This is a genomic window from Paucilactobacillus salsurae (assembly GCF_054784995.1).
Map to the genome: position 1 here is coordinate 1 of NZ_BAAHWX010000005.1, position 108,850 is coordinate 108,850.

Below are 108,850 nucleotides of genomic sequence, written 5' to 3' on the forward strand. Positions count from 1 at the left end.
GGTTGATGATGTTTTGTTTGAATTCTTTGTCGTAACGAGTTGGCATGTAAAAATTCCTTCCTTTTGAGAGACGATTTATTCATTATACGCTCTCTTAAAAGTTGTCTCAGGAATCAGCTTACATCCACCTTGATTGTCATAGATTGAATAATTAACAACTGTCGATTTTTGAACTGTTTCAAACGAATGTTGTTGCAAAAAAGAATCAATATTATCTAAATCATTACGAATCGTTCTTTGAGAAACTCCAAATAATTGGATAATATCATCCAAACTGACACTATTTTTTTCACACAACAACTTCAGTATTAATTTGCTCCTTTCATTTAACATGAGTGCGCCCCCTCAACTTATATTATTGATTATTGCAACTTCCAAATGAAGTTTGCTTTTTTTCCAAAAAAAAGAAAGCATTTGAGCTTTTAATTTTACTAAATAATTGGTATACTTTGTTATTTATTACAAAAACAGTATTATTGTAACATATTTTTATATTGGTATATTAAAATCAGCACAAAAAAAGAATTAGAAATAAATTCTAATTCTTTTTTATTTATTTAAGTAGATAACTCAAAAAATTATCCCAAAAACTTGCATAGTAGGTCCAATTAATAAATGCTTCGGTTCCCCAATGAGGTGCAAAATCTGAGGTAAATACTCCAGCTTTACCGCTGCCATAATTTTGAAAAGCTATAAATGGATCTCCATTGATCGTTGCTACTATTTCAGCATCAGGCTTGACAACTGTCTTATTGTAGCCTAAAAATTTCGGCCATTCTTCAGCCAATCCTGCAAAAATTTCATGCTCTGTAATTTCAGGTTTTATACCTTGTGGCATTTCAATGCGATCATCTTTTCCTAAACATTCAACGGGCAGCACCTTGGCAAGTACTGTTTCTTCGTACCTGCTAGAACCATTAATACCTGAAAATGCCATGTATCCGCCAATCATGACTAATTTGCCACCATTTTTAACATACCTTTCAATAAGGTCTAGTTTGTTATCTTCAACCTGACTCGTATTAAATGTTTTATCTGATACTAATAACGTATTTGAACCAATATCAGATAAGATTATGACATCGAACTGGTCCAAAGTTTTACCATAAAGTTCAAAGTCATACTGAATTCGATGATTCGGAATATGGATTAATTGATATCCTTTAGATTCAACGGCATTTTGAAACCATCTAATGCCTTCTTGGTAGGTTGTGGTCGTAAAAGAATCAAATCCCTTTTGATGAATCGAATGAATCGTCCAACTTTCACCTAATAACAGAATTTTTTTAGTCAAATTATTATCCTCCTAAATTATCTTTGTTGAAGCGCGGATTCTCGTTCGACTAATTTAACTGACAGAGTTTTTTCAAAAATTGATTGATCATCAATCGTTTTCAAGATGCCTGCGACAGCTTGCTTACCAAGTTCAAAAATATCTTGTTCAATGGACGTTATGGCTGGCTGGAATATTTCATTGAAAATTGTATTGTCATACCCAATAATGGAATATCTATCGTTTATTTTAATATGCTTTTCGTTAAAATACTTAATTACACCATAAAGCATCAAATCACTAGTAGAGAATAACGCTGTGATATTCTCATTACGTTCAATATTCTTTGCAGCTGTAATACCACTTTGAATATCGTAATGGCCTTTAAAAACAAGATTAGCATCATAATCGACGTGGTACTCATTTAATGCCTTTTTATAACCTTTTAAACGACCTTCAGAGTTAACATAACCAGTATCTCCTGTAATAATGGCTATCTTTTGATTACCATGATTCAATAAATATTTGGTTGCTAGGTAACCCCCTAGTTCATTATCAAAATTAATTTGATTAATTTTTAAATTACTGTTGGCATTTACAAGTACATACGGTACATCAATTTTTGATAAAAATGATTCAACTTTTTTCTGTCCCTTGCTGTAGAGGTCATTAGAAGGCACCAATAATAGTCCATCAATTCCTTTATTAATCGCCATATTGACCAATTTGTTTTCTAATTCATGATTATCGTTAGAATTAAGAATTAATGTAAAGTAACCACTATTCACTAACTTGTTCGTGATTACGTTAATTAAAGACGCGTAAAATGGATTAGTTATATTAGGAACGATAAGCGCAATTGTTTTTGATGTACTTTTTGCTAAAGAAACTGCAGAAAAATTTTGTACATAGTGGTATTTTTGCGCAAGTTCTTTTATTTCTTGTTTTTTTTCTTTTGAAATTCTTGATTCTCGGTCATTTAACACCAGAGAGACTGTTGTCATAGACACTCCAGCCATCTTGGCAATATCTTTCATCGTAATTTTCATAATCATCGCAACCTCGTCATTCAGACTCATTACAATAATTATAACAAATATTAAATAACACCATTTATAAATGTCGAAACATCACGAATGACCTCATCGTGATTCGTAATATGATAAATATGAGCACCGCCACGATATCGAATTTCTTTGACAAATCCAGGTATATCCTCAAACCTTTTAGTAGCTTCTTTACCGGCCTCATCCACTTCGCCAGCTATTACTAGAGTTGGAGTTTTAATAAATTTAAGACGATTCTCTGCATCCCAGTCTGCCAAATTACCGGTATTCACAATAGGCTCAGCAGTTCCCCACATATAATCATATGTAGTGCCATCATTATTCATTTCTTGAGCTGAATGTTTTAAATAACTGGGTTTTTCGTTTTCTGGAATATTTTCACAAAACTTGAGCGTATACAAATCAACCGCTTCATCGACTAAAGTTTGATCAACTTTTTCACCTTCATTTAACCGCCTAAATACTTTAGCATATCGATCAGGTAACTGATTATACAACCGTTTACCAGCTTCTTCCCAGCGTTTCATTGCCGACGGACATGATGATAAGATTAATTTTTCAATTTGATCATCGTGTTTAATTGCATACTCTGTTGCTAGCACGCCGCCCCATGAATGACCCAAAATAATTACTTTTTTTAAATCAAAAAAAGCAATTAAATTTTCTAACTGTTCCACAAATGGTTCAACCTGCCAAAAAGATTTTGGTTGATGGACCAAATGTGAAGATCGGCCACAGCCAATTTGGTCGTAGTGGATCACTGATCTACCAGTAACAGTTAAATCAGTATAAGGCAACATATAATCGTGTCCCGCACCCGGACCACCATGCAATACAATAATAGGGGCTCGATCATGTAAAACTGATGGGTTCGTAATTCTATACCAGGTTCGATAATTATCCGTAAAAAAATCACCAGTTAGTATTTCTTCTTTTGCCATATATAATATCTCCTTTCTAAATTAAATAAACATTCCAACAACTGTTGCTGACAAGCAGCTAACTAGAAAAGAACCTAGTAGAAGCTTCAGTAAATTATTGCTCAATACCGATGCCATCTGTTTATTTAGTGTTGAAACAACTGCAACAATCATTCCTACAGATGCAAAATTAGAAAATGAAATTAAAAATACTGATATTATACCCAATGACTTAGCACTAATAGTTGAACTCACTTTTGTTAAATCTGTCATGGCAACAAATTCATTCGTCAATAATTTGGTCATCATAATGCCACCCACACGGGACGCATCTGCCCAATCAACACCCATTAAGAAAGCAAGTGGTGAAATTGCAATTCCGAGCCAACTTTGTAGTGAATGACCAGTTAACCAGCTTGAAATACCGTTCAATAACGCAATTAATGAAATAAATGCCAACAACATTGGAATAATACTAAGGACAACGTTGAATCCATCTTGGGTATATTCTAGCAACGTATCAAAGAAGCCCTTCTTTTCTTCTTTTTCATCAACTTGTAAATCAAATTGCCCAGGCGTGTAAGGATTGATCAATGTCGTAATAATAAACACACCAATCATATTTAAAAAGATTCCAATAATAACAAACTTTGGCGGAACCATCTTCATGTATGCGCCAATAACTGTCAAATCAACAGTTGATAAAGTCATCGCACCAATTGTATACATGGTTCGTCGATCCAATTTATGCAAAATGTCTTTTAGAGATACATACACAGGTGTCATACCTAAAATTAATGAACTAACCGCAGTGTATGATTCAACTTCGCCAAGATGTAATAATTTATTAAATAGGAGTCCGAAAATTTTAATCACAAATTGCAGAATTCCAAAATATTTCAAAATTCCAATTAAAGAACAAATGAAAACCATAGGTAGAAGTCCTTGGAATAGAAATGCTTGAAGAGTACCCGATTTTGCAACTGGTTCCTTGAAGACAAATTCAATTCCCTGCGCAGCATATGCCATCAGTTGAACAAACCCTGCTGCAATAGCTTTTAAAATCATTGTACCGAATGTTGTATGCAAAAGTACAAAACAAACTAATAACTCTAAAATAAATAAAAAGGCAACTTTTTTTAAATATTTAGGTACAGATCCTCTGTCAAAACTAAAAATCCAGCAAATAGCAAAAATTATCAAAATTGCTGCAATCGGTCGCACAAGAAACATAATAAACCTCCAATCATTTTATAAAACAAAAAAACTTTAGATAAAGCGCTTTATCTAAAAAGAATATTACCATACCAATTTAATTTTGAAAAGCTACTATCTGTAATAAATTGTTTTTTTGTTATTTATTATTGTTAAAAACACGATTAAATCGCCTTTTAATAGACATTTTAATCTAAAAATTATTCACAAAATCATATATTGACTTGCTATACCAATTTAGAAAGAAATTTGTTACATTTAAATCTGAAATCAGCAACAACTGTATATTTTCAAATCACAATTATTTATTGAATTTCAAATTTTTTCAAAAATATTTTTCAATTGGTATATTTCGATTGTTACTAGTAAAAAACAATTAATTGAATTTGGACCTTAATTGGTCTAGCAATATCCTTTGAACATTTAAAAAATCGTCACATTTTATTCACAAACTCCTGTTAATATAATAATCGTAGCAAGGGCAAGTATTCCTGTTACGACATAAACCTATATTTTTCAATTACTCCTCCCAATAGTAACCGAAAAATAGTTACGAAATCCCCCCAAGATTTTCGTAATACTCCTCAAAAGATGGCTTCCCCGCCATCTTTTTTTGCATTCAATTAACATATATTTCACAAACAAATTAATTTTTTAATTTATAAATATATTTATATAGGTATTGCTTTTTATATTTTTTAGACTTTTAAATGCTTTTAAATCAACATTCAAAAGACATTTGTATACTTAGTGTTAGTTATTTTATTAAAATTAGATTAGATAATGATGAGAAAATGTATTGACTTTTTAATTATTATGAAATATTGTGAACAAGTAAACGTTTGCAAATTATTTAATATTAATTGAATCGAGGAATCGAACATGAAATATGACTATCAAAATAAAGCAGTAATAATTACCGGTGGTGCCAAAGGGATTGGCTACGAAGTAACCAAAGGTGTTATTGAGGGTGGCGGAAAAGTAGCACTTCTCGATATCGATGATGCTTCTGCAGAAAAAACGGCTGCAGAATTTCCTGATAAGATTAAAACCTATCACGTCGACCAATCAGATCGCCAAGCCGTTAACGATACTTTTGCTCAAATCATCAAAGATTTTACAAAAATTGACGCATTAATTAATGTGGCGGGTATTATTAGTGCAAAACCGTTTGATGAGCTGCCTCCTGAAGAATGGGATCGTACGCTTAAAATTAATTTAACCGGTCCATATAATACTGTTCATGCTATTTGGGAACACTTTAAAAATAACGGTGGTGGCCGAATTGTTAATGTTTCATCTGTTGCTGGCAAAATCGGAGGTGGGTTGCTAGGAACAGTAGCTTACGCATCCTCAAAAGCTGGTCTTAACGGATTTACAAAAGCCATTGCTAAAGAAGGCGGTAAATATGGCATTTATGCAAATGCGGTTGCGCCTTCATTTACCCATACATCTATGACAACTTCTCTATCTGAAGATCCAGTAAAAAATAAAAAAGTAATTGGTATTATTCCACTGGGTCGGCCAGCTGAACCTGTTGAAATTGCACAGATGATTTTATTCTTTGGTTGTGATGCTGCTAGCTTTATCACTGGTGAAATTGGTGATGCTGATGGTGGCGTCGTTATGGATGGTTAAAAAGGAGTGCATAGTTATGGCTGAAAACTCAACTACAATGCCAGCAAAGAAAAAACATTTTTCAATTCCTGGCGGAAATATCATTATTCCAATGTTCATTGGCGCATTAATTAACTCATTTTTTCCTTCTCTGTTAAAGATCGGTGGTTTCACCACTCCTCTTGCGCAAGGATCTGGCGCTTTGGTTGGTGCCTTTCTGTTCGTAATTGGGGGGACCATTTCATTTAAAGCAACGCCAGCTGCAGTAAAGCGAGGGGGTACAATCATCCTTACTAAGGTGATTGTCTCTGTTGCCTTAGGATTATTGGTTGGTAAATTGTTGAATAATAACTTTCTAGGACTTAGCGCATTAGCAATTATTGGTGCAATGTCTGGTGCTAATAATGCAATGTATGCAGGTATTGTTCATGATTTTGGTGATGAAATTGATGAAGCTGCGGTTGGTATCACTATTCTAAGTGTTGGACCTTACGTCACAATGATTGCTTTAGCTTCTTCAGGTTTAGCAACATTTTCGATTGTTACTTTAATCGCAACCATTTTGCCATTATTAGTTGGCATGATTTTAGCTAACCTCTTTCCAGCAGTCAAAAAGATTTTAAATGATGGCATGAATGCTTCCATTGTCGTTGTTGGATTTGCACTGGGTTGCACAATGAATTTTCAACAAATCTTTGTCAGTGGTTTATCTGGCATTCTACTAGGTGTGATTGTCACTCTTGTGGGTGGATTTTTCACAATTTGGGCAGATCGTTTAACTGGTGGTTCAGGTGTTGCTGGGGCTGCAATTTCTAGCTGTGCAGGTGCTAACATGGCAACACCAGCTGCATTAGCAGCCGTGGACGCCAGTTACAAAGCAGTAGCTGCCACTGCAACGGCGCAAATTACTGCCGCTGTTGTTGTCACTGCAATTTTGACGCCCATGTTAACGGCATGGATCGCTAGACGCAATAAAACCAAAAAAGTGCTCAAAGCCCAGAACACATCAACAAATGCTGTTTAAAGCAACTTATTAACTTTTTTATGACAACCATTGCATCTTCAAAAAACGCCTGATCAAAATCAAGCGTTTTTTTGTACTCTCAAACACGTTATAATGGACTTGTTCTTAACTAACAACAAACGAGGTTAGATAAATGGAACTTTACTATGACTATTTACATTATGAAACACATCGCTTTTTAATTGTCTGCAGTGTCAATGGATTGAGTTTCGTTGGTACACCAGATGCTGACCTTGAGGAACTTGACCAGTTTATTAGAAATGCACAATTAATTAAGAATGCAGAACATGTTGGCCGCGCTAAGGATCAAATTACTGAATATTTCAATGGCACTCGCAAAAAATTTTCATTACCACTAGATGCTGAATTCGGCACCCCACTACAACAAAAAGTATGGCGCACGTTACCAGAAATTCCGTACGGACAAACAATAACCTACAAAGAACTTGCAGCTAAAGTGGGGCATCCAAAAGCAATTCGTGCAGTTGCGAGTGCGGTAGGCCGTAATCCTTGGATGTTAGTAGCACCTTGTCACCGTGTTATGAGAAGTGATCATGGCCTTGGTGGCTTTCGTGGTGGCCTGCCATTGAAACGAGCCTTATTGAAAATGGAACAAGATCAGCAACCAGTCACTTTTTAACTTAACTAGGAGGATCCTCATGCAATTTAACAGTCCAAATACCCCAGATGATGGCTTTTTAAACGTTCAAGCGCTTGATTCCGATATCTTTATCGATCTGCGTTATGCAACTAATAACAATTTTACTGGGCAAATAATCTATGATTTTGATACCGCTATTGCACGAGCCGGTACAGTCCGCAAACTTACTAAAGCAAGTAAAATAATCAAAGAACAAGGGTTTCGACTAAAAATCTGGGATGCCTATCGTCCTGTTTCTGCTCAAAAAAGATTATTTGAAGTATTTCCTGATCCAACTTGGGTGTTGAAACCTAATCCAAATGCTAGTCATCAAAAAGGGGTTACATTTGATCTAACTCTTTGTGAGCCTGATGGCACTGAAATTCCAATGCAAAGCAAGTTTGATGAATTTAATGACAAAGCAAAGCGTAATTATCCTCGTAAACCCTATCAAGAGCACAATTATCGCATTTTAAATGACGCTATGACTGAAGCTGGATTTGTTGGTTACAGTGAAGAATGGTGGGACTATCGGGACGCTGACATGGACAGTTATGGTCCTGCAAATGCTAATCCGAGTGACTACAAATTATAGCATTCCTAGACATCCGCAGAGATGTCTTTTTTTATGGTTTATCATGCTATAATAATGCTAATTTAAAGTGAGGTGACGAGATGTTTTGGCATGGACTATGGGAACGACTATTAGCTATTTTTGGTATTGAAATCAATCAACGAAAAGAATATCAGCAAAATGGCCTGCAAATTGCGACTTCAATTGGCATTGTTATCATTGGTTTAACCGATAAACAAAAAGACGAATTAGGCGAAATTAAAGCAATCCGAGCACCTCAAATTAGAAATCAAGTTAAACAAAACGACCCTCTTTTTACCGTAGAAGGCGGACAAAGAGTGGTTACATTTTCTTCTCCAGTCACCGGTGAAATCTTAGCAGTTAATCCCCTCATCAAGAAACAACCACGAGACATTCGCTACTCAAGTTGGATTATCAAACTTCGTAGCTAACGTCTTTAACCAATCGAGCTCTAATCAATTAGTTTTTGACATTATCATGGTATAATAAGATCGGAATAATATGGAGGGTGAAATTATGAATTCATTAAAGAAATTTTGGTATAGGTTTCTTAATTTATTATTCGGTGGCGGTAAGACAACCGCTTATGACCGAGACGGCATGCACATTTCAGAAACCAATGGCGTCTTAACGGTGAGTTTATCAGACAATATTATGCAAGAAATTGGTGAAATTTCGTTTATTCAAACCCCTGACATTAATGATCAAATTAAACAAGGTGATCAATTGCTAGACGTTGAAGGTGGCAAAATGGTAGAAACTTTTGCTGCGCCAGCCAATGGTAAGATTACCGATATTAATGATGCCATTTTGAGTGACCCAACTGCTCTTGCTGATCAATCCGATTGGCTGGTTAAAATTCAAACTGCTTCATAACAACACGAAAAGCGCTGAACAGTATTTAAACTGTTCAGCGCTTTTTTAATTCAAAAGTGGCGTAGTACCTTTGACAGGCACCACGCCACTTTCACTCGGAATTAACCTATTTAAATCGCACGATTTTCTCTTTTGAAATACTTCTTTTCGGCTGCTTTTCGAGCAGCAACCGCATCGTCGTAGTTTTCAAAAGATTTCAGCAAGACATAGTGCCCTTCATAATACAGTCGGGCCAGCCAACGTTTTGTGCGTTTATCCTTAGAAACACCGATCACTCCACTTCGATTACGTGAACTAATGTTGATTGAGGAAAAAATGATCCCATTTTGATTACTCAATCCATCTGCATTTCCTTGATATTTGACAAACCGTTCGTCATTTGTGAATCTCTTCCGGCCGATATCTTTGCGTAAACAACCACAGCTACGCGTACTTTTATGGCGCAAGCGATAGGCGCTCACAACGGTTGTGTTGCCACAATCGCAGTTGCATAGCCATAAAATATCACCACTGCTTTGTTTATCAACTGGGCGGAGTGCGACTAGTCGGCCAAAACGTTGACCTTTAATATCAATCCCCCGATAAATCTGATTTTCTTTTGTCATAATAATCTCCTCTTTTAAGGGACAAAGACGCGGATTACCATTAACCCTTATGTTAAAAATGAAGTGCCAGATATACTACACTGGCACCTCATTTTTAGCATAGTCGATCATCAAAATTCGTCGATTTTATCAATCGTAGAATTTAATGGTTCGAGTTATTAAGCAACAACCTTCATGTCAACAGAGTCGACAGTTGAATAGTCGCTTCCGTGAGCTTCAAGTGTAATTGTATCGCCAACTTTGGCAATACCTGCAAGATAAACTGTAGTACTCTTTTGGCCAGTTAATCCACCAGCACTATTAACTTGCGTGCCATTCACTCTAATGATGATATAGCTAACGTCACCTGAGATAGCAACTTTTTCAAAGGCATCGCTCTTACTATTACTGTATTCTTTGTCAGAAGGCGTAATTGTTCCCGTGACAGGTGTCTTAGGAGTTTCAGTTAACTTAACTTCTGTGTGAGCAAGTTGTTTGTAATTTGCTGAGTAAGCGTTCAAGTAAACCTTATCAGTAGTCTTCAAATTGTTCTTACCAACATAGTATTGAACATCATTTGAAGTAAAGCTTCCGGCACTTGAAACTTCCTTGCCATTAACTTCAAGTTTCAAGTAACTAACGTCACCTTCAACCTTAGCTGAAATGTAATCGTCATCCGTCACATTGTACGTGTTGGCAGTAACGTTACCTGTTTCAACATCTGAAGACAATGGAACAGTTTGAGTGTTTTGTAATGTGTAATCAGGTGTGTAACCTTCGATGGTTACTTTTTCACCTGGTTGGATACGTTCTGGTCCAACCCATACTGAGAATTTGCCGCCGTTAAATGTTCCACCATTGGCAACTACTTGACCGTCAACATAAACCTTGGCGTAAGAAATGTCACCAGTGTATGAACCTGTAACAGTATCACCACTAGTTACGTTGTAAGTGTCAACGCCAGTGATAGCACCTGAAGTTTGGCTATCTTGAGTCTTAACTTCTGCAGTGTCTAAGATGCGGTGATTGGCATCGAAGGCTCGGATTTGAACATAGTCACCCTTTTGAATGAAGGCGCCCTGTGCCCAGAATGTGAAGTCGCCGTTGGCAAATGTTCCACCAGAAGCACCCTTTGGTTCACCATTAACAAGTAAGACAGCTGAAGTAACATCACCAGTGTATGTTCCCTTCAAGTCAGCAGAACCAATTGTGTAAGTGCCTGGCTTGATTCTTCCATCGGTTGTTGGAACCGTTACGGTCACATCAGTGGAGTCTAAGAATTTACCATTCTTGTCATAAGCATTTAAGGTAACTTTTTGATTACCATTAACTGTATCCTTAGCCCAGAATGTGTAAGTTCCATTGGCAAATGTTCCACCCTTGATACCAGTTGGTTGACCATCAAGGAGTAATTCAGCATAGGCAATTTGGCCTTTGTAACTACCTTAAATAGCGTCGTCACCTACGTAGTATTCTTGAGCATCAATCAATCCGTAAGTAGCAGGAGCTAAAACATTAACTGTAGCTGTATCAAGTAATTTACCCTTAGCATCGTATGCTTGGATGCTTACTTTGTCGCCAGTCTTAACAACATCTTTTGCCCAGTATGTGAATGAGCCATTGTCGTAGAATAAACCACCATTACTTACTGGAGCACCATTAACCACTAATGAAGCATGATCAACGTCGCCAGTAAATGAACCTGAGATGTTGTCTGCACCTTCTGTGTAGTCTTGTGGCATAATCTTGCCTTGTGTGGCAGGAGCACTAACTTGAACGTTCTTAGTATCTAATAACTTACCATCTTTATCGTAAGCTTGGATTTGAACATTGTCGCCAGTCTTAACGGTATCTTTTGCCCAGTATGTGAATTGGCCATTGCTGTAGAACAAACCACCGTTGCTTACTGGTGCGCCATTGATTACTAATGAAGCATGGTCAACGTCGCCAGTAAATGAACCTGTGATGTTATCATTACCAACAGTGTATGGAGCTGGTGAGATTGTACCAACAGTTGGAGCAGCAACGATTGTAACTTGTTTGCTGTCTAATTGCTTGCCATCTTTATCAAAGGCAATAATTTGAACATTGTCGTTAGCACTGTTGATTGAACCTTTAGCCCAGTATGTGAATGAGCCGTTGTTGGTGTAGAACAATCCACCATTGCTTACTGGTGTACCATTAACAACTAATTGTGCATGATCAACATCGCCAGTGAATGTTCCTGAGATGTTATCTGTACCAACTGTGTAAGGTGCAGGTGTAACTGTACCAGCAGTTGGAGCTGCGATAACGTTAACTGGAACTGTGTCAAGGACACCGTTTGAAGCAGTTAATGAACGCAATTCAACTTTGTCAGTTAATTTAATGTTTGTACCAGTTACAGGGAATGTGAAGACACCGGCAGCAAATGAACCACCCATGATACCTGTGTATTCACCGTTGATGAAGAGTTGTGCTTTAGCAACGTCGCCATTGTATGTTCCAGTAATTGATGAGCTACCAACAACATAGTCATTTGGTTGTAATGAACCGGAAACTACTGAGGCAACTGGAACAGTAACTGTACTGCTCAAGTTATTGATGTCTTCGATTGCGTAGCCAGCATTTGTAACGATGCTTGCTAACTTAGCTTTACCATTGTTACTTAACATGTAAGTTTGTGTGGTTGAGCCATCAGCATTAGCAACTTCGTTACCAGTTGGTGTTAAGTCGCCAGCACCTAATGTAACGATTAAATTAACGCTTTGACCGTCAACTGGTGTAACTGTGATTGCAGTAGCTGCGTTAGCATCTAAGGCTGCTTGCATTGTTTGACCCTTTGTACCAGTAATTGGTTTCAAAGTAGCGCTAGCAACATCTGTTGTTACATCTTCAGTGACTGTTCCACCTAATGCAAGAAGGGCTTTATCAACATCATATTGTGAAGCATTTGGATCTGCAACGGCTGCTTTAGCATCAGATAATGCTGTTGCATCAACGTTTTGAATTGTACCAGCATCTGCTTGAGCAATTTGATCCTTCAAAGCTGTCTTATCAACATTTTGGTAAGCAACAACTGTAGTTGAATTTGTGCTTTGGTTGAAGACAACTGTGTTTGTTTGGAATGCTTCCTTAACAAATTGTCCAGCAACGGCACCGGCTTGAGCCAAATCAGGGTCAGTCCATGTCATTGGGAAGGCAACAGCAATGCTACCACCACCGATAGTTCCATCAATGGCATCTTGGATAGCATCATCAACACCGTTAGCAATTTGGTTAACAACAGTACGGATACCACCTGAAATTGTGCTTGTCAATGTCTTTGAAGCGGCATTCAATGCACCAGTAATGACATTACCAAACATGTTGTAAAGACCGTTGCTTGAGTTAGCAGCTTTCAATACTTCAACTGGTGTCATGCCATCATATTGTTGAAGACTGACACTGTCTTCGCCAGGTACATATTGGTATGCAACGTTTCCAGCAAATACGGCATCTAAGGCATCAGCAATACCAGTTGACCAACCTGAAACATATGATTTAATCATGTTAGCGATTGATGTGGCAACACCATCTTCTGAGTTAGCTGTGAAGACAGTTCCTTGAGTTGTCAAACCAGTTGTCTTGTCAGTAAATGTTTGTGTTTCTGAATTAACATCAACAAGTGATGTTGCAGCAACACCATTAGCCATTAATGTGTCACCGTAGTTATTTAATTGATCGATTTGATCAATAATGTGTTGTAATTCGGCTTTGTAAACAGCTGAGAAACCATTAGTATCGATTTGAGCGATACCAGTAATACCAACTAAGCCATCAACAATAGTACCAACACCATTGATTAAGGCGCTACCACCTTGACCAAGAACAGTACTGATTCGGCTGATTCCTTGGGTAACAAATGATGTAATGCTTTGCATAACGTCTTTGTTCAAGGTAGTTGTATAAACAGCAACGTTGTCTAATTGTGTACCAACAGCGTAGTCTGCAGCGTTCTTAGCTTTGTTACCGTAGTTATCATTAACGATACGGAATTGTTCATGAGTACCGTTACCATTGGAATCTTCCATTTCGATAGTAATCCCAACAGAAGTTTGTTCGATAACGCGCCATGAGCCAATTTTTACTGAGTTAGCGATGTTAGCTGGACACCAACTGAAGCACCGTTAGTTGTGTCACCAATAGTTGAAAGATCAATACCTGATGTTGTTCCGTTGGTATAGATAATACCGTAACGAGTTTGCACATCGTCAGCATTTGAACTAACAGCATTTTGATCATTTAATTGATCTTCAGTTGTTGTTTTTTCTTTAGCAGCTGAATTGACACTTTCAAAAGACATATCTAACTTGTCATTCTTAACAGCAACACCTGAGTTAGCTGAACCGTTATCAGGGGCTGTTCTTGCGCCACCATAAACAGTGCTGTAACCCTTCATGTCACCGCCACGAACTTGGGTGTTATTTGCTGTGTCAATTAAGGCACCGGCTTTAGTAGTATCGCCAAGTTGAGCAGTTGTACTGTTTTCAGCTTGGGCAGTATTACCATTACCAAACAGGTTTGTACTAATAAGTGCTTTACTAGTATCTGTTTGATCAGTTGTACCTGATGGTGCATTAACAGGTTGTGCTTCGGTATTTTCAACAGTTGGTGTAACTTGTGATGTAGCAGGGCCTGTTGATGTCAGCGTTGCTGATGAAGAAGCAGCTGCTGTTTGTGTTGTTGTAGGAGTTGTATCAGCGTGTGCTGCTACATTAGAAAATGCAATACCTGCACCTAATGAGAATGTAGCAATACCTGCGTACAGCCAGAACTTACCTGCCTTGTACATCCGATAGTGAAGGGACGTACTTTCATTTCTTAGTGCCAATTTACGATTATTCTTGGACAAATTTTTTGTACCTTTGGACATAAACCCATCTCCTTAAAATATCAATAGTAATTCGCGAAATATATCGTTTAAAAATATATTTTGGTTATAAAAACGTCGTATGCTCGCACCTATTCGAGCAGAAAACTAAAATCTATACCCCTTTTTCGCGTTTGTAATACAAATATACCATTAGTCCTTTTTTTGTAAACAGCCTAAACTATTCGCTATTTATTTTCATAAATATCCACAAGTTAGAAATGCCTTTCTGATACGGTTTTCCTTGATATATTACAAAAATGTTACATCGTATTTTCATGGACAAAGCTAATTATTCATATTTTTGTGTATTGTTTTTTGGGTCTAAAACTTTAAGTTGACGCAGTTCACTCTAAAAATTTATTGAAATACGTTATTAAATACTGAAATTTAACAAACTAAATATATGATCATCTAAATTTTTGTGTAACTTCAAGTTTATATTGATTTCGTTGCCATTTTAAATCCCAACTTTTCCATTAGTATATTCAATGCACTGTTAATGTATAAATAACCATTTTATAGTTTAATGAATTTTGTAAAGTGTCACTTAAATCTTCTAATAGATGAACTGTAGGCCTATACAAGCGAACCATCAAATTTGCATATATTCACACTGGCATTAAGGTACAAATTAAACTTGTGGATTAATTATTAAAATACTTTTTTTCAGCATCCTTACGGGCTGCAACTGCATCTTCAAATTTTTTGAAGGCCTTAGCTAACACGTACTTGTGATGTAGCATTAATCTGGCAACCCATACTTGTTGCTGATCATCAAAAGAGACGCCCACGACACCACTTTTATTTTTTTTGCCAGGGTGCATTGAGTTTTTCATTCTTTTATTGGCACCAACCAAATTATGATAATTACCCATTTGTTCCAAAAAGGCTGGATTTTTGCTTATTTGCTTTCTTGCTCTTTCTTTTCTCAGACAACCACAGCTTTGCGTTCTACCACTTCTCAGCAGATAGGCATCCACAACTGACTTGTTCCCACAAGAACACTGACATAGCCATAAAATATTGCCATTACTTGTATTGTAACCTGCTGGTTCCAAAGCAGTTAATCTCCCAAAGTGTTGCCCCTTTAAGTCATGCATATAACTACCTCCCAAAAATTTGTTAATACCCTTTATTAATAGAAGTGCAGAAACTTTTTTTATTTTTATTAACTACTTATCAACGTATAATATAAGTTTTCAAATTACAATTTGTTTCTGTACAAGGCGGATAATGTTTCTCATTTCCCTTTGTATACCAATCATTCACCCGATTTTAGAAAACTGGATCAAGTTATTGATTGCAACAAAAAAATCCATCCGTATTTGGATGGATTTTTATTTACGATTTGAAACGGTCCGTACGAGACTCGAACTCGTGATCTCCTGCGTGACAGGCAGGCGTCCTAAACCAACTAGACCAACGGACCAAACTCAATATCGTTAATTATATCGGATTGACGGGGTGTGGGCAACGTTTTTTCAAAAAAATAACTGGTATTTTCTACCAGTTACTTCATTATATGGTCTTGCTAAAATTTATTTATAATTTGGTGCGGCTTTGGTAATCTGCACATCATGTGGATGTGATTCTGTTAAGCCGGCATTCGTAATTTGCACGAATTGGGCGTCATCAATTAAGGTTTGAATGGTTTCAGCACCAACATAACCCATTCCTGAGCGTAAGCCACCGACGAGTTGGAAAATAATGTCCGAAACATCGCCCTTATATTCAACCCGCGCTTCAATTCCTTCTGGCACGAGCTTATTTGCTTCGTTCACGCCACCTTGAAAGTAGCGATCAGAAGAACCATGTGATTGTGACATAGCTGCCATTGAGCCCATGCCACGGTATGATTTATATTTCTTACCATTGTCTTCAAAAATTTCACCGGGTGCTTCAGTGGTGCCTGAGAACATGCTACCAAGCATGACGGCATTTCCACCAACAGCCAGGGCCTTAACGATATCTCCTGAGTACTTAATCCCACCATCAGCAATAATCGTCTTCCCATATTCACGAGCAACCGCAGCTGCATCATAAATGGCTGTAATTTGGGGTACGCCGACACCAGCGACGACACGCGTCGTACAAATTGAACCTGGTCCAATTCCAACTTTCACAACATCGACACCAGCATCATAGAGCGCCTTAGTTGCTTCACCAGTGGCAACATTACCAGCAATTAAGGTTGTGTCTGGAAAATGATCGCGAATTTCTTTGATTTTACGGAGCACACCGGCTGAGTGGCCATGAGCAGTATCGATAACAATGGCATCGACACCAGCTTTTAACAAGGCTTCAGCACGTTCAAAGGTATCACTAGTAACCCCAACTGCAGCAGCGACAAGTAGGCGTTTTTGATCGTCAACGGCAGCACGATCAAAGCTACCTGTTAATTGAACACCTTTAACATTAGCTACTTCGCTAGCCTGTTCTTGAATCGACATATTTTTATGGATGACACCCATGCCACCCTGGATGGCCATGGCGATAGCCATCGCACTTTCAGTTACAGTATCCATCCCAGCACTGAGAAAAGGAACATTGAGCTTAATATTCTTCGCTAATTGAACGCTTAGATCAACTTCATTGGGGAGTACGTGACTCTCTGCAGGTATCAGTAGTACATCATCAAAAGTTAGTCCTTGTTTGGCAAATTTTGTTTCCCAGTTTGACATGGTAAATATAACTTCCTTTCAAATTTAATTGTGCTTACATTACCAGTAAATCGTAGTCAGGTCAATGTATTTGGTTAAACTCTCATGGAAAAATCATAAAAGACAGAGTGTGAAAAAAGGCGTTTAGCTTCTGAGGATTAAAGTACTTAAACAATAAATCCCGAACCTGGATTTGTTGTTTAAGTATTTTAACCGGAAGAAGCTGCCTTTTTTCACCGATTTCGACTATAAGAAAACAAAAAAAAGACTCCGAATCTATTACGAATTCGAAGTCTTCTTCAACACAGCATCAAAGCCATGTCATCTGGTCAGTCATGCTTACTTGTCATCTTCGCGACGCTTACGAACTCCAAGTAAACCAAACATCCCAATCAAACTACCTAATAAACCAAGTGCCGCGGTATTAGGTTGTGCTTCAGAAGTCTGTGGCAATTTCTTGTCGTTAGCCGACTTAGTTGCCCCAGCCTTTTGTTGCGTTTGATCTGCCTTGTGACTAGCAGGTTGAGCAGTAGCTTTTGTCGTGTCAGTACCGGCATTTTGATCTTGATCAACTGGTGTTTCAGTGTATTCATAAGTGATATGACCGTCGTGATCGACAGTTTCGCCATCGTGAACAGTGACTGGGTTACCGTTTTGATCAACATCAGTGGTGTTGTGTGTCAAAGCAACGCCATTTGGTTCATTATTTGTCACCGTGGTCTTACCAGTTGTGGTGGTATCACCCGGTTGAACTGTAACTGGATCGAGTGGATCCTGACCATTTGGTGTTTCAGTGACCGTAACAACATTGGTACCAGTGTTGATTTCGACATGCGTCTTGTCGCCGTCTGGCCAAGTCTTATCGATCTTGGTGACGTCATTGTTACCGTTAGTTGTCACAGTGGTTGTACCACCATCTGGATCCTTCGTGGTTGTGGTGTTGTAGTAATCCTTAGGATCAACACTGACACCAGTGCCATTCTGGGTCTTCTTGTAGCTCAACGTGCCATCTGGGTTAACTGTTTCAGTCGTGCCGTTGCCGTCATGACTAAGGGTTACACCATTTGGTTCGTTGTTAGCAACCGTCGTCTTGCCTGTCTTATCACTGTCACCTGGTTGAATGGTTACTGGATCTAATGGGTTTTGACCCTTAGGTGTTTCAGTAACTGTGACAACATTAGTGTCAGTATTGATTTCAACATGCGTCTTGTCGCCATCTGGCCAAGTCTTATCGATCTTAGTTACATCACCATTACCATTGGTTGTGACAGTGGTTGTGCCGCCGTCAGGGTCATTGGTTGTTGTGGTGTTGTAGAAGTCTTTAGGATCAACGCTGACACCTGTACCATTCTTAGTCTTGGTATAGGTAATCGTACCATCACTCAAGTCATGTTCGCCGACATTGGTTGGTTCGCCCGTCGGCTTGCCATCCTTGTCCACTGGAGTGATTGTATGCGTCAATTCAACGCCAGCTGGTTCGTTGTTTGTAACGGTTGTCTTGCCAGTCTTCGTGGTGTCACCTGGTTGGACTGTCACTGGATCGAGTGGGTCTTGACCCTTAGGTGTTTCAGTGACTGTAATCACGTTGGTATCTGTATTGATTTCAACGTGCGTCTTGTCACCATCAGGCCAGTTCTTATCAATCTTTGTGACGTCGCCATTACCATTTGTCGTAATTGTGGTTGTGCCACCATTTGGATCTGGAGTGGTCGTCGTGTCGTAGTAATCCTTAGGATCAACGCTGACACCCGTACCGTTCTTGGTCTTGGTGTAGGTAATTGTGCCATCGCCCAAGTCATGTTCGCCGACATTGGTTGGTTCGCCTGTTGGCTTACCGTCCTTGTCCACTGGGGTAATAGTATGAGTTAACTCAACACCATTTGGTTCGTTGTTTGTGACAGTCGTCTTGCCAGTCTTATCTGTGTCACCTGGTTGGATTGTCACAGGATCTAATGGATCTTGACCCTTAGGTGTTTCAGTGACCGTGATCACATTGGTATCTGTATCAATATCGATGTGGGTCTTGTCACCGTCTGGCCAATCCTTGTCGATTTTCACGATGTTGCCATGACCGTCAGTCGTTGTAGTGGTAATACCACCATTTGGATCTGGGGCCTTGGTTGTGTCGTAGTAATCGTCAGGAGTGACACTGACACCTGTGCCGTTTTGGGTCTTCTTGTACGAAGGTTTCCCGTCTGGGTTAACAGTTTCACTGATATCGTCGCCATCATGACTCAAAGTAAGTCCTTCTGGTTCATTATTATCAACAGTTGTCTTACCAGTCTTCGTAGTGTCACCTGGTTGAATGGTTACTGGATCTAATGGATCTTGACCGTTTGGTGTTTCAGTGACTGTCACTACGTTGGTATCAGTGTTGATTTCAGCGTGGGTCTTGTCACCATCTGGCCAAATCTTATCGATCTTAGTTACATCGCCATTACCGTTGGTCGTGACAGTGGTTGTGCCGCCGTCTGGATCTGGGGTAGTAGTCGTTGTGTAGTAATCCTTAGGATCGACACTGACACCCTTACCATTCTTGGTCTTGGTGTAGGTAATCGTCCCGTCACCCAAGTCGTGTTCGCCAACCGTGGTTGTGCCGTCAGTTGGTTTACCGTCCTTGTCAACTGGTGTGATGTCGTGAGTTAATTCTACGCCTTCGGGTTCGTTGTTCGTGACAGTTGTCTTACCAGTCTTGGTGGTGTCTCCTGGTTGAACCGTAACTGGCTTAAGTGGTTGTTCACCCTTAGGTGTTTCAGTGACCGTAATCACATTCGTATCTGTATCGATATCGATGTGAGTCTTGTCACCGTCTGGCCAGTCCTTATCGATTTTCACGATCTTATCATTACCGTCAGTCGTCGTCGTGGTTGTGCCACCATTTGGATCTGGGGTCTTGGTTGTATCGTAGTAATCGTCAGGGTTGACACTGACACCTGGACCGTTCTGTGTCTTGGTGTAACTCAATGTGCCGTCTGGGTTGAGCGTTTCGCTGATACCATCACCATCATGACTCATTGTGAGACCATTTGGTTCGTTGTTATCAACAGTTGTCTTACCAGTCTTAGTTGAGTCACCTGGTTGAATCGTAACTGGGGCAAGTGGTTGTTCACCATTTGGTGTTTCAGTTACGGTGACCACGTTGGTATCTGGATTGATTTCTGCGTGGGTCTTGTCACCATCTGGCCAAGTCTTATCGATCTTGGTGATGTCACCATTACCGTTAGTTGTCACGGTTGTGGTGCCGCCATCTGGATCTGGAGTAGTGGTGGTTGTGTAGTAATCCTTAGGATCCACACTGACACCCTTACCGTTTTGCGTCTTAGTGTAAGTGATGGAGCCATCATCCAAGTCATGTTCACCAACAGTGGTTGTACCCTCAGTTGGTTTGCCATCTTGATCAACTGGTGTGATGTCGTGGCTTAATTCCACACCACCAGGTTCGTTGTTCGTGACAGTGGTCTTACCAGTCTTCGTGGTGTCGCCTGGTTGAACTGTAACTGGATCTAATGGTTGTTCGCCCTTAGGTGTTTCGGTAACCGTAATCACATTGGTATCTGTGTCGATATCGATGTGGGTCTTGTCACCGTCTGGCCAGTCCTTATCGATTTTCACGATCTTATCATTACCGTCAGTCGTTGTCGTGGTTGTGCCACCATTTGGATCTGTGGTCTTGGTTGTATCGTAGTAATCGTCTGGATCAACGCTCACACCAGGACCATTTTTGGTCTTCGTGTAGGTAATCGTACCGTCATCCAAGTCATGCTCACCAACAGTGGTTGCACCCTCAGTTGGTTTGCCATCCTTGTCAACTGGTGTGATGTCGTGACTTAATTGTACGCCACCAGGTTCGTTGTTAGTAACGGTGGTCTTACCAGTCTTCGTGGTATCACCCGGTTGAACTGTAACTGGATCAAGAGGTGCTTCACCCTTAGGTGTTTCAGTGACTGTAATCACATTCGTATCTGTATCGATATCGATGTGCGTCTTGTCGCCATCAGGCCAATCCTTGTCAATCTTCACGATCTTGTCATTACCGTCAGTCGTCGTAGTGGTTGTGCCACCATTTGGATCTGGCGTCTTAGTCGTGTTGTAGTAATCATCCGGACTAACGCTGACACCTGGGCCATTTTGGGTCTTCTTGTAACTCAATGTACCGTCTGGGTTGACTGTTTCGCCGACACCGTCACCATCATGGCTCATTGTGATGCCATTTGGTTCGTTGTTATCAACAGTGGTCTTACCAGTCTTGGTTGAATCACCCGGTTGGATCGTTACTGGATCAAGTGGAGATTCCCCATTTGGTGTTTCAGTAACTGTTACAACATTAGTTTCAGTGTTGATTTCAGCATGCGTCTTGTCACCGTCTGGCCAATTCTTGTCGATGGTTGTAATGTCTCCATTACCGTTAGTTGTAACAGTAGTCGTACCATCATCTGGATCTGGGGTAGTGGTGGTTGTGTAGTAATCCTTAGGATCAACACTAACACCTGGGCCATTTTGTGTCTTCTTGTAACTCAATGTACCGTCTGGGTTAACTGTTTCGCTGACACCGTCACCATCATGGCTCATTGTGATGCCGTTTGGTTCGTTGTTATCAACGGTTGTCTTACCAGTCTTCGTTGAGTCACCTGGTTGGATCGTTACTGGATCAAGTGGACTTTCACCATTTGGTGTTTCCGTAACTGTTACAACACCTGTGTCGGTATCGATTTCAGCATGCGTCTTGTCACCATCTGGCCAAGTCTTATCAATCTTCGTAACGTCACCATTACCATTCGTTGTGACAGTGGTTGTGCCACCATCTGGATCTGGTGTGGTTGTCGTTGTGTAGTAATCCTTAGGATCAACACTAACACCTGGGCCATTTTGAGTCTTAGTGTACGTCCGAGTTTCATCAGGGTTGATAGTTTCGCTAATACCGTCCCCATCATGACTCAACTCAACGCCGTTTGGTTCGTTATTTGTCACTGTCGTCTTACCAGTCTTTGTGGTGTCGCCTGGTTGAACTGTGACTGGATCAAGTGGTGATTCACCATTTGGTGTTTCAGTAACTGTAATCACATTGGTATCGGTATCGATTTCAATATGGGTCTTGTCACCATCTGGCCAATCCTTGTCGATCTTCACGATGTTGCCTTTACCGTCAGTTGTGGTAGTAGTTGTGCCACCATCTGGATCTGGCGTCTTGGTTGTATCGTAGTAATCTTCAGGGTTAACACTGACACCTGGGCCATTTTGAATCTTAGTGTAACTGAGTGTCCCATCTGGGTTAACAGTTTCGCTAATACCGTCACCATCGTGGCTCATTGTGATGCCGTTTGGTTCGTTGTTATCAACAGTTGTCTTACCAGTCTTATCACTATCACCTGGTTGAATGGTTACTGATTCAAGTGGTTGTTCACCATCTGGTGTTTCAGTAACAGTTGCTACGCCGGTATTTGTGTCGATTTCAACGTGCGTCTTGTCACCGTCTGGCCAGTTCTTATCAATCTTCGTGATATCCCCGTTACCATTCGTTGTCACAGTAGTTGTACCGCCGTCTGGATCTGGAGTTGTGGTAGTTGTGTAGTAGTCCTTAGGATCAACGCTTACGCCAGTACCATTCTTGGACTTGCTGTAAGTACGAGTTCCCTCAGGAGTAACTGTTTCACTGATATCGTCACCATCATGGCTCAATGCCACACCATTTGGTTCGTTGTTTGTCACAGTCGTCTTACCAGTCTTCGTCGTGTCGCCTGGTTGAACTGTTACAGGATCTAATGGTGTTTCACCATTTGGTGTTTCAGTAACTGTAATTACATTAGTATCTGTATTAATTTCAACGTGGGTCTTGTCACCGTCTGGCCAATCTTTATCAATTGTGACGATATTACCTTTTCCGTCAGTGATCGTAGTGGTTGTGCCACCATCTGGATCTGGGGTTGTGGTTGTAAAGTCTTTGATATTAACGCTGACACCTGGGCCATTCTTAGTCTTCTTGTAACTCAATGTGCCGTCTGGGTGAACTGTTTCAAATACATCGTCGCCATCATGGTTCATTGTGAGGCCATTTGGTTCGTTGTTATCAACGGTGGTCTTACCAGTCTTAGCTGTGTCACCTGGTTGAATGGTTACAGGATCTAATGGATCTTGTCCATTTGGTGTTTCGGTTACTGTGACAACATTGGTATCTGTGTTGATTTCAGCATGCGTCTTGTCACCATCTGGCCAAGTCTTGTCGATCGTTGTGATATCACCATGACCATCTGTTGTGACGGTTGTTGTGCCGCCATCTGGATCTGGTGTGGTCTTCGTCGTGTAGAAGTCTTTAGGATCGACACTGACACCTGGGCCATTTTGCGTCTTAGCGTAGCTGAGTGTACCGTCTGGGTTGACCGTTTCGCTGACACCGTCACCATCGTGGTTCATTGTGAGACCATTTGGTTCATTGTTATCAACGGTTGTCTTACCAGTCTTGGTGCTATCTCCTGGTTGAATGGTTACAGGATCTAATGGATCTTGTCCGTTTGGTGTTTCAGTAACCGTTACAACATTTGTATCTGTGTTGATTTCAGCGTGCGTCTTGTCACCATCTGGCCAAGTCTTATCGATCTTAGTCACATCGCCATGACCATTCTTCGTGACAGTGGTTGTGCCACCATCTGGATCTGGTGTGGTTTCAGTTGTGTAGTAATCCTTAGGATCAACGCTTACACCAGTACCGTTCTTAGTCTTCGTGTAAGTGATTGTGCCGTCATCCAAGTCATGTTCACCAACAGTAGTTGTACCGTCTGTTGGCTTACCATCTTGATCAACTGGGGTGATGTCGTGAGTTAATTCCACGCCTTCAGGTTCGTTGTTCGTAACAGTCGTCTTACCAGTCTTGGTAGTATCGCCTGGTTGAACTGTGACTGGGTCTAATGGATCTTGACCCTTAGGTGTTTCAGTGACCGTAATCACATTGGTATCTGTATCAATATTGATATGAGTCTTGTCACCATCTGGCCAATCTTTATCAATCTTGACGATCTTGTCATTACCATCAGTCGTAGTAGTGGTTGTCCCACCATTTGGATCTGGGGTCTTGGTAGTGTTGTAGTAATCGTCTGGATCAACGCTCACACCTGGACCGTTTTGGATCTTAACGTAATTAAGTGTGCCATCTGGATTAACAGTTTCGCTGACACCGTCACCATCATGGCTCATTGTGAGGCCATTTGGTTCGTTGTTATCAACAGTTGTCTTACCAGTCTTAGTTGAGTCACCTGGTTGGATTGTTACTGGATCAAGTGGAGATTCTCCATTTGGTGTTTCAGTAACTGTTACCACGTTGGTATCTGTATTGATTTCAGCGTGCGTCTTATCACCATCAGGCCAAGTCTTGTCGATCTTAGTGATGTCCCCATTTCCGTTAGTTGTAACAGTTGTGGTACCACCATCAGGATCTGGTGTGGTCTTCGTTGTGTAGTAATCCTTAGGATCGACACTGACGCCCTTACCATTTTGTGTCTTCGTGTAAGTGATGGTGCCATCATCCAAGTCGTGTTCACCAACAGTAGTTATACCGTCAGTTGGCTTGCCGTCTTGATCAACTGGTGTGATGTCGTGAGTTAATTCCACGCCACCAGGTTCGTTGTTAGTAACGGTAGTCTTACCAGTCTTGGTGGTGTCGCCTGGTTGAACTGTAACTGGATCTAATGGTTGTTCGCCCTTAGGTGTTTCGGTAACCGTAATCACATTTGTATCTGTGTTGATATCAATGTGCGTCTTGTCGCCATCAGGCCAATCCTTGTCAATCTTAACAATCTTGTCATTGCCGTCAGTTGTGGTAGTGGTTGTTCCACCATTTGGATCTGGCGTCTTAGTCGTGTTGTAGTAATCGTCAAGATCAACGCTGACACCTGGGCCATTTTGCGTCTTCTTGTAATTCAATGTGCCGTCTGGATTGACAGTTTCGCTGATACCATCACCATCATGGCTCATTGTGATGCCATTTGGTTCATTGTTATCAACAGTCGTCTTGGCAGCCTTGGTTGAATCACCTGGTTGAATCGTTACTGGATCGAGTGGTGTTTCGCCATTTGGAGTTTCAGTAACAGTTACAACACCTGTGTCGGTATCGATTTCAGCATGGGTCTTATCACCATCTGGCCAGTTCTTATCGATCTTAGTAACATCACCATTTCCATTGGTTGTAACAGTTGTGGTACCACCATCTGGATCTGGCGTGGTCTTGGTTGTGTAGAAGTCTTTAGGATCAACACTCACACCTGGGCCATTTTGTGTCTTGCTGTAAGTCCGATCGCCCTCAGGGGTGACTGTTTCATGTACACCTTCTCCATCGTGACTTAATGCAACACCATTTGGTTCGTTGTTTGTAACGGTAGTCTTACCAGTCTTAGTGGTATCACCTGGTTGAACTGTAACTGGATCTAATGGAGCTTGACCTTTAGGTGTCTCAGTAACCGTAATCACATTGGTATCTGTATTAATTTCAACGTGAGTCTTGTCACCATCTGGCCAAACTTTATCAATAACAGTTACATTACCTTCTGGATCAGTTGTCGTAGTGGTTGTACCACCATCTGGATCAGTTGTGACCTTGCTGTAAACAGCAGTGCGGTTCAACGTCTTCGTGTATGGAGGAGTTACGCCATCGGCATCAGTGATTGTCTTGAAGTCAGTTGATGTATAAGCAGTTTCGTCCCCGCTAGTAGCGACTTTATAACCTGTTACTTCTGCTGGTGTAAAGGCATCAACTAAGTTGCCGCTTAATGTTACACCATCAGGATTGGTTGTCCATTCACTGTAGCCAACCGTCCCATCACTATTGATGTGAGCGCTACGGTATACCTTGACATCATCAGTAGTGTTTGCTGGTGTAGCATCACCGGCACCTTCGTAGTTTGACTTAACGGTGATTGTTCCTGTTAAGTATTCTGCTTGGGTTCCTTCTGGATCCTTGCCAGTTTCACCTGGTGTCGTTGGTGTGTAATCTGTGGCGGTATATGTGGCAGTACGTTCAATTGTTGTCACATATGGTGTTTTAGCATCGGCCGCATCCGTAATTGTTGCGAAGTCGGCTGCTGAGTATGCACCGTCGGCGCCACTGGTTTCAACACTGTAACCTTTAACTGCTGTTGGTGCGAAAGCATCAACTAAATCAGTACTTGCGGTTACACCGTCTGGATTAGTGGTCCATGCGCTGTAGGCTACCGTGCCATCATCTTGGACATGGGCACTACGGTATACGTGGACATCATCAGTAGTGTTTGCTGGTGTGGCATCTCCGGCACCTGTGTAGTTTGACTTAACCGTGATTGTTCCTGTTAAGTATTCTGCTTGGGTTCCTTCTGGATCTTTGCCAGTTTCACCTGGTGTCGTTGGTGTGTAATTTGTTGCCGTATATGTGGCTGTCCGCGTAATCGTTGTTGCATATGGTGTGGTTGCACCGGCCGAGTCCGTAATCGTAGCAAAATCAGCTGCCGTGTATGCATCTGTGCTACCACCAGTAGTAACAGTGTATCCTGTAATTTCTGTTGGCACGAAGGCAGCAACTAAGTTATCACTAACTGTGACACCATTTTTGTTGGTAGTCCAAGCAGTATAGACAACTTTGCCGTCTTCAAGGTGCGCACTCCGATAAACATTAACATCTTTGCTGGTGTTGGCTGGTCTTGAATCGCCACCACCCTTGTAGTTGGTATTAACAGTAATGGTTCCGTTCAAGTACTCGTCTTGGGTACCTTCTGGATCAGTTCCCTCTTTGCCTGGGTTACTTGGTGTGTAATCTGTGCCTGTATATGTCGCAGTACGAACGTACTTAGTTGTAAATGGCACTGGTGCACCAATTGTGTCACTCAAAATCTTCAACTTGGTTGGTGTTAATGCGTCAACATCCCCAGTTGTTGTAACAGCATAACCATTAATTGTTGGTGCTGTGAATGCTTCCACGATGTTACCATCTGTTGGCGCAGTCACACCATCTTCATTTGTCGTCCAAGCGCCGTAAGAAACAGTCTTGCCATCAGCGCCGACTGTTGCACTACGATATATTGCAACAGGGACATCTGTTGTACTATCAGGCATCGCATCGCCGGCACCCTTGTACGTAGTTGTGACATAAACTGTTCCTGTTAGATACTCGATTTGAGTTCCGATAGGATCAGTATCTTTTCCACCTGGATTTTGTGGTGTAAAGATATCTTTAGCATAAGCAACAGTCCGTGAAACAACTGCGACTGTACTATCTGTGCCAACAATACCTTTATCGGCAAAGTTTTTAGCAGTAAAGTCGCTACTACCAGACGTTACTTCTGCCTTGTAGCCGTCAATTGCTGGGACATTAACAGTATCAGCTGTTGTTAAACCAGCGACTAAGACGTCTGTATCTTTACCACCCAAACCATTTGTAGCAGTTGTCCATGCTGTATAAACTGGTTGGCCTTGATCATCAAGACTAACTGTTCTGTAAACATTGATAGTTTCAGTCTTTTCAGCAGGTGTATCAGACCCTGCACCAGTGTAATCAGTTGTAACTTTAATTTGGCCCTTCAAGTATTGTACTTGGGTGCCTGCTGGATCAGTTGCTTCACCTGGATTATCTGGTGTGTATGTGATAGGTGTATATGTGACAGAACGTTGAATTAATGCTGCATATGGGCTTTCAGTACCTTTTTCTGCATCAAAGAATTCTGAAGTATAGTCACCGTTATCGCCGCCGAAAGTAACAGTGTAACCTGAAATGGCAACATCTTTTTCAGTCAGTGCGTGAACTAAAAGATTATCCTTAGTAGCTGTTGGATCATTTTTACCGGTTGACCAACCTGAATACGTAACGGTACCAGTTTTAGGATCAACAGTTGCTGTTCGATAAACGGGAGTAACTACAGTGGTTGTATCTGCTGCTGTCTTACCAGCACCGGTATAGGTTGTGATAACAGTGATCGTTCCAGTCAGATAATCTTTTTGTGTACCAGCAGGATCTGTCGCACCACCTGGCTTTTCCTCAGTATAAACAGTTGCTGTATAAACCAAAGTGATTGAAGTTGCTTGATCACTGAGGGTCAAAGCGGCTGGATTACCATCAGTTTCGGCACCAGTTGTCTTGTAGCCTTTATACGTGAAACCACTAACTGGATAACCAGCAGGGTCTACAGTAAATGAACCACCGACAACTAATGGGTTACCTGCAGCATCTGTGGTGATGTTGTATGTGCTGTTGCCCTTAGTATCTTTAAGGGTATTACCCTTGTCATCAACTAGGTTAACAGTGACAGCACCGGCTTTTTTACTTACGTGAACAGTATAAGTAGAACCATCTTTAACCACTTGAGTTGCTAATGCAGTGTTGTCAGCAGAACCAGGAGTTAGCACGTAACCTTGACCTGCTAATGTCGTCAATTCAGTCTCAACATCAGCTGCAGTCAGAATATCAGTTGCTTTGTTGTTGCCCACAGTTAATGGAACTGCTGTACCAACAGGTTGGTTTGTATTATCGTCAACAAAGTTTACAGTAATTGCAGCATCCGCGACATCGTAGATGAATCCTACTGTGATACGGTTTACTGCCGTAACTTTAGATGCGATAATATCTGCTTTTGTATCCGTACTTTCAGGTTTTGGGCCACTGCTACCTAAGTGAAGTGTGTATCCTTGGTACATGTATTTATCAATTGGATAGTTTGCAGAGTCAATGAGGATCTCTTTACCAACAATAAATTGATTATCCTTGGCGTTGAGAATTTCATTTGGTTTTAGTGTATTACCCTTTGTGTCAACAAAACTGACCGTAATGTTATTAGTTACTTGGCTTAAGTGAATTGTGACATCTGTAGTAGTTCCATAGGTAACACTAGTGTTTTTGTTGCCATCTGGTGTCAAAATATAGTTAGAGAAACTGTTAAGTTTAGCTTTTACATCTGACGTTGTTAAAATATCACCAGTTTCACCAATGACACCGTTCACAGTAATTGCACTATTAGCAATTTCTGCGCCTGAGTTTGAATCATCGACAAATTTAACATTAACTGGTGCAGTGTTTTGAACAAATGACATAACAATCGTATTAGCTGTTTTGGCTAATGTCCCCGATGGTGCACCAGTCGTAGCTTTGCCACCATTGAAGGTGTAACCAGTGTATGAATAGCCAGGCACTTGATAATCTGTGCTAGTTGTATCGACTTTATAAGTGTCACCAACTACCAAACCAGCCTTTTGGGCGTCAATTGTTTGATCAGCTTTGCCAGCAATTGCATTGCCTTTATCATCAACAAACTTAATCGTGATGTTACCAGCATAGCTTTCCACTGAAACTTCACGAGCGATATTGAAAATTTCTTCTGGTTTTTGACCCAGATATTTGTCGGCATTTTCATCTGTTAAGACAGTAGCAGCGTTAGTAACACGACCATTGCCTAAATCTGCACCAGTAATATCAACGTTACCACCTGTAACTGTCTTTAATACGCCACCTGGATAAGTTGTTGTGTCAGCAGCTGACCCTTTGGTCGTGATTGTGATTGAAGTAACTTTAGGAATGCCGGGCATACCAGCAGTAGCGTAACTAGCAGCGATAGTTGACATTTCTTCATCAGACAATTTAGCTGCCACGATATCAGAATAGCTACCATCTGCGTTTTTTACTTGCCAAGTCTGTCAATGTCAACGGAAAGCCCTGTTGTTGATGGACATCTTGTAACTCATCAAATACCCGGACAATCCTGTCACTGTCATATAAACCATATTCGGCTGCTAGATACCTTAAAAATGGGACAAATTGCGGTATTAAAACACGATAGTCAAATTGACCTAATTCAAAATTTTTAATCGTGTTAAAGACTGGATCTTTTTCAAGACTGTCAATTTCGGCGGGAAAATCGGCGATGTAATAAATCATGATAACCGCCTCCTTGTGCTTTTCAGATTAAATAGGCCATAGTTGTCCTTGTAGTACAACATATCGATATCCTGACGAAAATTATCAAAGATGGAAATCAACACAAAAATCATCGCAAAATAATTGGATAAGCTGGCATACATTGACTGGTGTAAAAAGTATCCCAGCAACATGGGTAAAATAACGACAATGGCTAAAAACAGACTGCCGGTAATGGAAAAGAAAACCACACGACGGGTAATATAGCGTTCAGTGGTAATGCCAGGTTGAACACCAATCACATAATCGCCGGCTTCTTTAAGATCTTTAGCAATCTGGTCTGGCATGATATTCACAAACGAAAAACCAAATCCTAACAAATAAATGACTAATCCATAAATCACGATTCCAGATAAGTGTTTCACGTCAAATAACTGCGTCATAGTAGCGTTATGCCACCCAAATGCCTGCATAATGTACGCAGGAAAATACATAAACGTCGTCGCAAACATCAGTGGCATCGTGCCCCCGACTAAGATTCGAAAGCCAAAATAAGCGTCCTTAGAACGCCGATCAATCCCAATTCGCTGGACATCCATATGATATTCAGCTGAATACAAGGCAGTCGTGACATACATAAATACTAATGTGATAACCGCTAAGATTAAGGCCCGGTCTAAATGCTGCAAAATAGAAATATTGACCTCTTGAAGACTGCCTGTAATACCAGTGACAATCCCCGGAATAATCATGACAAACGGTCCACCAACCCCAAATTGCGCGTTGAAACTGGCCATCCAAGCCGCCATCATCGCACCGGTCACAAAAACCAACCCCGTAATCGCAAACATCGTCGTCACGGTTTGACCTGCCACGATTGGTTTAGCAGTTCGTAAGATATTAAAGGTCAACGGAATGGCTTGCAGGACAGCAAACAAGAGCGTCACCCAAATTTGAATGCGCCCCTTTTGTTCTTTTGAAAGTTGTCCCATTTGATCGCGCGCCGTTAGAAAAATAATCGACGTCAAAATTGACACCACCATGTAAGGTCCCATCCCCAGTGAAAATAAGGTTGGACTTTCAAACACCCCACCAGTAATTACTGATAATAATTTACCAGTGGATGGTGCGCCACTGACACGAAAATTAGTGGCAAACATCGGCACCGGAATATTTTGACCGAGACTATACACAGCAATCAGTAAAAAAGTCACTGAAAGACGATGTGTTAAATCGCGATATTTTTTCATGATGTTGCCACCTCCTTATATTATGGGAACGTAATGGCTAACGAGCCATCTTCATTTTGATCAACTTGGGTGAGTAATGCATTCCGAAACATTGCTAGCCAAGCTTCTTCTTCCATTTTGAAAAAGCCCCGACGTGAATCAATTGTAAACTCTGTGATTGGTTTGTGCTGGGCCGTGCTGCGGCCATTAACAATCATTTTTAATTGCTGCAGATAATCCAATTGATCAATCCAACTTGTATCAATCGCTTTTAGAATGACAACCTTTTTATAATAGGCTAACTGTTTGGAACTTTTAAACCGATCTAGCGACCGTTGCAAAGCATCTCGCGCAGTTGTTAGTAAAAAGCGGTAAACTCGCTTTTTGCGCAGTTTGGTGCCGACACCATCCTTGATTTGTTGGAGTTGATAACCTGGGTCGATGTTGTTGTAGACAAAATTAGTGATGTCGTTAAATTGCAGTTTGCGATGCGCATTCAAAAAGTTGTTAATAACTGTACTAAGTGCCCCGTTTATTAAAGCATTTAAGTAATCTGGATTTTCCTCAAGTACTTTATTACGAGCCGCATAAATTTTGTCCCGTTGATTACTCATAATTGCGTCATAGCCGGTCGTTTCACGTCTGGATTCAAATTCACTGTTACCAGTTTTAGCTTGCGCCTTATCCATCGCCGTTTTCGCAATGCGTTGTGTGAGCACTTGATACTCATCACGTTTGCCTTGGTTAACTTTGGTCTCTTGACGTTCATAAAACCGCCGTAGTCGATCAGAACCATTTTCGACGACCATTTTATCTTCTAAAGACACCATAAACTGACTTTCTCCGGGTTCACCCTGGCGACCAGCGCGGCCACGCAATTGGTTATCAACCCGTTTGCTGTTCATTCGTTCTGTGCCGATTACCAATAGGCCACCATTAGATTTAGCTTCATCACTGAGCTTGATATCTGTTCCTCTGCCTGCCATTGATGTCGCAAGGGTGACTGAATCCGTGTCACCCGCTTCACTAACGATTAGTTTTTCCCGTGGTGCTGTTTCAGCATTCAAGAGATTATGTGGAATTCGATTTTCTAACAAAATTAATGAATATAGATTTGACATGGTCACTGAACCTGTTTCAATCAAAACAGGCCGTTTCGCCGCCATCCCGGCTTCCACAGCTTCGAGCGAATGATCGATTTTGGCACGGTTAGTTAAGTAAACTTGATCTGGTCGATCAACACGAATGCTAGGTTCATTGGTTGGAATCACAATAACGTGTAAATTGTAGGTTTCCATGAACTCTTTTTCGTCTGTTTTGGCCGTTCCGGTCATCCCAGCCAACTGCTTAAATTTATTAAAAAGACTTTGGTAACTAATCATCCCCAAAGTTTTAGTTTCAGCAGTCAACTTGAGCCCTTCTTTAGCCTCGATTGCCTGATGGAGCCCACCATTTAATTTGACACCCGTCATTTTACGACCGTTAACTTCATCGAGTAATACCACTTTGCCGGCTTCAACGACGTAATCTTGTCCTTCTTTTTTTAAGAAATTAGCCTGAAGCGCTAAAACAAGGTGCCGATATTGATCAAAATACGTTTCCGCAAAAATATCATCGATATCAAAGTAGTCCTCAATTTTATCGAGACCTGAGGCTGTGTACCAAACTTTCTTTTTATCTTCACTAAACTCATAGTCATCGTCACTCAGGCTTTTAACAAACCAGTCACTCATTTCAAAATAGTTCGACTGTACTTTGGGCGCTCCCGAAATCACTAATGCCGTCTGTGCGCCGTCCAGTAAAATCGAATCAATTTCGTCGATAATAGCGTAGTTAAACCGTTTCACAAATTGTTTATTAATATCACTGCCTAAATTATCAAACAAATAATGAAATCCAAGTGTGGCATGGGTCGCATAGATAATATCGTTGGCATACAATTGTCGTTTTTCTTCGTCTTTTTCAACATCCACGCCAATGCCAACCGTGAGGCCAAGCCACTGATAGACTGCCCCGATTTCTTCGCCATCTCGTTGGACGAGATAATCATTTGTGGTAATCAAAAAATTACCCTTTTGACCAGCTAGTGCGTGAGCATACATCGGCATGGTTGCGACTAAAGATTTACCCTCACCAGTTTTCATTTCGGCAATGTTGCCAAAAAAGAGTGCTAGTCCACCCAAGACTTGCACTTCATAGGGTTCTAACCCGAGCACGCGTCGATCAGCTTCCATGACCACCGCAAAAGTTTGGGGTAACAACTGCGTCAGTGTTTTACCGTTAGCTAATTGGGTTTGAAAAATAGCAGTTTGCTGTTGTAATTCCTCATCGGTCATTTGCTGATAACGTGGCAAAACTCGATATATTCTTTTAGCTATCTTGTGATACTTACCTAGTTTTGTCATTGTACCTTCACCTAACTAATGACCAAAAAAGTACTGAGCGATGCCAAAAATTTGCGAAAAAAGCACACACAATGTGACCAATAAAATCAGACCAAACAAAACTGGTCGAACGTATTGACCAAGCGGCGTTTTAGGCTTTTTACCATAGGTATGCCGCTTTTTTTCTTCATCAAATTTTTGATTAATTAAATCATTTAACTTCTTTTTGGCCATTGTGATCCTCGCCTTAGTTTGCTATACACCTAGCTTAATAACTTTTGATAATCTGCTGCTGTTGATAGTGGTCCATTTTGGCTAATTAATTGTTCTAATTTAGCTTGCCACATGTTTTGATCTGATAAGATCGCTGTTAAATCGGCAATTAATGTCGACGTTTGTTGATAATCCAAGCTCTTGTAATTTTCTGTTTTGACGTTTTGATCCGTCAAAATCAACATGTGATTTTGATAGGCCTCTCGCATAATGTTACCGACTTTACCACCGGCGTTAATATCAAGATAGATATCTGCATCAGCTAATTCTTTCTGAATACCGCGCGGTGAAAAGCTTGGTAACAAGCGTAAATTCTGATGTTGATCTCCTTGATCAAGTAACTTCTTGCTCATCTCAGTAAAGGCCGCCACCGTTACATGAAGTTGTGGCAAGCGGGTTAAAATTTCGTTCAAGCCGCGTAAATCATCACTGTTAGTCAGTACAAAAGCGCGTGGTCGATATTGCGTGTCGCGAACAAATTCGCCAATATTTGAAAGATAAGCGAGTTGTACTGCGGTTTGTGGGAATTGATTGGCAACTTGATTAAGCTGGGTCTGATTGCCGAAAATAATTTTAGTAACTGCTTGACGTTGTTCCAATTCACCCACCATATTGCCAGGGACATTATCTGCCAGTGGTTCTTGCCAAAAGAGCGTGGTGTTTTGATTGTTGAGTAGATGTGCAATAAACAATGGGTAAGACAAGGAATTGATAACGATATCTGTTGGATCGATTTTGGCTTCCTGCAAAAAGTAGCCAAAAAACATGGTGAGATTGGCAAAATCATGAACTTGTCCTTGATACTGAAGTTTAATAATGCCTGAATCATGGTTTTCGGTAATCACCGTAGTACCTTCATGAAAATACTTTGTTTCGTATTCTTCACCATCTTGAAAATATGTGGTGGCAAAGTGAGTGCCAGCAATATTATAAAAATCCTTTTTAATGACCTTGTCACCGTCTTCAGCAGAATACCAGACCACGTTATCAACCAGTCGGTATCCCTCACGTCGAAAAGTAATTAATCCTGCTGTTCGACCATCATATTGGATGTGGGCTGAATTAGCACCGCCAACAATAATGTCATAGAATTCTGGGACCGGCACACGGTTGAAAAATAGTCCGCGACGGTTAGTTTCCTGCACCTTAGTAAAAAAGGTAAACGGACTGAGTGCCCCTTCTGGCAATTCGCCATCATAGTGTACAAACAAAGATTGACGGTTCAATTGCGCCGTTTTCAAGGACTGAATTAAATTTTGGGTATTTTGGTCATAGTAATCAAAAATGTTAACTTTCATAACGCGCTCCTATTTTAGACCTAACAATTTTTCCCATTTTGCAGCTACAACCGATCCTAAAAATTCTTTGGCTACATTTTGGGCAACTTTGCGGCCCGTATTTTCAATTCCTTGATCATAAAATGCAATTAATGCTTGGTATAGCTGCTCATCCAATTCATCAATTGAACTCTTTGGATACAAAATACCGTTTTTCCCGGGTTGGACAAATTCACGGTTCCCATACTCAACATCAACACCAATGATTGGTAATGATTCAGAAGTGGCTTCCAGTAATGATAACCCAAATCCTTCAGAAGTAGAGGCTGACACGTAGGCCCCATACTTGGCATAAACACCCGCCATTTGGCGATGACCCTCTAGATGAATATAGTCACTCGCATTTAATTCTTTAATCAATTTTTCAAGTTTTTGGCGTTCGCCACCCTCGCCGTAAATATCAAGCGTCAGGTTGCTCATTTGTTTTTTAGCCTTGGCGACTGCTTTAACAATGACGTCCAGATGTTTTTCGGGTGCCAAGCGGCTTGCCGTGACCAACGCATACGGATCATAATTTGGATCAGAAATGACTTGTTCCACGTAACCGACTGGAATTGTGACAATGTCGGTCGTGTTATCTGCAGGTAATTGACTGGCTAAAATTTGGCGCTGCCGTTCTGTCGACACAATAATGGCCTCAAAATATTTCGCATGATCAAACACATATTCATAAAAATTATTCCACGCAATGTGATCACCTTCAGTAACCGGCTCGTTAAAGTGTTCCGCATGAACCACTGACATGATGCGTGTTTTCCCAGCATATCTGGGTAAAAAGGCTTCGGACATTTCTAAGGCACGGTCAATAATGACAACATCGTCCGGTTGGATATTTAACTGGTTGAAAAAATACATATAAAAATCGAGTGTGCCATAAATAATATGACCATCAATCATAGTCGTCGTAATGTTATTATCTTGATAGTACTGTTCAAGGGCCACTGTGCCGTCTAGTCGATAAAAGACTCGTCGCACAATCTTGCCATTCCGAAATTCCTGCATGTCACTTAGGCTGGTATCATATTCAAAAGCCTGCGTGAGTTTACCTTTTTCTAGTCGATCAATACGATCCACCAACCCATTTTTTAATAGCCAAATCCGATAGGTCAATTCCAGATCTTTAATTTTGACATTCACACCCTTATCATCACGCGACGTGATGTCATAGGTGTTACCTAGCGTTGCTAAAAAATCTTCCACGGTATAGGTGGTTTCCACGGTTGGTCGACCGCTCAAATAGTTATAAATATTAATGACTTGATCATGTTTAAAACCCATTAGGTCTGTAAAAACCGAAATATTAGCAGAGATGTAATCTAAGAAAATATAATAATCGTCTGCATTGGTTTTCGCCAACAAATCTTTACGATATTTTTGGGCATATTCTACACCACTTGAAGCGTAGCCAATTCCCTTATTGATGTTATAAATCTTCAATGTCGTTTGGCCTCCATTAAATAATACGATTCGTTGGTTCTGTCTGAGATCCTCGCACTTCCATTTTACATAATTAGCGCTCATTGTACACATTTTAAGCCACAAAATCTAGCAACTCTATCATGCTCAGCCTTTTAGTTTTGCAGATTTCATTTTTAATGACAAACAAAAAATGGAGACGAAAATCGTCCCCATTTTTATTTTCCTCAAAAGATGCTATTGGATCGTATCAGATCCACTAGATTGACTAGGTTGTACTTTAGTTGGCAAGATGCATAAAATCAAAATAATAAACCCACCAACGTATGGTATGAAAATAAGAAACCACAGTCCCCATGGAAAACCACCGTCCTGAAGACGGCGCATGGTAAGTGCAATATTAGGAATTAATGCCGCTAACATATAAATAATCATCAAGACCAGCAAGAAAATTGATATCCCCAGCTGCGCGGGACTATTGGCATGTAGACCGTTTGAAAGTACATAAACACTTGAAATGCCGATGCCAAACGCCAAGCCGCCCAAAATAAGAATAATAATTGAATTAACTAACTGGACATACCAATACTCACTGCGAGTTGATTTCCCAATAAATTCCGCATATCTCTTCCAAAAAAGTTTGTAGCTCTGAACCATAGTTATCCCCCTTAACAAATACAAAGTCTATTATATTAGAAGGTTAATACAATGTCACTATTTTTTTTACAATTACTTTGTATAAATGGACTTATTGTGTCATTTTTTAGCTAATAAAAAAGGAAAATGCTTGATATAACAGCATTTTCCTATTATTTTTCTTATTTACGCGTTTGATTACGTGGTGCTGGTGCGCCAAACGCACCACCGACGATATGGAAACGGCGACGAAGGTACACATCTAACACGAATCCTATTACTGCTAAAACAATATACAAGAATGGTGGTAGTTGTGGATTGACGACGTTTGGTAATAGGCTGGCTGCAAAGTAAACCAAAATCCAAGCTGCCAGTGCTAAGACAATCGCTGACAGTTTATACCAAATATTGTGTTTGCCTTTGTTTCTTGGCGCCATGATTGTTGAAATCCAGGCAAACAGGAGACCACCCACAATTCCGACTAGAATAATGGCAGTAATCCCTGTGGTTCCTGATTGTTCCACCTTGAGTGACTTAGGTGAAAAGATACCCATCGCCCCAAAAAGGACGGTGAAAATGTTGAAGAACATCAAGCCATTATCGAGGGCCATTAACCAAAAGTTAGTGGTTGGTTGCGCTGCTTGTTTTGCGGGGCCATGGATCAAATCATCTGCTTTTTGAGTAGGGGTACCAAATAGTTGTTTGGCAGTTGTTCCCTTCTTTTGTGCCTCTAACAAAGTATCCAGTGTTTCTTTAATGGCATCTGGCTTTTTTTCTGCTTTGATGCCTTGCGCATCTAATTGTTTATTTAACTGAAACATGAATTCTTCATTACGTTTTGTTAAGCCCAAATCGCTGAATTCACGATGAATATCTGAATTTTTTTCGTGTTGCCGTTCGCGTTGTTGGCTGCCTGCTTGGGCGTTACGTTGTTCGTTTTCTTGTTGTGCCACGTTGATTCTCCCTTTTTTGGTGGTGGTTTTTTTGCTGTTTTGCTGCCGAAACGTGCTCCGAGCAACTGCTTCCTGCGGTTAACCCTTCACTCGTTTTTTTTATGGCTAAAACGTGCTCCGAGCACCCAGACCATTCCGGTTAACACAATAATTATCAAATCCCAAGCCCTGGGATTTAATAATTATTCCGTTAATCCTCGTGGTCTACCCGGGTGCTCTCCGCACTCTACACGTTGAACCTAAACTCCACAATATCCCCATCATTCATCACATAATCTTTTCCTTCAAGCCGAAGTTTCCCAGCCTCTTTTACCTTAGCTGGGGTCTCCAGCTCATCCAAATCTTTATAACTCATAACTTCTGCTCTGATGAAACCTCTTTCGAAGTCTGAATGGATGATTCCAGCTGCTTGTGGGGCCTTTGTGCCTGTCTTATATGTCCAGGCGCGTGTTTCCTTGCCACCTGCTGTGAAGAAGGTTTCTAGGCCTAATAAGGCGTATGAAGCACGGATTAATCTGTTTAATCCTGGTTCTTCGACGCCTTCCATTTCGAGAAATTCTTGTTTATCAGCATCGTCCATTTCAGCAATTTCTTCTTCGCTGGCAGCTGCAACACCGATGACTTGAGCGCCTTCATCTTTAACGTAATCACGAATTGTTTGCATGTACTTATTACTGTCGGGATCCGCCATGTCTTCTTCGGCAATGTTAGCGACATACAAAACAGGTTTTGAAGTTAATAAGAATAAGCCCTTAACAATTGGCAGTTCATCTTCAGTGAAATCAATTGTTCGGACACTCTTACCTGCTTCTAACACGGGCTTGATTTTTTCCAACACGGCAAGTTCTGCTTTGGCTTCTTTGTCGCTACCTTTAGCTGCGCGTTGTACCTTCGCTAATCGTTTGTCGACAGCTTCTAAGTCAGACAAACCCAACTCAAGGTTAATAGTCTCGATATCATCTACAGGGTCCACTTTACCAGTGACGTGGGTGATATTATCATCGTCAAACGCGCGGACCACATGGACAATCGCGTCAACTTGACGAATATTTTCGAGGAACTTGTTACCAAGTCCTTCACCCTTGCTTGCGCCTTTCACAATTCCAGCAATATCTGTAAATTCAAAGGTCGTTGGGACTACTTTTTTGGCAGGGATTAATTCTTGAATCCGGTCTAAGCGTTGATCTGGCACTTCCACCATCCCCACGTTGGGATCAATGGTGGCAAATGGATAGTTGGCCATTTCGGCCCCTGCTTTTGTAATTGCGTTAAACAATGTTGACTTTCCAACGTTTGGTAAACCAACAATTCCAGCTGTTAAAGCCATGAATACTTCACTCTTTCTTTACTTAATCTTTGGATGTATCAGTTGTGTCTTTTGCAACAACTTGTTTCATTCGTTTTTCAAAATTGCGACGCGATAACATCACAATGTGTCCACAGCCTTGGCACTTAATCTTTATATCAGCACCCATGCGAATAATTTGCCATTCGTTGCTGCCACATGGATGGGGCTTTTTCATAATGACAATGTCACCTTTATCGTACATGCCAAGCACCTCAATTCTTAGTTTAAATCAATTTCTAAAATTTCCAAAATGCGAGTTAAATCGTCATTCGACAAATATGGAATTTCAATTTTACCACTTTTTTTGCCCTTCGTCGTTGTCACAGAAACCTTAGTGCCGAATTTAGAACCAAGCTCAGTTTCGGCTTCCTTAACAAAGACTGACTTAGCAGCTGGTTTCTTAGCCTTATTTTTACGGTGCGTGCCGTTCATTTGACTGACAATTTGTTCCAATTGGCGAACAGTTAAGTTTTGCTCAACAACCCGTCGTGCTAACGCAACCAGTTTATCCTTGTCGCGTAATGCTAGCAAGGTTCGAGCCTGTCCCATTGATAATTGTTCTTTTTGCACCATTTCTTTGACCATCTTTGGCAGGCCAAGAAGACGCAAATAGTTCGCAATGTAGGGACGACTTTTACCTAGGCGTTCTGAAACTTGCACTTGAGTTAGTGATAATTTATCCATCAATGTTTGATAGGCTTGCGCTTCTTCTAGTGGTGTTAAGTCTTCACGTTGCAAGTTTTCTAGAACAGCAACTTCCATCATTTCTTCGTCAGTGACATCACGCACGATTGCTGGAATTTCTTTTTGATTAGCAATCTTCGATGCCCGAAAACGCCGTTCACCAGCAATGATTTCATAGCGTTTCATCTTTTTGTTAGGACGACGAACAATAATCGGTTGGAAGACACCCGACTTTTCAATCGAGGCTGCCAGTTCACCTAATGCCTTTGTATCAAAGGTACGCCGTGGTTGATATGGATTAGGACGAATATCAACCAGTTTCAGCTCTTCAACTGTTTCACTATTTGCATCAACATCGTTGTCTTCAAATAACGCTTCAATTCCACGTCCAAGACCTTTTTTACTATTTACCATGAGCACTTAACACCTCCTTTGCGAGTGCCATATAGACTTGAGCGCCTTTAGACTTTGGATCATAGTCAATAATCGGTAGCCCATGACTTGGCGCTTCAGATAACCGCACGTTTCGTGGAATAATTGTGTCATACACCTTATCACCAAAGAACTTTTGAACTTCGGCATTAACTTGTTGGCCTAAATTCGTACGTGCATCAAACATGGTCATCAGCACGCCTTCAATTTTCAGCTCTGGGTTAAAGTGTTTTTGAACCAATTTAATGGTATTAAGTAACTGGCTTAATCCTTCCAATGCGTAGTATTCACTTTGCACTGGAATCAAGATTGAATCACTGGCTGTAAAGGCATTGATTGTTAATAACCCCAGCGATGGTGGACAGTCAATTAAGATGTAATCATAGTTATCAGTGACCGTTTTAATCGCGTCTTGCAAACGCGTTTCACGCGCCATCATCGACGTTAATTCAATTTCGGCACCCGATAATTGAATGGTAGTTGGCACGATATCTAGACCTTCGTGCGCCGTCTGTAAAATCGTATCTTTTAACTCCACATCGTTAATTAAGACGTCGTAAACATCTTGTTCAATGTTTGATTTTTGAATTCCAGTTCCACTGGTGGCATTGCCTTGTGGATCAATATCAATCAACAATACGCGTTGACCAAGTTGTGCCAAACAAGCGCCTAGATTAACGCTCGTCGTGGTTTTTCCAACCCCGCCTTTTTGATTGGCAAGTGCAATCACATATCCCATTAGTTTAAGCCATCCTTTCTACTTCTTCTTTTTTGGAATTTCAATGACAATTTCATAGTGGTCATCGAGATTTGTTTCCGTTGATTTAATTTTCATGCCGTTATCACGGACTAGTTTAACCGATTTTTTAATCGTATTAACTGCGACTCGCGCATCCGCAGTGAGACCTTTGGTACTTGGGCGTTTGCGTTTCGTCGTTGCTTTTTTAGGTGCCGGCTTTTCTGGTGCTGGTGCAACTGGCTGTTCAGGTTCGTCTGGCAATGGCTTGCCGAGTTTTTCAGCAACCAATCGTTCTGTTTGTTTAACAGTGAGTCGCTGATTGACAATTTCCATCAACGCTTCACGTTGCGCATCCTCGTCCAATTCAAGTAATGCGCGGCCATGGCGTTCTGAGATGCGCCGGTCCAAAATTGCATTTTGAACAGGTGGAATCAATTTCAGCAATCGTAATTTATTGGCAACTGCTGATTGACTCTTACCCATTCCCTTAGCCAGGGCTGTTTGGGTTAAATGATTCAACTGCATCAAGCTCTTGTACGCCTGTGCTTCTTCAACAGAACTTAATTGTTCACGTTGCAGGTTTTCGATTAATGCCAGTGAGGCCGTTTCGCGATCATTCATCTTTTCAATGATGGCTGGCACCTTGGTCCAATTTAATTCACTGATTGCACGAAAACGCCGTTCCCCAGCAATAATTTCATACTTACTAGGTTCGTATTCACGCAAAATGATGGGTTGTAACAGACCATGTTCATCGATTGTGTCTGCTAATTCTTTAATTGCCTGTGGATCAAAAACTTTCCGTGGTTGGAACCGGTTTGGCGTAATCTGATCCACCGCAACCTCAACTACTTGATTTGTCGCTTTTTGTTTATTACTTCGTGAACCTCCAAAAAATGAAAACGCCATTTTACTTCCTCCCAACTCTCATAATGGTTTTTTGTTTGGTACTCCGGGGCGTCGTGGATACTTCGCCGGTGTATTTTTCTCTTTAGTAATGATCACAATTGATCGTTTTTCATTGGTCACCGGTAATTCAAAGCTTTCACTTTGCTGAACTTGACCGCCTAACGTTGCGATTGCTAGTTGTGATGCTGCTAATTCATCATCAGCCTTATCAGCTTTCATGGCTAAAAATGTGCCATTAAGCTTGACCAATGGCAAACACAGCTCACTCAACACATTTAACGCCGCTACTGCACGAGCTGTCACCACATCGAAGCTTTCACGATACTGACTTTTAACTGATCCAAACGTTTCTGCCCGGTCATGAATTAAAGTTACTTCTTCTAATTCTAGTTCTTCTACTAGTTGTGTCAAAAAATTAATGCGTTTATTCAAGGAGTCCACAATGGTTATTTTTAATTGTGGGAAGACAATCTTCATTGGAAGCGATGGAAACCCAGCACCTGCACCAATATCACACAGTGTTAATGGTTGTGTTTGTAAGGCTTGATCATAAAAAGCCGGTGTGATTGAATCGTAAAAATGCTTGAGATAAACAGCCGGTTTATCTGTAATGGTGGTTAGGTTAACGTGTTCGTTAGTTGCTACTAGTAATTCATAATAACGCTCAAATTGCGCGAGTTGCTGATTTGAAAGCTTAATATCATGTTGCAGTAACGCGTCATAAAACTGATCTGGTTGCATCTAATTCTCCTTTTTTGTGAAACAAAAATTTGTTTCACGTACGTGTTTACTTTACCCTAATCCGGGTGTTTTATCAACCCGTCTAACACTAGATATTTTCTTTAAAAATCGCGATTTTTAAGCAAAAAAAGCATGTATCTAGACATGCTTTAATCAATTATTTTTTTACTGTCTTTCTAGTCGTTAATTGTAAAACTAAAATGGCAATAATACCAATTAGTCCAACACTCACAAATGTAGCCCCTCTAACGAGACTGCTACTATCTTTTAAATCCCAAAAACTAATTTTTAAAATCACTAACAACACAGCTACCACTGCTTCGATATTCACACTCATCTTGTTCCAACGATTCCCTAGCCACAACAATACTAAACCCATGCCGAAAAATACCGTTGAACATAGTATTGCCAGAAAAACAGTATCACTCACATAGTAGTTCATTGCATAGACTGATCTAGTCACCAATGGAATAAAGACTAAGAAAAGAAGTAAAATGTAATTTTTTAAATGACTGTATTTAACATCCCACTGACGCCATACGGTTCTTGAAATGATTATCATCAAGATGAGAAAAATCAGATTATAAATAATCTTAGTAATACCAGCATGCTGGACATTTCCAATAGTGATTAAATACATGACAACTAAACAAGTGAGGCTAAAGATTGAACCAAATCGATTAAGTGGCAATTTCCAATAGCGCAACGCGATCGACACACCTAATTCAAGTAATAATAATGGCGAGACTAACTCAAAGTTGCCGGTAATTCTGTACGCATCTAAAATTATGATAAATAAACTAAAACAGAGATAACCTTTAACTACGGCTGAATTAATGGTTTGCTGCCATCTGCGATACAATAAAATGCTCAGGAGCAGCAGGACCACGTTACTAATGAAAATAGCCGTCAAAACTGGTCGATGAATCATTGCCTCAGGACTAATCCCCATCAGCGCGACAAAGGTGGCGTCAGCAATAACGCCCAATGAAACTTTTTGCCACCACGCAATGGTGAAATCGACTAAAAGGTAGCCCATGACGATACTGATTGACCACACCGTCGAATATGAGACCGCCCACAAACTAAACATACAAAAAACTTGTACCAACAAAATATACCCTTGAATCACACCTTTAATTGTTGAATTGCGCAGTACAAGTGGCTTGCCAGCCGAAATTAGTCTGAATATGAGCAATGGCAGCAAGGCGCCAACAATCTGCCAGCGGTTACCATAATGGTTAATTACTGAGCTCGATAATAACAATATATGGGTTTGAATTAGTCCGACTAATAGGTAGTAACTACTCATTTTTGCTTGCCATGCTCGACTGCAAAGCCAAGCGACAAGTGCACTTACTAAGAAGCCAACTAACCCAATTGTCTGAATTTGTTGACCGCTATAACTGACAACGTGCGTAATTTCGATTGTGAACACAAGCAAAAAATTGATCAGCAATAATAACCAGCTCAGGACTTTACTTCTCAACCACATTGTGATGACAAGGTAAAAAACGACACCAATTTCGACCGTTAGTAGTAATCCTGCTCGGTTCAAAGCTCCATCTGGAAAGATGAAAAAAATAGGCAGAAATGACATTAACAAATAGAAATCACGGCGAAATTGATCTTTTTTGGTTAACACTGTCAGTCCCAAAAAAACTACCATGGCCGTTAGTGGTATCCAATTAGTGCCATTGATCGCATATGCCAGAGATAACTGAAGAGCTAACATGACATTACCGACAAACCACGCCCATTGTACTTTTTCATTTTTTACGACTTTCAGGATAATTTCCGTGCTAACGATAACTAGAAAAATGATAATGCCCACGATACTACTGAATATTGTTTCCTTTTTTAAAATCATGTAAAAAACATATTCCAATGCCGCATATGCAAAAATAGGTGACCAAATATAGATTTTTTTAAAGCTGACAAATAAAGGCAAAATGAACAACAATACTGCAGAACTGATAATGGTTGTAGCCGAAAAACTCAATTGCGGGTTCATGACAAATGTACTTAAACAGCCTGTGATGATGGAAAAATAGACCAGAATAGTCTCAGAATGATGGATCAGACTTAAAACAAATGTGATAAGTAATAACCCGCTTAAAATACCAAGCCCGAGATATTGATTAAAAACGTGGTAGGTAATCACACCAGCCATGGTCGTTAAGACACCAATCCCGAGTCCCAATGATAGCAAAATATACCGCATGATTTGTAGTCGCCGAATCAGATAAGATCCACCAACTAACACAACGGCTAACAGATACAATCCACCCAATTTAACCGGAATACTCAAAAGATGGTAATCATTTAACACCTTTAACATCCAACCAACGCCGATTAGCACCATGATTGAAAACAACATCAATAAAATATTACTTGCTCGCCAAAAACTAGTCTGACCTGTTGATTCACTTTTGTCCTTATTATGATCCTTCACAAAAATATTCCCCCAACAGCATATTAATAATAAATCATATTATATTATAATATCTTATTGTTATCTATAGGTAACTCATCTATAATCCATTTATAGTAATATTTTGGGAGGATTTTTTCATGAGTGAAGGTACCACCCTTTTTTGCCAAAATTGTGGTAAAAAAATAAATGCTGAAGCAAAGTTTTGCCCTTTTTGTGGCTTTAAACAAATTCCACTTAAAGATATAGAACACGAACCAATCACTGATAACTATCAAAAACAGTCTCCTGAAAATGCCGCCAAACCTGTCGAAAGTTCAACTTCTAATACAGGTGATTCGGTGGTTAAGGCTGACACAAAATATCTGGATACTAGTTTTGATCAGCAAGCCTTTGATCAACAATCAGAATCTTCATTTGCCGGTGCGATCACCAACTGGTTTCACAAATTGTTTGATTTCAGTGGTCGAACCAGTTTTAGTGATTTTTGGTGGGCAGAATTGTTTATCACAATCGCCGAAATCACGTTCATGATTGTTTTAAAAACCATTGCCTCCTCGCCGTTAATGAGTCCTATTTATCGAACAGTATATACGCGCTATCAGACAGCATCTATCTGGACGCAGTTTACCTTTTTCGGTGGAACACTAATTATCGCAGTCATCGTGATTGCCGTCTTGCTTTGTCTCAACTTGACGCTCATTATTCGACGCTTGCATGATTCTAATAAACCGGGACATTTTTCCCTATTGCTTCTCTTTTGTTTCATTAAGTTTCCAGGCAATCTCCCATTTGCCCTCATTTTAATTATCTTGTTATTGCTACCTTCCAAAAAAATGAACACCGTCTATGGACCGCCTACTAAAACAACTAGTTAACTAGGTCAAACACGAAAGGAAGAATTATTATGGATCAAGAAAATGCAATTACTCAATGCCAAAACTGTCACAAAGATATTCCCGCAGAAGCGACTTTTTGCCCATATTGTGGTTTTAAACAAATTCCTGCAGAAGAAGTGTCTTCTGAACAAACTGAGCAACAACCAACTCAAGAAACAACTGCAAGCTATGTACCAGTGAGCACGCCGGCATCACTAACATCAGCAGAAGATGATGTTGAACCGGCTGCTAACACTGCACCTCAACAGCCTGCCCCAGCTGAAGTACAAGCTGTTAAACCTGCACCTAGTACGCAAGCCACTGTTTCGACAACTCAAGAAGAAAAATCAACATTTTCAGGCGCTCTTCGACGTTATTTTCATAATTTACTTAACATAAAAGGACGTAGCAGTGTTGCTGATTACTGGTGGCCACAATTATTAATGGCCCCAGTCTACACGGTTTTATGTTTTATTCTCTTTTTTATTGTAATGCTACCAACAATTAGCAACGCTCTGAGTGACAGTTTCTATAATGACTCTTCTGGTATTATTTCAACCATTCTGTCTCAAATTTTTGGCTTTGTTGCCATTTTTATTATTCTTGACCTGCTCTACTTCTTTTTCAATTTCAGCGTCATGGTTCGACGGCTGCATGATAGTGGTAAATCTGGTCTGTTCATGCTATTTTACCTGCTTGGTTTCATCCCATATATTGGTGCCTTAGCGTCAGGCATTACAATGTTTGTCTTTTCTTTATTACCAAGTGATTCAAGCGCCAATCAATATGGTAAACCAACTAAAACCACCAATTCTGCAAAATAACTAATTATTTTCTTTAACTTAATTTTCGAGGAAGGATTCTATGGCTGATAACGAAACAAGATTCTGTCAGTACTGTGGCAAGCAAATTTCAGCAGATGTTATCTTTTGTCCGTTTTGTGGTAAAAAACAATTAATTATGACAACGGCACAACAAGACATCCAACCAACTGCTACAATCGCTGTAGATACAAATAAACCAACTGAAACATCATCTAAAACTGAAAGTTCCAACGAATCTTCCACTTTTAGTGGTGCGTTAAAACGCTACTTTGCGCACCTGTTTAACCTGGATGGTCGTAGTGGATTAGGAGACTACTGGTGGCCACAACTGCTATTATTTATAGTGAATTTGGTTGTGATGACCATTTTGACCCTTGTTTTCTTTTTACCAGTATTCATCCATCCAGATGATTTTTTCTATTATGATGATGATTTTACGACCGCATTAACTGTTCGAATTATCGGCTTTATCGCCATTGTTTGTCTGATTCAACTCGTCGAGTTTTTCCTAAACTTTAGTGTGACTGTGCGCCGGTTGCATGACAGTGGTAAATCAGGTTTATTCTTACTGTTGTATCTTCTCTTTATCATTCCATACATTGGTGGCCTGGCGGCCAGTATCACATTACTGGTGTTCAGCCTTTTGCCAGGCGATCCAAGTCCTAATCGTTTTGGCCAACCAACACGGACGACCCATATAAATCAATAGACATCAATAAAATAAGCCCTCCTGCGGCTAACAGGAGGGTTTTGTGTGTGATAAGACTTTAATTTTTTGTGTTTAACTTAATCTTGAATGTTGCTTACTTCTTCAAGGAACCATTTGTTAAATGCGGCAGCATCGATATCGACACAAACCTTCGCATTTACTTTACCATCATGATAAGCACCACGAATGTCACCAACAGTTTCGCCCATTGCTGGGCCTTCTGTTTGAACATCAACCCACATTTCTTTGGTCGTGATGGCTTCTGGGTGTAACAAGTAGAAAATGGTGTTCACATCATGCATTGGGTGACCATTTTCATCACCATCATTGTAATGTGTTACCAATCCGTGAAGCATTTCGCCTGAACGGCCCATGGTTTTGAGCTTTTCAATGGTGTCTGGTGTTAAGAGTGCTTTTAAGGTAATATCCAGGCCAACCATCACGATTGGAATGCCGGAATTATACATAATCTTAGCAGCATGTGGATCAGTGAAGACATTAAATTCAGCAGCACTAGTCATGTTCCCTTCTTGCAAAGTGCCACCCATGGCCACAATTTGGTCAATGTGATCTTTGACTTCAGGATATTGTGTAAAGAGTAAGGCAATATTGGTATATGAACCAGTTGGTACTAAGGTGACCTTTTCATCACTGGCCATGATTTCATCATGTAATGCTTCAACAGCTGATTTTTCGATGGCTTTACCGTAATCTTCACCAAAGTCATAACCAGGCATCCCTGATTCACCATGAATGCGTGCAGCGTCTTCAAATGGTTTGATTAATGGTTGAGCAGCCCCAGCGGCCACCGGAATTTCTTTATCTTTACCAAAGAAATGCACGATCTTTAATGCATTGGCAGTGGTTTTATCAACTGTTACGTTACCAGCAACGGCCGTAACCAACTTCAAATCAATAGCGGGATCATTAATCGCCATTGTCAAAGCTGCTGCGTCGTCAATACCAGGATCAGTATCCATAATAATTTTAATTGCCATGCTAAAATCCTCCTAAATTTAAGTAAGCGCTTTAGAAAAAGCGGATATTAAAGGACAGCGTGAAAGCTGTCCCAATTTAATTTTAAAAAGTAATTTCTGTGTTGCTTGGGATTACCAAACAAATAATCCAACAAAAGCAGCAGAAAGTAATGAAACTAAAATACCTGAAAGAAGCATGTAACCAACGTTCTTAGCAATCATGTCGTTCTTTTCTTTATCAACTAAGCCCTTGAAAGCACCGATAATCATACCGACTGTTCCAAAGTTAGCAAATGAAGTTAAGAAGACTGTTAAGATGGCACGCAAGTGAGGTGTGTAACCGTTGATCACGTCACCAGCAACACGACCCATCACAACGAATTCGTTAGTCACTAACTTCAATCCCATGTCTTGTGACAATGTCCACGCTTGATCAACAGGGAGACCCATTAACCATGCAAATGGGAACATAATCACACCAAGGATACTTTCAAGTGAAAGTGGCTTCCAGAATAATGCCAAGATTTTGTCAATCAAAGCAGCCAAAGCAACGAAGGCAATAACGTTTGCAGTGATGATCAATACTAAACGACCAGCGCCTAGGATTGAATCGCCAAGAAATGAGAAGAATGGTTCGCGTTTTCCGTCTGAATCTTCTCCTTCAGAACCAACCTTGGCAATTGTATCTTCTTCTTCGGGAACCTTAACAGGATTCAACATACTTGTCACAATGATTGAGTTGATAATGTTAATTGGCACAGCCGTCAAAACGAATTGACCTGGTACCATTTGTGTATAAGCACCCAGAATTGAGGCCGTCACACAACTCATTGACATCATTGCCAATGTCACATTACGTTCTGCTTTCATTTGACGAAGTTGCATTCCTGAAATGGCAAGCACTTCAGTGTTACCTAAGAACATCATTTCTACAGCGAAGAATGATTCAAACTTAGGTTGACCAGTGATGAATGAAAGTCCACGACCGATCCATTTGATGATCCAAGGTAAGACACCAATATAAGTTAAGATGTCAAACATTGGAACAATCATCAAGATTGGAAGCAATGCACTTGTAATAAAGTTCATTGACTTAGCAGTACCACCATAATCGGCACTCACCCAGTTAGGTAAGGCGAAGATGATTCCTTGATAAGCCACTTCAACTAACCAGTTGAATCCGTCAGCGGCAGCTTTAACTGCGTCACGACCAACTGAGAAACTAGTGAAGAACCAAGCTAAAACAAGGTTAAGGACGATCATAATTGCGATTGAACGCCAATTGATTTCTTTTTTCTTACGTGAGAAAAGGAAACCAATCCCTAAGAAAACAATTAATCCAAGAATATTAATTGCTACGTACATGAGCTACAAACCCTTCTATAAAATATTTTTTACACGACTAAAACTAATCCGAATGTTCAAGAAAAAAATGATTGCAACAGAATTAGTGGTGCCTTATAAATATACCGCTTTCATTTTCATCTGTAAACTTTTTCGAATCAAATATATTAGCACTTGTACGATATTTTATTTACAAACTGTTAAAAACATTATTGATAATAGACACTAATTACAAATTTCATGAACTTTTCATAATTTATTCATACAAAAATATCTCATGATTTTTTTAGAATTCTAATCAAAAAAATAGTCAACTTTTCATAAAAGTTGACCATGCTAACAATTAATTAGTGCCCCTGCCAAGGACTTTTATTATCATCCCATTAACAAATTTTTTCAAGGTTATTTTTACAATAACTTTCAAGTAATAACCCACTATTTACCGCACACTTTTGATTGATTCGTTTTTTTAGTGGTTTCAAACCAAATAAAAAAGAACCCGAGCCCTTCTCAAACTCGGATTCCCCACTACCAGGAAGGTTAACAACAACTGCCTGATGTTTCATTCTTCAATTCTATAATCTTCGCCTCAAAACTTAGCTATTTTAAATCTTGTTCCACTACGCATATAACAAATCTTTGAAAACTTACTCGAGGTGCGAGATGTTACTTATTCATTATGGTCTACTTGAATCGATTATCTGGTGTCTCAAATGCATCGATTCATTACTTAATTTTTATTGACTGGTTCTTCGAGATTCCCTATTGGTACTGTGCTACTTACCTTTATCACAAAGACATTTCGTTCCATGTTCCAAGGAGTTTACTCGAGAAGGAAAGACAGTTTTGTTTAACTCCCTTCCTGTATTGTTATAGTAGCATGGTCGGTGATGAAGTGGCAAATGAAACGCTTTCTTTTTGGTGAGTTTTTTGGTTGTTTCTTATATATAGGAAAGTTGTTGGTTCAATCTGTTTAAAGGTAAAGTATTGTAGACATTTAGCTTAAAAAAATTTAAAAACATTTTTTTCTTTCTTATAGACTAAACGTGTTCCGAACAACAGTTTCTTCCGGTTAATCCAAATAAAAGCGTGGTCACAGACCCTGTGACCACGCTTTTATTTACATTAATCCTCAGAAACTACCCGTTGTTCTCCACACTCTCTCTTGAGTAACTAGCCAAATCAGCTAGAATTTCTTCCAAGAAATCTTGTTTTGACATTGTGTTTTGTTCCTGTTCACCATACTTACGGACTGTGACCGCATTATCTTTAATTTCACCGTCACCGACTACTAATGTGTATGGTACTTTCTTTGTTTGACCTTCACGAATCTTATAACCCATTTTTTCGTTTCGGTGGTCAACATCAACACGGATCCCAGCTGCTGCAAATTCTTTGCTTAATTCATCAGCGTAGGCACCATGAACTTCTTCTTTAACAGGAATAATTTTAACTTGAACTGGTGATAACCATGTTGGGAATGCACCTTTGTACATTTCTGTTAAGTAAGCTGTGAAACGTTCCATCGTTGACACCAAACCACGGTGAATCATGATTGGACGATGTTGTTCACCATCTTCACCGACATAATGCAAATCAAATTGTTTAGGCAACATGAAGTCTAATTGAATGGTTGATAACGTTTCGTCGTTACCTAAAGCCGTCTTTGTTTGCACATCCAATTTTGGACCATAGAATGCGGCTTCACCTTCTGCTTCGTAGTAATCAAGACCCATGTCATCCATGGCTTGTTTCAACATTGATTGCGCGTTGTTCCACATTTCATCATCGTCAAAATACTTGTCTGTATTTTCAGGATCACGATAGCTCAAACGGAAACTGTAATCATCAATATTAAAGTCATGATACACTTCGATCATTAACTTCAAGATGCTCTTAAATTCATCCAAAATTTGGTTAGGGGCAACGAATGTGTGACCATCATTCAAGGTCATTTCACGCACACGTTGTAAGCCTGATAAAGCACCTGATTTTTCGTAACGGTGCATCATTCCTAATTCAGCAATTCGTAATGGTAATTCACGATATGAACGAATGTGGTGGTTAAAGATTTGAATATGACTTGGGCAGTTCATTGGCCGTAATTCAAGTTGTTCGCCATCGCCCATGTCCATTGGTGGAAACATGTCTTCACGATAGTGTTGCCAGTGACCAGAAGTCTTATAGACATCTAAGTTCATCAATACTGGGGTATAAACATGCTTATAACCGTTAGCAACTTCTTTATCAATGATGTAGCGTTCGATGGTACGACGAATCGTAGCACCTTTAGGCATCCAGTAAGGAAGACCGGCACCAACTTTAGGATCAACAAAGAACAGATCCAAATCATTACCAATCACACGGTGATCTCGTTCTTTAGCTTCCTGGCGTTTTTGCAAATCTGCAGCCAAGTCATCTTTTTTATAAAATACTGAACCATAAATCCGTTGCAACATTGGGTTTGATGATTTACCTTCCCAATATGCACCAGCAACTGAAAGTAGCTTAAAGTTCTTCACAACATCAGCGTATGTCAGTACTTCACCACTTGCTGGGGCAATGAAATCACCAACTTGATATACGGCCACTTGACCATTTTCTGCAGCTTCTTCAAATAATTGGCTTAAGAATTGATCACCCTTCGCACTCTTTTGGGCATCAGCCAATGAAATTTCTGATTGTTCGATTTTGACATCGTCTTTAGCGTATTTTTTAATTTGATCTTCTAATTGTTCAAGTTGATCGGCAGAAACTTGGGCATCGTCTTTGTCAGAATCAGCATAAAAGCCATCTTCGCTGGCAAGACCGGCACCTAAACGGATGCCTGCAAATTGTTCGTGCAATGCAGCTTGTAATAATAACGCTGTTGTTTGACGAAGTGCCTGTAAACTTTGATCGGAATCGCGATCAATTTTATCAACTGAACCATCTGGTGCTAAAATTTGAACTTGTGCCATTGTTTCTATCCCCTTTGAATTGTTTTTATCCCGATCAACAAAAAAGTCCCTAGTATCGACTAAACGATACTAGGGACGTTAATTATCTATTGAATAACGTGGTTCCACCCATGTTCGTAGACCAATCGCATCTAGAATTAGACTGACCTACCTCAAATTGGTGATATCGGGACCATCCCGTTTTTCCTTATGTCGGAAAACAGTAGCAAGAGTGGTATTAATCAGTTTCATCAATCATAAGCTTTCAGATGAGGCTTAATCTCTCTGGTTTGAATTCACCAACTAACATGTCTCTTGATGATGTTTTCGATTATAGCACCCCTTATAAAAATAGCAAGGTTAATTACGGATTTAATTTTGATTGATCGTTAATTGACCGTGGGTGACGATTGATAATGGCGTAAATGATAATCAAAGCGACAAACCACACAAGAGACACCATCACGGAAATTCTGGTTTGTGCATCGAATAAGAGAAATACTAATACCCCAATGAAAAAGATTAAACTAGCATAATCCGTGAACGGATAACCAGGCATTTTAAACGATGGCACACCGAGTGGCTTTTGTTTACGAAACTTAATGTGGCACCATAATAAAATAATCCAAACAAACACGAAATTAATGGTCGAAACGCCTGAAATTAAGCTAAAAATACCGGCGGGCATCACATAGTTTAAAATCACGACGACAAACAAAATTGCTGATGAAAAATTAAGGGCATTGACTGGTACGTGACTGGCTTTCAATTTTGTATAGCGTTTGCCCGCATTGCCCCCAGTTGCCAATGCATATAGCGTGCGACTGGTACTGAAAATGGCGCTATTGGTGGCTGACATTGCAGCAGTTAACACGACAAAGTTTAAAATACCTGCCGCTGCAGTAATTCCGATTCCTGAAAAGACTTGGACAAACGGACTAGCGGTTGTCGTAATCTTGTTCCAAGGATAAACACACATAATGGCAAGCATTGAACCAACGTAAAATAGTCCAATACGGATTGGTAAACTGTTAATCGCTTTAGGTAAATCTTTTTTGGGATCTTGTGTTTCACCAGCTGTTAAACCCACCATTTCAATGCCGACAAACGCGAAGACGACCATCTGAAATGACAGTAAAAAGCCAACTGGTCCAGTGGCAAAAAAGCCACCATGTGAGACTAAATTTGATACTGATGCAGTTGAGCCGGCTACTTTGGCGTGAGTGACGGTTAAAACTAAACCAACGACCACAAGTGCAATAATCGCCAAAACCTTGATCATTGAAAACCAGGTTTCTAGTTCCCCAAACAATCCAACATTGACTAGATTAGTGATGAGCAACAGAACAATGATGACTAGTGGGCCAACCCATTGGGGTAAATTTGGAAACCAATATTTAAGATAAATTCCTGTCGCAGTCAGATCCGCCATTGCCAGCGATAACCAGCATGACCAGTAGGTCCAACCCGTAATAAACTCCATCCGATCGCCAAGATATTCTTTAATAAAATCAATAAAAGAATGCTTGCTCGTGTCTGATAGCAACAGTTCCCCAATCGCACGCATCATGAAGAAACAAAAGATCCCAACAATCAGATACGACAAAATAATCGAAGGCCCAGCATTGCGAATTGCACTACCAGAACCAAGGAACAACCCAGTTCCAATGGCCCCACCAATGGCAATCATCTGAATGTGCCGACTTTTCAGTCCACGAGATAGTGTAATTTGCTTATCATCTTCCATATGCAACCTCCTAGTAGTCAATGTGAAATAAAAGTATCAAAAAAGTCCCTTGTACATTTTAGAAATGTACAAGGGACGTATGGTTTTACGCGGTTCCACCCAAGTTTACAGAGTGCGGAGAAAGCCGGTTAACTTCTGAGGATTAATTTGATATTAGTGAAATCCCTATTTTTGGGATTTTACTAATATCGGATTAACCGGAAGAAGTTGGCTTTCGGAGCACGTTTCTGCCTCCAAAGGTCAATAAAGGAACCCACCCATAAATTAAGTCCAATTTATAACGCCATATCATTTCACTGCTTTCACCACCACAGTGTCTCTGTCACACGTCTCATGAGATTACTAGCCATTATACGTTGCCACTCAAAATTGTCAATAACGATTTAACAATTTTGGCTTCTATACAGTAATTATTCCTACCACGTAACTCCTGTTATATCAGCCATCCGCCTTTTTCTCATCTAATTTTAATAAATATTTTTATAAATCTGGCACTTGTTTCACAAAGCGATCAAATATCGCTTGCATCTGCTCGTCACTTTCAGTCAACCATTCTGGATGAAATTGCGTGCCCCACACCAAATGATCATCGCTTTCAATGGCTTCAATCACCCCATCACGACTATGGGCAATGGCTTTTAATTTGGCACCTAGTCGATCAATAGCCTGATGATGCACTGAATTTACCAGGTGTGTGCTCCCTAAAATGGGAGTTAACCAATTGTCTTCATCGATCGAAATATCATGTGTCACTGCATGAACATCAGTCGGTAGTTGATTATGCTTAACAACAGGATTGGCAATTAATTTCAAATCTTGATAAAGGGTGCCACCTTCAGCAATATTGATTAACTGTAACCCACGACAAATTCCTAAAATGGGTAGCTTTGCCGTTCGAGCCGCATGATACATCGCCAATTCAAATAAATCTCGTTGTCGATCAACCTCTCCTAATGCGGCATCCGGTTGCTGCGAATATAACATTGGGTCAGAATCTTCGCCACCTATGAAGAAGACAGCATCCAAATGCTCAACGTACAGTTTTGCCGTTTGTGCCAGATCATTTTTGGCGACCGGCAAAACCATTGGCAGCCCACCAGCATTGACGATTGTGTCAATGTTAACATTTTGCACATATTCAATTTTACTATCAATAAAGTGCGCATCTGGTTGATGAAGTTGCGCACCTAAAATACCAATAACGGGTTTCATATTTTCACCTACGCATTCAAAACTTTGTCTAAGAAATTCTTGGTTCCTGGATCTTGAGGGTGATCAAAGACCGTTTGTGGATCTCCTTGTTCTTTGATAATGCCATCTTGGAAGAAGATAACCCGGTCAGCCACACTTTTGGCAAAGCCCATTTCGTGAGTCACGACCACCATTGTCATTCCCTCTTTGGCAAGCCGTTTCATAACTGCCAAAACATCCCCAACCATTTCCGGATCAAGTGCAGAAGTCGGTTCGTCAAATAACATAATGTCTGGTTTCATCGCTAGTGCCCGTGCAATCGCAACTCGTTGGGCCTGGCCACCAGATAATTGAGCAGGCATGGCATCGGCTTTTTCACTTAATCCAACAATATCGAGATAGTGCATGGCTTCTTTTTCTGCCTCATCTTTATCAACCTTTTTTAATTCAGTCGGTGCTAAGGTGATATTTTTTAACACATTGAGGTGCGGAAATAAGTTGAAATGTTGAAACACCATGCCGATATTTTGGCGGACTAAATCTAAGTTAGTTTTAGCGTCACTGATATCATAACCATCAATATAAACGCTGCCACTAGTCGGATCTTCAAGTTTATTTAAACACCGCAAGAAAGTACTTTTCCCTGATCCAGATGGCCCAATCATGCAGACCACCTCGTTATTTTTAACGTCGAGATTGATTCCCTTGAGCACTTCATTACTGCCGAAACTTTTATGCAAGTCTTTAACTTGTACTTTATAATCTTTATCCATTGCTATCCCATCTTTCTTTGTACGTAATTTGATAACCAAGTTAACAACGTAATGATGATTAGATACATCACTGCAATAATCGTCCAGACCTTAAAGCCTTCCATGTTCTTAGAAATGATAACTGTCCCGGTCTGGGTCAGTTCCATCACGCCAATGGCTGACAGAATAGAGGTATCTTTTAAAGTGATGATGAACTGGTTAATAAAAGATGGAATCATGATTTTAATTCCCTGAGGCGCAATAACTTTCCACAATGCTCGGTTATATGGCAACCCCAAACTACGAGCGGCTTCCCATTGACCACGATCAACTGCTTTAAAGCCACCTTTGACGAACGCCCCAATATAGGCTCCTTCATTGAGTGTCAAGGTAATCACACCAGCAGTAAATAGTGGGATTTTATGACCTACAACATCCGGCATACCAATATAGATAAAGAAGGCCAATACCATCATTGGCAACCCACGAAAAATATATGTTAACGTGCTGGCCGTCCAAGGCAATGCCTTCCCATCGGCGATACCCATTACCCCTAAAATGACACCAAAAACGGTTGCAAAGACAATCCCGATGACAGCTAGTTCAATGGTCATCCACAACCCATTTAACAAGAATGCGTGGTTATTTTTGATTAAACCCGTGATCGTTCGTTCTTTGGCACTATCAGTATGTTTTGCACTACCGGTAAGATATTTATCAATAATTTTTTGTAATTTACCAGACTTTTGCAAATAGGCGAGACCGTGGTTGAACTTCTTGAGTAATTCCTGATTCTGACCTTTTTTCACTGCGAATGCGACTGGTGTTTTGGCGGCTGGCTTGGTCACAATTTTCAACGGAATGCCGTTACTAATGCCATATTGTAAAACTGGTCCGTCATCAAATGTCGCATCTGTGCCACCATTTTTGACGTCATTCCACATAGGATTCGAATCGTTGAAATATTTCACCTTAAAGCCGTACTTCTTGGCTAGCGATTCCCCGTAAGCTGCACCAGTGGTCCCTGCTTTTAAGCCCACCGTTTTGCCCTTTAAATCTTTCACCGACTTAATCTGTGAATTATTTTTGCTAACCGCGACCACGACACCGGCATTATAATACGGTGTCGAAAAATCAAATTTAGCTTTACGTGGTTGTGTCACACTCATACCGGCCATAATGCCATCAATTTGGCCTGCTTGGACTGCTTGCAGTTGCGCATTAAAGCCCATGATTTTTAATTTGTATTTAAAATGTTCATGCTTGGCAATGGCTTTTAGGATGTCCATATCAATGCCATTGTTTTGGCCATTGTAACTGCCGTCTTTGCTTTCAATTTCATAGGGTTCAAAGGTTGTCCCCGTCCCAATTGTATATGTAGGATCTGCTTTGATTGAGTGACCGTAGTTGATCGTCAGGAACCCAATTAAACAGGTTGTTAGTGCCAATAACCATTTTACTGTTCGTCGATTGTCATGCATTGCCATTCCCTCTTTCAAAATTAACTTGTAGAATAACCTAACACTTAATCACTATTAGTTATAGGTTATTCATTGAAGTACGTTTTTTAAAAGGATGAAAGCGCTTTCTTATTTTAAAAATCGAAGTTTATTTTTAACTAGGCTTAATTTTCTTAAGGGACAAATATGCCCGTTTTTTACCCGCCTTATATCATCATTTACCAAATTTGTATACCATTCCCTATTATATTCAGATATAATTTAGGTATTCTCTTGGGAGGAAAATAATTATGAAAAAAAAATATACTCATTGGGGGGCAATACTAGCCATTGTGGCTTTAGTATTTGTACTGAGCGCTTGTGGTGAACGCAAACAGTTTGTTAACGATGCACAACTCAAACACTACCCAAAGCAAGAAACGTCACTGTCCGTACGACCCACATCTGGTGCCAGTGAGGCTAAAATACGCGAACTAACAGCCTCGGCTTATACCAATACAAAAACTAACATAGCGTTACTGGTCGATGAAGGCCGTTTAGATGGCGAAAGTAGCTCATCGAAAGCTAAAATCATTTTTGACTATCACAGTGGTAAAACCTACACGTCACTCGATGAATTGATGGACACCATGGCTGCTAGCTCCGATATCACTCAACCATTTGAAGGCAAGTATTTGACCGGCAGCATTCATCAACTCACCAAGGCTGAAGATAGCACCGCCGATGAAATTGGCATTGCAACATTTGATGTCTTGTTTGCCAATCCAAAACTACAAAAAAATTGGCTCAAAGATTTGAACCAGATTTTGAGTAATACAAAGAACGATAAATTCAAAAAATTTGGCCAACATCTCACGTACACGTACTCGCATGCTCAAGTACGCGAGATTGCCAAACAATTGAATCATCAAATTAAAAATGAAAATTCAATCTCAGATTTAGCGTTAAGTGATAGTGAACTTGATGATTTCAATGACAAACTTGATAACTATCAAATCACGCAAACTGTGTATGATAATCGTCGTAAAACCAGTTTTAAAATCAAAACTAGTGATAGTACCTATCATGTCACGTTATCAACCGCTAAATCACAACGATCAGTTGAAACGCCTGAATGGACAGACACGATGACCAGAAGTGAATTTCAAGACAAGATGAAAAGTGCCATGGAAGATGTTTACGATGACATGCTTGGTTCATACCTAGAAGACTATTTCAACCAGTCCGGTTCTTCTGATGAAGACTACTTCGGTTATGGCGATAACAGCGATTCAAGCAGTGATAGCTCCAGTGACAAAGATGATAACAGTGATGACTTTGATGTCAGCAGTTTAACCTATCATCTCAATCCAATGACCCATCAAAACTTAAGTGAAAGAAGCGTTAATTAATCATGAAAAATACACTCAGAAAAATAATACTCGTTTTTGCGGTTATGACTTTAACAGTCGTATTAACTGCCTGTGGTGAAAAAAGTAGTTTCGTGAAAAGTAATAAAGTTGATTCTGCCAATCAGCAAAAAGTATCAGTTACCTTTAAGCCCACTAAAAATGCCAGTGATGTTGCTCTTCAGCGGGAAAAAATAACATCTTATGCCAACCACGATAAGTCTTTTTTCAAATTAGTTGATTCACTGCATCACACCAATAAAAAGGATGATAACTTAATCACCACTTTTTATAATAATAAGGATCAGCGGGCTTATCTCAAAGCTGATTATTTATCAGCTTCCACTAACCAGGACTTGAAAGCCATTATGAGTAAGTTTGCTGACAAATACATTACGTTTACTTATTCAAAGCTCGGTCAAGAAACGGACAGCGGCAATTTCTTTAGCACGGGTGACTTGGTCGTCATGTTATCTAATAAAAAAACACAAGATGCCTTTAATGATGCAATGAGTGCTGCAATGAAAAACACGAAAAATAAAAATTTCACCAAGAATGGTGACACTGTAACTCATAAATTTACACATGCTGAATTAAAGAGTTTATTGAAAAAATATAATACTGTCATTAAGAAAGATAAGGACACAAAAAATTACGCTTTACGTGCTTCAGAGATTGATACAACCAATGATAAAATTGACGCTTCGACTGTGACTGAAAAAGTGAACACAAAACAAAATAAAGCCACGATCATCATTAAAAACAAAGGAGTGACTTATCAGTTAAACGTTGCTGTTGCTAAGGATAGCACCAATGTTAAGTTACCAGTCAAATCAAAACTAATGTCTGCTAGTCAATTTGAACATGAAGTGATGAATTCAACGCGGACTTATTTTGATAGTAAACTGTCCGAATAACAATTAGCGTATGCAGAGCGATCTAATTATATTTAAAAACTAAAACAGCGTCATCACAGATTTTGTGATGGCGCTGTTTTATGATGTTGTGCTTTTAGATATATTTTGTTGCTATTCTTTTTGCTTTTTTATTGCTGAAACGTGCTCCGGAAAACTGCACCCTCCGGTTAACAGACTTTAAGTAAAATCCCAAGATCAGGGATTTCACTTAAAGTCCGTTAATCCTCAGGTGCAAACCGTTTTCCTCCGCACTCTAGTTGTTAAAAGGCACCGCATTTTCCTTCGTGATTTTCTTAATTCCATGGAAATACGGAACTAACACTTCAGGAATCGTTACCGAACCGTCTTCGTTTTGGTAGTTTTCTAAGATTGCGGCCACTGTTCTACCTACAGCAAGTCCTGAACCATTTAGTGTGTGGACGTATTGTAACTTGCCGTTTTCGTCACGGTACTGGATATGGGCACGGCGGGCTTGGAAATCTTCTGTGTTTGAACAACTTGAGATTTCACGGTAGATATTTTGTTCTGGCATCCAGACTTCAATATCATGCGTTTCGGCTGCTGAGAATCCCATGTCACCTGTTGATAAGGTGATGACATGATAAGCTAGACCTAATTTTTGCAAAATATTTTCGGCATTGGCAGTCATTTTTTCTAATTCATCGTATGAATTTTCTGGTTTGGCGTACTTCACCATTTCAACTTTATTAAATTGGTGCATCCGAATCAAACCACGAGTATCGCGGCCAGCCGAGCCAGCTTCTGATCTAAATGATGGGGTTAAAGCCGTTACGTAAACAGGTAGTTTTTCTTCCGGAATTACTTCGTTAGCAAAGTAATTCGTTAATGGCACTTCAGCCGTTGGAATCATCGTCAATTCTTGATCTTCATTTTGAATTTGATAAACATCTTCAGTAAACTTAGGAAATTGGCCGGTTCCATACATCGCATGATCATTAACCAAATATGGTGGCAAAATTTCGGTGTACCCTTCCTTCATGTGTTCATCCAGCATGAAGTTGTAAACGGCCCGTTCAAGTTGTGCACCTAAACCGACGTAGTAAACAAAGCGGGCACCAGATACTTTAGCGGCGCGTTCAAAATCAAGAATACCCAGATTTTCACCAATATCCCAATGTGCTTTTGGTTCAAAGCCAAAATCAGGAATTTGACCTACTTTACGTTGTTCAACATTGGCATCTTCGTCAGGACCAACCGGAATACCTTCGTGAGGCATATTTGGTAGGTGAGCCATCTTATTGTGAAAATCGTCATCGACCGTATTAAGTTGGTCATCCACTTTTTTTATGTCTGCACTAACTTGTTGCATTGCGGCGATGGCATCATCAGAACTTTCATTATTTCGTTTTGCCTCACCAATCGCTTTTGAGGCATCATTACGCTTAGCCTTAAGTGTTTCTGTTTCTTGAATTAATTCTCGTCGTTTTTCGTCTAAAGTAAAAATTTCATCAACATCTTTTGGATCTGTACCACGCGTTTGTAACCGTTCCTTATAGTAATCCGGTTGGTTACGCATTTTCTTAATATCTAACATGTCATTACCTCCACAAAAAGAGCCATTTCTTCCCAAAAATTTTGGGACGAAATGGCTCTTTTCCGCGGTACCACCCAAGTTTGTCTACTGACACCCTCAAACAGTTGGTAACGGCAACGAGACCGTGCGGCATTACCCGCCCACATTATTGCACCGGAGTTTCGACAAGCAACTCACATCAACCGCTGCCTTTCTGGATGTCTACTTAAAATGCACTGTGTTTAACTTTAAAGTGCATGTTAACATATGCCTGATTGTTTTGCAATCTTCTAGAAAGCTTCGCGACCAAAAACGTAGTATGAAAGCGCACCAAATGGAGGCATGACAAAAACTAATGCGATCCACAATCCTTTGTTACCACGTAAAAAAACGTTACTTTTAAGAATATCAACCAAAGCAAAAATTTGAATAAATAGCCCAAAGATGACCATTGGCAATAATTTTTTCGGGAATCGATGTGTCCGACAATGTTTATGCATGTTAAATCCTCCTTTGTTTTACAGCTCTAATATACCACGAAAAGCGAAAATTCAACGACGAGAGCCTTTAATTATTTGATAATCTTAAAGTTGCGTCGCGCATCCACTTTAATTTCATCATGCTTAGCAAAATACTGCATAATGAGTTCCGTCATATCTACCGTGACTTCACTAACAATTTCAGCAGGTGAAAACATCCGATAATCGCCACCGCCGCCGGCACGGTAACGATTGAGCACCACTTTTAGTTGGTCATCGTCTGCCACTGGCTGGCCATGATACGTGAGGCTTAACAAGCGTTGTCCACGGGGCCGGCTAATTTGGCAACGATATTCCACACCAGCGTACATGTCATAATTAAAGTGTTGTACTTTAGGTACTAAGTAATCTTGCGCCACCGTAATTTGATCGTTTTCAACCGTAAAATAGTTCACTGATTGTTCAATGGCTGCTTTCAACTGTGCCCCATTAATGGCAACGACTGCTAATGTATTCGGGTAAACATAGCTGTTAACAATTTGTCTACGCGTCACAATCTCTTGAAAGCCCTGTACTTGATCATTGAATAAACTGGTAGCCGAAATATCTACACCAGTTGCATCGCTTTGAATGCGATTAATTAAATTGATGTATGGGTGGCCATTTAATCTGGCCTGGAGTGGACTCTCAATTGGCATTGCCTTGTTTAATTGACCCGCTGGTTGATCGAGCCATTTTTCTGTTGCTTGTTGCCAATCTTGATTTGATGTTAACAGTGTTTCGTTGGGCTCGAAATCTGCTGCATTAATCAACCGTGCTTGGCGATTGATCACCTGATGATGTTGGTCAAGTTCTAAGGTCGCTTGGCCCATAAACCGACCGCGTTCACCTGGTTGGGTAATGGCAACATTTTGCGCAACCTGTGCGAGTTGGCGATGTTGGTGTCCCGTGACCAAGACATCAATTCCAGGTACCTGCTTGAGAATTTCGTCGCCTTCATTTTCGCCCGTTTGCTTGCTGACATCCACTTGACCTGTTTCTAAATCACCTTCAAAACCGCCATGATAGGCGACCACCACGACATCAGCCAGTTCACGCAAGCGTGGTACCCAGTATTTAGCCGTTTCGAGAGCAGACTTAAATTGCCAATTTTTTAAATTTCCACTCGTTTCCCAATGTGGTACATAGGCTGTCGTCAGTCCTAAAATAGCGACTTTAACGCCATCACGCTTTAATAACGTATACGGCCCATCAATAACTGGCGTGTCATGTTGATCAACTAAATTGGCCCCTAGAATTGGATAGTGGCGTTTTGCCAAACAGTCATGTAGATAATCAAAGCCATAATTAAATTCGTGATTACCCAAAATACCACAATCATATTTTAATTGATTAATTATTTTTGCGTAGCGCTCGCGGTATGGCGTACCGCTTTTATTCGTATACATTGTTTGCGGGCTACCTTGAATTAAATCCCCATTTTCAATGGCAATTACCCATTCATCGTTGCTAGCCTGCTGTCTGATCGTGTTCATAGCAGTGGCCAAGCGAAACAACCCATACGAAACCGTACTATCTGCTTGTTGATAGTCCGTGGGGTATAAATAACCGTGAACATCACTGGTCGATAGTATCGTAATTTTCATTTCCTACTCCTTAAACTAACCGTTTTCTTAACATCCCTGAGAATAAGTCGATTGCAGTAACCATAATAATGATCCCAATCAAGATAATCCCTACACGTGGCCATGTTCTGGTTTGAATCGCAAATAATAATGGTGTACCAATCCCTCCGGCACCAACCATCCCTAAAATTGAGGCAGACCGCACGGCAATTTCAAATCGATACAGCGTATACGACATAAATTCTGGCATAATTTCTGGTAAAGTTGCCAAAAACAGTGTGTCTGTTGCAGTTGATCCGGCACTCGTCAGTGCTTCACTTGGACGTCGGTCCATGTTTTCCACTGCTTCAGAAAAGAGTTTTCCGAGCATTCCAATTGAGTGGATACTAACCGCGAGTACCCCGGCAAATGATCCGGGACCGACCGCTTTGATGAACATGATCGCTAACACGATTTCTGGAAAGGTTCGGATAAACGTTAGCACCACTTTACCGCTAGTTGAACGCATGTGGCGTTTACCTGCTTCAGTTCGTGCTGCCCAAAACGCAAAAGGAACACTTAAAATGGCAGAAATAAATGTCCCGATAAACGCAATCGCTAAGGTTTGTAAAATTAAACTAAATAAATCTTCACCGCTACCGTCATACACGTAACCCCAGTCTGGATGTAAGAGGCCATGTAGAATCGACTTGCTGACTTCACCGGCAGATTCTTTTAGTCCTGTGAATTTCATTTGTGAAAAGGCCCAAATATAAATGATGAGCACTAATAGGGCCCAGTAGACCCATTTGTTTTGATACCATTTGATTGTCTTTTTTTGATTTATCATTGCAACTTCTCCCGTAAGTAATTACTGAGCCCATCAATTACCAACACGATAATTAAAATTGCGATGATAATGACTGAGGTGTTGTCATAGCGAAATTCGTCTAATGATCGTTGTAAAAACACCCCAATACCACCAGCACCTAGATATCCTAGGACTGTTGAGGCTCGCACGTTAATTTCAAACGTATATAAAAAGTAGCTCAAAAATTGATTGAAAATTTGCGGAATCACCGCAAAGACAATCACTTGAATCTTGTTAGCGCCACTGGCACGCAGCGCCTCTAATGGTCCATCATCGATGGTTTCGACAGCTTCATAAAATAGTTTTGAAATCATTCCAAATGAAAATATCGCTAAAGTAAACACCCCGGCAATAGGTCCGATACCGACAATGGCAACAAATAAAGCCGCCAACAACAGATCGGGCAATGTCCGCACCAAATTAAGAATAAAGCGCACAACTGAGCGTAGTGCAGTATTGGTTACAATGTTGCGGGCTGCCAGCAGCGCTAAGGGAATTGCCACTAGTGTTCCTAATGTTGTTCCAATAAGTGCCATTTGAATGGTTTCTAAAACTGGTGAAATGATCAGCGAAGTATATTCCCAGTTGGGGTGGGCCATTTTTTCAATAAGTACAAAGAATTGATTGATGTTCATCCAAAATGATGTCATATCAACCCCAGTTGCCATTGCTGAAATCACTAAACAAATCACAAATACGAGCGTCCAAGCGATCCATTTAAAATGAAAGCGTTGGGCAGTTGTTCTTTGTGGAATTTCGTTCATTTGAGGGCCTCCGCAGCTTCGTCTTCTTCGTAAATATCATGCAATTCAGCGGCTGAAGCATCTTCAATTGATTTATCATAAACTAGCTGTCCACCGCGCAAGCCAATAATGCGATCGGCATATTCTAAGGCAAGTTCGACGGAATGCAAGTTGACAAGCACGGTCATGCCGTAATCTTTGTTCAAACTTTTCAAATCATCCATCACTGCATGGGTGGTCAATGGATCAAGTGAGGCAATTGGTTCGTCCGCCAAAATAATTTGCGGATCTTGCATAAAAGTTCTAGCGACCGCCACACGTTGTTGCTGGCCACCAGACAATTCATCCGCGCGCGTGTAATATTTTTCGGCTAAGTTAACTCGTTTCAATGCATCTTGGGCTTTTTGCTGATCTTCTTTTGAAAAGAGGCCGAGAACACTTTTCCAAGTGGGATAATAGCCAACCCGGCCACACAATACATTACGTTTAACACTAACTTTTTTGACCAGATTAAAATCTTGAAAAATCATGCCAATGCTGCGACGAAATTCGCGTAATGGTTTCCCCTTTAATTGTTTGGTATCGATGCCGTTGACCGTTAATTTACCATCGGTAATTTCATGCATTTTATTAATGGTTCGTAGCATCGTACTTTTGCCGGCACCAGACAAGCCGACAACGACGACAAATTGTCCTGGATAGATATCAAAATTAATATCATCTAATCCAACCGTGCCGTTCGGATATGTTTTACTAACGTGATCAAAGCTAATAATTGGTTCTTCCATTACTGAGGTTCCTCCCTAAATTCATAAAAAACAGGGTAGCACAAAACCGCTTGCTGCCCCGTTAATTAACGTTCATTAATTGAACTTATTTATCTAATTTTTGTGCAATCTTATCGTATTTCCGGATGATGTTGAAGTTACTGTCTTTAGAATCAACATATCCTTCATGCGTATAGACTGACGAGATAATCTTGTGACCTTTTTTAGTTTTGGCAACATCTTTAAATGCCTTAGAAACTTTCTTTTGCCACTTAGGACTCATGTCACCACGAACCGTAATTGTATCGTTTGGAATAGCCTTCGTAGTATAAATTGGGACAACTTTACTCATCACATCAGGCGCATCTTTTTGAACGATTGTCCGGGCACCTTGGAAAACAAAGGCTGCATCAGTATCACCGTTGTAAACTGACATTACTCCTTGGTCATGTCCTTTCACTTGCACGGTCTTAATACCGTCTTTATTGACGTTGATCCCCTTCTTCAACAATTCAACTGCTGGATAAACCCAACCGGCTGTTGAAGTAGTATCTTGAACGGCAATTTTCTTACCCTTTAAGTCCTTGATACTCTTAATGTTACTGTCCTTACGAACTAAGATTTGAGCTTTGTAGCTCTTCACTTTTTGCTTGGTTTGTTGGTCATTTGGTTCTTTATAGCCAAAACGTGTTGCTTGTAATAACACTTTTGACCCATATTGTTTATGCGCTAATACATAAGCGTCAGGTGGTAGGAAACCAACATCAACTTTCTTAGAACCCATTGCTTCAACAATAGTGTTGTAGTTAGTTGAAACACTGACCTTGACCGGAATCCCCAATTGCTTGCTTAGTAATCCTTCCAGTGGCTTAGCCTTTGCTTCAATCGTATTGGCATTTGATGATGGTACGAATTGAACCGTTAACTTCTTCGGTGCATAGTCTCCACCTTTACTGCTAGAACTTTTACCACAGCCTACTAACACTGCTGCAGATAAAACGACTGCTAGCCCAGCAGTAAGTCGCTTCATAAACCTCATGAATGATCTCCCCTTGTATTTAATTTATGCTACAAATTTAATATAGTACAGAATACGAACATTTTCAATAAAATTCCACATTAATATCTGTATTTTATTAATTTTCTTGCTAATCGATTAACATTTGGCAAAAATAATTCGTTTTTACCTGTGTTTTGCCCACACATTCCCCAAAATAAAAACAAATTATGCTTGTTAAGAATATTCCGATGTTTAACTTACCACATATAAAACGCTTTCACAAATACCAATTTAAATTTTAATTTTTATGTTTATACCAAAATAGCTTTATATAGCTATGTTTAAGCTTGCTTTAATTAATATTTTTATGTATACCAATTTAATGGATTTTTAATTTTTAGGACAAAAAAAACCCGTAAGTTAAATTTGGTCTTTAACTTACGAGTTATTGATTTATGTTAGAACGTTAGACTGTTGTCGATTCCTAAATTAACTTCAATATTACCACGAGTTGCTTTTGAGTAAGGACAAATTTGATCAGTTGCTTCCATGATTTGGTTTTGTTCAGCATCTGTTAGACCATCAATATGGCATTTCAGATCAACCGCGATATGGAAATCAGCTGGGCCATCTGTTAATAACGTTACTTCAGCACTGACAATGTGTTTAGCTTCGATTTGCGCTTCAGCTAATGCAATTTCCATTGCACCGTTAAAACATGAAGCGTAGCCAGCTGCGAATAATTCTTCCGGGTTCGTGCCGCCTTTACCCGGATCTGTGATTTGGAAATGTAGTTTATCGTCTGGTGATTTAACCTCACCACTACGGCCACCTTGGTTAATCATCTTGTTAGAATACAACTTTTTTGACATTTTGATTCCTCCATTTCTTGGTTTCAGGTTAAGTATAACATTTTTATATCGTGTACGATATGTTTTTGATTAAAAAACCATCCTGGGCCCTTTTTTGGGTGGATGGTTTTTTGAATTTTTGTTGTTGGAACGTGCTCCGGAAAGCTGCACCTTCCGGTTAGCACCTTTACTTTTTTATTGCCGAAACGTGTTCCGAGCAACTGCTTCTTCCGGTTAACAGACTTTAAGCAAAATCCCAAGTTCAGGGATTTCACTTAAAGTCTGTTAATCCTCAGAAGCAACCCGTTGCTCTCCACACTCTAATCTGCCGACAATGCATCAATCGGATTCAACCTCGACGCTCTTCTTGCTGGTAGTAAGGCCGCGATGAATGAGATTGCTAATGCGATGATGATGGTGCTGATGACGTTGCCCCATGTAATTTGGACCATATTGTATTTCACAATGCCGTATAAGACCTTGTTCAAGCCAAAGCTGGCGACGTAGGCAATCACTAGTGACAAGGCTGCTGAGAATAGACCAATTAGGATTGATTCGGCCGTGAATAAACGGCGAATGTCTTTTTTACGTTCACCTAGTGCACGTAAAATACCGATTTCTTTAGTCCGTTCGGATACTGACATGTACATTGTCACGATGATCATTAATGCTGACACAAGTAATGAAATGCCGGCGATGGATGATAAGACGATTGAGGCAATTTGGACGTATTGGTTAACCGTATCCAAAATGTCACCGACTGTGATGGCACCGAAAATATACTTATCACCTTGTTTTGTCGCTTTGATATCTTTGGCAACACTCTTCACATTGCTAGCTTTATCCACATTCACAGAAACATAGTTCGCATCAGTGATGGCTTTAGAGTCCTTCATCAACTTATGCATCGTGGCATAGTTAGTTGATGCTGGTACAGAAGCGTTTTGGCCCCCTTTAGTAAAGCCTGAGACCTTCAACGTTTTCTTCATTTGAACAGGCTGATTATCCTTGTTAATCCATGGAATCGAGAAGGTGATTTTTTTGCCTAATAACGCTTTGTAATTCTTGCTTCCAGTTAAAGCAGTTGCTTGTGCTTTACTAATCACGACTTCATTATCTTTTGGTGCATGACCAACTGAAATCGTGTCACTAGCAAACGCCTTGGTCCAGGTTTGGAAACTGCTGCCGTTTGTGTTGTTCTTCTTGTACGTCAACGTATAGTTGCTTAACTGATAGGCTGCTTCAACTTGAGAAACATGCTTAATTTTCTTGAGTTTATTGACTTGTTTATCTTTAATCAATAATTTATCAGGTTGGCTTGAATACTTTTGCATCGACTCTTGTAATTGCGCCGTACTAATATTTTTACCAGTTGGATTTTTCAATACCGTAATCGAGCGCGGATTCACCATTGAATTAATTTGATCTTGGATGAAGCCGTTGACCCCATTACCCAGACCACTAAATAAGAGCACCGCAAACAACCCAATAGCCGTTCCCAGCATAATCAAGGAATTACGCCAGAAGTTGTATTTTAAATGCTTAAAGGCGTTATTATAACTGGCAGCTGACGATAATGGTTTGGGTTCTAGCTGCTTAACTTGATTTTCTGGCATCGGGTAGGCTGGTTTCAAGCGCGTATCACCATCTAACACACCGTCAGATAAATGAATAATCCGCGTTCCGTAGTTCGCCACGTCCTGTGAATGGGTAACGGCAATCACTAATTTACCTTGGGCCGCAATCTGGGCCAGCATTTCCAATACTTCTGCCGTATTTTGAGAATCTAGTGCTCCAGTTGGTTCATCTGCGATGATAATTTCTGGATCACTTGCTAATGCACGGGCAATTGCCACTCGTTGTTTTTGCCCACCGGACAATTGGTTCGGGTGCTTTTTCAATTGGTCGCCTAAACCAACTTGTTTTAACAACTGAATAGCCCGTTCTTTACGTTCACTGCTTGATAATTTCGTCATATCAAGTGACACTAAAATATTATCGACGATGTTTAAATGGCTAATCAGATTATACGATTGATAAATATAGCCAATCGTGCCGCGTCGGTAATCATCAAGTTGTTTTTCTTTTGTATGATCGAGCACATGTCCATCAACTTTAACTTGGCCGGTAAAGTTACGATCAAGACCGCCAATAATGTTCATTAAGGTTGATTTTCCGCCACCGGATTCACCTAAAATTGAAACAAATTCGCCGCGTTCCAACTCAAAGTCAATTCCGTTTAACACTGGAAATTCTTCTTTGCCTAAGTAATATGACTTATGAATGTCATGTAGTTCTAAATATGCCATAGAGCTCTCCTTTTTGTCAGCAAGTTCAGCTTCGTCGGTGTAAAGCCTAAAAAAGACAGTCACACATTTGTGATTGCCTTTTTTATTAACCGCAATTAATGGGCATTTACCACACTCGGTAAATTACACCACTGCATTAACAATTTCAACTAATTTATTGATAAATTAAAATTTAAACTCATCCACGATGTGCACATTGACGTTGTCACTACCGTGTAACAACTTAGCTACTGGACAACGTGTTTCTGCAATATCTAGCATTCGTTGGGCATTTTCAGGTGTTTGATCTGGAATCAGCACTTGGGCATCTAATTTGAATTGATACCCATGAGTGTCGTGCATCATATCAATACCAACGCGGACCTTACTTTTGTGTTCTAGACCTTCTCGTTTTTCCAGTGCTTGGAGTGTCGCATTTAAACAAGTTGCGAGTGCTAAGCCAACCAGTTGTTCCGGATTTGTCCCTGCATCCGGTTTGAGCGGGCTACTGACACCCAGACTCATCCCCTCTTGATTACCAACATATGAAACTCCTGGTAATCCAGCATCATTTTCAACTTCTGTATGGTATAAAACTTTATCAAGTAGTGACATAAGTATCCCCTTTTCTAGTTTGCCCCTAGTTTACTACCAGTTCCTACTGATTCAATACGATTTGCATCGTTTTTTCAATATTGGCACTATTTAAAAACATTGAAATTGATGAAATCCCACTAACACCAGTGGCCAGGACGTCAGGAACATTTTTTTCTGTGATACCACCAATCGCTACAATTGGCTTATCGCTGACTTCTAATAAATTTTTTAGCCCTGTCGTCCCAATTGCTGGATCAGCATCGGCCTTAGAATTTGTCGGATAAATCGGTCCACTGCCAACGTAAGCAACTTGTGGCAATTGATTAGCTACCCGAATTTCTGCTGCCGTGTTACATGAATAGCCAACAAACATATCGTCACCTACTGCATCAATGACGGCTTCAACTCGACGATCTTTTTGGCCAACGTGGACACCATCCGCTTGAATCTTAATAGCAAGCGGAAAATCGTCGTCAATAATTAACGGGATCTGATATTTCGTGGTCAGTTGTTTGCATTGCAAGGCCAACTCATAACGCTCATCTTCATTAAGACGTGAAGTGCCTTTTTCACGCAATTGAAATGCTGTAATGCCCGCCTTCATTAACGCTTCAATCTTGGGCAAAAATGCACTTGGGTCACCCAAATCTTGGGTACCGCCGACCAAGTAAGCTTTTAACATTTCTGCATTAAATTTCATCTGCTTCCACCTCGCGATAGGCCCAGTGATTCAGTGGCCCGTGTCCATGTCCAACCTGAATACCATTGCGAATCGTTGCATCAACATAGCTTTTACCCATGCGAATAGCTTGCTCGATTGAATCACCTTTCGCAAGTTGGGCCGTAATGCAAGCTGATAATGTGTCGCCGGTACCGTGAGTATTTTCCGTGGCTACACGTGGCGCACTCAACCAAAACGAAGTACCATTTTCAAGTAAGACAAAGTCACTACTTTGTCCTTCCTCAATAAAGTGGCCACCTTTAACCATCACGTTTTTCGTTCCCATGGCTTGTAGCTTTTTGGCTGCAGTTTCCATGTCTGCTTCATCTTTAATGGTCATTTGCGCTAATTTTTCCGCTTCTGGCAGATTGGGGGTCACAATCGTGGCGAGTGGCAAGAGTTCATTGGCTACCACACTAACTGCATCTTCGCTTAACAATGGTGCACCGCCTTTTGCAATCATCACCGGATCCACGGTTAATGGACCAAAATCATAACGTTTAAGGTTTTCCACCACCGTTTTTACCCTTGTCACATCGGCTAGCATTCCCGTTTTACAGGCTTTGATATCTAAATCTTCATCAAGTGACGCAAACTGTTCATCAATAATTTTGGGTGGGAGTGCCATAAAATCCGCTACTCCTAAAGTATTTTGAGCTGTGATCGCAACTAACACTGTAGTTGCAAAGACATGTCGTTCCTGAATCGTCTTTAAATCAGCTTGCATCCCCGCGCCGCCACCGCTATCAGAACCGGCAATCGACAAGGCCTGTGGATATTGTTTCGTCATTAGACTTCCTCCGTTGATAACTTACCTTCAATTTGTTTTTCTGTCACTAAGTTTAATTCATCCATGAGTTGAATTGCAAAAGTACCCGGGCGTGGTTGATCTAACTGCTCTGCCACTAATTGTCCAGTTGTCGCAAAGACTGCACACGCCGTTTGTGCCGCTTCATAAAAGTCAGTTGTTACTGCACTAAAAGCACCAACAATACTAGAGAGCATGTCTCCAGAACCGACGTGTAATTGAAATAATGATGTGCCATTATAAACTTTCGTAGCTTGGGTACCGTCGGTAATAATGTCAGTTTCCCCGCTTAAAATAACAACACAGTTACGCACTTGGGCACATTTTTTGGCAACTTCAACGAGATCACCAGATCCCGAACCGGCATCGATGCCCTTGGCGGCCCAGTCAATTCCGGCTAATGCGGCAATTTCACCTGCGTTGCCACGGATGATGTCTGGTTGAAAATCGGTTAATAATTGATTGGCAGCTTGGAGGCGGAATTGGACGGCTCCCACTGCAACTGGATCAATGATGAGTGGTTTGTGATATTGTTTAGCTAATTGGCCGACAACTTTAATTTGCTCTAGTTGTGGGATTGTGAATGCACCCAGGTTGATGACGACTGCTGAACTGATTTTGACCATTTCTTCTGCTTCTTTGACTTCCTCGGACATGATGGGTGAGGCACCGATCGCGTTGATGCCGTTGGCGACGTCTTGGACTGTGACGAAGTTTGAGATGTTGAAAACGATTGGGTTTTGGGTTCTTAGGGTTGTTAGTAGGTTGATTTTCATGGTTTGGGTCCTTTCGTTTTTAGGTGGTTTTTCTTCCTTATTTTTATGGCTGAAACGTGTTCCGAGCAACCCGTTGCTCTCCACACTCTGGCTCATTGCGTCAACTCAAAAAAATCATCACCCAAAAAGGACACTCACAAAACCTGTGAGCATCCTTTTTGGGTGATGATTTTTCAGAGCTAAACGACGCTCTTCGCATTACACTTTCCTTCGCAAGTACCAACTTCACAGGTTCAAAGGGATCACGTTTGATTAACGTGTCTCAGTCTTTTATAAGACACCCCTAGTGTGTATTTAATTGGTTTTATAATACTTGATTCATAAGTTAAATTCAATGGCTGTTATGAGGTGGTGTGTTAGAATGGTCCTGTAATAACCAATTTGGAGGGAAAATTATGCAAGATATTGCTGATACTTACACATTAAATAATGGCGTTAAAATTCCAGTTGTTGGTTTTGGAACTTGGCAAACTCCGAGCGGCAAAGTTGCCTATGATTCCGTTAAAATCGCTCTTGCAAGTGGTTATCGCCATATCGATACTGCGACAGCATATGGTAATGAAGAAAGTGTTGGGAAAGGGATTAAAGATAGCGGTCTTAACCGTCATGACATCTTTTTGACCACCAAACTTTGGAATCCTGACCACGGCTATGAAAATACGAAAAAAGCCCTCGATAAATCATTGACTAGTCTGGGTACTGATTACGTTGACCTCTACTTAATCCATTGGCCAAGTCCTGTGGATACCCGTGATCATTGGGAAGAATTGAATGCCGAAACTTGGCGAGCCATGGAAGAAGCCTTAAAAGCAGGTAAAACCCGTGCCATTGGAATTTCTAACTTCCGTCCTAAGCATTTGGAAGCTTTGATGAAAACTGCAACTGTCACCCCGGCTGTGAACCAAAACTTCTTAAACCCAAGTGATTTACAACCAGAAGTAACTGAAGCAAATGCCAAATATAATATTTTCAATGAAGCTTACAGTCCACTCGGTACTGGTAAAATCTTCTCTGTGCCAGAATTAAAAGAAATGGCCCAAAAGTATGACAAAACCGTAGCACAAGTTGTCTTACGTTGGTCATTACAACATGGTTTCTTGCCATTACCAAAATCGGTCCATGCTAATCGCATTGAAGAAAATACCGACTTATTCGATTTTGCTTTAAGCGCTGACGATATGAAGGTCATTGATGGCCTTCGTGGTGTTGCCGGTTTAGCAAATGACCCCGATGTTCAAAATTTCTAACCTTACTATAGTAGAAGATGTGATGCACATCTTCTTTTCTTTTTGCCGCTAACTATGCCATAATGATAGCCGATGATTTTATACAGATAGGATATTTTAAATGACTAAACAATCAAAATTTAAACAGGCTCCATCCATCGATGTCCCAGTTGATACTCGTTTTCCACTCACCATCAAACGTTTAGGAATCAACGGCGAAGGTATCGGCTATTTCAAACACAAGATTTGCTTTGTCCCCTATGCACTGGTTGGCGAAGTGATTGTTGCTGAAGTAACTGAAAGTGCCCCTAAGTTTTTGCGGGCTAAAATTCACCAAATTCGAACTGAAAGTCCCGATCGGGTTACACCACGTGATGCATATGCAAGTGAAGTTGGTGGCTTTGAACTGGAGCATCTGAGTTATCCAAAACAACTCAAATTCAAACGCGATGTCGTCGTTCAAGCACTCGAAAAATTTAAACCACGGGGCTATCGCCACTATGACATTCGACAAACACTAGGAATGAATGATCCTTATGCTTATCGAAATAAAGCTCAATTTCAAATCCGGATGATTAATGGCCATGTTGCTGCCGGACTTTATAAAACTGGCACGCACGACTTAGTTGATCTCGAAACCTGCAGTGTGCAGATGCCTGAGACAATGAAAGTTATGCGTGCACTAGTTGCCAAAATTGAAGCATTAGAAATTCCAATTTATGACGAACACCATAATTCTGGTATTTTAAAAACCATCGTGGTGCGCGTGGCACGTCACACCGGTCAAGTACAAGTCACATTTATTACCAATTCAACGAAACTGCCAAAAAAACATGAACTTCTAGAGTTCATCATGACTGAATTACCTGAAGTAGTGTCTGTCATGCAAAATGTTAATCCGGGTAAACAATCTTTAATCTGGGGAGATCAAATGATGCCCCTCGCTGGAGAAGATGCCATTACCGAACAGATTTCAGGGTTAGATTTTCGTTTGTCAGCCCGTGCCTTCTTGCAACTTAATCCTCGGCAAACTGAAGTTTTGTATCAAGAAACGGCTGACGCATTGGAACTTGATTCAGCAGATAATCTTGTTGATGCGTATGCTGGGATTGGTACTATCGGTCTGTCGCTTGCAAACCAAGTTAAAGAGGTCCGGGGGATGGAAGTCATCGCAGATGCCGTCGATGATGCTAACCAAAATGCCCGATTAAATCACATCACAAACGCTACCTATGAAGTCGGTAGTGCCGAAAAACTCTTTCCAATTTGGACCGATGATGGTTTCTTTGTTGACGCACTAGTGGTGGATCCGCCACGCACTGGTTTGGATAAGGCTTTAATTAATAGTATTTTAGACGTCCGCCCGTCTAAATTTGTCTATGTCTCTTGCAACCCTTCAACATTAGCTCGAGACCTCGTCACATTGACGAACGACTATCAAGTTGTGTTCATGCAACCCGTTGATATGATGCCACAAACAGCAAAATGTGAAGTTGTTGTTAAGTTAGAGCTTATTAAATAATCATTTTCATATTTTTATTAAGCAGATTTCTTTTAAAACAGAAATCTGCTTTTTTATTGCTGTCAAAGAGATTTACGATTTTTATCATCATTAATATCGATAAATAAAAGCTTATTTTATTTAGCCTTGTGCGATTTAATTGTATAAATTATATATAGGTTATTGATTGCATTAATTTTTCCTAAAGTTTATCATGAAAATATAAAGATAAGATTTGCCTTAATACAAACATTTCTTTTATCTTATTGAATTCCATTTTTCTAGCAATAAAAAAACTGGAGGTATCTATCATGAAGACAAACGAAACGAAAGTGCATTACAAGATGTATAAGATTGGCAAGAAATGGGCCGTGGCAGCCATTGCCGTTGGTACATTTAGTCTTGCAAGCGGTTACACATTAACTTCTGCTCATGCAGATGATACAGCAGTAACTACTGAACAAACATTGCCTGTATCTAGTGCTGCCGACGTTGTTGAACCAGCTACTGAATTAACCAGTAGTGCTGTTTCTGTAGTTGATTCTTCCACTGTGGCAGAAGTTGAAGCGCCAGCTGCAATTGAAACACCTCAATCAACTGCACCAATCACAGCTTCTAGCGCAGCGCCAACGACTAGTGTTGCAACTAGCGCTGCTCCTAAAGTGGCGGCAGCAAATGTGATCCAAAAGAATAATAAAAATTATACTCAAGTGACTAGAGAAAACTTTGCAGATTATTTTAATTTGAATGGTAGTGCCCAATATGATGCTGATTCAGGCATTATTACCATCACTGAAAACAAGCAAAATCAAGTGGGTAACTTCTCACTGAAAGAAAAAATCAATATGGATGAAGACTTTACTTTAAAGGGTAAAGTAAATATTGGTAATTCTAAAGCAGTCATTAATAAAATCGCTGATGGAATTGGGTTTGCCTTCCATGAAGGAAACACCACAGATATTGGTGAAGATGGCGGAAATCTCGGAATTGGTGGCTTAGTAGGTGCCATTGGTTTTAAATTAGACACCTTCCATAATGTAGAACAACAACCAACGAATACTGGCAGCAAGGATTCATACGGTTGGGCTGCAGATCCAACTAATCACACACCATATGGCGCCTTTGCCTACACTAATAAAACACCTGAGTTGATCAATGGTCGCAATGTTTATTGGCATATGCAGATGCTGATAGTGTTGAAAATTTACAATCTAACATTCTAGATGGTAGCTTCCATGATTTCACAATTGAATACGTTAACCATGTTTTGACCATTACGCTTGATATTAAAAAGAATAAGAAATATGTGTGGACAAAAACAGTTGATGCCGGTCAATCAGCGATGGCTATGATTGTCTCAGCTTCAACTGGTTGGGGAGCTACTCGCCAAGAATTCCAATTTGACTCATTTGAATATACGGCTGCGTCAACAGTTAACGTCCGCTATGTTGATCAAAATAATGAAGATATCGAATTGCCAGCGGACTTAATTGAAGCAAGTAAGCCTTCGTATTCGGATGGCGAAAGCATTGGTAGTAAATATTCAACAAATAAACTTGAAATTCCTGGCTACCGCTATGTTGGCATGGGTGAAGGTAGCATCCCTACAGAAGGTACTCTAACTGATATTGGTGACAACGGTACTGTAATTTACGTTTACGAGAAAGTAAACTATACGTCAGAATTCAAGACAGTTAGTCAAACTATTAACTATCTTGATGTTAACGATCATTCAAACAAATTAGCAAAATCTAATGTCCAAACGATTGGTTTTGTAACTGTTAAAGAAAACGATAAAAATCCGATTACTTACTACCTAGCTGGCGCTACAGAAGTTCCTGAGTTAGATTCACAAGGAAATCCACCAGCTGGATGGACGGCCGTGACGACAGAGCAAGCTGCTTACAAGAGCTGGCCACATGCTAACGTAACAAATTATCATGTTGTTTCCACTTCACAAACACCAGAAAACCTAACTGAAGTTGTGAGCACACCGGTTTCAGTTGATGATGAAAATTCAACAATTAATGTTTATTACGGTATCAATTATTCTTGGGTAGTAGACCATGCTGAACGTGTGATTGAATACGTAGATCAATCAGGCGCCGCACTTCCTGATACTACTCCGGATATTCAAGAAATTTCATTTGTGACGGTTATCGATCCAACCAAAGGAGACAACGATTCAGGTACTGTCTACTATGCACTTGGTATGCAAAACGTGCCAGAATTAGATAGCTCAGGCGTCCCTGTTGGTGAAGAATGGTACTTGTCTGATACCGCTAGCTACACCAGTGTTCCTCATCCAGATGTGACAAATTACCATGTTATCACAATCTCTGATGAATTAGCTGGTGATTTGACTAACGTTAATGCACAAACCGTATCTAAGGAATCTGGTAATTCCAAGATTATTGTGACATATGCACCGAACTATTCAGTCAGTGGCATATCCGTTACTAAGAGAAACATTAGTTATGTAAATACAGATGGTACAAGTATATTCCCTCCGAACAACCTGGCTATTACTTTCGTTGAAGTTAATAACCCTGCCACAGGCACACCTGAATACTTCTTTGCTTTTGGTGCACATCCAATCCCTATTTTAAATGATAATGGTACTCCAAAAGGAAACTGGTTCACTGGCTATAGTGCAAATTCGTCAGCTTGGTCACACCCAGTTATCTCTAATTACACAGTGATTTCAACAAGCAACCCAGAATATTCGGACTTAAATGGTATCTTTCAGTATCGGTTTTTCTTTGATCCAGCAAACACACCAACTGTAATTAACATTGTCATTACCTATGACCAATCATATGCAGTTGCTGATCATAATGTGGTGAATCAAACCGTTAAATACGTTGATCAACAAGGTGACGAAATTGGGTTTGATGCTAATGAACAAGCTCTTACTTTTGTCACTGTAGCAAGCGTGAAAGATCCTGAAAATCCACTCACTTATTATCAAATTGGTGATTTTGAGGAACCGACCTTAGATGAATCCGGTATCCCGGTAGGTGCTTGGACACTGATGGATGACAATTCAACATTTGTCACTGTACCACATCCAACTGATTCGAGATACAAGATCATTAGTACTTCTGATACAGAAAACAGTAACTTAGAAGAAGTATTTGCACGTAATATTAGTATGGCTGATAGCGATCACGAAATTGTCATCACTTATGCACCTGACTATCAAGTAGGTCGACAAATGAGTGTCGCTCGCCAGGTTAATTACGAAACACAAGATGGCACACCTGTTAAGCCATCTCTAAAAGACTCTGTCAGATTTGTGTCCGTGTATAATCCAGTCACGGAAAATTCAATCGGTTATTACAATACTGATGAATACGCACCGATTGTTTTAGATGATCATGGTCGACCAACCGGGAACTGGACTGAAGGAAACACGTTCGATTTAATTGAAGTTCCGCATCCTTCTGTTGACAACTACCGCGTAATCTCAACGGACAATGCCGGCATCACTGATCTTGAAAAGACGTTCTTATATCCAGTCTCATTTGATCCGATTAACAATCCCGGCGGGTCCAAGTTAGTTGCTGCAACAATTGTCTATGCTCCAGCTTATAGCGTTACAGAACACAAGACAGTCAACCAAACAATCAAATACGTCGATCAAAATGGCGATCGCATTGGCTTTAATGATAATCTTCAATCAGTATCATTTATCTCTGTAACTAATCCAGATACTAATGAAATCGTCACTTATTACAAGATCGGTACCCATGGCGAACCATCACTAGATGCCTCCGGCGTTCCAGGAGATGGTTGGGCACTAATGGATGCAAACTCAGTATTTCTCACCGTACCGCATCCGTTTGACTCACGTTATAAAGTTGTTAATACTTCAGATCCAGAAAACAGTGATTTACTATCCGTTTACTATAAGGCTGTTAGCATGACTGATAGCGATAAGGAAATCGTCATCACCTATGCACCAGCATATTACATCAGTAAAGTATCAGCCACTGGACGAGTTGTTCATTATGAAACTGAAGATGGTACTCGAGTCGCAAATATGGCCGTTGACCCTGTACACTTCATTGAAATTCATAATCCAGTGAATGATAGTAACTCCTATTATTTTAACGACGTTGATTCAAATTTTCCTAATATCGATAATAGCGGACAACCTGATGGTAATTGGCAAATTGGAAATATGACGAATCTACGTGAAATACCACATCCAACTGTTGAAAATCTTCACGTTATTCATACCACTAATACTGATCAATCTGATCTAGAAACCACATTTGCTCTACCGGCAACTTTTGATGCTGACAATCAAGTTACCATAATCGAGTTCAAAGTTATTTATGCACCAAACTATGAAGTTTCCGAACACAAGGTAGTCAACCAAACGATTAAGTACGTCGATCAAAACGGTGATGAAATTGGATTTGATGATGATCTGCAATCAGTTTCCTTCACCACAGTTCACAACCCAGATTCAAATGAAGACATCACTTATTACCAAATTGGCACTGTAGAGTCACCAACTTTAAATAATGATGGTACACCAGTGGGCAGTTGGTCACTCATGAACGAAGATGCCAAGTTCAGTGCCGTTCCTCATCCAACCGATGCTAGATATCTCATCAAGTACATTTCTGATGGCATAAACAGCGATCTAACACAGACGTTTGACAGAAATGTTTCAATTACTGACGATGATCATACAATGTTTGTCATCTATGTGCCGAACTACCAAGTAACTGACATGCGTTCTATCTCACGAACTATTGATTACTACCTTCAAAATCCGGCTAGTGTAGAGAATTACGGTTCTAACTTTGAAGAAGCAGCATTTCTTAGTATCTACAATCCGGTTACAGATCAAACAACGCAATACAATAAGATTGGTCAACATGATGCGATAGTAATTAATGATGACGGTATCCCAGAAGGTGACTGGAATAACAGTGATTTCTACACATTTGATTCAGTAGCTCATCCCGATATTCCTAATTATGTTGTTTACTATTCAAGTGACGGAGATCTAACCGCCGTTTCTAGTGTAGATGCCACAGCTGGTTTTGGACATCAATATGAGGGTGTCTACTACAAACCAGCTTACACAGTTTCTGAATTCAATACCGTGACCCAAACGATTCAGTATCGTAACCAAGCTGGTGAATCTGTTGGTGAACCAGACAACCAACAATCAATCTCATTCATCACGATCCATAATCCGGCTGACAACACAGATCACACTTATTTAAGCAGTAGTACTCATGAACAACCAGAACTTGATGATTTAGGTGTTCCAATGGGTGATTGGGCTTTAATGGATGAAACCAACTTTGATGCCATTGATCACCCAAATATCAAAAACTATGTAGTAACATCCGTAGATAGTACAAACGCAGATCTAACTGGCGTATTCGCAAACCCAGTTAATACTGATTCTGAAGATTCATTAATTACCGTTGTTTATGGTCCAAACTATCAAGCCGAATTACACAGCGTGGAACAAGTGATTCGCTATCTCGACCATACTGGTGAATCAATGACGAATCATGATCCATATGCGAGCGACTACTACCAAACAGTATCATTCTTAACTGTCTTCAACCCAGTAACTGGCGAATCAAATTACTTCCACAAACTGGATGCAGCAGACAGTGCCGAAATCGATGAATTTGGTCAACCAAATTCAGAATGGCAAGTTGGCGATCGTGTTCAAGTCGATGCAGTGGCCCATCATCAAGTTGATAAGCTACGGGTTAACACTGTTGACTTCCCAGATGATGCTGATTTAGGTCAAGCGAGAATCTTAACGACTGTGCCAGCACAAACTTACACCACAACTTGCAACAGTCGGACATTCGTCATTCACTATGGCCCTGATTACTCAGCCTTTACGAACCAAATTAACCAAACAATCAAGTATGTTGATACCAAAGGCAATGCGATGAGTACTCACAACGTAGCAGCTAAAGACCAAAGTCGCACGATTACCTTCCTCGTAGTCAATAATCCACTCGAAGAAACACAAACCGTTTACTATCAAATGGGGCAACACGCTAATCCAACCATTGATAACGACGGTAACCCTGGCAAAGAATGGATTAATGCAACTAGTGCGACATTCACAGCGATTGCAAATCCAACTATTGATGGGTTCAAGGTGATCAGTACTACAGATCCAAGTAACGATTTAACCCAGATTACTGATCAGCTAGTTAATCCTGATAGTCTCGATCAAACCTTGGTTGTGACATATGAAGCACAGACACCAGTTGATCCTGAAGAACCTGTGGATCCAGAAGAACCAGTAGACCCAGAAACACCGGTTGATCCTGAAACACCAACAACTCCAGGTGGTGGTTCGCAAACAGGAACACCTTCAGATCAAAACATAACTAAGTTACCAACGAATGTGGATTCTAAGCCATTAGAAGTTACCACTAGTTCAAGTACGACTTTACCAAAGACAGCTGAAGCAGAAACACAAAGTCAATTAAGGCTCTTCGGTGCCATCATGCTTGGTTTAAGTAGTTTACTAAGCTTGATCACCCTTGGTAAATTCGGTCCCATTCGTAAGAAAAAATAGTCATTAACCAAGAAAATAACGCTCAGTCAATTGACTAAGCGTTATTTTTTTATGCTTTTAGTGTTAACCACTGTTGGAAAATAGTTTCTGCATCATAGCGTTTGCTTAACTCGTAAGCTGCATCGCTAAATGATTGTAATTTTTGTGCATCGTTAAGAAGACTAATACTTTTTTTGGCTAATTCATCAGCACTGCTACCAACTAAATAACCATTTTGTTCCTCTTCAATCAGCTCATTCGGACCATACCGATAATCAAAACTTACAACCGGGACGCCGTGACTCAAAGCTTCTTGCATGGCTAAGGGCTGTCCATCTGATTGGCTAGTATCAATTAATAACTGAGCTTCGTCATAAATGTGTCCAATTTGTGGTTGGTAATCTTTAAAATTAACAACCCCTGGTTCATCAAGTTTTAAATCAATGACTTGTTGTTTGAATTGATTGACAGTTTCTTCACCACCGTAGCCCCAGATATCTAGCGTCGCATCTTGAACCGTTTGCCGAATCTGTTTAAAAGCTAACAGCGCCTGATCGATATTTTTATCAAAATCTAAGCGGCTTACCAATAGTAGTTTGTGGGGGGTACGGGCAGCCATTTTCACAGGTTTATCAACGTTGTCACTGACTGCACCAGAGATGATTTGCACGTTTAATTTTGGCACTCGCTGTTTAAGGTCGGCAGCTTGGCGTTGGGCCATCACAATCACACCATCATAGTGTGTTTGCCCTTCATCACTAAATGGTCCCTGATATAAATCATTGATGGGACTGTTAATGTCATTTGGATTTTGTAGATGATTAAATGGTACCCAGAGATATTTTTGAGCGTGAGAGGTCATCGCCATCATTGGGCCATTTGTTTGGGCTGGACGATCTGATACGAAGATAGCAGGCTCATCAGTTTGTTGATTCAGCTGATCAAGAAAAAAAGTTTGTAATTCTTCAATTGTGTCAAAATAGTAGTCTTTACCACGATAATCAATTAATCGGTTCAAAGAATTAATTGACGTCTGGTCCACAGAAGCAACATAGTAACGTTCCATAAAACGCGTACCATCCGGTTTATACAAGGTCTCATAAATCAGATGACCTTGTTTGTCGTAAAACCCATCAGATGCTTTAAACCCACGAATATCATACTGACTTTTTAAGGTTAAGTTTCCTGCCCGATCAAAATAACTGATTTCACCAATTTGAGCTACAGTGCCAATGATGAAATAAATTTTGCCAATTAATAAATCGCCATCTGTGATATCTCTAATACTGTTGCCACTGGTGATTTGGTAACTAGCTGGAAATGGCATGTCATCAACTTTCAGCGGTTGACCAACGTAATCGACCGTGCCGCGGAAAAAATCAAATAAATTCACAAATTGCGTCGATTCAACATCAAATTTTGCGGCCGTTTGTGGCAGCACTGGATCAAAATTAAACGTCAACAATTTAGCTGGTTCTCTAAATTTTTTAAAGAGCTGTAATCGTTTAATTTCGGCATGTTCAACGCTTGAATTTCTAGCCATAAAGTATTGATTTACAAAATAAAACATTGCGCTTCCTCCTTTCTTTATTATTTCACATCGTCAATCAAAGTTTGCCATTTCTTCATGACGTTTGCTTCTGAGAAACGTTGACTATCTTCATAGGCGTGTTCACTATAATTGGCTAGTTGTTTTTGATCACTAAGCAATTCAATAATCGCTTTTGCGAGACCATCAATATCTTCATTTTGCGTTAATATACCATCAACATGATCAATCACCACGTCTGCTGGGCCGTATTTAATATCGTTTGCCACAATTGGCACACCGTGTGATTGTGCCTCAACCAGCGTTAGTGGCAGTCCTTCCGCTCGACTAGGCAGTACAAGTAGCTGAGTTTGGTCATAAATTGTATTCACATCACTGGTGTAGCCTTTAAAATGTACCGATTTTTTCACACCAAGCTCCTTTACTTGTTGACGTAACTCATCGCCAGTTTCTCCCATTTCATAGCCCCATAAATCCAAATCTGCATCAGGCAATGCTTTAATCACTTGTGGCCAGGCCTCAATTAAATATTTTTGTTGTTTTTCTGGCGCCAACCGAGCTACCACGACCACCTTGTATGGTGTCCGTTTTTCAAATGCGACATGTGGTTTTTCGAGTTGTGCTTGGGGGGCAATCGGACCTGGAATTTGATAAACCTGAATACCAGTTTGAGCAAATCGCTCATTAAAATCAGCCGTTTGCTGTGTCGTTAAACAAATCACGGCGTCCCACTGATTGATATTCTTTAAAGCATATTCATAGTTATAATTTAACGATGAATGTAGCATATCATTGGCATCATTAGCATGATTGTTATGTAATTGAATTGCTCGAAAGACATGCTGTTGCATATGCAACACAGACCATGCAAGCTCATTTGCACGATCGACAATTAATGCAATTTGTTTATCCTCTGTTGCCTGTTGATTAGCAACGATTTGATCGTAAAAAAAGGTGGTTAACTGATCAAAGCTCGTAAACTGATAGTCTTGTCCTTGAAAATTAAACAAATGGTAATTCTCAATATCGCGATTAAGACGATCATTCAAACGACTCTTTTGGATAGCAATACTGCCATCTGGACGTAGATAATTTTCGACACTAATCTTGTCATCCCAACCATAAATTTGTTCCACTGAGGCAAATCCACGGCAATCGAACCAACGAACTTTGAGAAGTTTGCCAAAATGATCGAAATACTGAATATTCATCACCCGTTTGTCATTTTCAGAATAGCGACGAACGTAGGCGACACGTTGTTTATTCACACTGAAATAGTAATTAAAACCGTCTGTCTCGCGTTTCCAACTAGGATCTAAGTGCAAATCCTGAATGTAAACTTTACGGTCTTCAATTTGGGTCACTTCTTGAAAATAGTCGTATAAATTTAAAATATCTTGATCATCAATACCAAGTTTGCGCGTGGTGTCGTGCATATTGTTGTCGTATTGTCTGGTAACAATTTGTGCCGGTACTTGATATTGTTTGAAGAGATTTAACCGCTTGATTTGAGCGTGTTCAATTCCTGAATTATTTGTTTGAATACTATCGTTTAAAAAATAAAACATGCAGGCTCTCCTGATAAATTAATGTATTTGTTGTGATATTAGATATATCATACTAGTAATTGATATTTTTTTCAGCAACTGGCAGGGATTTAAATTCATTTTAAGGACTGCAATATGTTATGATAAACCAACAAGCAAAAGGAGGATATGGACTCTATGCAAGATCCATTTCAAAATAAAAACGATCAAAATGATCCGAATAATCAAAATCCATTCTCCAATTTACCGCTCCCGCCAAACTTCGCTACAGTTGTCAATCCAGACAACGGTCAAGTCCGGGCAGCCAAAGTTGGTGTTTCATGGACCACGTTATGGTTCGGCCCAATTCCAGCCATGATGCGTGGTGATTGGTATAACTGTGCTTTAATCATCATTTTTGATTTGATTTACGCTATGGGTATTTCAATGCTCGGCTTACAAATTGCATTGCCTTTGCCAGCAATTGTTTTTGGCTTAATCTACAACCTAATGTATTTTAGACATTTGTTTAATCTCGGTTACAAACCTGCAGATGAACATTCTAAACAATTATTAACAGAAAGCCGGTACTGGAAAGGCTAAGTTAGTTGAATCACTTTAAAGAGCACAATTAAAAATCAACCCTAAATAAAAATTCTGCAGCTAAACAACGCTTGCAGAATTTTTTTCTATTTCATTTTATCTTGAACAAGATTGAGCACTCGTTTTAACGCCTTACTCGAAAAAATATCTCCTGTTTCACAAGGGACAAACTGAACACCCTCACGATGGGTAATATCAGTAACCTTTAGCAAGTTAGCATTAATTAAATAACAACGGTCTGGTTGAAAATCTAGATCATCTTCAAAGCGATCAAACTGAATTAATTGAATATTTTCATTGTTTAATTTTGCCTGAACGCGTTTGAAAAATAAGTTATCCAAAAAAGTATCAATCATGGCTGATCCAGTGATGGAACTCTGATTTAACCCCACCATCATCGAATTTATAACTACAAGTTGATTGATCATTATGATTAGCCTCCTCCCACAAAGCACGACCATAATCATTTCTTAATGGAAGCATAACAAATACATTTGATAGCGTCAACTAATCATTGATTTAGTTTGGGTGTGTCTAGGCCCACTCTCGTGGTGCCTCGCGCCACTTCTTTAAGGATGCCAGTTCGTCATCATCAATCAGATTTTGTGTCTTGGCGACGTTGATCAGTTCTCCATAATTGGTGACTGACTTAAACGATAATCCTGCTTGCACAAAATTCGTTTCAGCATCAGCTAGTTGGTATGAGAAAATCGAGGCCACGCCAACGACATCCCCACCTTCTTTTTTCACCGCTTCAACTGCTTTTAAAACACTACCACCGGTAGAAATGAGATCATCAATCACTAATACTTTTTGACCTGGTTGCATCACGCCTTCAATTTGCCGACCTTGACCATGATCTTTTGGTTTACTGCGGACATAAATCATCGGTAAAGCGAGTGCTTGTGCTAACCACGCAGCATGGGGGATTCCAGCAGTTGCGGTACCTGCAATCACTTGTGTTTGCGGATAATTGGTTTTCACAATATCAACCAGTCCCACACAAATTTGTTCACGAACCTTGGGATATGAAATCGTCAGCCGATTATCACAGTAGATTGGGCTTTGAATGCCACTTGCCCAGGTAAAAGGTTGGTTGGGTCGTAATGATACCGCCTGAATATCTAATAATTGTTGCGCAACCGTTTCTGAGATTGACATGTTTATTCCTCCATAAATTGTTTAGCGATTTCGATATACGCCATCCTGGGATCTTTAGCCTGCGTAATTGGACGGCCCACCACAATACCATTTGCACCTAATTGGCGAGCTTGTCTGGGGGTCACCACCCGTTTTTGATCGTTATTTTGCGTTCGACTCGGTCGAATTCCTGGTGTAACACACAAAAAATCATCATTAACCACTTCGCGAATCAACGTGACTTCTTGTCCTGAACAAATTACGCCACTGAGTCCACAATTTTGAGCCAGTAGTGCATAGTGTTGAACTGACTCGGCCAACGTTAAATCAACGTGCTGTTCTTCATGGAGAATTTGTTCATCAATCGAGGTCAACTGAGTGACTGCTAGTAAATACGGCGTTGCCACATTGAAACCGGCTTTTTTAGCACCCGTCTGCAAGCCTCGTAACCCAGCTTTTAACATTTCTGATCCGCCAGCGGCATGGATTGTGGTCATCTTAATACCCAAACTGCCGATGACCTGCATCGCTTGTTCAACAGTATGGGGAATATCGTGTAGTTTCAAATCTAAGAAGATTTCAAAGCCCTTGCTTTGAACAAATTTAACGATGGCGGGTCCTTCACTGTAGTACAGTTCCATGCCAATTTTGATAATTGGCCGCGGTGTTTTCGGCAACTGATTTAAAATTTCATTCGCTGCTGTTTTATTGTGAACATCTAAAGCGACAATCGGTGCAAATTGCATTAGAATTGCACCTCCGTTAATTCTGACAGGGTGTGAATGCCATAATAGTCCATCACCACCGGCAAATCAGCAATAATTTTTGGACAAGCTAATGGATCATGGAAATTAGCTGCGCCAACTTCAATGGCATTGGCACCGGCCATCATCATTTCCAACACATCTTCAGCACTATTAATACCGCCCATCCCCAAAATGGGCAGTTCAGGGGCGGCCGTCCTGATTTGATGAATCATACGAATTGCCATTGGTTTGAGCGCTTCACCAGACAATCCGCCAGTACCATGTGCCAATTTAGGCTTACGGGTCTTTAAATCAATTGCCAGTCCTGTCAATGTATTGACTAAGGCAACCCCCGCAGCACCACCTGCTTGCGCAGCTAACGCAATCTCGACAATATCCGTGATATTCGGGGTCAGCTTCACATAGAGTGGCACTTTACTGACCGCCACACATTTTGCGGTTAATTCTTCGACCGTTTGGGCATCCGTCCCCATTTCCAAACCACCATGATCAACGTTTGGACAAGACACATTTACCTCAATGGCACTAACATCAGGTGACTGGTTGAGTTTAGCAACCACGTTAACGTATTCATCGATACTAAAGCCGGCTGCACTGGCAATGACCGGTAATTCAGGAAAATGCTGTCCTAACCAGGGCAATTTTTCACTTACTACTCGGTCAACACCCACGTTTTGTAGCCCATTTGAATTCATCCAGCCCGCGGTTGTTTCAACTACGCGTGGTTTTGGATTACCGTCACGTGGCTGGCTGGTTGTCGATTTCAATACCAGTGAACCTAATAAATTTAAATCAAAATTATCTGCCATTTCTTGGCCGTACCAGCATGTCCCACTGGAAGGCATCACCGGATTTTTCAATTCAAGACCTGGAAGTGAAACTGCAAGTCGATTTTCTGTCATGAGTGGTACTCCTTTCAGGCTAGGGCCGTTAAATCATACGATTGGGCACTCAACATTTTAATGACCGCACCAAGTGTATCAAGCGATGTCAGCACCAGTGTGTCGTGCATAATTGCCAATTCGCGAATTTTCGTGCCATCTGCGATAGCACTCGATGTGTCATCCAGCGTATTGACAACTAAATTAATGTCACGATTTTCAAATGCTTGTAAATATTGATCAAAACCACCTGTACTAATTTTTTCAAATGTTTGACGCACTGGAATGTGATTTTCTTGCAGGTATTGGGCGGTCTGTTTAGTGGCAGCCAATTCAAACCCCAATTCAATTAATTGCTGAGCACAGTGCAGCGCCTGTGGTTTTTCTTGATCATTAACTGTTAGCAAGACCCGACCGTGATCAGGTAATTCAAATCCACTGGCAGTAAAGGCCTTACCCAATGCTTTTTCAAAACTGAGATCACTACCCATTACTTCACCAGTCGACTTCATTTCTGGTCCGAGTAGACTGTCCACTTGATCTAATTTACTGAAAGAGAACACGGGAGCTTTAACGTGAACGGCATTCGATGCCGGTTGAATCCCTGATTGGTAACCCAAATCGGCTAGCCCGTCACCCATGATGGCGCGCGTTGCTAACTGCGTCATTGGAATATTGGTGACCTTGCTTAAAAATGGCACCGTGCGACTGGCCCGCGGATTGACTTCAATTACATATGCTTGTTCATCTTTAATCACAAACTGGACATTCATCAAGCCCAGACAATTCAATGCTTTAGCCAATTTTTCTGTGATTGTTTCGATTTGCTGTTGCACATTTTGACTTAGCGTTTGGCTAGGATAAACGGCCATTGAATCACCTGAGTGAACACCTGCATGTTCGATATGTTCCATGATGCCCGGAATAACCACGGTTTGACCGTCGCTAATTGCATCGACTTCACATTCTTGACCGTTGACGTACTGGTCAATCAAGACCGGGTGCTGATGCGAAACTTGAATAGCCTCAGTCATATAGTGCGTCAATTCAGTTTCGTTATAAACAATTTCCATTGCGCGTCCACCAAGGACATAACTAGGACGCACTAATACCGGATAACCAATTTTATTAGCGGCCACCAAAGCATCTTCTTGGTTCGTTACCGTCACACCGACTGGCTGGACGATGGCTTGTTCGGTCGTAATTTGATTAAATTGCTCACGATCCTCGGCGGCGTTCACATCTTCAACAGTCGTGCCTAGAATCTTAACGCCATGATCGGCTAATGGTTGGGCCAAATTGATCGCCGTTTGCCCACCAAACTGAACGATAACGCCCAGTGGTTGTTCCACATCAATGACATTTAATACGTCTTCAAGGGTCAGGGGCTCAAAGTAAAGTTTATCTGAAATAGAGAAATCGGTTGAGACTGTTTCAGGATTATTATTCATAATAACGGCATTGTAGCCAGCTTCTTGAAGGGTTTGAACACAATGCACAGTGGCATAATCAAATTCAATCCCTTGGCCAATCCGAATTGGCCCCGCTCCGATAACCAGCACCGTTTTTTGCTCAGATGGTAAACTCTCATTTTCATGTTCGTACGTGCTGTAGAAGTAAGGTGTTGCGGATTCAAATTCACCCGCACAGGTATCAACCATCTTGTAAACCGGAATAATATGGTTGGCGATTCGCATTTGGCGAATTTGATCTGCCGTTTGTTGCCATAAATTCGCAATCACTTCATCACTAAACCCGTTTTGCTTGGCAGTCTGCAAGAGTTCAACATCATTTGATTGGGTATGCAATGCATCCCTTAATTCTTTGATGTGGAGTAACTTGTCTAAGAAAAACAAATCAATGCGCGTGAGTTCGTTAATTTCAGCTAAGCTCCAACCCCGATCAATGGCTTCATAAACGGCAAACAAACGATCATCGCGAGCATGCACAAGTAAGTCTTCTAATTGCGCATCCGTTTGCTCTGCCATCTCACTACTTTTAACTTCGTGGGTGTCAATTTCCAATGAACGAACCGCTTTTTGAGTTGCTTCTTCAATATTGCGGCCAATTGCCATCACTTCACCAGTCGCCTTCATTTGAGTCCCTAACAGACGATTGGCGTGACTAAATTTATCAAAGGGCCACCGCGGAATTTTGCAGACCACATAATCAAGAGCTGGTTCAAAATCTGCATAAGTTGTTTGAGTAACCGGATTAATGACTTCGTCTAAGTTGAGTCCGACGGCAATTTTAGCTGCCAGCTTAGCAATCGGATAACCGGTGGCTTTAGAAGCTAACGCGGATGATCGGCTCACCCGAGGATTAACTTCAATAATGTCATATTGATCACTATTTGGATCAAGAGCGAGCTGGACATTGCAGCCGCCTTCAATTTTCAAAGCTGAAATCAACCGTAACGACACATCCCGCAACATTTGATATTGCTTGTCAGTTAATGTTTGAACAGGTGCATAAACAATCGAATCACCAGTATGAATGCCGACAGGATCAAAGTTTTCCATTGAACAAACAACCATCGTGTTACCAGCGTGATCACGCATCACTTCAAATTCGATTTCTTTATAACCGGCGATGCTTTGTTCGATTAATACTTGCGTGATGGGTGATAGTTCCAAGCCATTACCCGCAATTTCGATTAATTGTGCTTCATCGTTAGCGATTCCGCCACCACTGCCGCCCAGCGTGAAAGCTGGTCGAATAATAACCGGATACCCAATCTCATTGGTAAAATCGATGGCTTCGGTAACTGTATTGACTGTTTTGGATTGTGGAATTGGTTCATCTAAGTCGAGCATTAATTCCTTAAATTGTTCGCGATCTTCAGCTTGGTTAATTGAAGCTAAGCCAGTCCCGAGTAATTCAACATTGTATTGTTTCAACACCCCGGCTTCATCTAACTGTTTAGCTAGATTTAAGCCGGTCTGACCACCAACTGTGGCTAAAATGGCATCGGGGTGTTCTTTATAAATAATACGACTGACAAATTCTAGTGTGAGTGGTTCGATATACACTTTGTCAGCAATTTCAGCATCGGTCATAATGGTGGCCGGGTTGGAATTAATCAAGACCACTTCGTAGCCTTCTTCGCGTAGCGCTAAACAGGCTTGTGATCCTGAATAATCAAATTCGGCGGCTTGGCTAATCACAATTGGGCCGGAACCAATCACCAAAATTTTATGAATGTCTTGTCTTTTTGGCATTTATTTTCCCTCCCGTTGGCGATTAAAGCTCTCAATACTGTCTAAGAAATCATCGAATAAGTGACTGGCATCGTGCGGTCCTGGCGCTGCATCTGGATGAAATTGGACTGAGAATGCTGGATATTTTTTGTGTCGCAGTCCTTCCACCGTTTGATCGTTAATTTCTTGGTGAGTGACCATTAAATCAGCGGCATCAACAGAGTTTGCATCGACTGCATAGCCATGATTTTGGGCGGTGAAATCAACTCGATTAGTCGCAATTTCACGCACTGGATGATTAAATCCGCGATGGCCAAATTTCATTTTGAACGTTTGCGCACCGTTTGCTAAGGCAAATAACTGATGTCCCATACAAATGCCAAACAACGGGACGTGTTGTTCAATTTCAGTAATCATCGGTAACGCAAAGCTAGCGTCCATTGGATCACCAGGGCCATTGCTGAGCATGACGCCATCTGGATGTAAGTTCAAAATTTCTTGAGCATTGGTCGTAGCTGGGACAACTGTCACGTCACAATGGCGTTTACTGAGCTCGTTTAAAATGCTGCCCTTTAGACCAAAATCAACGAGAACAATTCGTTTGCCATCCCCGGGATTTTGATAGGCTGTTTTGGTGGAGCTACTCATAATTAAATTCTGTTTACCAGGTTGGTTTAACAATTCAGTGGCCAGTGCTAAATCATCAACCAAAACCGCGCGCATCGTGCCCACTTCTCGTAACTGTTTGGTAACCTCTCGTGTGTCGATACCGCTAATGCCCGGAATATCGTGTTGTTTCAAATAGTCCGCTAAACTAATTTGATTACGCCAATTACTAGCTTTTCTAGCAAGTTCATGAACGACTACGCCGGCCGTCGTTGGTGCTAGTGATTGACTATCAGCTAAATCAACGCCGTAGTTACCAATTAATGGATATGTAAATAATAAAATTTCACCGTTATAGGATTGATCAGTAATTGATTCAAAATAACCACTCATCCCCGTGTTAAAAACTAATTCACCACTACAGTCAACATCAGCACCAAAAGCTGTTCCTGTAAATGTTGCGCCATTTTCTAACACTAAATACCGTTTTTTACTTGGCATGTTCATCCCTCCGATACACAATTTGACCATCCACCATCGTTAAGACTGTTGGCGCGTTGACCTGTTGGCCAATAAATGGTGAGTTATGACCCTTTGATAAGAAATTTGCTGCCGCAATCACTTCAGTCTTTTGCAAATCAAACACGGCAATATCTGCGGGCTGTCCAACCTGCAACTGACCCGCATTTTGTAGGTTAAAGAGACGTTGCGGCTGTGTGCTCATCCAATCAATTAATTGGGCCAGTGTCCAGAAACCTGGTTTTACAAAGTGCGTGTAGAGTAAGGCAAAGACATTTTCACTTCCAACAATGCCATTTTGTGAAGTCAACAATCCTTGATTTTTTTCAGCATCCGTATGTGGTGCATGATCGGTCGCAATCATGTCGATGGTGCCATCCATTAACCCCACCAAACAAGCTTGTCGGTCTTCTGGAGAACGTAATGGCGGATTCATTTTGTAGTTGCCATCGTCAGTTTCAATCATTGAATCATCTAGTAACAGGTGATGTGGCGCAACTTCACATGTGACGTTAATGCCCATTTCTTTAGCAGCTCGTACTAAGTCAACACTTGCTTTAGTCGACACATGGCAGACATGATAATGAACACCCGTATCCTGAGCTAATACTAAATTGCGCGCAATTTGTGCTGTCTCACTGACTCCTGGATTACCTGGTACGTGAAATTTGTCAGCTGTTTTGCCAGTGTTAATAACCCCACCTTGCGTCAAAGTCATATCTTGGGCGTGGTCACATAAAATGCCATCAATTTGTGCCAATGCTTGCATTGCTTGATACATAACTAAGGCATTTTCAATCCCTGACCCATCATCACTAAATGCAAAAGCCCCATGTTGTTTTAATGCAGCATAGTCGTTGAGGGCGTTTCCTTGTCGTTGTTGAGTGACCGGTGCATATTGTGCAATTTTAACAACACCCTGTTTGTTCAGTTCCAATTGTTGATCCAATTGGTCCGGTGTGTCTGGTGTTGGCTTTAAATTGGCCATCGCACCGATGGTTGTAAAACCACCGTGAGCTGCTGCTTGAGATCCCGTTTTAATTGTCTCCTTATTCGTAAAGCCTGGTTCGCGCAAGTGAACGTGAACATCAATTAAACCCGGTGTCACCAAACTATTGGCTAGATCTAGCAGCTGACCGTCTTGTTGGGTTCCACGTGAAACAATTGCTGTAATTTTTTGATCTTCAATGACAATGTCGCGTGGCTGAAGTTGGCCATTGATGAGTAATTGGCCATTTTGCAAAACTGTTTTCATGCTCTTCTCTCCTATAACAAACCTTGATAACGCAGGACACGGGCTAAAATTGCCATGCGAACAAAGACCCCATTTTGCATCTGCGTGAAAATTCTGGAGCGTTTGCTTTCAACTAGGTCACTATCGATTTCAACACCACGATTGACAGGGGCTGGGTGAATGATGATAGCATGTTCTTTCATCTGCTCATAGCGCTGTTCCGTTAATCCGAATGCCTGGTGATAAGCCGCTTCGTCAAAGTCCTGATTGTCACCAGCACTTAATCGTTCATGTTGGACCCGTAACAAATTCACAACATCCATTTTTGGTAGGAGCTCATCGAGGTCACCGTATTGCCCATATTTTTCCATCAAAGCATCCCGAAAATGATCTGGTCCAGCAAAATAGACATTTGCACCCAGGCGTTGCAACATTTGTGCGTTGCTGCGAGCCACTCGTGAGTGCTTCACATCGCCGATAATCAGAGCGTTTAAACCACAAAAACTCTCGAACTGCTCATGAATGGTCATCATGTCTAATAAACACTGTGATGGATGTTGCCCGCTACCATCACCGGCATTCACAAGGCTGAGGTTTAACCCACTGTCGATGAGGTCACGATAATACCCATCTTCCGGATGGCGAATCACCGCGACGTTAACGCCAATGGATTCAATCGTTTTTAAGGTGTCGTATAAACTTTCACCTTTTGTCACTGAACTGGTATCGGCATTAAAATTCAGGACCTGCATTCCTAATTTATGTTGGGCCATTTGAAAACTCGTTTTCGTCCGGGTCGAATTTTCAAAGAATAAATTCATTGCATAAGCAGGTTTCGTGAGTTGGACAGTTTTGCCTGCTTTAAAAGCTGCTGCTTCGTGTAACAAGTCCATCACGTCTTCTTCGTCCATATTTTCAACAGTTACTAAGTTTTTTTGAATTCTTTCAGTCATCATCATGCAGTATCTTCCTTTCTATCAAGCAACAAAAAAACTGACAAATACAAGTTGCTAATGTTTCCTCAAGTTAGCAATCTAGTATTCGCCAGTTTTTCGTGCAGTGACTGCACGTTTTCTAGTGAATGACTGGACCGTTTTGTTCTCTCTGGAAACAATTAAATGGTTCAGTAACTTTATTTTATTTTTTCAATCGTAATGTCTTCGTGACCGTCATATTCTTCCATCGCCACTTGAACTTGTTCATCAAGAGCGGTAGGAATGTTTTTACCAACAAAATCAGGACGAATTGGTAATTCTCGGTGACCGCGATCTACCAATACGGCGAGTGAAATTTTCTTTGGACGTCCAAGGTCCATCAATGCATCAAGGGCAGCCCGCACCGTTCGACCAGTAAAGAGTACATCATCAACCAAAATCACGTGCTTATCCGTAATATCAACGGCAATATCGGCTGATTCAACAGTCGGTTCAATATGATGATCTGGCACATGACGATCATCACGGTACAGTGAAATATCTAATTCGCCAACGGGAACATCGATTTGTTCTAATTGTTGCATTCGTTTGGCTAATCGCTTCGCTAAGTAAATACCACGTGTTTTAATACCAACAAAGACTAAATCATCGACACCTTTATTTTGTTCAATAATTTCATAGGTGATGCGGGTTAACGCACGTTGCATGCTTGAGCCGTCCACAACTTCATGTGCCAAAAATCTCACTCCTTTTATTAAATATGACTGGTCAAAAAAGAACCTCTTAGCCAAAAGGTTAAGAGGTTCTCATCAATTTATCCGAGTCCTTCTTAGCCTCACTGGACTAATTTAAAGGTCATTTATATTGAAGACAAGTTTATCCGAATTTAATCTGGGTGTCAAGCAATCATTTAACGATACTGACGGGTATTTTCTGCCAAATGAACTAAATTACGTAAGAAGTCATGCGTCGTGGCTTCGTAATTGTACTTCTTTCCCAATTCGTAAATGTAGCCGTTGATGTAATCGACTTCAGTTGGACGATCCTTGCTCATATCTTGATACATTGATGGATAATGCAGTGGATTGGTCACTTTGCTGACGTAGGCTACTGTATCCCATTCTTCTTGGCGCGTATTCAACAACGTAATGCCGGCCCGTTCACAAACGTCAAAAGCTTCATTGATGAGCTGCTTACCTAATTTGTCGGCTCCTGGATAAGCGATGAATTGTCCCATTTGAATTTCAAATAACGTACATAACGTATTAATCACCGAGTTGAAGATGACTTTAGCTAACAAAGTTCCTTGGAAATTAGTGGTCAGCGTGGGGTTCAAATTAGCTTTTGTAAAATCAGCGACGATTTGGTTAGTGGCGTCGTCAGGTTTTTCTGTTTCATTAGCTAAGTTCATCGAACCGGCACCAGCAGCACCGATGAAATCAACATCCCCAGCCTGGTTCAACACAGTTCCAATTAAGGCGGTTCCACCAATCACTTTTTGTTTGTCAAAATATTGATTTAATTTCTCAATGTGGCCCATCCCGTTCATACCAGTCACCGCATATTGATGTGGTTTAAAGAAATGCGCACTGCGCTTCAATAAATCGGCTAGCAACATTTGCTTTGTAAAGACAATATAAACATCTGGGTCGCCCTCGTAATCTTCAGGAAGGTAAATATTAACGGGAACGAGATGTTTGTTTTGCCCATCACGTGAAACAAAGACCCCATTTTGTTCGTGAATTTTGTTGACTTGATCTTCCCAAGTATCCACAAAATCAACTTCGTAACCTGCTTCTTGTAATAAGACACCATAGCGTAAACCCATGGCACCGGCACCAAGAACTGTATATTTAAAAGCCATTTATCGCCATCTCCTTAAAAAATTTTCAATGAATCAATTCGTTCAACTGCTTCAACTAAACGTTCAGGTGGAACTAATAATCCAATACGGATATAGCCTTCACCTTGCGTCCCAAAACCATTACCAGGGGCAACACCGACACCGACTTTATCAAGTAACAAGTCTGCAAACGATTCACTGGTGTACCCTTCTGGCACTGGCATCCAGGCATAAAAAGTGCCGCCTGGATTGATTGTGCGCCAGCCAATTTTTTCAGCAGCGCCCACAAACGCATTACGACGTTCTTCGTAACGACTCACAATTTGATTAATTTCCGTATCACGTTGTGGATCGGTTAAAGCTTGAATACCGGCTTCTTGTAATGCCGGAAAGACACTAACAAAGAGATGATCTTGAATCAAATTAATGGCTTCAATGATATCTGGATTGCCCACGGCAAAAGCTAAACGCCAGCCAGCCATGTTGAAAGTCTTAGAGTACGTATATAATTCAATTCCCACTTCTTTAGCTCCTGGCACTTCCATAAAGCTAATTGGGTGGTTGCCATCAAAGCCAATTGCACCATAGGCAAAATCGCTGATAATGCCAACGTGATATTTCTTTGCCCAAGCAATGGCATGTTCATAAAACGCCTTCGTTGCCACTGCACCGGTTGGATTATTTGGATAATTAAAGTAGATAAATTTTGCCTTTTGCGCAGTTGCCGCTGGAATCGCATCTAAATCAGGCAGAAAATTATTTTCTTCTTTTAATGGAAAAGTTTCATAGTTAACTTGACCTAATGCCGCACCGGATAAGTAGTCTGGATATCCAGGATCAGGTAATAGGAACGTATCACCTGGATTCATCAACGCCCATGGCAATTCAACCAATCCAATTTTTGATCCACCTAAAATGGCGACTTCTTTTTCAGGATCAAATGTAGCATGATACTGTTTTTCATAAAAATCACTAGCAGCCTGTTTTAGTGCTGGTAAACCACGAAACAGTGAGTACTTATGATTTTTGGGTTTTGCGACCTCTTCTTGGGTGCTTTTAATAATGTAATCTGGCGTTGGCTTGTCTGGATTACCTTGGCCTAAATTAATGACATCAACACCCTCAGCCACTTTTTGATTCACTTTAGCCACTAAGTTAGCAAAAAATTGTTTTGGTAGTCCCTTTAATAGTTCTGATTCTGGAAATTCCATGATTGACGCTCCTTTCTAGTGATACAACTCAACACGACGGTCTTTAAAGACGGGAATTTGCCCTCTAATAGCCGTAATCGTGTCTAAATCAAGACTGGCAGTGAATAATTCTTCTTGTTCTGATCCTTGAGCAACGACATTACCAAGCGGATCAACAACTAGTGAATGACCATTAAACTGGTTGTCAGGATCTGCACCAACACGATTTACTGCAACCACAAAGGCTTGATTCTCAATTGCGCGCGCCTTGACCAGTGCTTCCCATTGTGGAATTCGGACATCTGGCCATTCAGCCACAATGTAGAGAACTTTTGCACCATACTGTGTGTTGGTACGAATCCATTCAGGAAAACGGAGATCATAACAGATAATGCCTGCGCTAGGGACACCAGCAAGTTCATAATGATTTTCTTGATCACCAGCTGTAATAAATTCGCCTTCGTTCATCAGACCAAATAAGTGCACTTTGTCATATTCACTGACCAGTTGTCCGTTAGCGTCGTATACATAATTGGTGTTGAAAAATTTCCCATTCTTTTTGGTTGCGACTGAGCCCCCGACGATGTTGATATGGTTATCTGCTGCCAGTTGTGACAGGAGTTGTTTGGTTTGCTCACCGTCAACATCGGCGATTTCATTTAATTGTGGTAGTGCGTAGCCTGTGTTCCACATTTCGGGGAAGACGACTACGTCTGCCTTTTTTGTCGCTGCTTGTTTGGTGAAGGTTGCTACTTTTTCGAAATTATCCTTGGGGCTGGCGAAAGATACGTCTGTTTGAGCTAGGCCGATGGTTAGTGACATTTTATTTGCTCCTTTTTTCCTTTGTAGCTGAAACGTGCTGCGAGCAACAGCTTCTTCCGGTTAACCAAATAAAAGCAAAATCCCAAACCCGGGGATTTTACTTTTATTTCGTTGCCATAAACCTTGCTGCTTTAGCAGCTTAGTTTTATGGACAGCGTAGTAATCCTCAGAAGCAACCCGTTGCTCTTCGCACTCTAATCTTTGTTCAATCTAGCCGAAATCACATTTCCCAACGATTGAATGATCTGTACTAATACAATCAAAATAATAATCGTTGCGTACATCACATCCGGTTGATAACGTTGGAAGCCGTATTGGTAGGCGATATCTCCTAAACCACCTGCTCCAACTAAACCGGCCATTGCTGTGGCGCCGATGAGGCCGATGGCAGCGATCGTTAAGCCACGAATGATGCTTGATCTTGATTCGCGAACCATGATGCGCCAGATGATTTTTGAGTTGCTAATACCCATTGATTGATATGCTTCAATGGTACCGGGATCTACTTCTAGTAATGATGATTCTACTAACCGACCAATATAAGGACCGGCGTAGACAACTAAGGGCAAGATAACACCACGGATACCGATAGTTGTGCCTGCGACAAATTTGGTAATTGGCAAAATCAAGAATAATAGGATGATAAATGGTAATGATCGTAAGATGTTAATAATCCAGTTGGTAATGGAATAAACCGGTGTATTGGGATGTAAGCCATCTGCTCTCGTGACAACTAATAAGACACCAATTGGAATTCCAATCGCAATGGATAGTAAGAACGTGATGGAGGTCATCGCTAAGGTTTGACCAAACCCGGTCCAGATTACGCTGCCCCATGTATTAATAAATGTTTGCATTATAATCGAACCTCCTCAACGTGGACTTCTTGCTCTTTGATAAACTGTAATGCTTGTTCGTATTGACTATGATCATCTGCTTTTAAATAAACGAGTAAACGACCATACGAATTTCGTTTCATGTACCCCATGCTACCGGCTAAAATATCCGGTACAACCTCAAATTTTTCTTGTACTTGTGCTAATAATGGTTCATTAGCACTCTCCCCCACAAACTGTAGTGAAATCAGTTGATTCGTTCCCGCATATGGTTTCAAAATATCACGCGGTACTCCCAACGTATCACTGACTCCAGCAAAGTTTTTTGTAATCTCTTTTTGTGGATTGGTAAAGACATCCACAACGTTACCTTCTTCTGCGATCACACCTTGATCTAAGACGGCAACTTTATCGCAAACCCTTTGAATAACATTCATTTCATGGGTAATTAAGAAGATCGTAATTCCCAATTCCTGGTTAATCTTTAGAAGCAATGTCAAAATTGATTCGGTTGTTTCTGGATCTAGTGCACTAGTGGCTTCGTCTGATAATAAAATCTTTGGTTCATGTGCCAAAGCCCGTGCCACTGCAACCCGTTGTCTTTGACCACCAGATAATTGAGCTGGGAAACTGTCTTTTTTCTCCCATAAATCAACAATTTTGAGATATTTTTCAGCACGTGATGTCGCTTCTTTTTTATCAATACCTTCCAAAGTTAGTGGTAAAACAATATTTTGTTCTACTGTCGCTGTTACTAATAAGTTATAACTTTGGAAAATCATACCAATCTTACGACGGAGCTTTAATAGTTCTTTTTTCGATAAGCTTGCCACTGATTGGCCATCGACAATCACGTCTCCAGAAGTCGGAATCTCTAGTCCGTTTATCATCCGGATCAAAGTACTTTTACCTGCTCCGGAATAGCCCATCACACCGTAGATTTGTCCTTCTTCAACTTTTAATGAAACATTTTTAACTGCCTTAACATGTTGATTTTTTTGTTGACTCGCAAATTCTTTTGAAACATTTTTAAACTCAATCAATCTGGTAATCCTCCTTTTACGTACCGTGCCAGCACGGCACGCAGACTATTTTTGCCTAGTCTGATTATTTGCTGACAACTACTGAACCACCAAATTCTTTATTGATGTAGTTGGTAACTGTCTTTGAGTGGTAGTACTTCTTCAATTGCTTGATAACTTTATCGTTTTTGTGACCCTTTTGAACAACGAATACATTTGGATATGGGTTGTTAGCATATTTTTCGTGATAAATTGGCTTTGCCTTCTTGGAAAGACCTGATGCGTAAGCAAAGTTTCCGTTCACTGCAGCTGCAGTAACTTCATCAAGTTGCTTTGGTAATTGTGCGGCATCTAATTCAACAATCTTTAAATGCTTAGGGTTTGAAGCAATGGTGTTCTTAGTGGCATTTTGACCAACACCCTTTTTAATCTTGATCACACCGGCTTTTTCGAAGAGTTTCAAAGCACGTGTTTCGTTGGCTGGATCATTTGGAACGGCGATTGAATCACCATCTTTAAGATCACTGAGGTTCTTGACTTTATTTGAGTAGATACCCATTGGGAAAGCAACCGTGTTAAAAGCAATTTCAAACTTGTAACTCTTGTCTTTTTCTTGTTGCTTCAAGAATGGAATGGTTTGATAACTGTTAGCATCCAAGTCACCTGAACTAAGTGATGAGTTTGGTGTGTTGTAATCGCTAAAGGTCTTGATCTTAACGTTTAAACCATCTTTTTTAGCCAATTCCTTAACTTTTTGCATGATGATTTCGTGTGGTCCACCAGTAACCCCGACGGTAATCGTCTTGTCACTTAATTCTTTACTCTTGGAATTACCACAACCAGCTAAACCTCCGATTGTGAGTAATGCGACTGATGCAACAACTAATAAGCGTTTAATTAATGTTTTTTTGTTTGACATGTTAAATCCTCCCTGAAAATAATAGCAATAAGTCATTTTTAATGAACATGATGTGAGAACAAAAAACGCTCGTCCTCATATTAAAATATAAGGACGAGCGTTCAACCCGTGGTACCACCTTGTTTTGTTTTTCTTTCGCAAGAAAAACCTCGGTAAGTCGCAATGCTATGACGTCATTTAGCATTAAGACTAGGTTAGTATAACGAGTACCACCTCGGCATCAATTTAGTTTCCCTCATCAATACAACATTTTGAGACCATATTCGAACTGCTATCTAACTTCCTTTCACCAACCGGAAGCTCTCTAAATAGAATCGCTGGTTCTACTCATCTCTTCATCACGTTCTAATTAAATATTAACTTTATGACTATTGAGTCTAATGCTATTTTAATCTTCTGTCAATGCACAATTGCAAATTTTTTTAATTTTTGTGCTTTAACCCATTAAAAAAGTCGCATGAACCCATATGCCAGGGCCATGCAGCTGTTTTTAATTTGCCGGTAATTGTTCTAAATTAATAATTCCCTCAGTCAACTGGTACAGATAGCCTTCTTGTAAAGCTCGCGCCCAGCTACCTTCATCAAATGGTTCAGATCTCATGATTAACGTTAACATTGCTTCATAGACAGTAATATCATCCGTTAACATCGCTTCACCCATCGTGGCGTGGTTAACCTTACTTTTGATATGGTGTTTTTTTAACGTTTTCCGATAGGCATGATCACAGTATGAACTCTCCAAAAACTCCTGGTTAAATTTCAACATTTCTGCATCATATTTGGGATAACCCATCTGCAAAATACCGTCTTCACGGTCTGTTGCTGTCCAAGCAATTTTTTGGTTTCGTTGTGCTTTAAAATACTCAAGATAGTTCTGTAAATTCATTTGATCACCACCATTTGCTCCCATCATAAAATATTTCTAACCAAAAGTCACCAGTAGTGACAGAAATAGTTTAAATAGTTTAATAATCCAAAAAATGATAAAGTATAGGTGTAGAGATTCACCATGATTTTACCTGCTTTGTCACTAGTTGATCACTTTTCAATTGACTGTTTTCACTTAAAACCGAGGTGTTTGAAATGTGTACAAGCTTATCGTTATTTACAAGCGAAAATCATAACCTTTTTGCACGAACCATGGATTTCCCCACGAAAACACCATGGAAAATGACTTTTTTGCCAAAAACCTTTGAATGGCAACCCAAAACTGAAGAAAAAACCTATACCAGCCGACATGCTATTTTAGGTGGCATGCGCTATACCAAGGGCAAATATTTAATGGGTGATGGCATTAATGATACCGGCTTGTGTTGTGCTGAATTGTATTTCCCGGTTGCGGCCAAATATCATTCTGAAAACCAACCCGGTAAGATTAATTTATCACCACAAGACTTTATTACTTGGGTGCTGACTCAAAATAGTACAGTTGACGAAGTTGTCCAAAAACTCCCCAACATCGCCATCATTGGGCTTGAATGGTTTGATCGAGATGGTGTTTATCCATTCCACTGGGTACTAACAGATGCCAGTGGCAAAATGACAATTATTGAACCAACCTCAACGACTTTAACTGCAATTGATGATCCGGTTCATGTGTTAACCAATACACCAAAATTGGAAAATCACATTACGAACTTAAATCGCTATGTTGGCATTGACTCCAATCAATTCACGGATGAAACCAGAAAAGCAATCATCAACTATTCAGGTAAACTACCGCATAAAACGATTCCGACGGACCGCTTTATCAGAACGGCGCTGGCCGTTGATAAACATCCTAAAGAATCACTAGACCACTCTGTCAGTTGGATTTTTTGTTTCTTAGATAAAGTCAAAATGCCAAAAACTAGTGACTATAAGGATTACACGCACTACATTGGCATTATTGATACAACTGATTATAAATATTGGTTTAAAGATTTAGTTAGCAACCAAATTCAGTGTATGTCATTACCAGATCTGATGGCCAAATATGAGTTACCACATACTTTTCAAATCAAAGGGGCGTTTGATCGTGTCTAAATTAGTTACTGCAAAAGAAATGAAAGCTTTGGATCAATATACAATTAAGACCATTGGGATTCCATCGCTCGTGTTGATGGAACGTGCTTCGCTAGCCGTCCGTGATTATATTTTGGCCCACGATTTTGATCTAAGCCACGTTGTTGTCGTTGCGGGTTTTGGTAACAATGGCGGCGATGGATTGTGCGTGGCGCGTTTGCTAAAAATTGGAGGTACTCGAGATGTTAGCGTGATTAGCGTTGGTAATCCAGCGCATGCTTCTAGTGAACATCAAGTTCAAGCGCACATCTGTGATTATTATGAAATTTCATTAACACAAACTGCTGATGCGTTAGCCTCAGCTACTTTGATTATCGATGCCATTTTTGGCATTGGCATTGATCGTCCGGTTGAAGGAGATTATGCCAGCATGATTGAGGCAATTAATGCGGCCACAGCACCTAAAGTTGCTGTTGATATTCCTTCCGGTATTCATGCAGATACTGGTGAATTATTAGGACATGCGGTTAACGCTGACGCAACAGTCACGTTTGCTTACAATAAATTCGGCCTCACAAAAGCTGATGGCCCAAATTATGCGGGCAGGTAATTGTTGCCAACGACATGGGAACTTATGAACACGCATAAATAAAAGGTTTGGCATTAAATGCCAAACCTTTTTAAATCATTGATTAATTAAGCATGCTGCGTTGCATGTGCTTTTTTCGGTTGTCGTACGGGACGTCGAAGTTCTTCGATAACCTGACGATGTTTTTTGGCAGTTGCCAATTCATCCCCACGCAACATCTGCCACGTTGACATGATGAGGAGCGCGCAAACAAAGATTAATGGGAACCCGGCAATCGCACTGATTGCTTGAACAGTTTTGAATCCACCAACAAACACGATTCCAAATGAGAATAACATGAAGACAAACACCCAAAACAAGCGGTTCATCTTGCTTGGTTGTTGACCAGGAAGCAATTTCTCACTGGTAAACGATGACACAATGAACGCTGATGATGAAATGGTGGTTGCCAAGAAGATGAAGCATGAAATGCAATAAATCACTAACATAATCATCTTGAATGGCAACGTCGAAATCACAGCAGCAATCACGGCTGCTTGCCCATGAGCGTGTAAAATCGCAATCAGGTTAACGACTCCTGTTTTTTGCAAATAAAGTGAATATCCACCCAAAATTGCGTAGAAACTCATGCAGCCTAAGGCACCATAACTTAGCATGCCTAAGATGACCTGACGAATGGTCCGACCACGTGAAATACGGGCAATGAATAAGCCCATCACTGGCATGTAGGATAACCACCAGCCCCAGTAGAAAATAGTTTCTTGTTGAGCGACACCGGCATGCGTTCCAGCTGCTGTAGTTGTACTCATTGAAATAAACTTAGAAATCATTAAGCCCAAACTATTACTTTCTGAGTTCAAAATATAAATCGTTGGACCAACAAGTAGCACAATAAGCAAAAAGCCAATGGCAGTCCAAATGTGGGCTGAACTAAGCTTATCAATGCCGCCTTTAATTCCTTTTAGCATCGTGACCGTAAAGATAATAAATAAGACCACAAACATGCTGAGTTTCAATAAAATATTGTCTGGAATACCAGTAATTGAATTAATTATTTTAGATAATACTGGAATTTCCATCCCAACAGATGAACCAATCCCACCCATAATGCCAAATACAACCAAGAAATCAATCAAGCCACGCAAAAAGGCTTTGTAACGTTGTGGTCCTTGGAGCACGGTAATGGCCGCACTAATTTTCATCACATGCACATGTTTGACGTACATCACATAAGCAATGGCAATCGTAGCAGATGCAAACATCATCCACGCCATGGGACCCCAATTAAATTGACCAAGCATATGCGCATTGCGATAAGCTGCTTCACTATAAGGTTTAGTACCCATCACTGGTTGTGAAACGTAACGCAGTGGATCGACCATGCTGAGCATCAAAATACTAGCATCAATCGCGGTCGCAAACACCATGCTCCCCCACTGGAAGCCACTGTATTCAGGTTGATCATCACGATTCCCTAATTTAACTTTGCCAAAACGGCTAAAAGCCAAATACATGAAAAACACGAAGTTCAACACATAAATCCAGAGATAGGCCCAACCCATCTTAGTCGAAATCAAGTCCATCAAACTACTTAAAGAGCTCTGCAGATGATGCCCACCAAGCAGTAGCCCAATGGAAACAAGGCCAAACAAAATTGCGGTAGGAATGAACATTTTCTTGTCTATATTATGATTTTGGTGGTGTAAAATAAATAATTACCTTCTTTTTAAAAGTTAGAGTGCGGAGGAAAACGGGTTGCTTCTGAGGATTAACGGAATAAAAGCGAAATCCCCGGTTCTGGGATTTTGCTTTTATTTTGTTAACCGGAAGAAGCAGTTTTCCGGAGCACGTTTCAGCAACAAAAAAGCACTTCAATAAAACAAAAAAAACGCCAAAGCCAAAAATCTCACTAGAGATATCTGCATAGCGTTTTAAACTGATACAAATACTAATGAATTCGCTCAAATAATTGATTGAAAACTAATAGTTTACGGGATCACATCCCCATTTTGATCAAGATGATGAATAATTCGCGCGGGATTACCAGCAATCACCACATCGCTTTCAAACGATTTAGTCACCACGGAACCGGCGCCAATGACCACTCGATCACCAATTGTTACTCCCGGCAAGATCGTCACGTGGCCACCCATCCAGACACTACTACCAATCGTAATTGGGGCACCTAATTCAACATCGGCATCGCGCTTTTTAGCGGATAACGGATGAATTGGGGTATAAAGCCCGACATCCGGACCAATATAGCAGTGATCACCAATTGTGATTGGACAAGTATCTAACAATGTTAAATGGTAATTGGCATAGAAATGATCGCCAATGTGAATATTAAAGCCATAGTCAAACGCCAAACCACCTTCCACAAAGAAGTGCGGTCCAGAATCTGCCAACAGCGATTTAACACGCGCGTTACGACGATCGTTATTGTCTAATTGATTGATTTGTTGCAACTCATGGCGAATGAATTTACGTCGCTCAATGAGTTCATTATCAAATTGCTGGTACGGTTGGCCAGCAGACATTTTTTCTCTTTCACTAGTCATAATATAATTAGCCTACCACTAATCAAGTGATTTGTTAAAGACGATTGCCGATATACGGGCATTTTGGTAGCGCTTACTTGGTATAATATAAGTATATGAGAAACTTTTTTATATTTTTTAACAAATAAAAATTAAATATCTGTCGGTATAACCAACAATACGTATATAAAACATGAACTTACGTCTATTTATTTATTAAATTGTAAATCAACTGCAAGTTAATTCTTGGTTTTGCTATATTCTCTTTCAAGTTATCTTCAAAATCGCTTAATGTTCTGTTAATCGCTTTTTTATTCACAGTCTTACCATGAAAATCATAAAAATTCCATGCTTTTAATTTATATTTTCTATTCATATTTATTACTAACAATGCATCCGAAGGTCCTATTTTTTTTCTTATCGGATAGTAGTCAATACTCCTATTGTCATTGATGTACATTTTATCACCATTTTTCAGTACACTGTCAATCATAAGGTACCCCCTACCAGAGTATGCATGAACACCGCCGTGATCCTCTGTTTGATTAATATTACTTACATATTTTTTATCAACTTTATCTGGTAATCGATGACGGTTAGCTTCACGTATGAACGGATATTCATTTTTAGCATGATTAGAATGCGTTGCATAATAAAAAGCATTTTTATTTATGTTGTAAGTTGCGTATCCCCCTAGTACAAGGATAAGCACACATGTTGTTATGATGGTAATTATTATTTTCTCTTTATTCATTATTCTCTCTCAAAAAAGTTTTTAACCTTGCTTACAATATGGGAACTGAAGTTATAATGGATGTAAGCTGATTCCTGAGACAACTTTTAAGAGAGCGTATAATGAATAAATCGTCTCTCAAAAGGAAGGAATTTTTACATGCCAACTCGTTACGACAAAGAATTCAAACAAAACATCATCA

Annotated in this window: 85 protein-coding genes, 1 tRNA gene, 2 pseudogenes, 1 riboswitch and 1 other annotated feature; of the genes and pseudogenes, 18 read left to right on the top strand and 70 right to left on the bottom strand. The window is 40.4% G+C overall.

The window, feature by feature from the left end; genetic code table 11:
- Positions 1 to 75: 75 nt before the first annotated feature.
- The 5 genes from ACYVQZ_RS05920 to ACYVQZ_RS05940 all read right to left on the bottom strand — a co-directional run bounded on the left by ACYVQZ_RS05920 (position 76) and on the right by ACYVQZ_RS05940 (position 4,493).
- Complete coding sequence (locus tag ACYVQZ_RS05920) at positions 76 to 333, bottom strand: DeoR family transcriptional regulator (protein WP_461240485.1); 258 nt, start codon at positions 331 to 333, stop codon at positions 76 to 78.
- 220 nt (positions 334 to 553) lie between these two features.
- On the bottom strand, positions 554 to 1,294 hold the full coding sequence (locus ACYVQZ_RS05925) for a glutamine amidotransferase (protein WP_461240486.1): 741 nt from the start codon (positions 1,292 to 1,294) through the stop codon (positions 554 to 556).
- 17 nt (positions 1,295 to 1,311) lie between these two features.
- Complete coding sequence (locus ACYVQZ_RS05930; RefSeq protein WP_461240487.1) at positions 1,312 to 2,322, bottom strand: LacI family DNA-binding transcriptional regulator; 1,011 nt, start codon at positions 2,320 to 2,322, stop codon at positions 1,312 to 1,314.
- 50 nt (positions 2,323 to 2,372) lie between these two features.
- Positions 2,373 to 3,281, bottom strand: coding sequence for a proline iminopeptidase-family hydrolase (locus ACYVQZ_RS05935; RefSeq protein WP_461240488.1), 909 nt, complete (start codon positions 3,279 to 3,281; stop codon positions 2,373 to 2,375).
- Between the two features lie 21 nt (positions 3,282 to 3,302).
- Positions 3,303 to 4,493, bottom strand: a complete 1,191-nt coding sequence (locus ACYVQZ_RS05940; protein ID WP_461240489.1) for a NupC/NupG family nucleoside CNT transporter — start codon at positions 4,491 to 4,493, stop codon at positions 3,303 to 3,305.
- Between the two features lie 864 nt (positions 4,494 to 5,357).
- On the opposite strand from ACYVQZ_RS05940, the gene ACYVQZ_RS05945 reads away from it, so the two are divergent.
- From ACYVQZ_RS05945 to ACYVQZ_RS05970, 6 genes are all read left to right on the top strand, one after another.
- On the top strand, positions 5,358 to 6,113 hold the full coding sequence (locus ACYVQZ_RS05945; RefSeq protein WP_461240490.1) for an SDR family NAD(P)-dependent oxidoreductase: 756 nt from the start codon (positions 5,358 to 5,360) through the stop codon (positions 6,111 to 6,113).
- Positions 6,114 to 6,129: 16 nt separating this feature from the next.
- Positions 6,130 to 7,116 carry a 2-keto-3-deoxygluconate permease gene (locus ACYVQZ_RS05950; RefSeq protein ID WP_461240491.1) on the top strand — a complete coding sequence of 329 codons (987 nt, stop codon included), beginning with the start codon at positions 6,130 to 6,132 and terminating at the stop codon, positions 7,114 to 7,116.
- A 133-nt stretch (positions 7,117 to 7,249) separates the two neighbouring features.
- A complete protein-coding gene (locus ACYVQZ_RS05955; protein ID WP_461240492.1) occupies positions 7,250 to 7,756 on the top strand; it encodes a methylated-DNA--[protein]-cysteine S-methyltransferase in 507 nt (168 codons plus the stop codon).
- 19 nt (positions 7,757 to 7,775) lie between these two features.
- Complete coding sequence (locus ACYVQZ_RS05960; protein WP_461240493.1) at positions 7,776 to 8,351, top strand: M15 family metallopeptidase; 576 nt, start codon at positions 7,776 to 7,778, stop codon at positions 8,349 to 8,351.
- Positions 8,352 to 8,431: 80 nt separating this feature from the next.
- Positions 8,432 to 8,782, top strand: coding sequence for a biotin/lipoyl attachment domain-containing protein (locus ACYVQZ_RS05965; RefSeq protein ID WP_461240494.1), 351 nt, complete (start codon positions 8,432 to 8,434; stop codon positions 8,780 to 8,782).
- Positions 8,783 to 8,867: 85 nt separating this feature from the next.
- A complete protein-coding gene (locus ACYVQZ_RS05970) occupies positions 8,868 to 9,227 on the top strand; it encodes a glycine cleavage system H family protein (protein ID WP_461240495.1) in 360 nt (119 codons plus the stop codon).
- A gap of 110 nt (positions 9,228 to 9,337) precedes the next feature.
- On the opposite strand, the gene ACYVQZ_RS05975 is transcribed toward ACYVQZ_RS05970, so the two are convergent.
- The 24 genes and pseudogenes from ACYVQZ_RS05975 to ACYVQZ_RS06090 form a co-directional block, all read right to left on the bottom strand.
- The gene (locus ACYVQZ_RS05975) at positions 9,338 to 9,832 is read right to left on the bottom strand and encodes an AP2 domain-containing protein (RefSeq protein WP_461240496.1); all 495 of its coding nucleotides are present in this window, start codon (positions 9,830 to 9,832) and stop codon (positions 9,338 to 9,340) included.
- Positions 9,833 to 9,990: 158 nt separating this feature from the next.
- Positions 9,991 to 11,073, bottom strand: coding sequence for an immunoglobulin-like domain-containing protein (locus ACYVQZ_RS05980; RefSeq protein ID WP_461240497.1), 1,083 nt, complete (start codon positions 11,071 to 11,073; stop codon positions 9,991 to 9,993).
- A pseudogene (locus tag ACYVQZ_RS05985) lies at positions 11,074 to 11,244 on the bottom strand (immunoglobulin-like domain-containing protein); the annotation flags it as partial. It lies immediately after the preceding gene.
- Between the two features lie 12 nt (positions 11,245 to 11,256).
- Positions 11,257 to 13,863: an immunoglobulin-like domain-containing protein gene (locus ACYVQZ_RS05990; protein WP_461240498.1), complete on the bottom strand. Its 2,607-nt coding sequence runs from the start codon at positions 13,861 to 13,863 to the stop codon at positions 11,257 to 11,259.
- A 53-nt stretch (positions 13,864 to 13,916) separates the two neighbouring features.
- On the bottom strand, positions 13,917 to 14,705 hold the full coding sequence (locus ACYVQZ_RS05995; RefSeq protein ID WP_461240499.1) for a KxYKxGKxW signal peptide domain-containing protein: 789 nt from the start codon (positions 14,703 to 14,705) through the stop codon (positions 13,917 to 13,919).
- A gap of 644 nt (positions 14,706 to 15,349) precedes the next feature.
- Positions 15,350 to 15,805, bottom strand: coding sequence for a hypothetical protein (locus ACYVQZ_RS06000; RefSeq protein WP_461240500.1), 456 nt, complete (start codon positions 15,803 to 15,805; stop codon positions 15,350 to 15,352).
- 254 nt (positions 15,806 to 16,059) lie between these two features.
- A tRNA-Asp gene (locus tag ACYVQZ_RS06005) sits at positions 16,060 to 16,134 on the bottom strand.
- 109 nt (positions 16,135 to 16,243) lie between these two features.
- Entirely contained in the window at positions 16,244 to 17,386 is a 1,143-nt protein-coding gene (guaB, locus tag ACYVQZ_RS06010) for an IMP dehydrogenase (protein WP_461240501.1), read from the bottom strand.
- 318 nt (positions 17,387 to 17,704) lie between these two features.
- The gene (locus ACYVQZ_RS06015; protein WP_461240502.1) at positions 17,705 to 29,944 is read right to left on the bottom strand and encodes an LPXTG cell wall anchor domain-containing protein; all 12,240 of its coding nucleotides are present in this window, start codon (positions 29,942 to 29,944) and stop codon (positions 17,705 to 17,707) included.
- A gap of 25 nt (positions 29,945 to 29,969) precedes the next feature.
- Positions 29,970 to 30,242 (bottom strand): hypothetical protein, encoded by a 273-nt coding sequence (locus tag ACYVQZ_RS06020; protein WP_461240503.1) that lies wholly within the window; start codon positions 30,240 to 30,242, stop codon positions 29,970 to 29,972.
- Positions 30,239 to 31,471 carry a preprotein translocase subunit SecY gene (locus ACYVQZ_RS06025; protein ID WP_461240504.1) on the bottom strand — a complete coding sequence of 411 codons (1,233 nt, stop codon included), beginning with the start codon at positions 31,469 to 31,471 and terminating at the stop codon, positions 30,239 to 30,241. Before ACYVQZ_RS06025 ends, ACYVQZ_RS06020 begins: the two co-directional genes overlap by 4 nt.
- Positions 31,472 to 31,491: 20 nt before the next feature.
- A complete protein-coding gene (gene secA, locus ACYVQZ_RS06030; protein WP_461240505.1) occupies positions 31,492 to 33,855 on the bottom strand; it encodes a preprotein translocase subunit SecA in 2,364 nt (787 codons plus the stop codon).
- 15 nt (positions 33,856 to 33,870) lie between these two features.
- The gene (locus tag ACYVQZ_RS06035; protein WP_461240506.1) at positions 33,871 to 34,068 is read right to left on the bottom strand and encodes a hypothetical protein; all 198 of its coding nucleotides are present in this window, start codon (positions 34,066 to 34,068) and stop codon (positions 33,871 to 33,873) included.
- A 29-nt stretch (positions 34,069 to 34,097) separates the two neighbouring features.
- Entirely contained in the window at positions 34,098 to 35,405 is a 1,308-nt protein-coding gene (locus ACYVQZ_RS06040) for a glycosyltransferase family protein (RefSeq protein ID WP_461240507.1), read from the bottom strand.
- Positions 35,406 to 35,414: 9 nt separating this feature from the next.
- Complete coding sequence (locus tag ACYVQZ_RS06045; protein ID WP_461240508.1) at positions 35,415 to 36,881, bottom strand: glycosyltransferase; 1,467 nt, start codon at positions 36,879 to 36,881, stop codon at positions 35,415 to 35,417.
- A gap of 216 nt (positions 36,882 to 37,097) precedes the next feature.
- On the bottom strand, positions 37,098 to 37,517 hold the full coding sequence (locus ACYVQZ_RS06050; protein ID WP_461240509.1) for a DUF805 domain-containing protein: 420 nt from the start codon (positions 37,515 to 37,517) through the stop codon (positions 37,098 to 37,100).
- A gap of 161 nt (positions 37,518 to 37,678) precedes the next feature.
- Positions 37,679 to 38,449 carry a DUF1129 domain-containing protein gene (locus tag ACYVQZ_RS06055; protein WP_461240510.1) on the bottom strand — a complete coding sequence of 257 codons (771 nt, stop codon included), beginning with the start codon at positions 38,447 to 38,449 and terminating at the stop codon, positions 37,679 to 37,681.
- A gap of 226 nt (positions 38,450 to 38,675) precedes the next feature.
- Positions 38,676 to 39,776 (bottom strand): redox-regulated ATPase YchF, encoded by a 1,101-nt coding sequence (gene ychF, locus ACYVQZ_RS06060; protein WP_461240511.1) that lies wholly within the window; start codon positions 39,774 to 39,776, stop codon positions 38,676 to 38,678.
- A 22-nt stretch (positions 39,777 to 39,798) separates the two neighbouring features.
- Positions 39,799 to 39,999 carry a DUF951 domain-containing protein gene (locus ACYVQZ_RS06065; protein WP_461240512.1) on the bottom strand — a complete coding sequence of 67 codons (201 nt, stop codon included), beginning with the start codon at positions 39,997 to 39,999 and terminating at the stop codon, positions 39,799 to 39,801.
- A 17-nt stretch (positions 40,000 to 40,016) separates the two neighbouring features.
- Positions 40,017 to 40,895 carry a ParB/RepB/Spo0J family partition protein gene (locus tag ACYVQZ_RS06070; protein ID WP_461240513.1) on the bottom strand — a complete coding sequence of 293 codons (879 nt, stop codon included), beginning with the start codon at positions 40,893 to 40,895 and terminating at the stop codon, positions 40,017 to 40,019.
- Positions 40,885 to 41,652 (bottom strand): ParA family protein, encoded by a 768-nt coding sequence (locus ACYVQZ_RS06075; protein ID WP_461240514.1) that lies wholly within the window; start codon positions 41,650 to 41,652, stop codon positions 40,885 to 40,887. The genes ACYVQZ_RS06070 and ACYVQZ_RS06075 overlap by 11 nt, the downstream gene beginning before the upstream one ends.
- A gap of 18 nt (positions 41,653 to 41,670) precedes the next feature.
- Positions 41,671 to 42,561, bottom strand: coding sequence for a nucleoid occlusion protein (noc, locus tag ACYVQZ_RS06080; protein ID WP_461240515.1), 891 nt, complete (start codon positions 42,559 to 42,561; stop codon positions 41,671 to 41,673).
- An 18-nt stretch (positions 42,562 to 42,579) separates the two neighbouring features.
- Positions 42,580 to 43,302: a 16S rRNA (guanine(527)-N(7))-methyltransferase RsmG gene (gene rsmG / locus ACYVQZ_RS06085; RefSeq protein WP_461240516.1), complete on the bottom strand. Its 723-nt coding sequence runs from the start codon at positions 43,300 to 43,302 to the stop codon at positions 42,580 to 42,582.
- Between the two features lie 157 nt (positions 43,303 to 43,459).
- A complete protein-coding gene (locus ACYVQZ_RS06090) occupies positions 43,460 to 45,757 on the bottom strand; it encodes a hypothetical protein (RefSeq protein ID WP_461240517.1) in 2,298 nt (765 codons plus the stop codon).
- 119 nt (positions 45,758 to 45,876) lie between these two features.
- Between ACYVQZ_RS06090 and ACYVQZ_RS06095 the strand changes: the two genes are divergently transcribed.
- From ACYVQZ_RS06095 to ACYVQZ_RS06105, 3 genes are read left to right on the top strand one after another with little or no spacing between them, the layout of a single operon-like run.
- Positions 45,877 to 46,614 (top strand): DUF805 domain-containing protein, encoded by a 738-nt coding sequence (locus ACYVQZ_RS06095; protein ID WP_461240518.1) that lies wholly within the window; start codon positions 45,877 to 45,879, stop codon positions 46,612 to 46,614.
- Between the two features lie 29 nt (positions 46,615 to 46,643).
- Entirely contained in the window at positions 46,644 to 47,438 is a 795-nt protein-coding gene (locus tag ACYVQZ_RS06100) for a DUF805 domain-containing protein (RefSeq protein ID WP_461240519.1), read from the top strand.
- 40 nt (positions 47,439 to 47,478) lie between these two features.
- A complete protein-coding gene (locus ACYVQZ_RS06105; protein WP_461240520.1) occupies positions 47,479 to 48,147 on the top strand; it encodes a DUF805 domain-containing protein in 669 nt (222 codons plus the stop codon).
- A 77-nt stretch (positions 48,148 to 48,224) separates the two neighbouring features.
- Here ACYVQZ_RS06105 and rihC read toward each other — a convergent pair whose 3' ends face one another.
- From rihC to ACYVQZ_RS06140, 7 genes are all read right to left on the bottom strand, one after another.
- Positions 48,225 to 49,145, bottom strand: a complete 921-nt coding sequence (rihC, locus tag ACYVQZ_RS06110; RefSeq protein ID WP_461240521.1) for a ribonucleoside hydrolase RihC — start codon at positions 49,143 to 49,145, stop codon at positions 48,225 to 48,227.
- A 111-nt stretch (positions 49,146 to 49,256) separates the two neighbouring features.
- Positions 49,257 to 50,489 (bottom strand): NupC/NupG family nucleoside CNT transporter, encoded by a 1,233-nt coding sequence (locus tag ACYVQZ_RS06115; RefSeq protein ID WP_461240522.1) that lies wholly within the window; start codon positions 50,487 to 50,489, stop codon positions 49,257 to 49,259.
- A 1,118-nt stretch (positions 50,490 to 51,607) separates the two neighbouring features.
- Positions 51,608 to 53,428 (bottom strand): threonine--tRNA ligase, encoded by a 1,821-nt coding sequence (gene thrS / locus ACYVQZ_RS06120; protein WP_461240523.1) that lies wholly within the window; start codon positions 53,426 to 53,428, stop codon positions 51,608 to 51,610.
- A gap of 343 nt (positions 53,429 to 53,771) precedes the next feature.
- Positions 53,772 to 55,154: an amino acid permease gene (locus ACYVQZ_RS06125; RefSeq protein WP_461240524.1), complete on the bottom strand. Its 1,383-nt coding sequence runs from the start codon at positions 55,152 to 55,154 to the stop codon at positions 53,772 to 53,774.
- Positions 55,155 to 55,634: 480 nt separating this feature from the next.
- Positions 55,635 to 56,366 carry a gamma-glutamyl-gamma-aminobutyrate hydrolase family protein gene (locus ACYVQZ_RS06130; RefSeq protein WP_461240525.1) on the bottom strand — a complete coding sequence of 244 codons (732 nt, stop codon included), beginning with the start codon at positions 56,364 to 56,366 and terminating at the stop codon, positions 55,635 to 55,637.
- An 8-nt stretch (positions 56,367 to 56,374) separates the two neighbouring features.
- Positions 56,375 to 57,118 (bottom strand): amino acid ABC transporter ATP-binding protein, encoded by a 744-nt coding sequence (locus ACYVQZ_RS06135; protein ID WP_461240526.1) that lies wholly within the window; start codon positions 57,116 to 57,118, stop codon positions 56,375 to 56,377.
- Positions 57,119 to 57,120: 2 nt separating this feature from the next.
- The gene (locus ACYVQZ_RS06140; protein WP_461240527.1) at positions 57,121 to 58,578 is read right to left on the bottom strand and encodes an ABC transporter substrate-binding protein/permease; all 1,458 of its coding nucleotides are present in this window, start codon (positions 58,576 to 58,578) and stop codon (positions 57,121 to 57,123) included.
- Positions 58,579 to 58,847: 269 nt separating this feature from the next.
- Between ACYVQZ_RS06140 and ACYVQZ_RS06145 the strand changes: the two genes are divergently transcribed.
- Together ACYVQZ_RS06145 and ACYVQZ_RS06150 are read left to right on the top strand one after the other, a co-directional pair.
- A complete protein-coding gene (locus tag ACYVQZ_RS06145; protein ID WP_461240528.1) occupies positions 58,848 to 59,948 on the top strand; it encodes a hypothetical protein in 1,101 nt (366 codons plus the stop codon).
- A 2-nt stretch (positions 59,949 to 59,950) separates the two neighbouring features.
- Positions 59,951 to 60,862 carry a hypothetical protein gene (locus tag ACYVQZ_RS06150; RefSeq protein ID WP_461240529.1) on the top strand — a complete coding sequence of 304 codons (912 nt, stop codon included), beginning with the start codon at positions 59,951 to 59,953 and terminating at the stop codon, positions 60,860 to 60,862.
- Positions 60,863 to 61,115: 253 nt separating this feature from the next.
- On the opposite strand, the gene serS is transcribed toward ACYVQZ_RS06150, so the two are convergent.
- The 13 genes from serS to thiM all read right to left on the bottom strand — a co-directional run bounded on the left by serS (position 61,116) and on the right by thiM (position 73,901).
- Complete coding sequence (gene serS, locus ACYVQZ_RS06155; protein WP_461240530.1) at positions 61,116 to 62,417, bottom strand: serine--tRNA ligase; 1,302 nt, start codon at positions 62,415 to 62,417, stop codon at positions 61,116 to 61,118.
- Between the two features lie 269 nt (positions 62,418 to 62,686).
- Complete coding sequence (locus ACYVQZ_RS06160) at positions 62,687 to 62,896, bottom strand: PLD nuclease N-terminal domain-containing protein (RefSeq protein WP_461240531.1); 210 nt, start codon at positions 62,894 to 62,896, stop codon at positions 62,687 to 62,689.
- A gap of 71 nt (positions 62,897 to 62,967) precedes the next feature.
- Positions 62,968 to 64,521 carry a bifunctional metallophosphatase/5'-nucleotidase gene (locus tag ACYVQZ_RS06165; protein WP_461240532.1) on the bottom strand — a complete coding sequence of 518 codons (1,554 nt, stop codon included), beginning with the start codon at positions 64,519 to 64,521 and terminating at the stop codon, positions 62,968 to 62,970.
- Between the two features lie 10 nt (positions 64,522 to 64,531).
- Positions 64,532 to 65,329 (bottom strand): phosphonate ABC transporter, permease protein PhnE, encoded by a 798-nt coding sequence (phnE, locus tag ACYVQZ_RS06170; RefSeq protein ID WP_461240533.1) that lies wholly within the window; start codon positions 65,327 to 65,329, stop codon positions 64,532 to 64,534.
- On the bottom strand, positions 65,326 to 66,114 hold the full coding sequence (phnE, locus tag ACYVQZ_RS06175) for a phosphonate ABC transporter, permease protein PhnE (RefSeq protein WP_461240534.1): 789 nt from the start codon (positions 66,112 to 66,114) through the stop codon (positions 65,326 to 65,328). The genes phnE (ACYVQZ_RS06170) and phnE (ACYVQZ_RS06175) overlap by 4 nt, the downstream gene beginning before the upstream one ends.
- Positions 66,111 to 66,881, bottom strand: a complete 771-nt coding sequence (gene phnC, locus ACYVQZ_RS06180) for a phosphonate ABC transporter ATP-binding protein (protein WP_461240535.1) — start codon at positions 66,879 to 66,881, stop codon at positions 66,111 to 66,113. Before phnC ends, phnE (ACYVQZ_RS06175) begins: the two co-directional genes overlap by 4 nt.
- Before the next feature lie 85 nt (positions 66,882 to 66,966).
- The gene (locus tag ACYVQZ_RS06185; protein ID WP_461240536.1) at positions 66,967 to 67,899 is read right to left on the bottom strand and encodes a phosphate/phosphite/phosphonate ABC transporter substrate-binding protein; all 933 of its coding nucleotides are present in this window, start codon (positions 67,897 to 67,899) and stop codon (positions 66,967 to 66,969) included.
- 419 nt (positions 67,900 to 68,318) lie between these two features.
- Entirely contained in the window at positions 68,319 to 68,732 is a 414-nt protein-coding gene (locus ACYVQZ_RS06190) for an Ohr family peroxiredoxin (RefSeq protein WP_461240537.1), read from the bottom strand.
- A gap of 299 nt (positions 68,733 to 69,031) precedes the next feature.
- The gene (locus ACYVQZ_RS06195; RefSeq protein ID WP_461240538.1) at positions 69,032 to 71,020 is read right to left on the bottom strand and encodes an ABC transporter ATP-binding protein/permease; all 1,989 of its coding nucleotides are present in this window, start codon (positions 71,018 to 71,020) and stop codon (positions 69,032 to 69,034) included.
- A 165-nt stretch (positions 71,021 to 71,185) separates the two neighbouring features.
- Positions 71,186 to 71,614, bottom strand: a complete 429-nt coding sequence (locus tag ACYVQZ_RS06200) for an OsmC family protein (protein WP_461240539.1) — start codon at positions 71,612 to 71,614, stop codon at positions 71,186 to 71,188.
- 43 nt (positions 71,615 to 71,657) lie between these two features.
- Positions 71,658 to 72,296, bottom strand: a complete 639-nt coding sequence (gene thiE, locus ACYVQZ_RS06205; protein ID WP_461240540.1) for a thiamine phosphate synthase — start codon at positions 72,294 to 72,296, stop codon at positions 71,658 to 71,660.
- Positions 72,286 to 73,107, bottom strand: a complete 822-nt coding sequence (gene thiD, locus ACYVQZ_RS06210) for a bifunctional hydroxymethylpyrimidine kinase/phosphomethylpyrimidine kinase (RefSeq protein WP_461240541.1) — start codon at positions 73,105 to 73,107, stop codon at positions 72,286 to 72,288. Before thiD ends, thiE begins: the two co-directional genes overlap by 11 nt.
- The gene (gene thiM, locus ACYVQZ_RS06215; RefSeq protein WP_461240569.1) at positions 73,107 to 73,901 is read right to left on the bottom strand and encodes a hydroxyethylthiazole kinase; all 795 of its coding nucleotides are present in this window, start codon (positions 73,899 to 73,901) and stop codon (positions 73,107 to 73,109) included. The genes thiD and thiM overlap by 1 nt, the downstream gene beginning before the upstream one ends.
- Before the next feature lie 188 nt (positions 73,902 to 74,089).
- A riboswitch (TPP riboswitch) is annotated at positions 74,090 to 74,196 on the bottom strand.
- A gap of 100 nt (positions 74,197 to 74,296) precedes the next feature.
- On the opposite strand from thiM, the gene ACYVQZ_RS06220 reads away from it, so the two are divergent.
- From ACYVQZ_RS06220 to ACYVQZ_RS06235, 4 genes are all read left to right on the top strand, one after another.
- Positions 74,297 to 75,148, top strand: coding sequence for an aldo/keto reductase (locus tag ACYVQZ_RS06220; protein ID WP_461240542.1), 852 nt, complete (start codon positions 74,297 to 74,299; stop codon positions 75,146 to 75,148).
- Positions 75,149 to 75,248: 100 nt separating this feature from the next.
- Positions 75,249 to 76,649 (top strand): 23S rRNA (uracil(1939)-C(5))-methyltransferase RlmD, encoded by a 1,401-nt coding sequence (rlmD, locus tag ACYVQZ_RS06225; RefSeq protein ID WP_461240543.1) that lies wholly within the window; start codon positions 75,249 to 75,251, stop codon positions 76,647 to 76,649.
- A gap of 290 nt (positions 76,650 to 76,939) precedes the next feature.
- Positions 76,940 to 77,851, top strand: a complete 912-nt coding sequence (locus ACYVQZ_RS06230) for a lectin-like domain-containing protein (protein ID WP_461240544.1) — start codon at positions 76,940 to 76,942, stop codon at positions 77,849 to 77,851.
- Positions 77,800 to 83,211, top strand: coding sequence for a MucBP domain-containing protein (locus ACYVQZ_RS06235; RefSeq protein WP_461240545.1), 5,412 nt, complete (start codon positions 77,800 to 77,802; stop codon positions 83,209 to 83,211). Before ACYVQZ_RS06230 ends, ACYVQZ_RS06235 begins: the two co-directional genes overlap by 52 nt.
- Before the next feature lie 49 nt (positions 83,212 to 83,260).
- On the opposite strand, the gene asp1 is transcribed toward ACYVQZ_RS06235, so the two are convergent.
- Together asp1 and ACYVQZ_RS06245 are read right to left on the bottom strand one after the other, a co-directional pair.
- Positions 83,261 to 84,760: an accessory Sec system glycosyltransferase Asp1 gene (gene asp1 / locus ACYVQZ_RS06240; protein ID WP_461240546.1), complete on the bottom strand. Its 1,500-nt coding sequence runs from the start codon at positions 84,758 to 84,760 to the stop codon at positions 83,261 to 83,263.
- Positions 84,761 to 84,780: 20 nt separating this feature from the next.
- Positions 84,781 to 86,307 (bottom strand): glycosyltransferase, encoded by a 1,527-nt coding sequence (locus ACYVQZ_RS06245; RefSeq protein ID WP_461240547.1) that lies wholly within the window; start codon positions 86,305 to 86,307, stop codon positions 84,781 to 84,783.
- Between the two features lie 156 nt (positions 86,308 to 86,463).
- Here ACYVQZ_RS06245 and ACYVQZ_RS06250 point away from each other — a divergent pair, with 156 nt between their 5' ends.
- The gene (locus tag ACYVQZ_RS06250; protein WP_461240548.1) at positions 86,464 to 86,868 is read left to right on the top strand and encodes a hypothetical protein; all 405 of its coding nucleotides are present in this window, start codon (positions 86,464 to 86,466) and stop codon (positions 86,866 to 86,868) included.
- A gap of 86 nt (positions 86,869 to 86,954) precedes the next feature.
- Here the strand turns inward: ACYVQZ_RS06250 and ACYVQZ_RS06255 are convergent, their stop codons facing one another.
- The 16 genes from ACYVQZ_RS06255 to ACYVQZ_RS06330 all read right to left on the bottom strand — a co-directional run bounded on the left by ACYVQZ_RS06255 (position 86,955) and on the right by ACYVQZ_RS06330 (position 103,668).
- On the bottom strand, positions 86,955 to 87,296 hold the full coding sequence (locus ACYVQZ_RS06255) for a hypothetical protein (protein ID WP_461240549.1): 342 nt from the start codon (positions 87,294 to 87,296) through the stop codon (positions 86,955 to 86,957).
- Between the two features lie 106 nt (positions 87,297 to 87,402).
- Complete coding sequence (pyrE, locus tag ACYVQZ_RS06260; protein WP_461240550.1) at positions 87,403 to 88,029, bottom strand: orotate phosphoribosyltransferase; 627 nt, start codon at positions 88,027 to 88,029, stop codon at positions 87,403 to 87,405.
- A 2-nt stretch (positions 88,030 to 88,031) separates the two neighbouring features.
- The gene (gene pyrF / locus ACYVQZ_RS06265) at positions 88,032 to 88,754 is read right to left on the bottom strand and encodes an orotidine-5'-phosphate decarboxylase (protein WP_461240551.1); all 723 of its coding nucleotides are present in this window, start codon (positions 88,752 to 88,754) and stop codon (positions 88,032 to 88,034) included.
- Positions 88,754 to 89,677: a dihydroorotate dehydrogenase gene (locus ACYVQZ_RS06270; protein WP_461240552.1), complete on the bottom strand. Its 924-nt coding sequence runs from the start codon at positions 89,675 to 89,677 to the stop codon at positions 88,754 to 88,756. The genes pyrF and ACYVQZ_RS06270 overlap by 1 nt, the downstream gene beginning before the upstream one ends.
- Before the next feature lie 14 nt (positions 89,678 to 89,691).
- Entirely contained in the window at positions 89,692 to 92,877 is a 3,186-nt protein-coding gene (gene carB, locus ACYVQZ_RS06275) for a carbamoyl-phosphate synthase large subunit (RefSeq protein ID WP_461240553.1), read from the bottom strand.
- Positions 92,878 to 93,963, bottom strand: coding sequence for a carbamoyl phosphate synthase small subunit (locus ACYVQZ_RS06280; protein ID WP_461240554.1), 1,086 nt, complete (start codon positions 93,961 to 93,963; stop codon positions 92,878 to 92,880).
- A complete protein-coding gene (locus ACYVQZ_RS06285; protein WP_461240555.1) occupies positions 93,953 to 95,236 on the bottom strand; it encodes a dihydroorotase in 1,284 nt (427 codons plus the stop codon). Before ACYVQZ_RS06285 ends, ACYVQZ_RS06280 begins: the two co-directional genes overlap by 11 nt.
- Positions 95,237 to 95,247: 11 nt before the next feature.
- Positions 95,248 to 96,174, bottom strand: coding sequence for an aspartate carbamoyltransferase catalytic subunit (locus ACYVQZ_RS06290; protein ID WP_461240556.1), 927 nt, complete (start codon positions 96,172 to 96,174; stop codon positions 95,248 to 95,250).
- Between the two features lie 173 nt (positions 96,175 to 96,347).
- A complete protein-coding gene (pyrR, locus tag ACYVQZ_RS06295) occupies positions 96,348 to 96,887 on the bottom strand; it encodes a bifunctional pyr operon transcriptional regulator/uracil phosphoribosyltransferase PyrR (RefSeq protein WP_461240557.1) in 540 nt (179 codons plus the stop codon).
- Positions 96,888 to 97,060: 173 nt separating this feature from the next.
- Positions 97,061 to 98,014: a ketopantoate reductase family protein gene (locus ACYVQZ_RS06300; RefSeq protein WP_461240558.1), complete on the bottom strand. Its 954-nt coding sequence runs from the start codon at positions 98,012 to 98,014 to the stop codon at positions 97,061 to 97,063.
- Positions 98,015 to 98,028: 14 nt separating this feature from the next.
- Positions 98,029 to 99,204, bottom strand: a complete 1,176-nt coding sequence (locus tag ACYVQZ_RS06305) for a pyridoxal phosphate-dependent aminotransferase (RefSeq protein ID WP_461240559.1) — start codon at positions 99,202 to 99,204, stop codon at positions 98,029 to 98,031.
- 15 nt (positions 99,205 to 99,219) lie between these two features.
- Positions 99,220 to 100,005 carry a carbon-nitrogen family hydrolase gene (locus tag ACYVQZ_RS06310; RefSeq protein ID WP_461240560.1) on the bottom strand — a complete coding sequence of 262 codons (786 nt, stop codon included), beginning with the start codon at positions 100,003 to 100,005 and terminating at the stop codon, positions 99,220 to 99,222.
- A gap of 194 nt (positions 100,006 to 100,199) precedes the next feature.
- Positions 100,200 to 100,862 carry a methionine ABC transporter permease gene (locus ACYVQZ_RS06315; protein ID WP_461240561.1) on the bottom strand — a complete coding sequence of 221 codons (663 nt, stop codon included), beginning with the start codon at positions 100,860 to 100,862 and terminating at the stop codon, positions 100,200 to 100,202.
- Positions 100,862 to 101,884, bottom strand: a complete 1,023-nt coding sequence (locus tag ACYVQZ_RS06320) for a methionine ABC transporter ATP-binding protein (protein WP_461240562.1) — start codon at positions 101,882 to 101,884, stop codon at positions 100,862 to 100,864. The genes ACYVQZ_RS06315 and ACYVQZ_RS06320 overlap by 1 nt, the downstream gene beginning before the upstream one ends.
- 64 nt (positions 101,885 to 101,948) lie before the next feature.
- The gene (locus tag ACYVQZ_RS06325) at positions 101,949 to 102,782 is read right to left on the bottom strand and encodes a MetQ/NlpA family ABC transporter substrate-binding protein (protein WP_461240563.1); all 834 of its coding nucleotides are present in this window, start codon (positions 102,780 to 102,782) and stop codon (positions 101,949 to 101,951) included.
- 86 nt (positions 102,783 to 102,868) lie between these two features.
- Positions 102,869 to 103,130: a binding site (T-box leader), on the bottom strand.
- A gap of 142 nt (positions 103,131 to 103,272) precedes the next feature.
- A complete protein-coding gene (locus tag ACYVQZ_RS06330; protein WP_461240564.1) occupies positions 103,273 to 103,668 on the bottom strand; it encodes a DUF6508 domain-containing protein in 396 nt (131 codons plus the stop codon).
- A 197-nt stretch (positions 103,669 to 103,865) separates the two neighbouring features.
- Between ACYVQZ_RS06330 and ACYVQZ_RS06335 the strand changes: the two genes are divergently transcribed.
- A complete protein-coding gene (locus tag ACYVQZ_RS06335) occupies positions 103,866 to 104,807 on the top strand; it encodes a linear amide C-N hydrolase (RefSeq protein WP_461240565.1) in 942 nt (313 codons plus the stop codon).
- A pseudogene (locus ACYVQZ_RS06340) lies at positions 104,797 to 105,434 on the top strand (NAD(P)H-hydrate epimerase). Before ACYVQZ_RS06335 ends, ACYVQZ_RS06340 begins: the two are co-directional and overlap by 11 nt.
- A 48-nt stretch (positions 105,435 to 105,482) precedes the next feature.
- Here ACYVQZ_RS06340 and ACYVQZ_RS06345 read toward each other — a convergent pair.
- The 3 genes from ACYVQZ_RS06345 to ACYVQZ_RS06355 form a co-directional block, all read right to left on the bottom strand.
- Positions 105,483 to 107,048, bottom strand: a complete 1,566-nt coding sequence (locus ACYVQZ_RS06345) for a BCCT family transporter (RefSeq protein WP_461240566.1) — start codon at positions 107,046 to 107,048, stop codon at positions 105,483 to 105,485.
- Between the two features lie 315 nt (positions 107,049 to 107,363).
- Complete coding sequence (locus tag ACYVQZ_RS06350; RefSeq protein ID WP_461240567.1) at positions 107,364 to 107,936, bottom strand: sugar O-acetyltransferase; 573 nt, start codon at positions 107,934 to 107,936, stop codon at positions 107,364 to 107,366.
- Between the two features lie 184 nt (positions 107,937 to 108,120).
- Complete coding sequence (locus ACYVQZ_RS06355) at positions 108,121 to 108,669, bottom strand: hypothetical protein (RefSeq protein ID WP_461240568.1); 549 nt, start codon at positions 108,667 to 108,669, stop codon at positions 108,121 to 108,123.
- Between the last annotated feature and the right edge of the window lie 181 nt (positions 108,670 to 108,850).

Excerpts from the sequence above, each read along its gene's own strand:
- ACYVQZ_RS05920 (WP_461240485.1), bottom strand. The coding sequence starts at position 333 with ATGTTAAATGAAAGGAGCAAATTAATACTGAAGTTGTTGTGTGAAAAA.
- ACYVQZ_RS05930 (WP_461240487.1), bottom strand. The coding sequence starts at position 2,322 with ATGAAAATTACGATGAAAGATATTGCCAAGATGGCTGGAGTGTCTATG.
- ACYVQZ_RS05935 (WP_461240488.1), bottom strand. The coding sequence starts at position 3,281 with ATGGCAAAAGAAGAAATACTAACTGGTGATTTTTTTACGGATAATTAT.
- ACYVQZ_RS05940 (WP_461240489.1), bottom strand. The coding sequence starts at position 4,493 with ATGTTTCTTGTGCGACCGATTGCAGCAATTTTGATAATTTTTGCTATT.
- ACYVQZ_RS05945 (WP_461240490.1), top strand. The coding sequence starts at position 5,358 with ATGAAATATGACTATCAAAATAAAGCAGTAATAATTACCGGTGGTGCC.
- ACYVQZ_RS05950 (WP_461240491.1), top strand. The coding sequence starts at position 6,130 with ATGGCTGAAAACTCAACTACAATGCCAGCAAAGAAAAAACATTTTTCA.
- ACYVQZ_RS05955 (WP_461240492.1), top strand. The coding sequence starts at position 7,250 with ATGGAACTTTACTATGACTATTTACATTATGAAACACATCGCTTTTTA.
- ACYVQZ_RS05960 (WP_461240493.1), top strand. The coding sequence starts at position 7,776 with ATGCAATTTAACAGTCCAAATACCCCAGATGATGGCTTTTTAAACGTT.
- ACYVQZ_RS05965 (WP_461240494.1), top strand. The coding sequence starts at position 8,432 with ATGTTTTGGCATGGACTATGGGAACGACTATTAGCTATTTTTGGTATT.
- ACYVQZ_RS05970 (WP_461240495.1), top strand. The coding sequence starts at position 8,868 with ATGAATTCATTAAAGAAATTTTGGTATAGGTTTCTTAATTTATTATTC.
- ACYVQZ_RS05975 (WP_461240496.1), bottom strand. The coding sequence starts at position 9,832 with ATGACAAAAGAAAATCAGATTTATCGGGGGATTGATATTAAAGGTCAA.
- ACYVQZ_RS05990 (WP_461240498.1), bottom strand. The coding sequence starts at position 13,863 with ATGGAAGATTCCAATGGTAACGGTACTCATGAACAATTCCGTATCGTT.
- ACYVQZ_RS05995 (WP_461240499.1), bottom strand. The coding sequence starts at position 14,705 with ATGTCCAAAGGTACAAAAAATTTGTCCAAGAATAATCGTAAATTGGCA.
- ACYVQZ_RS06000 (WP_461240500.1), bottom strand. The coding sequence starts at position 15,805 with ATGCATGACTTAAAGGGGCAACACTTTGGGAGATTAACTGCTTTGGAA.
- guaB (WP_461240501.1), bottom strand. The coding sequence starts at position 17,386 with ATGTCAAACTGGGAAACAAAATTTGCCAAACAAGGACTAACTTTTGAT.
- ACYVQZ_RS06020 (WP_461240503.1), bottom strand. The coding sequence starts at position 30,242 with ATGATTTATTACATCGCCGATTTTCCCGCCGAAATTGACAGTCTTGAA.
- ACYVQZ_RS06025 (WP_461240504.1), bottom strand. The coding sequence starts at position 31,471 with ATGAAAAAATATCGCGATTTAACACATCGTCTTTCAGTGACTTTTTTA.
- secA (WP_461240505.1), bottom strand. The coding sequence starts at position 33,855 with ATGACAAAACTAGGTAAGTATCACAAGATAGCTAAAAGAATATATCGA.
- ACYVQZ_RS06035 (WP_461240506.1), bottom strand. The coding sequence starts at position 34,068 with ATGGCCAAAAAGAAGTTAAATGATTTAATTAATCAAAAATTTGATGAA.
- ACYVQZ_RS06040 (WP_461240507.1), bottom strand. The coding sequence starts at position 35,405 with ATGAAAGTTAACATTTTTGATTACTATGACCAAAATACCCAAAATTTA.
- ACYVQZ_RS06050 (WP_461240509.1), bottom strand. The coding sequence starts at position 37,517 with ATGGTTCAGAGCTACAAACTTTTTTGGAAGAGATATGCGGAATTTATT.
- ychF (WP_461240511.1), bottom strand. The coding sequence starts at position 39,776 with ATGGCTTTAACAGCTGGAATTGTTGGTTTACCAAACGTTGGAAAGTCA.
- ACYVQZ_RS06065 (WP_461240512.1), bottom strand. The coding sequence starts at position 39,999 with ATGTACGATAAAGGTGACATTGTCATTATGAAAAAGCCCCATCCATGT.
- ACYVQZ_RS06070 (WP_461240513.1), bottom strand. The coding sequence starts at position 40,895 with ATGGTAAATAGTAAAAAAGGTCTTGGACGTGGAATTGAAGCGTTATTT.
- ACYVQZ_RS06075 (WP_461240514.1), bottom strand. The coding sequence starts at position 41,652 with ATGGGATATGTGATTGCACTTGCCAATCAAAAAGGCGGGGTTGGAAAA.
- noc (WP_461240515.1), bottom strand. The coding sequence starts at position 42,561 with ATGGCGTTTTCATTTTTTGGAGGTTCACGAAGTAATAAACAAAAAGCG.
- rsmG (WP_461240516.1), bottom strand. The coding sequence starts at position 43,302 with ATGCAACCAGATCAGTTTTATGACGCGTTACTGCAACATGATATTAAG.
- ACYVQZ_RS06095 (WP_461240518.1), top strand. The coding sequence starts at position 45,877 with ATGAGTGAAGGTACCACCCTTTTTTGCCAAAATTGTGGTAAAAAAATA.
- ACYVQZ_RS06100 (WP_461240519.1), top strand. The coding sequence starts at position 46,644 with ATGGATCAAGAAAATGCAATTACTCAATGCCAAAACTGTCACAAAGAT.
- ACYVQZ_RS06105 (WP_461240520.1), top strand. The coding sequence starts at position 47,479 with ATGGCTGATAACGAAACAAGATTCTGTCAGTACTGTGGCAAGCAAATT.
- rihC (WP_461240521.1), bottom strand. The coding sequence starts at position 49,145 with ATGGCAATTAAAATTATTATGGATACTGATCCTGGTATTGACGACGCA.
- ACYVQZ_RS06115 (WP_461240522.1), bottom strand. The coding sequence starts at position 50,489 with ATGTACGTAGCAATTAATATTCTTGGATTAATTGTTTTCTTAGGGATT.
- thrS (WP_461240523.1), bottom strand. The coding sequence starts at position 53,428 with ATGGCACAAGTTCAAATTTTAGCACCAGATGGTTCAGTTGATAAAATT.
- ACYVQZ_RS06125 (WP_461240524.1), bottom strand. The coding sequence starts at position 55,154 with ATGGAAGATGATAAGCAAATTACACTATCTCGTGGACTGAAAAGTCGG.
- ACYVQZ_RS06130 (WP_461240525.1), bottom strand. The coding sequence starts at position 56,366 with ATGAAACCCGTTATTGGTATTTTAGGTGCGCAACTTCATCAACCAGAT.
- ACYVQZ_RS06135 (WP_461240526.1), bottom strand. The coding sequence starts at position 57,118 with ATGGATAAAGATTATAAAGTACAAGTTAAAGACTTGCATAAAAGTTTC.
- ACYVQZ_RS06140 (WP_461240527.1), bottom strand. The coding sequence starts at position 58,578 with ATGCATGACAATCGACGAACAGTAAAATGGTTATTGGCACTAACAACC.
- ACYVQZ_RS06145 (WP_461240528.1), top strand. The coding sequence starts at position 58,848 with ATGAAAAAAAAATATACTCATTGGGGGGCAATACTAGCCATTGTGGCT.
- ACYVQZ_RS06150 (WP_461240529.1), top strand. The coding sequence starts at position 59,951 with ATGAAAAATACACTCAGAAAAATAATACTCGTTTTTGCGGTTATGACT.
- serS (WP_461240530.1), bottom strand. The coding sequence starts at position 62,417 with ATGTTAGATATTAAGAAAATGCGTAACCAACCGGATTACTATAAGGAA.
- ACYVQZ_RS06160 (WP_461240531.1), bottom strand. The coding sequence starts at position 62,896 with ATGCATAAACATTGTCGGACACATCGATTCCCGAAAAAATTATTGCCA.
- ACYVQZ_RS06165 (WP_461240532.1), bottom strand. The coding sequence starts at position 64,521 with ATGAAAATTACGATACTATCGACCAGTGATGTTCACGGTTATTTATAC.
- phnE (WP_461240533.1), bottom strand. The coding sequence starts at position 65,329 with ATGATAAATCAAAAAAAGACAATCAAATGGTATCAAAACAAATGGGTC.
- phnE (WP_461240534.1), bottom strand. The coding sequence starts at position 66,114 with ATGAACGAAATTCCACAAAGAACAACTGCCCAACGCTTTCATTTTAAA.
- phnC (WP_461240535.1), bottom strand. The coding sequence starts at position 66,881 with ATGGAAGAACCAATTATTAGCTTTGATCACGTTAGTAAAACATATCCG.
- ACYVQZ_RS06185 (WP_461240536.1), bottom strand. The coding sequence starts at position 67,899 with ATGAGGTTTATGAAGCGACTTACTGCTGGGCTAGCAGTCGTTTTATCT.
- ACYVQZ_RS06190 (WP_461240537.1), bottom strand. The coding sequence starts at position 68,732 with ATGTCAAAAAAGTTGTATTCTAACAAGATGATTAACCAAGGTGGCCGT.
- ACYVQZ_RS06195 (WP_461240538.1), bottom strand. The coding sequence starts at position 71,020 with ATGGCATATTTAGAACTACATGACATTCATAAGTCATATTACTTAGGC.
- ACYVQZ_RS06200 (WP_461240539.1), bottom strand. The coding sequence starts at position 71,614 with ATGTCACTACTTGATAAAGTTTTATACCATACAGAAGTTGAAAATGAT.
- thiE (WP_461240540.1), bottom strand. The coding sequence starts at position 72,296 with ATGAAATTTAATGCAGAAATGTTAAAAGCTTACTTGGTCGGCGGTACC.
- thiD (WP_461240541.1), bottom strand. The coding sequence starts at position 73,107 with ATGACGAAACAATATCCACAGGCCTTGTCGATTGCCGGTTCTGATAGC.
- thiM (WP_461240569.1), bottom strand. The coding sequence starts at position 73,901 with ATGAAAATCAACCTACTAACAACCCTAAGAACCCAAAACCCAATCGTT.
- ACYVQZ_RS06220 (WP_461240542.1), top strand. The coding sequence starts at position 74,297 with ATGCAAGATATTGCTGATACTTACACATTAAATAATGGCGTTAAAATT.
- rlmD (WP_461240543.1), top strand. The coding sequence starts at position 75,249 with ATGACTAAACAATCAAAATTTAAACAGGCTCCATCCATCGATGTCCCA.
- ACYVQZ_RS06230 (WP_461240544.1), top strand. The coding sequence starts at position 76,940 with ATGAAGACAAACGAAACGAAAGTGCATTACAAGATGTATAAGATTGGC.
- asp1 (WP_461240546.1), bottom strand. The coding sequence starts at position 84,760 with ATGTTTTATTTTGTAAATCAATACTTTATGGCTAGAAATTCAAGCGTT.
- ACYVQZ_RS06245 (WP_461240547.1), bottom strand. The coding sequence starts at position 86,307 with ATGTTTTATTTTTTAAACGATAGTATTCAAACAAATAATTCAGGAATT.
- ACYVQZ_RS06250 (WP_461240548.1), top strand. The coding sequence starts at position 86,464 with ATGCAAGATCCATTTCAAAATAAAAACGATCAAAATGATCCGAATAAT.
- ACYVQZ_RS06255 (WP_461240549.1), bottom strand. The coding sequence starts at position 87,296 with ATGATCAATCAACTTGTAGTTATAAATTCGATGATGGTGGGGTTAAAT.
- pyrE (WP_461240550.1), bottom strand. The coding sequence starts at position 88,029 with ATGTCAATCTCAGAAACGGTTGCGCAACAATTATTAGATATTCAGGCG.
- pyrF (WP_461240551.1), bottom strand. The coding sequence starts at position 88,754 with ATGCAATTTGCACCGATTGTCGCTTTAGATGTTCACAATAAAACAGCA.
- ACYVQZ_RS06270 (WP_461240552.1), bottom strand. The coding sequence starts at position 89,677 with ATGACAGAAAATCGACTTGCAGTTTCACTTCCAGGTCTTGAATTGAAA.
- carB (WP_461240553.1), bottom strand. The coding sequence starts at position 92,877 with ATGCCAAAAAGACAAGACATTCATAAAATTTTGGTGATTGGTTCCGGC.
- ACYVQZ_RS06280 (WP_461240554.1), bottom strand. The coding sequence starts at position 93,963 with ATGCCAAGTAAAAAACGGTATTTAGTGTTAGAAAATGGCGCAACATTT.
- ACYVQZ_RS06285 (WP_461240555.1), bottom strand. The coding sequence starts at position 95,236 with ATGAAAACAGTTTTGCAAAATGGCCAATTACTCATCAATGGCCAACTT.
- ACYVQZ_RS06290 (WP_461240556.1), bottom strand. The coding sequence starts at position 96,174 with ATGATGATGACTGAAAGAATTCAAAAAAACTTAGTAACTGTTGAAAAT.
- ACYVQZ_RS06300 (WP_461240558.1), bottom strand. The coding sequence starts at position 98,014 with ATGGCTTTTAAATATACAGTTCTTGGTGCCGGTGCCATGGGTTTACGC.
- ACYVQZ_RS06305 (WP_461240559.1), bottom strand. The coding sequence starts at position 99,204 with ATGGAATTTCCAGAATCAGAACTATTAAAGGGACTACCAAAACAATTT.
- ACYVQZ_RS06310 (WP_461240560.1), bottom strand. The coding sequence starts at position 100,005 with ATGTCACTAACCATCGGCCTAGCTCAAACAGACGTATCTTTCGCCAGC.
- ACYVQZ_RS06315 (WP_461240561.1), bottom strand. The coding sequence starts at position 100,862 with ATGCAAACATTTATTAATACATGGGGCAGCGTAATCTGGACCGGGTTT.
- ACYVQZ_RS06325 (WP_461240563.1), bottom strand. The coding sequence starts at position 102,782 with ATGTCAAACAAAAAAACATTAATTAAACGCTTATTAGTTGTTGCATCA.
- ACYVQZ_RS06330 (WP_461240564.1), bottom strand. The coding sequence starts at position 103,668 with ATGAATTTACAGAACTATCTTGAGTATTTTAAAGCACAACGAAACCAA.
- ACYVQZ_RS06335 (WP_461240565.1), top strand. The coding sequence starts at position 103,866 with ATGTGTACAAGCTTATCGTTATTTACAAGCGAAAATCATAACCTTTTT.
- ACYVQZ_RS06345 (WP_461240566.1), bottom strand. The coding sequence starts at position 107,048 with ATGTTCATTCCTACCGCAATTTTGTTTGGCCTTGTTTCCATTGGGCTA.
- ACYVQZ_RS06350 (WP_461240567.1), bottom strand. The coding sequence starts at position 107,936 with ATGACTAGTGAAAGAGAAAAAATGTCTGCTGGCCAACCGTACCAGCAA.
- ACYVQZ_RS06355 (WP_461240568.1), bottom strand. The coding sequence starts at position 108,669 with ATGAATAAAGAGAAAATAATAATTACCATCATAACAACATGTGTGCTT.